The organism is Erwinia rhapontici, assembly GCF_020683125.1.
Lineage (GTDB): Bacteria > Pseudomonadota > Gammaproteobacteria > Enterobacterales > Enterobacteriaceae > Erwinia > Erwinia rhapontici.
Window position 1 is genome coordinate 1,664,542 of record NZ_CP085627.1, and the last position, 113,817, is coordinate 1,778,358.

At 54.3% G+C, this 113,817-nt stretch carries 118 protein-coding genes, 3 tRNA genes and 1 pseudogene (2 of these 122 cut by a window edge); 80 read left to right on the plus strand and 42 right to left on the minus strand.

All coding sequences use genetic code 11. The features are described from left to right. Nucleotides 1-822 carry the 5' portion of a D-serine/D-alanine/glycine transporter gene (cycA, locus tag LJN55_RS07875; protein ID WP_133840967.1) on the minus strand. 573 nt of this gene lie to the left of the window's left edge, so 822 of the gene's 1,395 nt are visible here — the first part of the coding sequence; it begins with the start codon at nt 820-822; its stop codon lies beyond the left edge, outside the window. A gap of 202 nt (nt 823-1,024) precedes the next feature. Here cycA and LJN55_RS07880 point away from each other — a divergent pair, with 202 nt between their 5' ends. From LJN55_RS07880 to LJN55_RS07890, 3 genes are all read left to right on the plus strand, one after another. Continuing rightward, the gene (locus LJN55_RS07880; protein WP_227535979.1) at nt 1,025-1,723 is read left to right on the plus strand and encodes an extensin-like domain-containing protein; all 699 of its coding nucleotides are present in this window, start codon (nt 1,025-1,027) and stop codon (nt 1,721-1,723) included. Between the two features lie 764 nt (nt 1,724-2,487). Further along, nucleotides 2,488-3,210 carry a transcriptional regulator SdiA gene (gene sdiA, locus LJN55_RS07885; protein ID WP_133840965.1) on the plus strand — a complete coding sequence of 241 codons (723 nt, stop codon included), beginning with the start codon at nt 2,488-2,490 and terminating at the stop codon, nt 3,208-3,210. Nucleotides 3,211-3,339: 129 nt separating this feature from the next. After that, nucleotides 3,340-3,966, plus strand: a complete 627-nt coding sequence (locus tag LJN55_RS07890; protein WP_133840964.1) for an autoinducer synthase — start codon at nt 3,340-3,342, stop codon at nt 3,964-3,966. 5 nt (nt 3,967-3,971) lie between these two features. Here LJN55_RS07890 and LJN55_RS07895 read toward each other — a convergent pair whose 3' ends face one another. Next, entirely contained in the window at nt 3,972-4,310 is a 339-nt protein-coding gene (locus LJN55_RS07895; RefSeq protein ID WP_133840963.1) for a GlpM family protein, read from the minus strand. Between the two features lie 87 nt (nt 4,311-4,397). Continuing rightward, a complete protein-coding gene (locus tag LJN55_RS07900) occupies nt 4,398-4,622 on the minus strand; it encodes a DUF2594 family protein (protein WP_133840962.1) in 225 nt (74 codons plus the stop codon). A gap of 479 nt (nt 4,623-5,101) precedes the next feature. Between LJN55_RS07900 and uvrY the strand changes: the two genes are divergently transcribed. From uvrY to LJN55_RS07930, 6 genes are all read left to right on the plus strand, one after another. After that, nucleotides 5,102-5,761: a UvrY/SirA/GacA family response regulator transcription factor gene (gene uvrY, locus LJN55_RS07905; RefSeq protein ID WP_159337109.1), complete on the plus strand. Its 660-nt coding sequence runs from the start codon at nt 5,102-5,104 to the stop codon at nt 5,759-5,761. Next, entirely contained in the window at nt 5,754-7,586 is a 1,833-nt protein-coding gene (gene uvrC / locus LJN55_RS07910; protein WP_227535980.1) for an excinuclease ABC subunit UvrC, read from the plus strand. The genes uvrY and uvrC overlap by 8 nt, the downstream gene beginning before the upstream one ends. Before the next feature lie 71 nt (nt 7,587-7,657). Continuing rightward, complete coding sequence (gene pgsA, locus LJN55_RS07915) at nt 7,658-8,206, plus strand: CDP-diacylglycerol--glycerol-3-phosphate 3-phosphatidyltransferase (RefSeq protein WP_133840959.1); 549 nt, start codon at nt 7,658-7,660, stop codon at nt 8,204-8,206. Between the two features lie 173 nt (nt 8,207-8,379). Then, a tRNA-Gly gene (locus LJN55_RS07920) sits at nt 8,380-8,455 on the plus strand. 44 nt (nt 8,456-8,499) lie between these two features. Further along, nucleotides 8,500-8,573: transfer RNA gene (locus tag LJN55_RS07925), tRNA-Cys, on the plus strand. A 12-nt stretch (nt 8,574-8,585) separates the two neighbouring features. Beyond that, nucleotides 8,586-8,671, plus strand: a tRNA-Leu gene (locus tag LJN55_RS07930). 126 nt (nt 8,672-8,797) lie between these two features. On the opposite strand, the gene LJN55_RS07935 is transcribed toward LJN55_RS07930, so the two are convergent. The 8 genes from LJN55_RS07935 to LJN55_RS07970 all read right to left on the minus strand — a co-directional run bounded on the left by LJN55_RS07935 (nt 8,798) and on the right by LJN55_RS07970 (nt 14,485). Continuing rightward, complete coding sequence (locus LJN55_RS07935) at nt 8,798-9,760, minus strand: KpsF/GutQ family sugar-phosphate isomerase (protein WP_227535981.1); 963 nt, start codon at nt 9,758-9,760, stop codon at nt 8,798-8,800. A 4-nt stretch (nt 9,761-9,764) separates the two neighbouring features. Then, nucleotides 9,765-10,532 (minus strand): glucitol operon DNA-binding transcriptional repressor SrlR, encoded by a 768-nt coding sequence (gene srlR, locus LJN55_RS07940; RefSeq protein ID WP_167864354.1) that lies wholly within the window; start codon nt 10,530-10,532, stop codon nt 9,765-9,767. 90 nt (nt 10,533-10,622) lie between these two features. Then, nucleotides 10,623-10,985 (minus strand): transcriptional regulator GutM, encoded by a 363-nt coding sequence (locus LJN55_RS07945; RefSeq protein WP_227535982.1) that lies wholly within the window; start codon nt 10,983-10,985, stop codon nt 10,623-10,625. A 48-nt stretch (nt 10,986-11,033) separates the two neighbouring features. Then, a complete protein-coding gene (gene srlD / locus LJN55_RS07950; RefSeq protein ID WP_062743790.1) occupies nt 11,034-11,813 on the minus strand; it encodes a sorbitol-6-phosphate dehydrogenase in 780 nt (259 codons plus the stop codon). Nucleotides 11,814-11,825: 12 nt separating this feature from the next. After that, nucleotides 11,826-12,194, minus strand: coding sequence for a PTS glucitol/sorbitol transporter subunit IIA (locus LJN55_RS07955; RefSeq protein WP_167864356.1), 369 nt, complete (start codon nt 12,192-12,194; stop codon nt 11,826-11,828). A gap of 14 nt (nt 12,195-12,208) precedes the next feature. Continuing rightward, the gene (gene srlE, locus LJN55_RS07960) at nt 12,209-13,201 is read right to left on the minus strand and encodes a PTS glucitol/sorbitol transporter subunit IIB (protein WP_227535983.1); all 993 of its coding nucleotides are present in this window, start codon (nt 13,199-13,201) and stop codon (nt 12,209-12,211) included. Between the two features lie 14 nt (nt 13,202-13,215). Continuing rightward, the gene (srlA, locus tag LJN55_RS07965) at nt 13,216-13,764 is read right to left on the minus strand and encodes a PTS glucitol/sorbitol transporter subunit IIC (RefSeq protein ID WP_062743787.1); all 549 of its coding nucleotides are present in this window, start codon (nt 13,762-13,764) and stop codon (nt 13,216-13,218) included. A gap of 244 nt (nt 13,765-14,008) precedes the next feature. Continuing rightward, the gene (locus tag LJN55_RS07970) at nt 14,009-14,485 is read right to left on the minus strand and encodes a GNAT family N-acetyltransferase (RefSeq protein WP_320443520.1); all 477 of its coding nucleotides are present in this window, start codon (nt 14,483-14,485) and stop codon (nt 14,009-14,011) included. A 143-nt stretch (nt 14,486-14,628) separates the two neighbouring features. Between LJN55_RS07970 and LJN55_RS07975 the strand changes: the two genes are divergently transcribed. The 4 genes from LJN55_RS07975 (at nt 14,629) to LJN55_RS07990 (ending at nt 19,261) form a co-directional block, all read left to right on the plus strand. Next, nucleotides 14,629-15,060, plus strand: a complete 432-nt coding sequence (locus tag LJN55_RS07975; RefSeq protein ID WP_133840957.1) for a MarR family winged helix-turn-helix transcriptional regulator — start codon at nt 14,629-14,631, stop codon at nt 15,058-15,060. A 61-nt stretch (nt 15,061-15,121) separates the two neighbouring features. Then, nucleotides 15,122-16,753, plus strand: a complete 1,632-nt coding sequence (locus LJN55_RS07980; RefSeq protein WP_205945556.1) for an MFS transporter — start codon at nt 15,122-15,124, stop codon at nt 16,751-16,753. Nucleotides 16,754-16,790: 37 nt separating this feature from the next. After that, a complete protein-coding gene (locus tag LJN55_RS07985) occupies nt 16,791-17,882 on the plus strand; it encodes an HlyD family secretion protein (RefSeq protein WP_133840955.1) in 1,092 nt (363 codons plus the stop codon). Further along, entirely contained in the window at nt 17,879-19,261 is a 1,383-nt protein-coding gene (locus LJN55_RS07990; RefSeq protein WP_159337107.1) for an efflux transporter outer membrane subunit, read from the plus strand. Before LJN55_RS07985 ends, LJN55_RS07990 begins: the two co-directional genes overlap by 4 nt. 33 nt (nt 19,262-19,294) lie before the next feature. On the opposite strand, the gene LJN55_RS07995 is transcribed toward LJN55_RS07990, so the two are convergent. After that, complete coding sequence (locus tag LJN55_RS07995; RefSeq protein WP_133842085.1) at nt 19,295-19,702, minus strand: DUF2000 domain-containing protein; 408 nt, start codon at nt 19,700-19,702, stop codon at nt 19,295-19,297. A 51-nt stretch (nt 19,703-19,753) separates the two neighbouring features. After that, nucleotides 19,754-20,590 (minus strand): AraC family transcriptional regulator, encoded by an 837-nt coding sequence (locus tag LJN55_RS08000; protein WP_159337106.1) that lies wholly within the window; start codon nt 20,588-20,590, stop codon nt 19,754-19,756. A 244-nt stretch (nt 20,591-20,834) separates the two neighbouring features. Here LJN55_RS08000 and LJN55_RS08005 point away from each other — a divergent pair, with 244 nt between their 5' ends. From LJN55_RS08005 to LJN55_RS08090, 18 genes are all read left to right on the plus strand, one after another. Continuing rightward, the gene (locus LJN55_RS08005) at nt 20,835-21,221 is read left to right on the plus strand and encodes a hypothetical protein (RefSeq protein ID WP_133840952.1); all 387 of its coding nucleotides are present in this window, start codon (nt 20,835-20,837) and stop codon (nt 21,219-21,221) included. Between the two features lie 272 nt (nt 21,222-21,493). Then, complete coding sequence (locus LJN55_RS08010; RefSeq protein ID WP_133840951.1) at nt 21,494-22,222, plus strand: beta-ketoacyl synthase chain length factor; 729 nt, start codon at nt 21,494-21,496, stop codon at nt 22,220-22,222. Further along, nucleotides 22,215-23,009: a lysophospholipid acyltransferase family protein gene (locus LJN55_RS08015; protein ID WP_133840950.1), complete on the plus strand. Its 795-nt coding sequence runs from the start codon at nt 22,215-22,217 to the stop codon at nt 23,007-23,009. The genes LJN55_RS08010 and LJN55_RS08015 overlap by 8 nt, the downstream gene beginning before the upstream one ends. Nucleotides 23,010-23,024: 15 nt before the next feature. Further along, the gene (locus LJN55_RS08020; protein ID WP_133840949.1) at nt 23,025-23,294 is read left to right on the plus strand and encodes a phosphopantetheine-binding protein; all 270 of its coding nucleotides are present in this window, start codon (nt 23,025-23,027) and stop codon (nt 23,292-23,294) included. A 22-nt stretch (nt 23,295-23,316) separates the two neighbouring features. Further along, entirely contained in the window at nt 23,317-23,565 is a 249-nt protein-coding gene (locus LJN55_RS08025) for an acyl carrier protein (protein WP_133840948.1), read from the plus strand. A 29-nt stretch (nt 23,566-23,594) separates the two neighbouring features. Continuing rightward, entirely contained in the window at nt 23,595-24,146 is a 552-nt protein-coding gene (locus LJN55_RS08030; protein ID WP_133840947.1) for a COG4648 family protein, read from the plus strand. Between the two features lie 17 nt (nt 24,147-24,163). Further along, on the plus strand, nt 24,164-25,474 hold the full coding sequence (locus LJN55_RS08035; RefSeq protein WP_212816134.1) for an AMP-binding protein: 1,311 nt from the start codon (nt 24,164-24,166) through the stop codon (nt 25,472-25,474). After that, nucleotides 25,461-25,805: a 3-hydroxyacyl-ACP dehydratase FabZ family protein gene (locus LJN55_RS08040; protein ID WP_133840946.1), complete on the plus strand. Its 345-nt coding sequence runs from the start codon at nt 25,461-25,463 to the stop codon at nt 25,803-25,805. Before LJN55_RS08035 ends, LJN55_RS08040 begins: the two co-directional genes overlap by 14 nt. A gap of 53 nt (nt 25,806-25,858) precedes the next feature. Next, nucleotides 25,859-27,514, plus strand: coding sequence for a glycosyltransferase family 2 protein (locus LJN55_RS08045; RefSeq protein WP_407647800.1), 1,656 nt, complete (start codon nt 25,859-25,861; stop codon nt 27,512-27,514). Then, on the plus strand, nt 27,508-27,930 hold the full coding sequence (locus LJN55_RS08050; protein WP_133840944.1) for an acyl-CoA thioesterase: 423 nt from the start codon (nt 27,508-27,510) through the stop codon (nt 27,928-27,930). The genes LJN55_RS08045 and LJN55_RS08050 overlap by 7 nt, the downstream gene beginning before the upstream one ends. Further along, entirely contained in the window at nt 27,927-28,532 is a 606-nt protein-coding gene (locus LJN55_RS08055) for an outer membrane lipoprotein carrier protein LolA (protein ID WP_133840943.1), read from the plus strand. The genes LJN55_RS08050 and LJN55_RS08055 overlap by 4 nt, the downstream gene beginning before the upstream one ends. Then, complete coding sequence (locus LJN55_RS08060) at nt 28,504-30,822, plus strand: MMPL family transporter (protein ID WP_227535986.1); 2,319 nt, start codon at nt 28,504-28,506, stop codon at nt 30,820-30,822. Before LJN55_RS08055 ends, LJN55_RS08060 begins: the two co-directional genes overlap by 29 nt. Beyond that, nucleotides 30,819-31,385 carry a DUF3261 domain-containing protein gene (locus tag LJN55_RS08065; RefSeq protein ID WP_227535987.1) on the plus strand — a complete coding sequence of 189 codons (567 nt, stop codon included), beginning with the start codon at nt 30,819-30,821 and terminating at the stop codon, nt 31,383-31,385. The genes LJN55_RS08060 and LJN55_RS08065 overlap by 4 nt, the downstream gene beginning before the upstream one ends. Continuing rightward, nucleotides 31,385-32,536: a beta-ketoacyl-[acyl-carrier-protein] synthase family protein gene (locus LJN55_RS08070; protein WP_227536361.1), complete on the plus strand. Its 1,152-nt coding sequence runs from the start codon at nt 31,385-31,387 to the stop codon at nt 32,534-32,536. The genes LJN55_RS08065 and LJN55_RS08070 overlap by 1 nt, the downstream gene beginning before the upstream one ends. Beyond that, nucleotides 32,536-33,012, plus strand: coding sequence for an ApeP family dehydratase (locus LJN55_RS08075; protein WP_159337099.1), 477 nt, complete (start codon nt 32,536-32,538; stop codon nt 33,010-33,012). The genes LJN55_RS08070 and LJN55_RS08075 overlap by 1 nt, the downstream gene beginning before the upstream one ends. Then, the gene (locus tag LJN55_RS08080; RefSeq protein ID WP_227535988.1) at nt 33,009-33,740 is read left to right on the plus strand and encodes a 3-ketoacyl-ACP reductase FabG2; all 732 of its coding nucleotides are present in this window, start codon (nt 33,009-33,011) and stop codon (nt 33,738-33,740) included. Before LJN55_RS08075 ends, LJN55_RS08080 begins: the two co-directional genes overlap by 4 nt. Beyond that, nucleotides 33,740-34,966 carry a beta-ketoacyl-ACP synthase gene (locus LJN55_RS08085; protein WP_133840938.1) on the plus strand — a complete coding sequence of 409 codons (1,227 nt, stop codon included), beginning with the start codon at nt 33,740-33,742 and terminating at the stop codon, nt 34,964-34,966. The genes LJN55_RS08080 and LJN55_RS08085 overlap by 1 nt, the downstream gene beginning before the upstream one ends. A 367-nt stretch (nt 34,967-35,333) precedes the next feature. Then, nucleotides 35,334-35,474, plus strand: coding sequence for a hypothetical protein (locus LJN55_RS08090; protein WP_162900974.1), 141 nt, complete (start codon nt 35,334-35,336; stop codon nt 35,472-35,474). Here the strand turns inward: LJN55_RS08090 and LJN55_RS08095 are convergent. Further along, complete coding sequence (locus LJN55_RS08095) at nt 35,455-36,606, minus strand: beta-glucosidase (protein ID WP_159337097.1); 1,152 nt, start codon at nt 36,604-36,606, stop codon at nt 35,455-35,457. The genes LJN55_RS08090 and LJN55_RS08095 overlap by 20 nt on opposite strands. Nucleotides 36,607-36,737: 131 nt before the next feature. Between LJN55_RS08095 and LJN55_RS08100 the strand changes: the two genes are divergently transcribed. Beyond that, nucleotides 36,738-38,207, plus strand: a complete 1,470-nt coding sequence (locus LJN55_RS08100; protein WP_133842082.1) for a phospholipase D family protein — start codon at nt 36,738-36,740, stop codon at nt 38,205-38,207. Nucleotides 38,208-38,239: 32 nt separating this feature from the next. On the opposite strand, the gene mdoC is transcribed toward LJN55_RS08100, so the two are convergent. Next, complete coding sequence (gene mdoC / locus LJN55_RS08105; protein ID WP_133840936.1) at nt 38,240-39,367, minus strand: glucans biosynthesis protein MdoC; 1,128 nt, start codon at nt 39,365-39,367, stop codon at nt 38,240-38,242. 269 nt (nt 39,368-39,636) lie between these two features. On the opposite strand from mdoC, the gene LJN55_RS08110 reads away from it, so the two are divergent. Beyond that, on the plus strand, nt 39,637-41,172 hold the full coding sequence (locus LJN55_RS08110) for a glucan biosynthesis protein G (RefSeq protein ID WP_171149442.1): 1,536 nt from the start codon (nt 39,637-39,639) through the stop codon (nt 41,170-41,172). After that, nucleotides 41,165-43,723 (plus strand): glucans biosynthesis glucosyltransferase MdoH, encoded by a 2,559-nt coding sequence (gene mdoH / locus LJN55_RS08115; RefSeq protein ID WP_133840934.1) that lies wholly within the window; start codon nt 41,165-41,167, stop codon nt 43,721-43,723. The genes LJN55_RS08110 and mdoH overlap by 8 nt, the downstream gene beginning before the upstream one ends. 134 nt (nt 43,724-43,857) lie before the next feature. On the opposite strand, the gene LJN55_RS08120 is transcribed toward mdoH, so the two are convergent. Genes LJN55_RS08120 through LJN55_RS08130 form a run of 3 tightly spaced genes read right to left on the minus strand, consistent with a single transcriptional unit; the run spans nt 43,858 to nt 44,905 of the window. Continuing rightward, nucleotides 43,858-44,289, minus strand: a complete 432-nt coding sequence (locus LJN55_RS08120; protein ID WP_227535989.1) for a hypothetical protein — start codon at nt 44,287-44,289, stop codon at nt 43,858-43,860. Next, on the minus strand, nt 44,283-44,723 hold the full coding sequence (locus tag LJN55_RS08125; protein ID WP_227536362.1) for an N-acetylmuramoyl-L-alanine amidase: 441 nt from the start codon (nt 44,721-44,723) through the stop codon (nt 44,283-44,285). The genes LJN55_RS08120 and LJN55_RS08125 overlap by 7 nt, the downstream gene beginning before the upstream one ends. Next, nucleotides 44,720-44,905, minus strand: a complete 186-nt coding sequence (locus tag LJN55_RS08130; protein WP_227535990.1) for a hypothetical protein — start codon at nt 44,903-44,905, stop codon at nt 44,720-44,722. Before LJN55_RS08130 ends, LJN55_RS08125 begins: the two co-directional genes overlap by 4 nt. Nucleotides 44,906-45,195: 290 nt before the next feature. On the opposite strand from LJN55_RS08130, the gene LJN55_RS08135 reads away from it, so the two are divergent. Then, nucleotides 45,196-45,429, plus strand: coding sequence for a YceK/YidQ family lipoprotein (locus LJN55_RS08135; protein ID WP_374760123.1), 234 nt, complete (start codon nt 45,196-45,198; stop codon nt 45,427-45,429). Between the two features lie 16 nt (nt 45,430-45,445). Here LJN55_RS08135 and LJN55_RS08140 read toward each other — a convergent pair whose 3' ends face one another. Next, the gene (locus tag LJN55_RS08140) at nt 45,446-45,844 is read right to left on the minus strand and encodes a MysB family protein (RefSeq protein ID WP_167864368.1); all 399 of its coding nucleotides are present in this window, start codon (nt 45,842-45,844) and stop codon (nt 45,446-45,448) included. 282 nt (nt 45,845-46,126) lie between these two features. Here LJN55_RS08140 and LJN55_RS08145 point away from each other — a divergent pair, with 282 nt between their 5' ends. Further along, entirely contained in the window at nt 46,127-47,476 is a 1,350-nt protein-coding gene (locus LJN55_RS08145) for a carbohydrate porin (protein WP_227535991.1), read from the plus strand. A gap of 42 nt (nt 47,477-47,518) precedes the next feature. On the opposite strand, the gene LJN55_RS08150 is transcribed toward LJN55_RS08145, so the two are convergent. Together LJN55_RS08150 and LJN55_RS08155 are read right to left on the minus strand one after the other, a co-directional pair. Beyond that, entirely contained in the window at nt 47,519-47,881 is a 363-nt protein-coding gene (locus tag LJN55_RS08150; RefSeq protein WP_133840928.1) for an NUDIX hydrolase, read from the minus strand. 9 nt (nt 47,882-47,890) lie between these two features. Continuing rightward, nucleotides 47,891-48,475, minus strand: a complete 585-nt coding sequence (locus LJN55_RS08155) for an NUDIX hydrolase (RefSeq protein WP_227535992.1) — start codon at nt 48,473-48,475, stop codon at nt 47,891-47,893. 82 nt (nt 48,476-48,557) lie between these two features. On the opposite strand from LJN55_RS08155, the gene LJN55_RS08160 reads away from it, so the two are divergent. Further along, entirely contained in the window at nt 48,558-49,307 is a 750-nt protein-coding gene (locus LJN55_RS08160) for a DeoR/GlpR family DNA-binding transcription regulator (RefSeq protein WP_159337089.1), read from the plus strand. Nucleotides 49,308-49,315: 8 nt separating this feature from the next. Here the strand turns inward: LJN55_RS08160 and mdtG are convergent, their stop codons facing one another. Both mdtG and LJN55_RS08170 read right to left on the minus strand, forming a co-directional pair. Next, entirely contained in the window at nt 49,316-50,551 is a 1,236-nt protein-coding gene (gene mdtG, locus LJN55_RS08165) for a multidrug efflux MFS transporter MdtG (protein WP_167864378.1), read from the minus strand. A gap of 129 nt (nt 50,552-50,680) precedes the next feature. Then, the gene (locus LJN55_RS08170) at nt 50,681-51,610 is read right to left on the minus strand and encodes a Kdo(2)-lipid IV(A) acyltransferase (RefSeq protein WP_227535993.1); all 930 of its coding nucleotides are present in this window, start codon (nt 51,608-51,610) and stop codon (nt 50,681-50,683) included. Between the two features lie 206 nt (nt 51,611-51,816). Here LJN55_RS08170 and trhO point away from each other — a divergent pair, with 206 nt between their 5' ends. Further along, nucleotides 51,817-52,869, plus strand: a complete 1,053-nt coding sequence (gene trhO, locus LJN55_RS08175) for an oxygen-dependent tRNA uridine(34) hydroxylase TrhO (protein WP_133840923.1) — start codon at nt 51,817-51,819, stop codon at nt 52,867-52,869. Between the two features lie 54 nt (nt 52,870-52,923). On the opposite strand, the gene LJN55_RS08180 is transcribed toward trhO, so the two are convergent. Both LJN55_RS08180 and LJN55_RS08185 read right to left on the minus strand, forming a co-directional pair. Continuing rightward, on the minus strand, nt 52,924-53,499 hold the full coding sequence (locus LJN55_RS08180) for a YceI family protein (RefSeq protein ID WP_133840922.1): 576 nt from the start codon (nt 53,497-53,499) through the stop codon (nt 52,924-52,926). A 21-nt stretch (nt 53,500-53,520) separates the two neighbouring features. Then, nucleotides 53,521-54,075, minus strand: coding sequence for a cytochrome b (locus LJN55_RS08185; protein ID WP_159337087.1), 555 nt, complete (start codon nt 54,073-54,075; stop codon nt 53,521-53,523). A 599-nt stretch (nt 54,076-54,674) separates the two neighbouring features. On the opposite strand from LJN55_RS08185, the gene proP reads away from it, so the two are divergent. The 3 genes and pseudogenes from proP to LJN55_RS08200 all read left to right on the plus strand — a co-directional run bounded on the left by proP (nt 54,675) and on the right by LJN55_RS08200 (nt 58,822). Next, entirely contained in the window at nt 54,675-56,153 is a 1,479-nt protein-coding gene (gene proP / locus LJN55_RS08190; protein ID WP_171149401.1) for a glycine betaine/L-proline transporter ProP, read from the plus strand. A gap of 150 nt (nt 56,154-56,303) precedes the next feature. Next, nucleotides 56,304-58,172, plus strand: a pseudogene (locus LJN55_RS08195) (phospholipase effector Tle1 domain-containing protein). Beyond that, entirely contained in the window at nt 58,163-58,822 is a 660-nt protein-coding gene (locus LJN55_RS08200; protein ID WP_159337084.1) for a DUF2931 family protein, read from the plus strand. The pseudogene LJN55_RS08195 and the gene LJN55_RS08200 overlap by 10 nt, the downstream one beginning before the upstream one ends. Before the next feature lie 115 nt (nt 58,823-58,937). On the opposite strand, the gene solA is transcribed toward LJN55_RS08200, so the two are convergent. The 7 genes from solA to grxB form a co-directional block, all read right to left on the minus strand. Beyond that, on the minus strand, nt 58,938-60,053 hold the full coding sequence (solA, locus tag LJN55_RS08205) for an N-methyl-L-tryptophan oxidase (protein WP_227535994.1): 1,116 nt from the start codon (nt 60,051-60,053) through the stop codon (nt 58,938-58,940). 106 nt (nt 60,054-60,159) lie between these two features. Then, nucleotides 60,160-60,414, minus strand: a complete 255-nt coding sequence (gene bssS, locus LJN55_RS08210; protein WP_133842771.1) for a biofilm formation regulator BssS — start codon at nt 60,412-60,414, stop codon at nt 60,160-60,162. A gap of 236 nt (nt 60,415-60,650) precedes the next feature. Continuing rightward, on the minus strand, nt 60,651-60,923 hold the full coding sequence (locus LJN55_RS08215; RefSeq protein ID WP_227535995.1) for a hypothetical protein: 273 nt from the start codon (nt 60,921-60,923) through the stop codon (nt 60,651-60,653). 182 nt (nt 60,924-61,105) lie between these two features. Continuing rightward, nucleotides 61,106-61,348 carry a DNA damage-inducible protein I gene (gene dinI / locus LJN55_RS08220; protein ID WP_133842775.1) on the minus strand — a complete coding sequence of 81 codons (243 nt, stop codon included), beginning with the start codon at nt 61,346-61,348 and terminating at the stop codon, nt 61,106-61,108. Nucleotides 61,349-61,437: 89 nt separating this feature from the next. Continuing rightward, on the minus strand, nt 61,438-62,490 hold the full coding sequence (pyrC, locus tag LJN55_RS08225; RefSeq protein ID WP_227535996.1) for a dihydroorotase: 1,053 nt from the start codon (nt 62,488-62,490) through the stop codon (nt 61,438-61,440). Between the two features lie 137 nt (nt 62,491-62,627). Next, the gene (locus LJN55_RS08230) at nt 62,628-63,191 is read right to left on the minus strand and encodes a lipoprotein (protein WP_227535997.1); all 564 of its coding nucleotides are present in this window, start codon (nt 63,189-63,191) and stop codon (nt 62,628-62,630) included. 153 nt (nt 63,192-63,344) lie between these two features. Continuing rightward, nucleotides 63,345-63,992, minus strand: coding sequence for a glutaredoxin 2 (gene grxB, locus LJN55_RS08235; RefSeq protein ID WP_133842781.1), 648 nt, complete (start codon nt 63,990-63,992; stop codon nt 63,345-63,347). Nucleotides 63,993-64,253: 261 nt separating this feature from the next. Between grxB and rimJ the strand changes: the two genes are divergently transcribed. The 4 genes from rimJ (at nt 64,254) to murJ (ending at nt 68,109) form a co-directional block, all read left to right on the plus strand. After that, nucleotides 64,254-64,847, plus strand: a complete 594-nt coding sequence (gene rimJ / locus LJN55_RS08240; protein WP_159337080.1) for a ribosomal protein S5-alanine N-acetyltransferase — start codon at nt 64,254-64,256, stop codon at nt 64,845-64,847. 10 nt (nt 64,848-64,857) lie between these two features. Beyond that, nucleotides 64,858-65,508, plus strand: a complete 651-nt coding sequence (locus LJN55_RS08245) for a DUF480 domain-containing protein (protein ID WP_407647801.1) — start codon at nt 64,858-64,860, stop codon at nt 65,506-65,508. Further along, a complete protein-coding gene (locus LJN55_RS08250; protein ID WP_133842787.1) occupies nt 65,505-66,428 on the plus strand; it encodes a Gfo/Idh/MocA family protein in 924 nt (307 codons plus the stop codon). The genes LJN55_RS08245 and LJN55_RS08250 overlap by 4 nt, the downstream gene beginning before the upstream one ends. A gap of 142 nt (nt 66,429-66,570) precedes the next feature. Beyond that, nucleotides 66,571-68,109: a murein biosynthesis integral membrane protein MurJ gene (murJ, locus tag LJN55_RS08255; RefSeq protein WP_167864383.1), complete on the plus strand. Its 1,539-nt coding sequence runs from the start codon at nt 66,571-66,573 to the stop codon at nt 68,107-68,109. A gap of 72 nt (nt 68,110-68,181) precedes the next feature. On the opposite strand, the gene flgN is transcribed toward murJ, so the two are convergent. The 3 genes from flgN to flgA all read right to left on the minus strand — a co-directional run bounded on the left by flgN (nt 68,182) and on the right by flgA (nt 69,693). Then, nucleotides 68,182-68,613: a flagellar export chaperone FlgN gene (flgN, locus tag LJN55_RS08260; RefSeq protein WP_133842791.1), complete on the minus strand. Its 432-nt coding sequence runs from the start codon at nt 68,611-68,613 to the stop codon at nt 68,182-68,184. Between the two features lie 3 nt (nt 68,614-68,616). Further along, nucleotides 68,617-68,919 carry a flagellar biosynthesis anti-sigma factor FlgM gene (gene flgM / locus LJN55_RS08265; protein WP_133842792.1) on the minus strand — a complete coding sequence of 101 codons (303 nt, stop codon included), beginning with the start codon at nt 68,917-68,919 and terminating at the stop codon, nt 68,617-68,619. Nucleotides 68,920-69,024: 105 nt separating this feature from the next. Beyond that, nucleotides 69,025-69,693: a flagellar basal body P-ring formation chaperone FlgA gene (gene flgA / locus LJN55_RS08270; protein WP_227535999.1), complete on the minus strand. Its 669-nt coding sequence runs from the start codon at nt 69,691-69,693 to the stop codon at nt 69,025-69,027. A 156-nt stretch (nt 69,694-69,849) separates the two neighbouring features. Between flgA and flgB the strand changes: the two genes are divergently transcribed. From flgB to flgL, 11 genes are all read left to right on the plus strand, one after another. After that, nucleotides 69,850-70,263: a flagellar basal body rod protein FlgB gene (gene flgB / locus LJN55_RS08275; RefSeq protein ID WP_062743748.1), complete on the plus strand. Its 414-nt coding sequence runs from the start codon at nt 69,850-69,852 to the stop codon at nt 70,261-70,263. A 2-nt stretch (nt 70,264-70,265) separates the two neighbouring features. Continuing rightward, a complete protein-coding gene (flgC, locus tag LJN55_RS08280; RefSeq protein WP_062743747.1) occupies nt 70,266-70,670 on the plus strand; it encodes a flagellar basal body rod protein FlgC in 405 nt (134 codons plus the stop codon). An 11-nt stretch (nt 70,671-70,681) separates the two neighbouring features. Next, nucleotides 70,682-71,353: a flagellar hook assembly protein FlgD gene (gene flgD / locus LJN55_RS08285; RefSeq protein ID WP_167864386.1), complete on the plus strand. Its 672-nt coding sequence runs from the start codon at nt 70,682-70,684 to the stop codon at nt 71,351-71,353. Between the two features lie 30 nt (nt 71,354-71,383). Continuing rightward, nucleotides 71,384-72,619, plus strand: a complete 1,236-nt coding sequence (flgE, locus tag LJN55_RS08290) for a flagellar hook protein FlgE (protein WP_227536000.1) — start codon at nt 71,384-71,386, stop codon at nt 72,617-72,619. 21 nt (nt 72,620-72,640) lie between these two features. Further along, nucleotides 72,641-73,396 carry a flagellar basal body rod protein FlgF gene (locus LJN55_RS08295; protein WP_167864388.1) on the plus strand — a complete coding sequence of 252 codons (756 nt, stop codon included), beginning with the start codon at nt 72,641-72,643 and terminating at the stop codon, nt 73,394-73,396. Nucleotides 73,397-73,411: 15 nt separating this feature from the next. Continuing rightward, complete coding sequence (gene flgG, locus LJN55_RS08300; RefSeq protein ID WP_133842802.1) at nt 73,412-74,194, plus strand: flagellar basal-body rod protein FlgG; 783 nt, start codon at nt 73,412-73,414, stop codon at nt 74,192-74,194. Between the two features lie 86 nt (nt 74,195-74,280). Next, complete coding sequence (locus LJN55_RS08305) at nt 74,281-74,982, plus strand: flagellar basal body L-ring protein FlgH (protein WP_133842804.1); 702 nt, start codon at nt 74,281-74,283, stop codon at nt 74,980-74,982. A gap of 9 nt (nt 74,983-74,991) precedes the next feature. After that, on the plus strand, nt 74,992-76,098 hold the full coding sequence (locus tag LJN55_RS08310; RefSeq protein ID WP_133842806.1) for a flagellar basal body P-ring protein FlgI: 1,107 nt from the start codon (nt 74,992-74,994) through the stop codon (nt 76,096-76,098). Further along, entirely contained in the window at nt 76,098-77,039 is a 942-nt protein-coding gene (gene flgJ / locus LJN55_RS08315; protein WP_133842808.1) for a flagellar assembly peptidoglycan hydrolase FlgJ, read from the plus strand. Before LJN55_RS08310 ends, flgJ begins: the two co-directional genes overlap by 1 nt. Before the next feature lie 132 nt (nt 77,040-77,171). Then, nucleotides 77,172-78,815 (plus strand): flagellar hook-associated protein FlgK, encoded by a 1,644-nt coding sequence (gene flgK, locus LJN55_RS08320; protein ID WP_227536001.1) that lies wholly within the window; start codon nt 77,172-77,174, stop codon nt 78,813-78,815. A gap of 21 nt (nt 78,816-78,836) precedes the next feature. Further along, nucleotides 78,837-79,802, plus strand: a complete 966-nt coding sequence (gene flgL / locus LJN55_RS08325) for a flagellar hook-associated protein FlgL (protein WP_167864390.1) — start codon at nt 78,837-78,839, stop codon at nt 79,800-79,802. Between the two features lie 327 nt (nt 79,803-80,129). Here flgL and rne read toward each other — a convergent pair whose 3' ends face one another. Then, entirely contained in the window at nt 80,130-83,726 is a 3,597-nt protein-coding gene (gene rne, locus LJN55_RS08330) for a ribonuclease E (protein ID WP_227536002.1), read from the minus strand. Nucleotides 83,727-84,413: 687 nt separating this feature from the next. On the opposite strand from rne, the gene rluC reads away from it, so the two are divergent. Continuing rightward, entirely contained in the window at nt 84,414-85,376 is a 963-nt protein-coding gene (rluC, locus tag LJN55_RS08335; RefSeq protein ID WP_227536003.1) for a 23S rRNA pseudouridine(955/2504/2580) synthase RluC, read from the plus strand. A 296-nt stretch (nt 85,377-85,672) separates the two neighbouring features. On the opposite strand, the gene LJN55_RS08340 is transcribed toward rluC, so the two are convergent. Then, nucleotides 85,673-86,254, minus strand: a complete 582-nt coding sequence (locus LJN55_RS08340) for a Maf family protein (RefSeq protein ID WP_227536004.1) — start codon at nt 86,252-86,254, stop codon at nt 85,673-85,675. A gap of 142 nt (nt 86,255-86,396) precedes the next feature. Between LJN55_RS08340 and yceD the strand changes: the two genes are divergently transcribed. From yceD to ptsG, 14 genes are all read left to right on the plus strand, one after another. Next, nucleotides 86,397-86,918 (plus strand): 23S rRNA accumulation protein YceD, encoded by a 522-nt coding sequence (gene yceD / locus LJN55_RS08345; RefSeq protein WP_200640439.1) that lies wholly within the window; start codon nt 86,397-86,399, stop codon nt 86,916-86,918. 14 nt (nt 86,919-86,932) lie between these two features. Next, on the plus strand, nt 86,933-87,103 hold the full coding sequence (rpmF, locus tag LJN55_RS08350) for a 50S ribosomal protein L32 (protein WP_003849870.1): 171 nt from the start codon (nt 86,933-86,935) through the stop codon (nt 87,101-87,103). A gap of 22 nt (nt 87,104-87,125) precedes the next feature. Then, complete coding sequence (gene plsX, locus LJN55_RS08355) at nt 87,126-88,160, plus strand: phosphate acyltransferase PlsX (RefSeq protein WP_159337076.1); 1,035 nt, start codon at nt 87,126-87,128, stop codon at nt 88,158-88,160. 6 nt (nt 88,161-88,166) lie between these two features. Further along, nucleotides 88,167-89,120, plus strand: coding sequence for a beta-ketoacyl-ACP synthase III (locus tag LJN55_RS08360; protein WP_200640438.1), 954 nt, complete (start codon nt 88,167-88,169; stop codon nt 89,118-89,120). 33 nt (nt 89,121-89,153) lie between these two features. After that, nucleotides 89,154-90,083: an ACP S-malonyltransferase gene (fabD, locus tag LJN55_RS08365; RefSeq protein ID WP_200640437.1), complete on the plus strand. Its 930-nt coding sequence runs from the start codon at nt 89,154-89,156 to the stop codon at nt 90,081-90,083. Nucleotides 90,084-90,096: 13 nt separating this feature from the next. Next, nucleotides 90,097-90,831, plus strand: coding sequence for a 3-oxoacyl-ACP reductase FabG (fabG, locus tag LJN55_RS08370; protein ID WP_062743729.1), 735 nt, complete (start codon nt 90,097-90,099; stop codon nt 90,829-90,831). 153 nt (nt 90,832-90,984) lie between these two features. Continuing rightward, the gene (gene acpP / locus LJN55_RS08375) at nt 90,985-91,221 is read left to right on the plus strand and encodes an acyl carrier protein (RefSeq protein WP_004157115.1); all 237 of its coding nucleotides are present in this window, start codon (nt 90,985-90,987) and stop codon (nt 91,219-91,221) included. 88 nt (nt 91,222-91,309) lie between these two features. Next, the gene (fabF, locus tag LJN55_RS08380; protein WP_133842830.1) at nt 91,310-92,551 is read left to right on the plus strand and encodes a beta-ketoacyl-ACP synthase II; all 1,242 of its coding nucleotides are present in this window, start codon (nt 91,310-91,312) and stop codon (nt 92,549-92,551) included. 131 nt (nt 92,552-92,682) lie between these two features. Then, nucleotides 92,683-93,483: an aminodeoxychorismate lyase gene (gene pabC, locus LJN55_RS08385; protein ID WP_227536005.1), complete on the plus strand. Its 801-nt coding sequence runs from the start codon at nt 92,683-92,685 to the stop codon at nt 93,481-93,483. Nucleotides 93,484-93,495: 12 nt separating this feature from the next. After that, nucleotides 93,496-94,521 carry a cell division protein YceG gene (gene yceG, locus LJN55_RS08390; RefSeq protein ID WP_227536006.1) on the plus strand — a complete coding sequence of 342 codons (1,026 nt, stop codon included), beginning with the start codon at nt 93,496-93,498 and terminating at the stop codon, nt 94,519-94,521. Next, the gene (gene tmk, locus LJN55_RS08395; RefSeq protein ID WP_133842836.1) at nt 94,511-95,143 is read left to right on the plus strand and encodes a dTMP kinase; all 633 of its coding nucleotides are present in this window, start codon (nt 94,511-94,513) and stop codon (nt 95,141-95,143) included. Before yceG ends, tmk begins: the two co-directional genes overlap by 11 nt. Continuing rightward, nucleotides 95,140-96,138 (plus strand): DNA polymerase III subunit delta', encoded by a 999-nt coding sequence (gene holB, locus LJN55_RS08400; protein WP_227536007.1) that lies wholly within the window; start codon nt 95,140-95,142, stop codon nt 96,136-96,138. The genes tmk and holB overlap by 4 nt, the downstream gene beginning before the upstream one ends. A gap of 10 nt (nt 96,139-96,148) precedes the next feature. Continuing rightward, nucleotides 96,149-96,940: a metal-dependent hydrolase gene (locus LJN55_RS08405; RefSeq protein ID WP_227536008.1), complete on the plus strand. Its 792-nt coding sequence runs from the start codon at nt 96,149-96,151 to the stop codon at nt 96,938-96,940. Nucleotides 96,941-97,254: 314 nt separating this feature from the next. After that, nucleotides 97,255-98,691 carry a PTS glucose transporter subunit IIBC gene (ptsG, locus tag LJN55_RS08410; RefSeq protein WP_133842842.1) on the plus strand — a complete coding sequence of 479 codons (1,437 nt, stop codon included), beginning with the start codon at nt 97,255-97,257 and terminating at the stop codon, nt 98,689-98,691. 50 nt (nt 98,692-98,741) lie between these two features. Here ptsG and bglB read toward each other — a convergent pair whose 3' ends face one another. Beyond that, the gene (gene bglB / locus LJN55_RS08415) at nt 98,742-99,881 is read right to left on the minus strand and encodes a beta-galactosidase BglB (protein ID WP_227536009.1); all 1,140 of its coding nucleotides are present in this window, start codon (nt 99,879-99,881) and stop codon (nt 98,742-98,744) included. Next, a complete protein-coding gene (locus LJN55_RS08420; RefSeq protein WP_133842845.1) occupies nt 99,862-101,472 on the minus strand; it encodes an MFS transporter in 1,611 nt (536 codons plus the stop codon). Before LJN55_RS08420 ends, bglB begins: the two co-directional genes overlap by 20 nt. Nucleotides 101,473-101,845: 373 nt before the next feature. On the opposite strand from LJN55_RS08420, the gene hinT reads away from it, so the two are divergent. The 8 genes from hinT to LJN55_RS08460 all read left to right on the plus strand — a co-directional run bounded on the left by hinT (nt 101,846) and on the right by LJN55_RS08460 (nt 108,027). After that, nucleotides 101,846-102,196 carry a purine nucleoside phosphoramidase gene (gene hinT, locus LJN55_RS08425; RefSeq protein WP_133842848.1) on the plus strand — a complete coding sequence of 117 codons (351 nt, stop codon included), beginning with the start codon at nt 101,846-101,848 and terminating at the stop codon, nt 102,194-102,196. Between the two features lie 26 nt (nt 102,197-102,222). Then, the gene (locus LJN55_RS08430) at nt 102,223-102,591 is read left to right on the plus strand and encodes a YcfL family protein (protein WP_133842850.1); all 369 of its coding nucleotides are present in this window, start codon (nt 102,223-102,225) and stop codon (nt 102,589-102,591) included. A 47-nt stretch (nt 102,592-102,638) separates the two neighbouring features. Then, nucleotides 102,639-103,205, plus strand: a complete 567-nt coding sequence (gene lpoB, locus LJN55_RS08435) for a penicillin-binding protein activator LpoB (protein ID WP_167864744.1) — start codon at nt 102,639-102,641, stop codon at nt 103,203-103,205. A gap of 22 nt (nt 103,206-103,227) precedes the next feature. Continuing rightward, on the plus strand, nt 103,228-104,034 hold the full coding sequence (thiK, locus tag LJN55_RS08440) for a thiamine kinase (RefSeq protein WP_205945541.1): 807 nt from the start codon (nt 103,228-103,230) through the stop codon (nt 104,032-104,034). 22 nt (nt 104,035-104,056) lie between these two features. After that, nucleotides 104,057-105,076, plus strand: coding sequence for a beta-N-acetylhexosaminidase (gene nagZ, locus LJN55_RS08445; RefSeq protein ID WP_192933181.1), 1,020 nt, complete (start codon nt 104,057-104,059; stop codon nt 105,074-105,076). 39 nt (nt 105,077-105,115) lie between these two features. After that, a complete protein-coding gene (gene ycfP, locus LJN55_RS08450) occupies nt 105,116-105,658 on the plus strand; it encodes an alpha/beta hydrolase YcfP (protein ID WP_133842856.1) in 543 nt (180 codons plus the stop codon). A 246-nt stretch (nt 105,659-105,904) separates the two neighbouring features. Further along, on the plus strand, nt 105,905-107,209 hold the full coding sequence (locus LJN55_RS08455) for an NAD(P)/FAD-dependent oxidoreductase (RefSeq protein ID WP_133842858.1): 1,305 nt from the start codon (nt 105,905-105,907) through the stop codon (nt 107,207-107,209). Between the two features lie 278 nt (nt 107,210-107,487). Then, nucleotides 107,488-108,027 (plus strand): glycine zipper 2TM domain-containing protein, encoded by a 540-nt coding sequence (locus LJN55_RS08460; protein WP_133842860.1) that lies wholly within the window; start codon nt 107,488-107,490, stop codon nt 108,025-108,027. A 55-nt stretch (nt 108,028-108,082) separates the two neighbouring features. Here the strand turns inward: LJN55_RS08460 and mfd are convergent, their stop codons facing one another. Both mfd and LJN55_RS08470 read right to left on the minus strand, forming a co-directional pair. Next, a complete protein-coding gene (mfd, locus tag LJN55_RS08465) occupies nt 108,083-111,529 on the minus strand; it encodes a transcription-repair coupling factor (protein ID WP_227536011.1) in 3,447 nt (1,148 codons plus the stop codon). A gap of 114 nt (nt 111,530-111,643) precedes the next feature. Beyond that, entirely contained in the window at nt 111,644-111,853 is a 210-nt protein-coding gene (locus LJN55_RS08470; protein ID WP_133842864.1) for a hypothetical protein, read from the minus strand. Nucleotides 111,854-112,060: 207 nt separating this feature from the next. Between LJN55_RS08470 and dgcQ the strand changes: the two genes are divergently transcribed. Beyond that, the gene (gene dgcQ / locus LJN55_RS08475) at nt 112,061-113,713 is read left to right on the plus strand and encodes a cellulose biosynthesis regulator diguanylate cyclase DgcQ (RefSeq protein WP_227536012.1); all 1,653 of its coding nucleotides are present in this window, start codon (nt 112,061-112,063) and stop codon (nt 113,711-113,713) included. On the opposite strand, the gene LJN55_RS08480 is transcribed toward dgcQ, so the two are convergent. Further along, nucleotides 113,710-113,817, minus strand: partial view of a glycosyltransferase family protein gene (locus LJN55_RS08480; protein WP_227536013.1) — the 3' portion only. The gene runs 1,113 nt beyond the window's last position; the window shows 108 of its 1,221 coding nt (coding positions 1,114-1,221); the start codon falls outside the window, past its right edge; its stop codon occupies nt 113,710-113,712. The two genes, dgcQ and LJN55_RS08480, sit on opposite strands and share 4 nt — an antisense overlap.

Genomic DNA, 113,817 nt, shown 5'->3' on the forward strand with positions numbered 1-113,817 from the left:
CTGATCCCACGGCGTCACCGCCATAATCACCATCAGCGACAAAACGTAGAACATAATGATGCGTAAAGGGATGGCGTTAATGGCGCGTGGCAGGACGGTCTTAGGGTCATGCGTTTCTGCCGCCGCAGTACCGACCAGTTCGATACCCACAAAAGCAAACACCGCAATCTGGAAGCCGGCGAAGAAACCACTCAATCCTTTCGGGAACATCCCGCCGTGATCCCAGATGTTGCTCAGGGAAGCGGTACCGCCACCCGGTGACGGATAATGCATCGCGACCAGCACAATGCCGGTGGCAATCAGCGCAACAATGGCGACGATTTTAATAATCGCAAACCAGAACTCCATCTCGCCGAACAGTTTCACCGTCGCAATATTGAGCGACAGGAAAACGACGATGCACAGCAGGGCGCTCATCCAGATAGAGAAGTCCGGGAACCAGAGCTGGAAATAGGAACTGATGGCCACGACATCGGCAATCCCGGTGACCACCCAACAGAACCAGTAGGTCCAGCCGGTGAAATAGCCTGCCCACGGACCCAGCAGGTCGGCGGCGAAGTCGCTGAAGGATTTGTACTCAAGATTAGAGAGCAGCAGCTCGCCCATCGCGCGCATGACAAAGAACAGCATAAAACCGATGATCATATAAACGAAAATGATCGACGGCCCGGCAAGGCTGATCGTTTTTCCAGATCCCATAAACAGACCGGTGCCGATAGCACCGCCGATGGCGATCAGCTGAATATGGCGATTGTGCAGATTGCGCTGGAGCTGGTCCGCTCCTTTTTCAGAGGCAGCAGCCTCTTTTGATTGATCAACCATTAATGGGTTTCCTGTCCTGTGGTAATGATATGAAAGCTCTGATGGCTTTTCGTATGTCTGATGTTGTTGAGGTTAGTGCGATCAAGAGCTTAACGTAAAATCCCGGTCGATAAAGCAAAATTGCAGCTAAACTACGATAACGAAGCGTCATATGCTTAAAAACCCGGCATCACTTCTTTGTGCCAGGGTAAAAGGAGGGGAGTTGAAGCGATTCATCACGTTGGTTGCTGTTCTCCTCGCCGGAGGATGGCTGTGTTCGCTGCTGTTACGTGTTTTACCCCCCGCCTGGGATCCCTTTGCGCCATTTTCGGTCACCGATGCACCGACGCTGGTTACACGTTATAAACTGAAGAGACTGGCTGCCAACCCGGAGGCCTGTTTCGCGGTGCTGCAACAGGCTCGAACACAGGGATATCTGAGCTACACCCGACCAGGCACACAGCAGGGACGTTGTCCGTTGGTTGACCCGGTCAGAATAACGGGCTTTGGCGATGTGACCCTCAGCAGCACCTTCCTCAGCAGCTGCACGCTGGCGGTCAGCAGCACGATGCTGGTCACTCAAACGCTCAAACCCATGGCTACTCGTGAGCTGGGGTCGCCACTAACGCGCATTGATCACCTCGGTAGCTACGCCTGTCGTAATATTTATCACCGTGCAGAAGGTCGCTTAAGTGAGCACGCCACGGCTGACGCCTGGGACCTCAGCGGTTTTCGTTTACAAAACGGCCAACGCATCAGTGTACTGAGTCACTGGAGAGGCGGAGATGATCGCAGCCGATGGTTGCACCTCGTCTTTGCCCGTAGCTGTCATCTGTTTGGTAATGCCTTAGGACCGGAATATAACGCGGCACATGCCAATCATTTTCATCTCGGTATGCGCGGTTTTGGTTTGTGCCGCTGAAAGCGCGTGGAGATGGCTGATACCTGCGGACAATAAATGAGACAACGAGTGATGAGCAATATTGATATAGCGCGATGCAATTAATGATGCATAAAGTCGATGCATTTGTAGAGCATGCACTCATGCTGCTTGTTTCAGGAGGCCGGTATTCGCAGAGACGTATTTTCGCATAACAATACGCAGCAGAACTTAAAACGAAAAGATGATGATGCAAATTGTACATATTGCCGTTAACCCCATGTGATAACTGTGGGATTGTCTGCTGTTGCTACATAGTCATTAACCTATTGCGTGAAAGCCAAATGGTAACAGGAGGGAGGTAATTGATAGTTATATCAATAAGTTTTGACTTTTTGTCGGACGAGTCACATTTTTTTTACTGAAAAAAAGCCCTGAAACACTGTAAAACTATTGTGCGTAAACGCCATGACAAAAGGGGCAAAATTATTGAATCTTTATAGGAAAAATCCTATTCTAACCCCTGTGGTGAGTGGTGCGATAAATCGATGTATCTCGTTGGCGACACTGAGAACAAAATGTTACATAGGTTATTATCGGTCTGGTGTCCATTTTTTGGGCTTATTTTCCTGGTGATTTTTATGCCCAAACAGATCAATACCTGAACGTTGTAAACTGTTTTTTGTTCAGAAATATCACTCTGGACAATTAAAATTTTTACTCGATTTCATTCATTTTTTTACTGCCATATTCACAATGACAATTATAATCAGGGCGGGGATTTTCCCTGTCGGACTGAGGCATTAATGACATCTGAGAACTATTTCAGTTGGCGAAACAGGATGCAATTGGCTTTTGGTACGGGAAGCAACACCGCTCATATTACCAGGATAATTGAGCAACAGGCGGGGGAGCTGGAATTCGATTTTTATGCTCTTTTTATTCGTCATCCCGTTCCTTTTACCCGGCCAAAAACTTTTTTTTACAGTAATTATCCGCAGAAGTGGATTGAGTATTATTTGCATGAAGACTTAGTGCAGCGCGATCCTGTGATGAAGAAGTGCCGTTCACCGGGAGCGATGTGGTTGTGGGGAGGCGATCTGCTCCCCGAGGAGCAGTGCGTTCTGCAAGCTGCCAGAGAACATGGTATTTATCACGGTATTTCTTGTTCCGTGATGGCGAAAAACAGATCCGTAGGTATATTATCGCTGTCGTCTGCCAATCCTTCTAAAATGATAGCGTTAACGACAGAACTTGAACTTAAACTTCAGTATATTTCGGAGCTGTCAATGGCTGCATTGATCGAAATGGATGATATTTCGATGCTGGCAACGAAACTGGAATTAAGTGAAAGAGAACTCGAAATTCTCAAATGGACCGCAGAGGGAAAAACATCGGCAGAAATATCACTGATCCTCTCTATCTCAGAGAATACCGTTAATTTTCACCAAAAAAACATGCAAAAACGATTTAATGCACCAAACAAAACGCAAATTGCCTCTTATGCCGCAGCAATCGGTTTAATCTGAAAGAGGATGCAACTACCAAATTTGGTAGTTTCGAATTGCCACCCGGTTGTCTACCCTGCGCCCAGGGTAACAACCCTGCCCGAACCGTCAGGAGCGGCGCTCACGAGGGAATGCGACAGGGGATCATGAATGAAGATTATCCAGACCAAGCTGAAGGACATGCCGTCATCTTTACTGGCAGAATTAGGAAGTTATCGTTACAGCGTCTTTGCCAGAGGTGAAGGTTGGTCGATTCCGTCTCGTCTCAGTACCCCGGGCCAGGAGTACGATCGCTTCGATCGTTCCGATGTGATCTGGTTGATTGCCTGGACTGCGCAGTTTGGTATCTGTGGTTGTGCGCGTTTAATGGCATGGCAGGATCCGGACAGCAACCGTTCAGCCGCAGGTGCTGAAAATAGTAACAATGAGAGTGATATCGTCTGGGAAATGTCACGTTTCTCTGCCCGGCTTGAAATTGATGCGGAGTTGCCGCTGAACATTTTATGGCATGCGGTGCAGTTGGCGGGACAATCGGGCATTCAGTATCTCTACAGTGCGGCAACGCCGATGCTGGAGCAGATGTTTGAACAGCATCAGGTGAACTATGATCCGCTCACACCAGGGATCATTCAGTCAGAAGACAACCTGTTTGCGGTCAAAATCCCGATTGCTCAGCCGAATCTGGCTGAAAAGTTCCATGGCGCACGTCGCTTCCGGCCTGAAGAAGTGCTGCCTACACTTGGGGTATCTGTTAGCTGGGGGCCACGCGGGCGCTAAGTTTATTATCCATGCCATTTCGACCACAGCGTGATCAGCACCCACGCTGCTACGCCCCAGCATAATACGGCTGCCAGCAGTGCCAGTGGCAGCCGCATCATCGTAATAAAATACCAAAGTGCCAGCAGATAGATAAAGTAGGGCAGAATCGCCCACATGCCAAAGACGATGGTGGTTCGCAGCGCCTCGATGCCCCGCTCACTGGCCACAATATAGTGGGCTATCAGTGCGAAGGTGGGAAACAGCGGAATGAGACCGGCAAGATAGTAATGACGGGTTCTCGATAACAGGCCGATTAACACCACGACCGCAGCACCCAGTATTGCTTTGAAAAGTAAGCCCATTGCTTTGTTCTGTCAGTTAAAACACTACGGTGTGACAAAACCAATAAAAAAGCAACGGGCGTTTAACGCGGCGGGAAGGCGGGTGTATTACTGACGATAAGCGTGTTTGATCTGCTTGACCGTATTGCTGAACACTTCTGCCTGCTGCTGATCTTCCAGCGCGGCGATGTAGCGTTCCATATTGATGATGACTTTCCCGGCATCTGCCTGACCCATACCTTTCAGCATCAGTGTGACAAGTGCTTTCATGCACGTCACTTCGTTAGCTAATGCCTGCACTTCTTCGCTGGTTGAAAAGTCAGTCTCGCTCATGATTTCTCCCGATAGTCTTTGAAAAAACAGTGCTTCCGGTTAGTTTACCAGGCACGTAAAGTGTTCGAAAGTATATCATATAATGGCATGAAGAAAGCAGTGAGTCGGTTAAGATTAATGATAAAACAATCGGTTGTGCGTTAGTGTTATGTCACGTTGTAGAAAGTGCTAAAATTTAGGAAAATATTGACTTTATTTTTAAATGAAAAATAGCATTTTTTATACAACTTATTGTAAATTATAATTTATTTTATTATGGTGCTGGCGGATGAGATTTTTTTCGTCCTAAAAGATTAACGTTTACAAGTTACACCTTTGCATTATTGAAGAATTTACGTGCTATTTAGCCTCTACAGATAAATTAGATTTGGTATAAAGTTCGACATTATTTCTGTTCTAACAGCCGTGAAAAAGTAGTAACATCATCGGCCTGCAAATGTTTTTTTCGCCACCTGCCTTAGCCGCTTAAGGAGCATCGTTTGATAAGCGTTTTTCTTGTTGATGACCACGAGCTGGTTCGCGCAGGTATTCGTCGCATCCTGGAGGATATCAAAGGTATCCAGGTTGTTGGAGAAGCGAACTGCGGTGAAGATGCGGTAAAATGGTGTCGTGCTAACAGTGCTGATGTGGTGCTGATGGACATGAATATGCCAGGTATTGGCGGACTTGAAGCGACGCGCAAGATTATCCGTTACACACCAGACTGCAAAATTATCATGTTAACGATTCATACCGAAAACCCGTTGCCAGCAAAAGTGATGCAGGCGGGGGCTTCTGGTTATCTCAGCAAAGGGGCAGCGCCGCAGGAAGTGATCAGCGCGATTCGCTCTGTCAACTCGGGGCAGCGCTATATTGCCTCCGATATTGCGCAACAGATGGCACTGAGCCAAATCGAACCGCAAAAAGCGGAATCGCCGTTCAACAGTTTGTCGGAACGCGAGTTGCAGATTATGCTGATGATTACTAAGGGCCAGAAAGTGACGGAAATCTCCGAACAACTCAATCTGAGTCCTAAAACTGTTAACAGCTATCGTTACCGCATGTTCAGCAAACTGAATATCAGTGGGGACGTGGAGTTAACGCATCTGGCCATCCGTCATGGCCTGTACAGCGCGGAGCCGTTAATCAGTAGTGAATGATCAGTTTGATGCAAAGTATTTCCTGAAAACCGTCACCAGCCAGCCCGGCGTTTACCGGATGTATGATGCTGCGAGTACGGTTATCTACGTTGGCAAAGCGAAAGATCTCAAAAAACGGCTCTCCAGCTATTTTCGCGGAAACCTCGCCAGTCGTAAGACGGAAGCGCTGGTGGCGCTGATTTGCCAGATAGACGTGACGGTGACCCATACGGAAACCGAAGCGCTGCTGCTGGAACATAACTACATCAAACTTTACCAGCCGCGCTACAACGTGCTGCTGCGTGACGATAAATCCTATCCCTACATCTTTCTGAGCGCGGATGCCCATCCGCGCCTGGCAAGCCATCGCGGTGCCAAGCATGCGAAAGGGGAATACTTCGGTCCTTTCCCTAACGGCTATGCGGTGCGAGAGACGTTATCGCTGTTGCAAAAAATTTTCCCGGTACGCCAGTGTGAAAATAGCGTGTATCGCAACCGTTCACGTCCGTGTCTGCAATACCAGATTGGTCGTTGCCTTGGGCCTTGCGTGAAGGGGCTGGTGACGGAAGAGGAGTATGCGCGCCAGATCGACTATGTGCGCTTGTTCCTTTCGGGTAAAGACGATCAGGTCCTGAATCAGCTAGTTGCACGCATGGAACATGCCAGCCAGGAAATGCGCTTTGAAGAGGCTGCCCGTCTGCGCGATCAGATACAGGCGGTGCGCCGCGTCACGGAAAAACAGTTTGTCTCCAATCAGGGGGACGATCTGGATGTCATCGGTGTTGCGTTCGACTCTGGAATGGCCTGCCTGCACGTATTGTTTATCCGTCAGGGTAAGGTGCTGGGCAGCCGCAGTTATTTCCCGAAAGTGCCCAGTGGCACAGAACTGGCTGAAGTTGTGCAGACATTTGTGGGTCAATTCTATTTGCAGGGTAGCCAGGCACGCACGTTACCCGCTGATATTCTGCTGGATTTCCAGTTACCGGAAAAAGAGCTGCTGGCGGACTCGCTGACAGAGCTTGCAGGAAGACGTATTGCCATCCAGAGCAAACCCCGGGGCGACCGCGCCCGTTACCTGAAGCTTGCCCGCACCAATGCGGCTACCGCGCTGGTGACGCGTCTGGCACAGCATTCCACCGTACACCAACGGCTGGCGGCTCTTGCCGACACCCTTAAGTTACCGGCTATTCGTCGTATGGAATGTTTTGATATCAGCCACACAATGGGTGAGCAGACGGTTGCCTCCTGTGTGGTGTTTGACGCCAACGGGCCACTGCGCAGTGAATATCGTCGCTATAACATCACTGGCATTACTCCCGGTGATGACTATGCGGCCATGAACCAGGTGCTGCGTCGCCGTTATGGCAAGGCCATTGAAGAGAGCAAAATCCCTGACGTGATCCTGATCGATGGCGGTAAAGGCCAGCTTTCACAGGCGAAAGAGGTTTTCGCAGAACTGGATGTGACCTGGGATAAACATCACCCCCTGTTACTGGGAGTGGCAAAAGGTACCGATCGTAAAGCTGGATTGGAAACGCTGTTCCTTGAACCGGAAGGGGAGGGGTTCGCTTTACCGCCAGACTCTCCGGCGTTACATGTTATCCAGCATATTCGTGATGACTCTCACAATCATGCAATAACAGGGCATCGCAATAAACGGGCTAAAGTGAAGAACACCAGTGCGCTGGAAACCATCGAAGGGATCGGTCCAAAACGGCGCCAGATGCTGCTGAAGTACATGGGAGGCCTGCAACCGTTGATCAATGCCTCGATGGAAGAAATCGCCAGTATCCCTGGAATTTCACATGCGCTGGCTGAAAAAATCTTCTATGCGCTGAAACACTAAGCATTGCAACACCCGTAGCAATGTAGGAACATAGGGACAAATTCTACTCTGTCCAAACAGTTAGCGTAATTATGCCATTTAATATTCCGACCTTACTTACCCTGTTTCGCGTTGTATTAATCCCCTTCTTTGTACTGGCATTTTACCTGCCATTTCAATGGGCTCCACTGGCATGCGCGCTGATTTTCATCTTCGCTGCGGTGACGGACTGGTTCGATGGTTATCTGGCACGCCGCTGGAAACAAACGACTCAGTTCGGGGCGTTCCTTGACCCGGTGGCCGATAAAGTGATGGTGGCGATCGCGTTGGTGCTGGTGGCCGAGTATTTCCACTCATGGTGGATCACCTTACCGGCTGCCACCATGATTGCCCGTGAAATCATCATTTCAGCTCTGCGTGAGTGGATGGCGGAAATCGGTAAACGCAGCAGTGTGGCCGTTTCGTGGATTGGTAAAGTCAAAACCACGGCCCAGATGTTGTCACTGTTTGCGCTGTTATGGCGCCCGAACAGTATTGTTGAGGGCGTTGGCGTTGCCGCGTTGTACATTGCCGCTGTGCTAACCTTCTGGTCAATGTTCCAGTATTTGAGCGCTGCACGTGGCGATTTGCTCGAACGGTGATCGAAGCGACTTAAAAAGCAGCAAACGGATGCATTGTGAGGATAATTTGGTTGACTCATTGCGTCAGAACAGTAGAATGCAACGCATCGAAAGGCAGCTCAGGCAGCCAGAAGATAAAGCAAATCAGCAAGTTCTGAAGATTTCATTTAAAACAGAATAAAGCTGATGGCAATGCGGGAATAGCTCAGTTGGTAGAGCACGACCTTGCCAAGGTCGGGGTCGCGAGTTCGAGTCTCGTTTCCCGCTCCAAATTAGTCGCCAGAGATGACTCTCTGATGACAAAAAGATTTAAAGGCGCGTTGGCAGAGTGGCCATGCTACGGATTGCAAATCCGTCTACCTCGGTTCGACTCCGGGACGCGCCTCCAATTAACACCCATGCCCGGGTGGTGAAATCGGTAGACACAAGGGATTTAAAATCCCTCGGCTTATGGCTGTGTGGGTTCAAGTCCCACCCCGGGCACCATATTATCAGTACCGATTAAAACGAATAAAAACAAGCAGTAAGCAATGTCGTAACCGCCTCGAAAGGCGGTTTTTTTACGTCTAAATCTTTTTCATGAAACATCATTTACAGATGCCCTTGTTGGGCTTAGAGCCCCGCATCATGGATATCATGCATCGCCAGGGCACCGACCACACGGTTATCCTCCGACAGCACCGGTGCGGCAGAAATTTTCCGTTCATGGAACGCCGCCAGCGCTTCAGAGGCCAGCTGCGAAGGGGACAGGCTGAAGCCCATGGGGGTCATAGCATCGACTACAGCCGCGGAAATCTGGCCGCCTTTCAGCAGCCAGCGACGTAAATCACCATCGCTGAATACACCGCGCAGCTTATGATCCCGGTCCGTTACCGTCACCAGACCCAGCCCTGTGCGCGTCAGTTCAAACAGAGCATCACTTATCGATGCATCTTCCTGTACCTGGGCGATTTTCCCGCCATTCCGCATAATATCGCCGACCCGACAGAGCAGACGCGCACCGAGACTGCCGGCTGGATGGGTGCGCGCATAGTCATTCTCATCAAAATTACGTGCTCTCATCAGGGCGATGGCCATCGAATCCCCCATCATCAGGGTACAGACAGCAGAAGAGGTAGGGGCCAGGCCAAGCGGGCAGGCTTCACGCGTCACCTGTACGTTAATCACGTGGTCAGCCTCCTGCGCCAGCGGTGAATCGGCATTGCCAGTAAAGGCAATGATCCCCACCGGCAGGGCACGTAACAGTGGCATCATGCGGCGAAACTCGGCAGCGTGACCTGAGTAAGAGATCAGCACTACCACATCGCCTGCGGCAATCATGCCAAGATCACCATGCAGGGCTTCGGCGGGATGCACATAAAATGCCGGGGTCCCGGTGCTGGCCAGCGTAGCCGCGATTTTTTTTCCAATATGGCCTGATTTACCCATGCCACTGACGATCACTTTTCCCCGACAGGCCAGCATCATTGTGCAGGCATCCGCGAAAGCATTATCCAGTCTGTCAGGCAGACTAACGATCTGATCGATCTCCGTTTGCAGCGTCTCTCGGGCTGCTTCGATTAATATTTCACGCATCAGGTTATTTGTCTCCCGCGATAATCACATCAATGCCGCGATCACGCAGTTGTGCCGCCACATTATCAGCAATCCCACTGTCTGTGATCAGCACATCCACCGAGTCGAGACTGCATACCACATTTGGACTTTTGCGGCCAAATTTGGACGAGTCGACCAGCAGGATAATTTTTTGTGCGGCACGGCACATGGCCTGGCTGACGCCGAACACTTCATTAAAAGTTGTGACTCCGGCATTAAGGTCAACGCCGTCCGCTCCAATAAACAACTTGTCGAAGCTGAAATGGCTGAATGCGGCTTCCGCCAGACTACCGTGGAATGAAGCGGACGTGCCGCGATAGGTACCGCCTGGCATCAGTATCACCTGATCGTTATTGAGCTCGACCAGCTCGTTAACGATGGTCAGGCTGTTCGTCATCACAGTGATATTATTAAATTTAGCAAGGTGGGGGACCATCTGCTGCACGGTGCTGCCGGCGTCAAAAATAAGCGAATCACCTTCAGAAACCCACTGGGCTGCACGTGAGGCAATCTGTTTTTTCTTATCCGAGTTAATAAAGGTTTTCCTGTCGATAGGCTGGTCGCCATCGTCCCGGTTCAGCATAACGCCGCCGTAAGTGCGGATCACTGCACCCTGCTGCTGGAGCAGAGAAAGGTCTTTGCGGATGGTGGTACCTGTGGTGTCAAAATAGGCACTCAGTTCTTCAACCGTAGTACGACCTTTGCCCTGGAGGTATTCAAGTATCAGTGCTTGCCGCTGTATTGGTTTCATCCTGGTTTCCCTGTCGTAGGCCAATAGATTCCTTTCGTATTCGCACAAACAAAGCAAACAAGGAAGGGAAATCTTTCAAAATGAAAGATATCACCGTTTGTTTGTTATGGCCAATTCCAACGCCGTGCGCATGGCCTTATTGTGGGGATAAATGTGAGCTGGCACCAGGTTCTGAATATTCAGTCCGTTCAGGGCATCATCTGGGATGGGCTGCGAGTAGACGGTCAGCCCGCGCATGACAAAGTTTCCCGTAATCATGTGGCGGCTGTCAACGCTGATAACCAGTACCGCCCGCGGTTTAAAGCGACCTGAAGAACGGCCAATCCCGATGCGGCCCTCTGATGGGAGCTGCGTCAGGGCATGATTAAAACGTGACATCTGTAACCAGCCCAGGGCAATTTGTCCCAGCCAGGCGAAGCCTGCTACGCAGATAAACATATTCACTGAACTCATCGTGTTCTCCATTAAAAAAAGCGGCAGCGTTGTGCTGCCGGGAGGGTCTTAAAACATCACCTGGCCGCCGGTGATATTGATGGATTGCCCGGTACAATAGGCGGCTTTATCACTGGTATAAAACAGCAGAACGTTGAGCACGTCCTGATAGTCACAGCCCCGCTTTAGCGGGACTTTATCGATGTAATATTGCTCCACGTCGTCCGGTTCAATCCCCAGTTTCTCGGCGTATTGTGGCAGCAGCGACTGGAACATCGGTGACTTAAGCAGATTGCCTAGCATCAGCGAATGAACGGTAATGCCGTACTCCGCCAGATCAAGGGCCAGCGATTGTGTCAGGCCCACGCCGCCGAATTTAGCGGCGCTGTAGCCTGCATTATGTTTACTGCCCACTTTCCCCGATTTAGAGTTTATCTGGATAATCCTGCCGCCTGCACCGTCGCGGATCATCAGTCTGGCGAACTCCCTGGCACACAAGAAATAGCCCACAAGGTTGACCTGTAAAGACAAATCGAAATCGTTGAGCATAAACTGGGTGATAGGGGCCGCCCGCGCCACCCCGGCGCTGTAAACCAGCACATCGGCACGACCAAATGCCTCATCCACGGCGCGAGCAAGCTCTGCCACACTTTCTTCTCCGGTGGCATCGACCTGAAAACCTGTCGCCACATTTTTTCCCTGTGCGCGATTAATTTCAGCCGCGATGGCTTGTGCATTACTGATATTGAGGTCCGCAACGGCAACTTTATAACCGTTTTCAGCAAGACCCTTACACAGGTAAGCACCCAGTGTCTGACCACCACCGATAACTACAGCAACCTGATCCATTGATTTCTCCTGTTAATGACTTAAAACACGAAACTTCTGACCCGGTTTAATGCCGGCTGGCACCTGGCCTGCAACATGCACTGTGCCAGGGAATTCGGCTGTGGTGGCACCATCAAACTTCACCGTGATATGGCCCAGTTCACGCAGATTGATATCGGCGACATCACCGACCGCTGTCACCGACCAGCTCTGTTCGCCGATGCTGAGCACACCACCTGCGACAATCGGAGTGTCGCCACGCTGTTCAGCTCGGTGGATAAAACAGTACTCCGCAACATCACTGGGGGCGCCTTCACCGAAGGTGATCAGGAAGTGGTCTTCAAGCGCTTCCATGGCACAGTCGCCAACGGCAATAAAGGTGGATTCATAGACAGTTTTCATCATCACTCCGTCAGTTACTGATAGATCAAGCCGGACACGGCCCACGCGAGCAGAACAGCCGGTGCACCGGTCAGGAAACGCCCTACCAGCACGGAAGGAACGCCAACACGCACGGTTTCCTGGCGCGCTTCCGCCAGTGAAAGTCCTACCGGGATAAAGTCACAGGCGGCCTGCGAATTGATGGCAAATAACGCGGGCAGAGCCAGATGTGGTGGGATAGTGCCCTGGCCAATCTGTACGCCCACCAGCACGCCGATCACTTGTGCGATCACCGCACCAGGGCCGAGAAATGGTGACAGAAGAGGAAAGGAGCAGATCAGCGCCAGCGTGACGAGTCCAACCGGGCTGTTCGCCAGTGGCGTCAGGCCATGAGCGATAAAATCGCCGAGGCCGGACGCTATAATGATGCCGATCAGCGCTGATACGAACGCCATAAAGGGCAGGATGGTTTTGAGAACCGTATCAATGGTTTCGCGCCCCGCCTGGAAAAAGACGGCGACGACAGACCCCATCCCCATGCCGACTTTCGCCAGCAGGCCATCACTTTGCTCAGTAATTTTCTTGCTGGTGTCATAGTCGGTGTGTTGAGTTCGCATCGGTTTTTCCTGTGGAAGGGAAACCTGTGGCGCGTCGCTGTTTTCCCCGGATGTGCGGATGTCACCAGAGCGTACACCGGACACATAGATATCTTCGGTAATAAACTGCGCCAGAGGACCCGATTTACCGGTGGCATGAATATTGACGGTGGGGATACGTCGCTTTGGATACAGACCACAGCGCAGGGTGCCACCACAGTCAATGACTGCCACGCCGATCTCTTCAGCCGGTGGTTCGCCCTCTTTAAAGGCATCCACCGTTTCCCAGCCAGTCAGTTCGTGCAGGCGGTCAACGATGGCCGGACGAGTGCCAGCGGTGACATAAACGATTTTTTTGCCCGGTGCTGGCACTAAAAATAAGGGACCACCCCAGCCGCTTTCGCCTTTATGAATTTCAATAATCTTAGCCATGATTCTCTCCGCTCTTATAAACGAACGTGACGGTCAAGTTGGATGTGCATTTTTCTTTCGAAAATGGAGGTGGTGAGATCGGTCACCCAGCCGCGGAAGAAGTTCATTACCATCCCGACCAGCAGATAGCTCACCGCCAGCGGGCCAAGTGGTAAGTTCAGGGTGGTCAGGCCGTTAGCAATACCGAGATAAACGAAGAGCTCGCCTGGGTTGATATGAGGAAAAAGGCCGTTCATTGAGTGGCAGCTGTACGATGCAGAGGCGTAATAGCTCGGCTTGTACTTCTCAGGCATGAACCTGCCGAGGCTCAGTGTCATCGGGTTGCAGAAAACAAAGGTGCCAATCACTGGCAGTAGCAGATAGCGTGAAACCGGGTTACCTGCGCAGCGCTGAGCCAGTTTCTCGATCCTTTTCTGACCCACAAAGACAATTAACGCATTCATTATCACCAGCAGGCTGATCAGCAGGGGGAGGATCCCTGTCACCATGCCGACAAAAACGTCCCCTCCTTTCTGGAAGAGCCCGATAAACCATTCGGCTCCGTGCGTAATGCTTTCAATCATGATGAAACCTCTTTACGTGGATAACAGTGGATATTGTTATTTTCTGTGGAAGCTAATCTAGCCCCTAAGGGATTTATAAAAAACCACATTGATCACAAAACGAATGAATTATCTTTCAAATAAAAAGTAAAAATGAAAGATTTTACCTCTCATTTGGTCTTTTTTCCCGGCGGAACTGGCCGCCAGGCGGAAGGAGAAAGCAGGAGGGGGGAGGTTTCGATAGGCTAAAACGGGAGCGGGGGAGTTACGGGTGCTGTGTCAGGCATAGCACCATCACCGTCACCCACTCTTCTGAAATCCAACGCTGTTCCACATCCTGCCAACCGAGTCGGCGATAAAGAGCCTGTTGGTCCGGCGTATACAGCCATAACGCGTCTATCTGTTGTGCGCGGGCGCGGTCAATACAGGCGTTTACCAGGCTGGAACCTATTCCTTTACCGCGCCACTCTGTGGGTGTGAACACTTCGCCCAGCCAGTAACGACGTTCTGGCCTGTCATCCAGTTCATATTCGATCACGCTGGCCGTGCCGGTCAGTGTGCCGTCAGTGTCACAGGCGATCAGGGTAAAACTGCCGCTGTCGTGCTGGTTACGCTCATCAAGACGTTGGCTGATGGTGGCTAACGAGGACCAGTTCGCGAGTTCAGACCATTCGCTATGCAACAGACGAGCAATCTCATGGCGGCGTTCAGGCTGCTGGCGCAGGGTAAAAATGGGCATCATGCTGTTCCTTAAGCGGTAGCCGCCTGGCGAGGCGGAAAAGAATTATCTACACTCTTCTGAGGTTGTCTTCCTTTCTTTATCTCATCGTGGCTATAATTGCTATATCGTTTAGTTAGAGCTCTAATTATCAGGCATCTTACCTATTGAATACCCAGGAACTGAATTTCTCCCGTTTGCTGCATCTTACTGCCCACGCCTGGCGTCAGGCGATAGATCGGCGGATGAAAGATAATGGTCTCAGCATGAGCAGCTGGATGGCCGTGGCGACGATCGCCCTTCAGGATGAGCCGATGAGTCAGAAAGAACTGGCGCAGTCGTTGGGTCTGGAAGATGCCAGCGTCGTGCCGCTGATTGACCGTCTGGTAAAGCAGCAACTGGTCGAGCGGGTACAGCCTCCTGAAGATCGGCGTAAACGACTGCTGCATGTCACGCCGAAAGGCGAGGTGTTGTATCAGCGTTTGAAAACGGAGGCTGATGCACTGCGCAATGAGCTGCTGTCTGGCGTGAATGCGGGTGATCTGGCGGTCACCCAGCGTGTACTGCAGCAACTGCTGGCGGCGACAGAGGTGAAGTAAGGTGTCCCGCATTAAATCCAATCCCTATGCTCCGCGTGAGTGGGCGCCTGGCGAAAAGCCCATGCTGCCTGGATCGCCCTCTACGCCGCTGCACCCCACCCATAAACGCATTGCCTTTGGTATCGTTGGCCTGTTGATTTGCATCACCGGGGCGCTCAGTAACGCGCTGGTGACTGCCAACCTGACCAATTTGCAGGGCGTGTTTGGTGCCTACAATAACGAGATTGCCTGGCTGCCCGCCGTTTACGTGATGGGAAATATCTCGATTAACCTGCTGCTGGTGAAGTTTCGCCAGCAGTTCGGGCTGCGGGTATTCACCGAAGCGTTTTTGGTGCTGTATGTGCTGGTGGCGTTCTTCCATCTGCTGGTCAACGACCTCAGTTCCGCGATTATCGTCCGTGCGGCGCACGGCATGGTCGGTGCCGCACTCAGTTCACTGGGTATCTATTATCAGGTTCAGGCCTGGCCCGCGAAACATCGCCTGAAAGCGCTGGCGATTGGTCTGGGGGCTTCACAGCTCGCCATTCCTCTTGCGCGTCTGTTCTCGACGGAACTGCTGCAACTGGATGAGTGGCGCGGGTTGTACCTGTTTGAGCTGGGGCTGGCGTTAATGGCGCTCGGTGCGGTGCTGATCCTTAAACTGCCTCCGGGAGAGCGCACCAAAGTTTTCGAGAAAAAAGACTTTCTGACCTTCTTCCTGTTGGCACCCGGTATGGCGCTGTTCTGCGGCGTACTGTCGCTCGGGCGCATTGAATGGTGGACCAGCACGCCGTGGCTGGGCGTTTGCCTCGCCCTCGGGCTGGTGCTGGTCACGGCAGCCGTGCTGGTGGAACACAATCGCAGTAATCCACTGATTAACACCCGCTGGCTGGGGAGCGGGGCGATATTCCGTCTCGGTATTGTGATGATCCTGCTGCGTATCATGCTGGCCGAACAGAACACCGGTGCGATTGGTTATCTGCAACAGATTGGCATGTTGAACGATCAGATGCAGGGGCTGGCGCTGGCGATCCTTGCCGGGGTGGCGGCGGGGATTATCTGTAGCGCGCTGACCATTAATCCCAAACATCTGAGCTGGCCGATTGTACTGTCGCTGATTATCGTGATGGTGGCCTCGCTGATGGATGCCCAGTCCAGCCCGCTGACCCGCGCCAGTAATATGTATTTCAGTCAGTTCCTGCTGGGCTTCAGTACCTCCTTCTTTATCGCACCAGCGATGCTGCTGGGCGTGGGCAGCGTGGTGACTCAGCCGAAGAACCTGGTCAGCTTTGTAGTGCTGTTTGGTATGAGTCAAAACCTCGGCGGCCTGATGGGTTCGGCGCTGCTCGGGACCTTCCAGACCTGGCGCGAAAAATATCACTCCAGCCTGCTCGGTGACCAGCTGTCGCTGCTGGATCCGAACGTGACCGATCGTTTAGCCCAGTACAATAATCTGTTTGCCAGCCTTGTGGGTGACAGCACCCTGCAAAGTGCTCAGGGCACGGCACAGCTGCAAACCGTTGCCACATTACAGGCGAATGTACTGGCCTATAACGATGTGTATATGCTGACTGCCATCATGGCAGGGATCACTTTACTCTGGGTGCTGTGGCGTCTTTCGCGTCTGCGTTATCTCAACTGGCAGCAGGCCAAACGCGAAGCCGAAGCGGAACAGCGCGCGATGCAAAATCTTAACAAGACTATTGCCCGGTAAGCGTTCTGTGGAACGAAGAAGGGAACACGGGGAAAACATGAGTCAACAGGAACAGCAGCAACTCACCGAGCGTCTGAGAAATAATAAGCTGCGTATTTTATCGATTGCCCTTGGATCGGGGATTGCCCTGGTCGGCGTACTGGTGATCCTTTACGCCTGGCAGCTACCGCCCTTTACCAGCCAGACACAGTCAACGGAAAACGCCTATGTGCGCGGCCAGGTGACTTTTATCAGCCCGCAGGTCAGTGGTTATATCACTGAGGTTAAGGTGTTGGACTTCCAGCCGGTCCACCAGGGCGACCTGATGATGACCATTGACGACCGCATCTATCGCCAGCGCGTGCACCAGGCGATGGCGCAGCTGGATATGAAAAAAGCGACGCTGGCCAACAATATTCAGCAGCGCCGCAGCGCGGAAGCGGTGATCAAACGCAATGACGCCGCACTGCAAAACGCCAAAGCCCAGGCGGTAAAAGGTGGGCTGGATCTGAAGCGTGTGGAAAATCTGGTCTCAGATGGTTCACTTTCTCTGCGTGAACGCGATGCATCGCGTGCCAGCAATAGCCAGACACTGGCGGATGTGCAGCAGGCGCAGGCCACACTGGAAGTCTCTCGCCAGGATCTGCAAACCGTGATTGTTAATCGTGCCTCGCTGGAGGCGGATGTCGCCAGCGCGCAGGCCGCGCTGGAACTGGCGCAGATCGACCTCGACAACACCAAAATTATCGCCCCGCGTGATGGGCAGTTAGGGCAAATCTCTGTGCGGCAGGGCGCTTACGTCACGGCGGGAACCCGGCTGACCTCGCTGGTGCCGCAGCAGATGTGGGTGGTGGCTAATATGAAGGAGACCCAGATGGCGCGCATCCGTCCGGGGCTGCCTGTGACGTTCCACGTTGATGCACTGGACGGTGAACAGTTTAACGGTGAGGTTGAGTATATCTCCCCGGCAGCGGGATCGGAGTTCAGTGCCATCTCACCGGATAACGCCACCGGCAACTTTGTGAAAATTGCCCAGCGCATTCCGGTGCGAATTAAGATCACCAGCGATAACACGGCCCATCTGCGTCCGGGTATGTCGGTCGAGGTCAATATCGATACTGCGGCCGTGCAGGATGGAGATAAAAAATGATGCCTGCGCCGAAAACTCTGGTGATGATGATGCTGACGGCCACGCTGGCAGGCTGTGCTACGGAAGTGGAGCAGGCACCGTCGGCGTTGCCAATACCGATGCAGTGGCGAAACCAGGTTGGACCGGGTGCGGCGGTGGAAGCGAGCTGGTGGCGGGCGTTTAACGATGCATCACTGAACCAGCTGGTGGAGCAGGCGCTGCGCAACAACCCGGATATATTAACCGCCCGTTCACGCGTCGATCAGTATCGTGCTCAGCTACGTGGAGCGCAGGGGGATAACTACCCGACGCTGGATGCCGGCGTGGCGGCAAGCCGTGCGCGGGCTATCTCCGCGGCAACGGGCCAGCCTGCGCAATCCACCGTCTTCCAGGGCCTGTTACAGGCCAACTACAACGTCGATTTATGGGGTGAACGCAGCAGCAGCATTGATGCAGCCAAAGCCTCGCTGGCAGCCCAGCAGGCGGCGGCGAGCGCGGCCGAACTGACCATCGCCAGTTCGGTGGCGTCAGGGTATATGACCCTGGTGTCGCTCGACGAACAGCTGCGGGTTACGGAAGCCACGCTGGCCAGCCGTGCCAACTCGTTAAAGCTGGCACAGCGCCAGTTTGAAACGGGTTACACCTCGCGCCTGGAGTGGGTGCAGTCGCAGTCGGAATATCAGACGGCAAAAGCGCAAATCCCGCTGTTACAACATCAGATTGCTGAGCAGGAAAATGCCCTGAGTATTCTGGTCGGAATGAACCCGCGTCAGATTGCCCGCCAGAACCACTTTGACCACGTGGCACCGCAGACGCTGCCTGCCGTGATGCCGTCTCAGCTGTTGCAGCGCAGGCCGGATATCGTGCAGGCCGAACGCCAGCTCCTGGCGGCGGATGCATCACTTCAGTCTTCACGCGCCAGTCTGCTGCCTTCACTGAATCTCACCGCCACCGGAACAATGCAAAGCTCGGTGCTCCATGAACTGGTGGAGAATCCGTTCCGCCTGTGGAGTATTGGCGGCAGCGTGCTGGCACCATTGCTGAACCGTGAAGCGCTGACCGCGCAGGTTGATGTCTCCATGGCCACGCGCAACCAGGCACTGTACAACTACGAAAAAGTCGTGCGCAGTGCGTTTGGTGAAGTGAATAACGATCTGGATGCCATTACCCGCTATCAGGAGCAACTCTCCGAGTTACAGGCACAGGAGAAAGTGGTGCAGGAGGCGCTGCGTATCGCGCGCAACCGCTATCAGAATGGCTACGCTTCCTATCTGGATGAGCTGGATGCTCAGCGTACGCTGTTCAGCATCCAGCTCAGTGTGGTGCAGGCCAAAAATAATCTGTTGCTGGCGCAGATCGATCTCTACCGCGCACTGGGCGGCGGCTGGCAGGCGTCATAACAGATAGGCAGGCTTGCTGCTGTCGGCCTGCGATCAGCCAAAGAGTTTCAGTTTCGCCGTCAGTTTCCGCAGTGCCTTCTTCTCCCCGGCGATAGCCAGCCCGAGGTGTTGTAGATCGGCGGTGGCAATCTGACTGACGGCAGCTGAAAATTCGGCGTAATCCACCGTCATCTGGCCCTCCTGCGGAAAGATAATCGCATCAAACTGCTGCTCTTCGCAGCACTCAAGCAGCACACTCAACTGGGTATTATCGGCTGACAGCACCGGGATGCCCACCGGGATCAGGCCCGGATAGCACTGGCCACTGGCATCCGCTAACGCATCACCGACCAGATGCGGATGGCGCTGCCCCAGCGTCAGGCTCAGTACCGCGGCGGCGTTGGCCGCCTTGCCCACGGTTAACGCACTATTCAGTACCACCACACAACGAACATCATTCATCATTTTTGCCTTCTGACGGAGAAAAAACGCAGCGTAAATCAGTGCGGCGGCTCAGTCTGGAAGATTTGTGCAGTGCTGTTGATAAAAAGCGGGAGTCAGCTGATAGGCGCGTTTAAACCAGCGCCCGAGATGGCTTTGATCGGCAAATCCCAGCTGTGCCGCAACCAGGGCTGGGGGCTGACCGGCCGACAGCAGGCGGCGCGCTTCGCTCAGGCGCAACTGAATCAGCCAGGCATGAGGAGGCAGGCCAAAGTGAGCGTGAAACTCGCGTGACAGACGAAAACGATCAACCTCCAGCGCCGCTGCCATATCGCTCAGGCCGATATTGTCATAACGGTGGTCCAGCATAAAATCGCGCGCCCGCAGCGCCAGGGTGTTCTCATGCGCAGCCAGTTGAAGGGGGCGCCGCCAGTGAAGGTGGCGTGTCAGGGCAGAAAACAGGCGCTGTAACGCGCTCTCTTTGATGATTTTCAACTCATTGTCATGCAGAGCCTGAAAGGCATGAAGCGTTGCCCACGCCAGTTGACGATCGCTGCTCAGGGTACGGGCAAAGTTCAGTTCAAAACGGTCGGGAATCTCACTAAACAGGCTGCTTAATTGCTGGCGCAGCGTGAGCGGGTCGATATACAGCATACGATAGGTAAAACCCCTTTCGTCGATCGCATCGCCATCATGCAGTTCACCCGGTTCCAGTAAAAATACCGTACCGGGACGGCTCTGATGCTGCTGGCGACGCGAATGAAACTGTTGCACACCCTGTTCGGTCACACCGACCAGGTAGCTGTCATGCCAGTGTGGATCGTAAGCGTGGCCGGTAAAATGAGCGCGCAGGGTTTCAATCGACGTCGCGTCATCGCGCGCCATTTCTATCCAGCCTGATGGCTTCATAACCTTGCCCCCTTCAGAGAATCCCCACGACAGCGTAGCGTCAGTGGCACCCTTGATGCCAATCAATAACGAGAAAAAATTGGGAATCAATCGGATTCTTTAGTACTTCTCATTGCTTAGCAACGAATGCTATTATGCGAATCTTTACAATTAATAGTCTGAGTCATGCGGAAAAAAATCTCCGTAATGGGTGCTATTTGTGCAAATAACTAGCTGGAAATTATAGATTATTTTTAGGGATGCTATGAAAAAGTCACGTCTTTTCGCCACACTGTTATGCGCCTTTGCGCTGGCAGGGTGCGCGCGCACTGAACCGGTAAAAAATATCAATCAAACGCTGAATGCTGATTACAGCGACAATCAGTTGCAAACGGCCATTCTGGACGCCGGGCGCGCACGTCAATGGGTGATGCAGCCACAGCAGCCGGGCGTGATTACCGGGCGGATCATTCAGCGTAACCATAGCGCCGATATTCGCATTACCTACGGCGCGAACCATTATTCTATCAATTATGTCGGTAGCAATAACTTGATGGCCGCACCGGGTGAAATTCACCGTAATTACAATCGTTGGGTCAATAACCTCGATAAGGACATCCAGTTACGTCTGGCATCCTCAAAAACACCCTAATCGTCAGGCGTCGGTTCGCTCAGGCATTAAAGATCCTGCCAGCCTGGCCGACAACCCATTAAATGGGGTGAGTCGTTAACAGCGTTTTATATCGCAAATGCGGTTAATTCCGAATGCCAGCACCCGTTGCTAAACGCTATGCTGTGGTTTAGCCATGCGGCACGGGTGCCGCTGAATGGACCGATGAACCGCAGTGACGATCCCTCTGTGGGCATGATCAAATTACTCGAATACAGGGCGGAGAACGTTCCCGCGCTGCAAGAAGAATCAGCATGAATTTAGCCTTTACACTCCTCGACTGGCAGGCTAGCGCGCCCGGGTTGAATGAGCCTGAGCACTGGCAAAACTGGGCAATGCAGCCGCCCGTCATCGACAGCACGCAGCAACTGGCCAAATGCAGCCAGCTGCCGATGATGACTGCGCGGCGTCTGAACAGCGGCAGCCGTTCGGCGGTGGACTGTGGGCTGTCTGTCATGCGTCGTCAGCCCGTGGATGCGCTGGTATTTACCAGCCGTCACGGTGAGCTGGAGCGTAATCTACGTATTCTCACTGCCCTGGCAAAACAGCAGAATCTGTCGCCGACAGACTTTGCGATGTCGGTGCACAATGCGGCGGTAGGCAGCCTGACCATTGCCGCCGAAGCCCCGTTGGTCTCAACGTCATTGTCAGCCGGAGTGGACTCTTTTCAGCAGGGTATGCTGGAAGTGGCCGCGTTACATGCCGCGGGCTATCACCATGTGCTGCTGGTTGATTTTGACGGCACCATTCCTGATATCTATCACCCGCATATTCCTGACCTGACGCTGTTTTCTGCGTATGCGGTGGCATTGCTGCTGGCACCGGGTGATGCCTGTCAGTGTGTGAGCCAGCCGCAGGCTACGCCGCGTGCGCCTGCGCTGCCGCAAAGCCTGCTGTTCCTGCACGGTTGGCTGGCACGTCAGGCGCAGTTCAGCGTGCCGGGCGATCGTTTCCACTGGCAGTGGGCGTGTCGCTATGACTGATCTCACCCTGCGAGCCCGACCTTATCGTTACCTCAGTCGCTACTGGCGCATTCTGATGACCGGCCTGTGCTTTACGCTATTTGGTCTGGGAGGGCTGATGCTGTCGCTGGTGTGGTTTAACCTGCTGCTGCTGTTGCGCAATCCTCAGCAGCGCCGCCGCCTGGCGCGGCGCAGTATCTCGCGCTGTTTTCGTCTTTTCCTGCGCTGTTGCCGTACCCTTGGGGTGTTTGACTACCGCATTGAAGGGGCCGAACTGTTGCAACAGGATCGACGTTGTCTGATCGTGGCGAATCATCCTTCGCTGGTGGATTACGTGTTTCTGGCGTCAGTGATGCCGGAAGCAGATTGCCTGGTGAAAGCCGGGTTACAGAAAAACTTTTTCCTTTCCGGCGTGGTGCGCGCTGCGGATTATCTGGTGAACAGCCAGGGGGAAACGCTGCTGCCGGACAGCCAGCGCCGTCTGGATCAGGGCGATGCGATTATCCTGTTCCCGGAAGGGACACGTACCCGTTACGGTGAACCACTGAAACTCCAGCGCGGCGCTGCCAATATTGCAGTGCGCTGCCGTTGCGATCTGCGTCTGGTTCATATTGTCTGTACCCAGCGTATGCTCGACAAGCAGAGCCGCTGGTATCAGGTACCAGAAGAAAAACCGCTGTTCACCGTGCGCGTGCAGCAGCGCATTGACGGCAGCACATTTTGGGCCGAAGAGGGGGAGCTGGAGTCACGTGCCGCGCGTCACCTCACTCACTATTTGCAAGATGCATTAACACCAGAACATCAATAATTATTCGGAAACAGTATGGAAGAGTTATCGCTCGAAATTAAACAGATGATCATCGACACGCTTAATCTGGAAGAAGTGAGCGTGATGGATATTGAAACCGACGCGGCGCTGTTTGGCGACGGCCTGGGTCTTGATTCTATCGACGCACTGGAACTGGGCCTGGCGGTGAAAAGCCGTTACGGCGTGGTGCTCTCTGCCGAAAGTGACGAAATGCGTCAGCATTTTTACTCCGTTGCCACCCTGGCGGCGTTTATCCATGCCCAGCGTTCTGCGCTGACGGCCTGATTGTATCCAGGAGAAGACCGTAATGGATAAGAACGAAATTTATCAGGAAATCACTGGCCTGCTGGTCAAATTGTTTGAGCTGGATGCGGACGATATCAAACCGGAATCGCGTCTGTATGAAGACCTTGAACTGGACAGCATTGATGCCGTCGATATGGTCGTGCATTTGCAAAAGCGCATTGGCCGAAAAATCAAACCTGAGATCTTCAAATCAGTCCGCACCGTGCAGGATGTGGTGGATGCAGTAGAACAATTGCTGCGTGAAGGCTGATCGTTAACGGCGGCAGGGAAAGCGAACCGATGCTACGTATGCTCACCGGGCTGTTGCTGGTGCTGTGGCCATTTCTGGTCGGGTTCAGCCTCACTCACCCTCAATATCACTGGCTGCTGCCATTGATGGCACTGCTGTTTGTGCTGCGCTGGCTGGGGTTGCGTCGGCAGCAGGGGGCATTTGCGATGACAGGCAAATGGCTGGCAGTGGCCGGGGCAGCGCTGTGTGCGGCCAGCATGCTGCTGCGCGACCATCATTTGTTGCTGTGGTACCCGGTGGCGGTAAACGCCATTCTGTTGTTGCTGTTCGCCAGCTCCTTATTCAGCGCCATGCCGCTGGTTGAACGCCTGGCCCGTCTGCGTGAAACCGATTTACCGCCGCGCGCGGTGGCATACACCCGTCGCGTCACGCAGGTCTGGTGCCTGTTCTTTCTGATGAATGGCGGGGTGGCGCTGGTCACCTGCCTGCAAACTTCTCTTTTCTGGTGGACGTGGTGGAACGGACTAATCAGCTATCTGTTAATCGGGCTGTTGATGGCGGGCGAATGGTGTGTACGCCAGCGCATAAAGGCCTCGCGGTGAGTCACAACGTTTTGCCAATGGGCGACTGGCTGACCACCGTTACGCCGGGCATCGTGGCACGCAGCGGCACGCATCAATGGACCCGACAGCAGTGGCAGCAGCAGGTCACCGCGCTGGGTACGCGTCTGCTGGCGCACCCGGGGCAACGCTGGGCGCTGTGCTTTGAAGACTGCTATCTGTTTAGCGTGGCGTTACTGGCGGCGCTGCATGCGGGAAAAACGCCGCTGATCCCCGGCCACTGTCGGCCCTCACTGCTGGCGGAGCAAATCGCGGAATTCGACGGCGTGCTCAGCGATCAGGCATTTCCCCTCGACTGCCCGGTCTGGCAGGTCGACGAGGCGGGCAGGGCGTCAGACAATGTGTTGCCGCCGATGGCCCCTGATGCCGCCATTATCCTGTTTACCTCCGGTTCTACGGGCGCGCCACGGCAGGTCAGTAAACCCGTTGCCAGCCTGGATGAAGAGGCGCGCTGGTTGCATACGCTGTGGGGCGAACGTCTGCAAGGCTGCACCCTGATTGCGTCGGTCACTCATCAGCATCTCTACGGGCTGAGTTTCCGCCTTGTTATGCCGATGGCGCTGGGGCTGCCGTTTGACAGCCGCCAGGTCTGCTACAGTGAACAGCTGGTGGCGCAACCCCCAGGGCGCTATGCGTTTATCAGCAGTCCGGCCTTTCTGCGCCGTATTGATTTCTCCCTGGCGGCCCCTGACTGCTGCCTGACGGTGTCAGCCGGAGGGGCATTGCCCTGGCGGGATGCGCAGTCGGTCATGGAGTGGACCGGGTGTCCGGTCGAAGAGATCTACGGCAGTACCGAAACCAGCGCCATCGCCAGCCGCACCCGCGCGCGTGATGACGCCGCGTGGCAGCCGTTCAGCGGGGTGGCATTCCGCCAGGATGAGCAGAAAAACTGGTGGGTGCGTTCGGCGCTGATCCCACTGCCGCAGGGTGCGATGCTGGACGATAAGCTGGTGTTCAGTGAGCAGGGCTTTCAGCTCTGTGGCCGCCATGATCGTATTGTGAAAATCGAAGATAAACGTGTGTCGCTCAGTGAGATTGAGCGGCGGCTGCTGGCGCTACCGGAGGTGGCCGATGCGGTAGCACTCCAGGTGGTGCGCGGCGATCGCAGCGGCATTGGCGTGGTACTGGTGCTTTATCAGCCGCAGAGCGATCTCAACGGACTCAAACGCCAGTGGCGTCATGAACTGCAGCGCTGGCTTGAGCCGGTGGCGATGCCGCGGTTCTGGCGGGTGGTTGAGATCATCCCGCATAACAGTCAGAGCAAACGTGCCTGGCCGCAGATACAGGAGTTATTTCATGTTGCCCGTTGAGCTTGCGGTACAACAGCAGGGCAGCGAAGCGGAACTGCTGTTGCGCGTCGATGCGGATCTGTTCTGGTTCCAGGGCCATTTCCCTGAGCAGCCCCTGTTGCCCGGCGTGGCGCAGCTGGACTGGGTGATCCACTATGGCACCTCGTTGCTGGCCCCAGGGCTGCAGTTTGCCTCCGTGGATAACATTAAGTTTCAGCAGCCGATCCTGCCGGGCGCTACGCTCAAACTGACGCTGAGCTGGCAGCCTGAAAAAGGGCTGAGTTTTCAGTATCAGCGGGTGACCGATGCGGGGCTGCACCCGGCCAGTAGCGGGAAGATCCGCCTGTGTTAAACGAGACGTTCCGCCCCTGTGTGGTGATCCCCTGCTATAACCACGGCATGATGATGGCCTCGGTATTGGCCCGTCTGGCTCCGTTTACGTTACCAGTGCTGATTGTCGATGATGGCAGTGATGCCGCCACCGCCGTTCAGCTCGATGCGCTGGTGGGGCCGGACGTGCAGCTCCACCGCCTGACGACCAATCAGGGCAAAGGCGTGGCGGTACTGGCCGGACTCACGGAGATGGCCCGTCAGGGCTTTACGCATGCGGTGCAGGTGGACGCTGACGGGCAACATCAGATCGAAGACTGCCCGCGCCTGCTGGATGCAGCGCGTGCTGCGCCGGAAGCGCTGATCTCAGGCCAGCCGCAGTATGACGACTCGGTGCCTCGGGCGCGCCTCTATGGCCGCTATATCACCCATTTCTGGGTCTGGGTGGAAACCCTGTCCTTTTCCCTGAAAGACAGCATGTGCGGATTCCGTGTGTATCCGCTGGCCCCGACGCTGGCGCTGGCACAGCGCCGTGCTATCGGTCAGCGTATGGATTTTGATACGGAAATTATGGTGCGCCTCTACTGGGCGGGCACGCCTTCGTACTTCGTTGCCACCCGCGTAACCTACCCGCAGGACGGGCTGTCACACTTTGATGCGCTGCGCGATAACCTGCGTATCTCCTGGATGCACACCCAGCTGTTCTTCGGCATGCTGCCGCGTATACCTTCATTACTCTGGCGCAGAAAAACCGCACGACACTGGTCTGCTACCCCGGAACGCAGCGGGCTGTGGGGCATACGCTTTATGCTCACCGTGTATCGGTGCTTTGGCCGCCGCGCGTTTACGTTGTTGCTCTGGCCAGTGACCGCCGTGTACTGGCTCACCGGCGGCGAACAACGGCGCGCCTCCGTGCAGTGGCTGAATGCCGTCCGTGATTACGCACAGTCGCAGCAGCTGACATTGCCCAAACCGCTGAGCAGCTTCCGCCACTTCCTGCGTTTTGGCGATGCCATGATGGACAAAATTGCCAGCTGGCGCGGCGATCTGCGCTGGGGTAAAGACATTGATTTCGCCCCCGGTGCCGGGGTGATTATCAACCACGGCCCGCCGGGCGGGCGACTGATCCTGGCCTCGCATCTGGGCGATATTGAGGCCTGCCGTGCACTGGCACAGCAGGTGAGTGGGCTGGTGATCAACGCGCTTGTGTTTACCGACCACGCGCAGCGCTTCAAACAGGTCCTGGACGAGATTGCCCCACAAGCCAGTGTTAATGTGATCCCGGTGAGTCATATCGGCCCGGAAACCGCCATCATGCTGCGGCAGAAGCTCGATGCCGGAGAATGGGTGGCGATTGTCGGTGACCGTACGGCGGTCAACCGCCAGCGCGGCGGCAGTCGTCGTGTGATATGGAGCGAGTTTCTTGGCAAACCGGCCCCCTTCCCGCAGGGGCCTTTTGTGCTGGCGGCGGCGCTACGTTGCCCGGTGATGCTGATGTTTGCCCTGCGTCAGGGCAGCACGCTGCGTCTGCACTGCGAGCCGTTCGCCGATCCGCTGGAACTGCCGCGTGCGACACGGCAGCAGGCCTTACAGCAGGCCGTCGATCGTTATGCACAGCGGCTTGAATATCATGCGCTGCTGTCGCCACTCGACTGGTTTAACTTTTTCGACTTCTGGCAACTGCCGGAAGCTCCCCCGACCGAACATGAAGAGAAGGATTACCGGTGTTAAACGATGCGCGTTTCTCTGTTGAGGTTGAGCTGACCGTTCCGTTCCACGATGTGGATGCGATGGGCGTGGTCTGGCACGGCAACTATTTCCGTTATTTCGAAATTGCCCGCGAAGCGCTGCTGGGCAAGTTTAATTATGGCTACCGCGAGATGAAGGCCTCGGGGTACGTCTGGCCCGTGGTGGATACCCGGGTAAAATATCGCGGCACCCTGACGTTTGAGCAGCGTATCCGCGTGCGTGCCACCATTGAAGAAGTGGAGAATCGCCTGCGTATCGCTTATCAGATTTTTGATGCAGAGAGCGGCCAGCGTACGACCACCGGTTACACCATTCAGGTTGCGGTGGCCGAAGGGGATACGGGCATCAGCTTTGTCTCGCCGCAGATCCTGTTTGATCGTCTGGGAGTCACGCTATGATCAAAATGCTTTTCACCTTGCTGATGCTCACCAGCCTTAGCGTGCAGGCCGTCACGCTGGACGCATTGCAACAGCGCTTTGCCAGCCAGCCGGTGGTGCGGGCTGACTTCAGCCAGCTGCGTACCATCAAAGGCATGGCGCAACCCCTGAAATCCAGTGGCCAACTGCTGATAGCCCAAGATAAAGGGCTGTGGTGGCAGCAGTCGAAGCCTTTCCCGCTGACGCTGGTGCTGGATGAAAAACGCATGGTCCAGGTGATGAATGGCCAGCCGCCTGAAATTGTCACTGCCGACAGCAATCCGCAGATGTTCCAGTTCAACCATCTGCTGCGCGCCCTGTTTCAGGCAGACCGTCAAGTCCTGGAGCAGAACTTTGCGCTGGATTTTCACGATCTCGGGCAGGACCGCTGGCGCCTGGTGCTGACGCCAACCACCTCGCCGCTGGATAAACTGTTTAACAACATCACCTTACAGGGTGCTGCGTATCTCGACAGCATTCAGTTGAATGACCGACAGGGCGATCGTACGGATATAACCCTGAGCAATCAGCGCCTGACGCCGACTCACCTGACTGATGAAGAGCAGCAGCATTTTGTTTTCTAACCGACCGCGTCAGATTGCCGTTGCCTGGCTGATCGTCTGCCTGCTGCTGTTGGCCGGGCTGGCGGCATTGCTGCCGCAGGCGCGTATTAACAGTAGCGTGCTGGCGCTGCTGCCTGCTCAGTCGATGGGGGCGATGCCAGCCGACCTGGAACAGGGCTTTATGCAGCGTCTTGACCGCCAGATGGTGTGGCTGGTCAGCGCCGGGAAGCAGGATAACCCGGCCGTGGCACAGACGTTGCTGACGAAGCTGCAACAGCTTGAAGGACTGAAGCAGGTGAAAGGGCCGCTGGACGCACAGCAACAGCAGGCCTGGGGACAATTTGCTTTTCAGCACCGAAACAGCATGATTGATGCCGCCACGCGCGCACGGCTGGAAAACGGCGGAGCCGCCCAGGCCGACTGGGTGCTGGCACAGCTCTATTCCGCGTTTGCCGGGGTGAGCGGGCAGGAACTGAATCACGATCCGTTGATGCTGGTGCGTGGCGCACAGCTAATGATGCAACAAAATGCCAGCCAGCTCGGGCTGAGCAACGGCTGGCTGACCACCCGCGATAAGCAGGGGCAGCGCTGGTACTTTATTCATGGCGAACTGGCCAGCAGCTCGTTCGATATGCAGCAAAGCCACGCCATTGTTGGCCAGCTTCAGGATATCGAGCAGCAACTGCGACAGCAGTACCCGAATGCACAACTGCTGTCACGCGGTACCGTCTGGTTCAGTGATTATGCCAGCCAGCAGGCGCGGCATGATGTCTCCACCCTTGGGGTGGCCACCATTGTTGGTGTGCTGCTGCTGGTTTTCTCGGTGTTTCGTTCACCGCGACCGCTGCTGCTTTGCGCGCTCTCCGTAGGGATTGGTGCACTGGCAGGGACGGTGATCACGCTCCTCTGCTTCGGTGAGCTGCACCTGATGACGCTGGTGATGAGCCTGAGCATTGTCGGGATTTCGGCCGATTACACCCTCTATTACCTCACGGAGCGCATGGTTCACGGGGCAGATATGACCCCGCAGGAGAGCCTGCATAAGGTGATGCGTGCGTTGCTGCTGGCGCTGGGCACCACCGCCATTGCCTGGCTGATTATGGTGGTGGCACCCTTCCCGGGGATTCGCCAGTTGGCGGTGTTCGCTGCCGTTGGCCTGACGGCATCCTGCCTGACGGTGATCTGCTGGTATCCGCTGCTGGTGAAAGGGTTGCCTGTGCGCCCGGTGCCGCTGATGGCGCTGATGGGGCGCTGGCTGGCGGCGTGGCGGCGCAACAACCGCCTGCGTATCGGTCTGCCGCTGCTGGTGGCACTACTTTCGCTGGGCGGGATCAGCCAGCTGCGCGTTGATGATGATATTTCCCAGCTCCAGGCGCTGCCCGCGCATTTGCTGGCCGTGGAGCGGCAGGTCACTGCGCTCACCGGTCAGAGTGCCGATCAGACCTGGATGGCGGTTTCCGGCGATAACCCGCAGCAGACCTTGCAACGTCTGGAGGCGCTGTCCCCGAAACTGGGCGATGCGCGCCGTCAGCAATGGCTCAACAGTTACCGTCTGTTGCCGCTCTCCTCCCTGGCGCAGCAGCAGCAGGATTTACAGAGGCTGCAGCAGGCGGCTCCGACGGTGATCGCCCGTTTGCACGAGGCCGGGGTGACGGTGAATGCCCCCGATCTCAGCGCGCAGCCGCTGACGCCGGAAGCCTGGCTTAACAGTCAGAACAGCGAAGGCTGGCGCCTGCTGTGGCTGACGCTGCCTGACGGGCGCAGTGGTGTACTGGTGCCGTTGAGCGGCGTGAGCAATCGTGCCGCACTGGCGCAACTGGCTGACAGCCTGCCGGGCGTCAGCTGGATTGACCGTAAACAGACCTTCGATACGCTGTTTGCCTTTTACCGCACCCTGCTGGGCTGGCTGCTGGCAGCCGCGCTGGTGGCGATTGCGCTGAGCAATGTGCTGCGCCTTGGCTGGCGTCAGGGGCTGCTGACGGTGATCCCTTCCGTACTGTCACTGGGCGGTGGACTGGCGGCGCTGGCGTTGTCCGGCCATTCGCTTAACCTGTTTTCGCTGCTTGCGCTGGTACTGGTGCTGGGCATTGGGATTAATTACACCCTGTTCTTCAGCAATCCGCGTGGGACGCCGATAACCTCTCTGCTGGCGGTGTTGCTGGCGATGGCGACCACGTTGCTGACGCTGGGGATGCTGGTGTTCAGCAGTACCCAGGCGATCAGCAGTTTCGGCATTGTGCTGTGCAGCGGCATCTTTACCGCGTTCTTACTGTCCCCGCTGGCACTGCCGGCGAAACGGAGAAAAAAATGAAAAGCCTTCTGGCGCTGTTCTGCGCCGCGTTGCTGCTCACGGGCTGTGCCGGAAAACCGGATGACACCCGGCCGCAGGCCTGGCTTAAACCGGGCGTACGCGTGACGTTACCGCCGCCGGCCATTGATCCGGCATTCAGTCAGCAACAGCTGCTGACCGGGAGTTTCAAGGGCAAACAGCAGTCGCTGCTGGTGTTGCTGAGTGCCGATGGTCAGCAGCTGACGCTGGCCGGGTTGTCATCACTCGGCATCCGCCTGTTTCGGGTAACGTATGATGCCAGCGGCATTCACGCCGAACAGGCGCTGGTTCTGCCGGAGATGCCGCCAGCCAGCCAGGTGCTGGCTGATATTATGCTCAGTCACTGGCCTGTTTCCGTGTGGCTTCCGCGCCTGCCGGCGGGCTGGACGCTGGCAGACCAGGGCGACCGCCGGCAGTTGCGTGATGACGGGGGCAAACTGATCACGGAGATCCGCTACCTGCAACGCGGGACACAGCGGATGCCGATCAGTGTTCAGCAGTTTGCTTTTGGCTACCATATCTTGATTCAGAATCTGGACGGATGATGATGTTTATTTCTGCGGTGGGTATGCTCAATGCGCTGGGTGCAACGTCCGATGACATCGCCGATAACCTTGTGCGCGGCGTGGCACCGGGGATGCGTGCCGACAGCGGATGGTTGATCGGCGATAAACCCTGCTGGACCGGGCGGGTGGATGCGGAATTACCCGCGGTTCCGGCCCGGCTGGCGGCGCATAACAGCCGGAATAACCAGCTGCTACTGGCGGCGCTGGCACAAATTGAAACGGAAGTGCAGTCGGCGATCGCGCATTTTGGTGCAGACCGCGTGGCGGTGGTGCTCGGCACCAGCACGTCTGGCCTGGATGAGGGCGATCGTTTTATCAGCGGTGACAGCGAGAATTATCACTATTTTCAGCAGGAGCTTGGCGATCCCTCGCGTTTTCTGGCGGACTATCTGCAACTGAGCGGCCCGGCCTACACGCTGTCGACGGCCTGTTCTTCCAGCGCGCGGGCGCTGATCAGCGGGCAGCGATTGATTGACGCCGGACTGGCGGATGTGGCGATTGTCGGCGGGGCCGATACGCTCAGTCGTATGCCACTCAACGGTTTTGACAGCCTTGAGTCGTTATCAGCGCAACGCTGCGTGCCGTTCAGCCAGCAGCGTGATGGCATCACGATTGGCGAAGGGGCGGCGCTGATGCTGCTGACCCGCGAACCGCAGCCCGTAGCGATTCTGGGTTATGGTGAGTCCTCGGACGCCTGGCATATGTCGGCACCCCATCCTGAAGGGGAAGGGGCCAAACGCGCGATTACTATGGCGCTGCAACAGGCGGGTCTGGCCCCGGAGCAGGTGGGGTATATCAACCTGCACGGTACGGCAACGCGGTTAAATGATCAGATTGAAGCGGGCGTGGTCAGTGCGCTGTTTGGCGACCAGGTACCCTGTAGCTCCACCAAGCACTTAACCGGACATACGCTCGGTGCCGCAGGCATTGTTGAGGCGGCGCTGTGCTGGCTTATCCTCACACGCCACCTGTCACTGCCGCCGCAAGATTTCAGCGCCAGCACCCCGGACAGCGGCCTGCCAGATTGCGGTCTGCTGACGGCGCCCGAGCCGCTGGAACGCCCGGTGATCATGAGTAACTCTTTTGCTTTTGGCGGCAATAATGCCTGCCTGATTTTAGGAACGCTGTGATGTCAGAGTATCAACCCGCCGCGTATTACCTGCCGCATGCCTCACCGATGGTGCTGGTAGAGCAGGTGCTGAATGTCAGTGACGAAGAGGCCCATTGCCGTGTACGGGTCAGTGCTGACAGTGTGCTGGCACCCTTTCTCAACCCGCAGGGGGCATTGCCTGCCTGGTTCGGCATTGAAATTATTGCCCAGACGATAGGTGTCTGGTCAGGCTGGCATGGCCGCCAGCAGCATCAATGCCCCCCGCGTCCCGGGATGCTACTGGGCGGGCGCGGCTACCGCTGCCAGCAGGCGATTTTCCCCGCCGACAGCGTGCTGGATATTCGCGTCAGCCTGCTGATGTGCGATGAAAAAATAGGCAGTTTCGACGGCGTTATCACCATTGATGGCGACACCTGGGCTCATGGCCGACTGAATACCTATCAGCCAGATGACCTGGAACTTCAACAACTTATGCAACAGGATATTCAGGAATGACGCGTTCTGTTTTAGTCACCGGAGCTAGCAAAGGTATCGGTCGTGCGATTGCGCTGCGCCTGGCCGCCGATGGATTTACCGTGATAGTTCATTTTCACAGCGATGAGCAGGGCGCACGGGATACGCTGCACCAGATAGAAACGGCCGGAGGCATGGGCCGCGTGCTGGGCTTTGATATTGCCGACCGCGAGATGTGCCGCACCCGTCTTGAAGCGGATATCGAGCAACATGGCGCTTATTATGGCGTGGTCAGCAATGCCGGTATTACTCGCGACGGTGCATTTCCTGCGCTGAGCGATGACGACTGGGACAAGGTGATCCACACTAACCTCGACAGTTTTTATAACGTGATCCAGCCTTGTGTGATGCCGATGATCGGACTGCGCAAAGGCGGGCGCATTATTACCCTCTCGTCGGTTTCCGGCATGATGGGTAATCGCGGACAGGTGAATTACAGTGCGGCCAAAGCGGGTATTATCGGTGCGACCAAGGCGCTGGCGATTGAGCTGGCGAAACGCAAAATCACCGTTAATTGCATTGCTCCGGGTCTGATTGATACGGGAATGATCCAGATGGAACCGGTGGCGGTGGATGAGGCGCTGAAGATGATCCCGATGAAACGCATGGGTGCCGCAGAGGAAGTGGCCGGGCTGGCCAGCTATCTGATGTCTGATATCGCGGGATATGTCACCCGTCAGGTCATTTCGATTAACGGGGGGATGCTCTGATGCGCCGTGTTGTGGTAACAGGAATGGGGGGCGTGACCGCCTTTGGTGAAAACTGGCAGGCGGTGTCTGAGCGTTTGCGCGCGGGCACCAATGCGGTCCGTAAGATGCCGGAATGGCAGATTTATGACGGCCTGAATACCCTGTTAGCGGCACCCGTAGATGATTTTACGCTACCGGAGCATTACACCCGTAAACGTATCCGTTCCATGGGGCGCGTCTCACTGATGGCGACCCGTGCTACCGAACTGGCGCTGGAGCAGGCCGGGCTGCTGGGGCACCCGGTGCTGACCAATGGCGATACCGGTATTGCTTACGGTTCCTCAACCGGCAGCACCGGCCCGGTCAGTGAATTTGCTACCATGCTGACGGAAAAGCACACCAACAACATTACCGGCACCACCTATGTGCAGATGATGCCGCACACCACAGCGGTGAATGCCGGACTGTTCTTTGGCCTGCGAGGCCGGGTGATCCCGACCTCCAGCGCCTGCACCTCCGGCAGCCAGGCCATCGGTTATGCATGGGAAGCGATCCGCCACGGCTATCAGACGGTGATGGTCGCAGGTGGGGCAGAGGAGTTATGCCCTTCAGAGGCGGCGGTGTTTGACACGCTGTTTGCCACCAGTCAGCGCAACGACCGCCCACAAAGCACGCCTTCACCGTTTGATACCCAACGTGATGGTCTGGTGATTGGCGAAGGGGCCGGGACGCTGGTGCTGGAAGATCTGGAACACGCTGAAGCACGCGGTGCGAAGATTTATGCGGAGATCGTCGGTTTCTATACCAACTGCGATGCTGCGCATATTACCCAGCCACAGCGTGAAACCATGCAAATCTGCATTGAGCGGGCATTGCGCTCGGCAGGGCTGACAGCCGACGATATTGGTTATATCAGCGCTCACGGCACCGCGACCGACCGTGGCGATGTGGCGGAAAGTCATGCCACGGCGGCGGTCTTTGGCGACCGTACGCCGGTTTCATCGCTGAAAAGTTATTTTGGCCATACGCTGGGTGCCTGTGGCGCGCTGGAAGCCTGGATGAGCATTGAGATGATGCGTGAAGGCTGGTTCGCCCCTACATTAAACCTCACTCAACCCGCTGAGGATTGTGCCGCGCTGGACTACATCATGCAGCAACCCCGTGCGATACAGACGGACTACATTCAGTCCAACAACTTTGCCTTTGGTGGCATCAACACCTCTCTGATCTTCCGTCGCTGGTCCTGACCCTGCTAAGGCGTTGCAACTGCAACGCCCTTCTTGTTATTTTTGTCTGGAAATATTAGTTAAGGTTGATAATCATTTTGTCTGACTGTTCAGTCGAGGAATCACTGCACCTGCCTGATTTCAGAAGAAAAGAGTCTATCTTATTCCTTTTTTAGCAGTGATGAATCAATTTATTACGTTAATCAGACTGGGAGTTGTGCTATTATCCTGCGCGATTATTTGAGAATGATTGACACTTTTTGGTGCTATAAACCCTCGTGGAATACTGTACTTTCGTTAGTGTTGCTTATTTTTTAGGTGAAAGGGACGTCTTTCATTTTTTACCGGCACCCCAACAGGATTGTTTGCCGGTACGCTGTGGCTGAACATGAAAAACAGTTCCAAACCTGAATCTGAAAAAGAACCTCGTGTACCGTTAGATGATGCGCAGTTTGCCATTGTGGTCCTCGCTGTCACCTCTTTTACGCTGATTATCTTTGTCCTCGGCATTACGTTGTGGATGTCCTGATCGGCTCCTGCTGATGTTTTATCTGCTGACTGCGTAGCATCAGCGCCATGGATTCATTGATGGTGCGATTGCCATTCGCATCGGGTAGACCAAATAATCCGGCAGGTAAGCGACGGTCATCATCCCATGCCGGGTAGTCGACAACGGGATAGAGTGAAATGCCCTCCAGCTGTACGCCCGCTTTCAGTGCCAAATCGCATTCCTGACTGACGAGGTTAAGCCACGTCTGAGACTGGCCTGCTTCTGCACCGGTTTCGGCGATCAGCAGGGGGCGTTGATAGCGTTGCCACACTTCCTGTAACAACACATTTAACGGCCGGTAGTCCGGGTGGTGCGGTTCCAGCGGGTCGCCGTTATGGAACCACTGATTGTCCGGGTACCAGGTCAGGCCCATAATATCCAGCAGATCTTCCGATCCCCCCAGTTCCGGTTCGCTTCGCCCTGCCAGCCAGTCCCAGACTTCATATTGCGCCTGATGCTGTTGCTGCGCCTGTAAGCGGGCGGCGGTGGAATATCCGGATGCCGCAACGTTGACCAGTGGATCGGTGAGCACAAAGCGCACCCCAGGTAGTTCTTCACGCATGGCATGCATTGCCGCTATGCTGGCGCGAGCGAGTTGTCGTTTCAGTTCGCGACCACGCCCGGTAACAAAAGGGTTAAACCAGGCGATTTCCGCACCGGCCCATGACCAGAATGAAATCTGATTCATGGGGGTAATAAACGGGCGGGTATGACCTTCTTCACGCATCAGGCGGGCGAGGGCGCGGGCAAAGGCGCTGAAACGATCAACGAATTCAGGCTGCCAGATATCCAGCCCGTCCGGCCAGCCAAAGTGGGCCAGCTCCCAGATCATTTCAATACCGTACTTTTCCGCCGCTTTTAGCTGCGGCAAAAAACTGTCCCAGTGATATTCTCCGGGTTGCGATTCAATTAAATACCAACGGGCGCCATCGCGTGCCGTCAGGATCTGATGGCTGGCTAACAGCGCATAATCTTTCTCCAGCAGCGTGTCATGTCCGCTGCTGATCATCAGGTCGGCGCGCTTGCCCGGTGTCCGGCAGGCAGTGGAGCAGGCGAAGCTCCCCTGGTAGAAGCTGGAAAACAGACCGGGCGGGTAATGTCCATCATGCATAATGTTCTCCTGAGGGAATAAAACGCAGGCGATGGGCTAAGTCTAGACTATATGTTTGCAGGCCTGAACAGACTGTGGGCCAGGCCGGAGTTAACCGGATGAATAACCGTATTACCGCACAAGGATTGCTGATGACCGACACGCTTCACCCATTGCAGGCAGTCAGCCCGGCTGACGCGACACGCCTGGCGCAGGCGATTACGCCACTGGTCGCACAGCATCCCCTGTACAGCGGGGTCTATCCACTGGCCGAAGGGCTGGATGCCTTTGCCGCGCGCTATCAGTTGATCACCCTGGCGGAAAATACGCTGGATATTCAGTATTACATCTGGCAGAACGACCTGTCGGGCAGGCTGTTGTTCAGCGCACTGCTGGCGGCAGCCCAGCGCGGCGTGAAAGTGCGTCTGCTGCTGGACGACAATAACACTCAGGGACTGGACCGGACCCTGAGCGAACTGAACCGTCACCCGCTGATCGAAGTGCGCCTGTTTAACCCGTTTACCTTCCGCACGCTGAGGGCGCTGGGTTACCTGACGGACTTTGCCCGCCTGAACCGACGGATGCACAACAAAAGTTTCACCGTTGATAATCAAGCCACCATCGTGGGGGGGCGTAACATCGGTGATGAATATTTTGGCGTGGGTGATGAACCGCTGTTTTCCGATCTGGATGTGCTGGCCGTGGGCCCGGTGGTGGATGAAGTGGCGCAGGACTTTGACCGCTACTGGCAGAGCCGGCCCGTGGCACCGCTGCACCGCGTGGTTGAAGAGGAAGAGGGCGAGACGTCGGCGGTATCATTGCCGGAGGCCTGGCGCGACAGCCCACAGGTGGCGCGCTATCTACGTCAGGTGGATGAGTCAACGTTCGTGACCCAGTTAGACAATCGCAAGCTGCCTTTTACCTGGGCGAAAACGCGTCTGTTAAGCGACGACCCGCGTAAAGGGCTGGGACGGGCCAGAACCAGCACGCTGCTGCCACAACGTCTGCTGGAGGTGATTGGTAAACCGCAGCAGCAGCTCGACATCATTTCTGCCTATTTTGTGCCAACACGTACTGGCGTGGCGCAACTGCTGGCCCTGGTGCGCAAAGGGGTAAAAATCTCTATCCTCACGAATTCGCTGGCGGCCAACGACGTGTCGATTGTGCACGCGGGCTATGCAAAATGGCGTAAAAAGCTGCTGCGTCACGGTATTCGTCTGTACGAGCTTAAGCCGAACAGCGGAACACGCGAGCCCAGCCACGATCGTGGTCTGACGGGGAACTCGGGGTCCAGCTTGCATGCAAAAACCTTCAGCGTGGATAACCAGACGGTATTTATCGGTTCGTTTAACTTTGACCCGCGCTCTGCCGTGCTGAATACCGAAATGGGGCTGGTGATTGAAAATGATGCGCTGGCAACGCGCATTCACGAGCGATTTATCAGCAGTATGCGCGACCGCGCCTGGACGCTACGTCTGGATAAATGGGGGCGGGTTAACTGGGTGGAGTATCCGGGAGAAGGGGCCAATGAAGTGGTGCATAAGCATGAACCGCGCACCCGGCTGATGCAGCGTCTGCTGGTGCGCCTGGTATGGCGTCTGCCAATCGAATGGTTACTGTAAGGGGCGACCCTATTTCCGGTCGCCCCCTGCCATTACTGGCGCTGTGGCTTCCCGGAGAACAAGAAGCGCAGCAGTGGAATGCGCAGATGAATCTCATACAGCAGGAAGGCGATGCCAAACACAAACACCAGACCGGCGAAGAATCCGAGGGTGTTGCTGTCGATCTGCTTCACAAACAGAATGCCATAGAGAATGGTTAATGGATGGTGGACCAGGTAGATAAACAGCGAGGCGTTCACCAGATACGTTACGCGTGGAGAGTGGGAGTTCAGCAGGCGATGACCGAAGGTAAACACCACGTTGACCATCCACAGGCCCATGAGCATCGAGACCACCGCATCAATCTCATACAGCCAGCCTTCCCCTTTACTCCAGGTCTGATTGGCCACATAGGCGGCAAAAGCCAGCGCCGATCCCACAAAGGTCCAGGGAACCGGACGAACAAACAGGGCCTTAATCGCCGGATATTTCCATGCCATGGCACCCAGTATAAAGAAAGGCAGGAACATCAGTGTTTGCATCACCGCCATATTAAACAGCGCATCGCTCAGGATCTGTGGTGCAAAAATAAACATCAGACGACGAAATGCACCCCAGGCCAGGCTGCAAAGCAGAATAAAACAGGTTAAACGGGTCCAGGTGAGTTCGGAATAGTCTGTTTTCTCACGTGCGCCATCGCGCAGAAAACGGAACAGCCAGAAGCCTGCCACGGTCAGAACGATCAGGACCAGCAGGAACCACAGATGGGAAATCAGATCCCAAACCAACGTATTATATTTCTCATACAGGGTCTTACTGCTCCAGTCACCGATCTTACTGGTCCACTCTTTCAGCATAAAAAACTGCGGCAGCGTAATCAGGGGGATGGCGGTCAGCATCGGGATACCAACCCGCTCCACACGCACCTTCAGCCAGTCTGATGGGGTGTAGCGCAGGAACAGCATATAGGAAAAATAGCCTGAAATAACAAAGAACACCTGCATGCGAAACGCATGGATGAAGTCATTCAACAGCGTCAGCCATTCGGAGGGCGCGACACTGTTGACCGACCAGTTTTGTGTGGAATAAATCAATGAGACATGAAAAGGCACCCCTAATAACATCAGCCAGGCGCGAATCGAATCCAAAAAGTATTCTCGTTGTGGTGTTTTTTTAGTCATATATGTCCAGTATTCAACAAGTTAATCACCCGGTTCACCCTGAACCAGTCTAAAGCTTACCGCTTACTTTAATAGAGCAAACCCGCGTATACTATCAGCCGAATCTGTTTCCGCTAAACGCTTGAGAATCGGGCTATTAGCCACTCGGAATAGTGGAACAAAAACGGGCTCAGGCTGTCGGAATGCTGAATTATCCTTTAAGATGGATCCATTGATTTAAGCACCCGAAAGGGGGGGATGTGCGGACTAAAATGAACAATAAACCAAAACTGATGAAATTGCGCTGGGTTGGCGCGGCAGTTTTGCTTTCAATGTATGCCAACACCAGTTGGGCTTTCAACATTGACGATGTGGCAAAACAGGCGAAAGAGTTAGCCGGTAAAGGCTTTGAAGCGCCGAAAAGTAATCTACCGTCACAGCTGCGTGATATGAAGTATGCCGACTATCAGCAGATCCAGTTCAATCATGAAAAAGCCTATTGGAACAAGTTGAAGACCCCTTTCAAACTTGAGTTTTACCATCAGGGTATGTACTTCGATACGCCGGTACGCCTCAATGAAGTGACGGCTAACAGCGTTCGCGAGATCAAATACTCTCCGGAATATTTCAATTTCGGCAATGTGAAGCACGATCCGGATACCGTGAAAAACCTCGGTTTTGCCGGTTTTAAAGTGCTGTACCCGCTGAACAGTAAAGATAAGAAAGACGAGATTTCCAGCTTCCTGGGGGCCAGCTACTTCCGCGTGATTGGTCAGGGCCAGGTATATGGTCTGTCTGCCCGTGGTCTGGCCATCGATACGGCATTGCCGTCCGGTGAAGAGTTCCCGCGCTTCAAACAGTTCTGGATTGAGCGTCCGAAGCCGCAGGATAAACATCTGGTGATCTATGCGCTGCTGGATTCGCCGCGTGCGACCGGCGCCTATCGTTTCCTGATCACCCCGGGTAAAGACAGCACCGTTGATGTGCAGTCAAAAGTCTACCTGCGTGACAAAGTGGGCAAACTGGGCGTGGCTCCGTTAACCAGCATGTATCTGTTCGGTGCGAACCAGCCGTCTCCTGTGGCTAACTACCGTCCGGCGCTGCATGATTCCAACGGCCTGTCGATCCATGCCGGCAACGGTGAATGGATCTGGCGTCCGCTGAATAATCCGAAACACCTGGCCGTCAGCACCTTCACCGTGGAAAACCCACGTGGTTTCGGTCTGCTGCAACGTGGCCGTGATTTCGATAAGTATCAGGATCTGGATGACCGCTACGATCTGCGCCCAAGCGGCTGGATCGAGCCTAAGGGTGACTGGGGTAAAGGCCGCGTTGAGCTGGTCGAAATCCCAACCAGCGATGAAACTAATGACAACATCGTGGCATTCTGGACCCCGGAAAGTCTGCCAGAGCCAGGCAAAGAGATGAAGTTTGCCTATCGCCTGCACTTTACACGTGACGAAAGCCAGCTGCATACGCCGGATACCGCCTATGTGAAAAGCACGCTGCGTTCTCTGGGTGATGTGAAACAGTCTAATCTGGTGCGTCAGCCAGACGGCACAGTGGCGTTTATCGTCGACTTTGTTGGCCCGGACATGAGCAAGCTGCCGGAAAACACCCCGGTCACGCCGCAGGTGAGCATCGGTAATAATGGTGAGCTGGTAGAAAACAGCGTGCGCTATAACCCGGTCACCAAAGGCTGGCGTCTGGTGCTGCGTGTTCGTGTTAAAGACAATAAACAGCCGACCGAGATGCGTGCTGCACTGGTTAACGGTGACAAAACGCTGACGGAAACCTGGAGCAATCAGTTGCCTGCCAATGAATAAGTCTACCGTAATACCCAACGAATATATCGATGCGCTGCCCCTTTCCCCGGAGCGGAAAGGGGCGCTGCGTGATGCGTTGCCAGAACAACCGTCCGATACCTTCAGCCAGTTGCACTATCAGCTGGCCGAAGACGGCCCGGTCGAAACGCGCCCCGATGATGCTCCGCAGGAATCGGTAAAAGCGCGTGTCGAGATGAGCTGGCCTGACTCTGTTGATGGCGGTCGTCAGTTTGACAAAGACGCGCTGGATCGCACCACGCTGAAAGCGATGCCGAAACACACCCGTTCTTCTATGTATCCGGAAGAGTGGCGGACCAACCCGGTGGCGCGTGCATGGGATTCCCTGCGTGGGCGTAAAAGCACACCGCGTTACGACAGCCGCGAAGAGCAGAAAAATGAAGACAAATGGCGCCATGTTGGCTCTATTCGTCGTTATATCCTGCTGTTTCTCTCCGTCTTCCAGACGGTGGTGGCCACCTGGTATATGAAAACCATTCTGCCTTACCAGGGCTGGGCGCTGATCGATCCTATGGAGATGATCAACCAGAACTGGCAGCAGTCGGTGTTGCAGATCCTGCCTTATGTGTTGCAGACCGGGATCCTGTTCCTGTTTGCCATCCTGTTCCTCTGGGTATCTGCGGGGTTCTGGACGGCACTGATGGGGTTCCTGCAACTGATGATCGGCAAGGACAAATACAGTATTTCGTATCTGACCAACGGCGACGAACCGATTAACCCGGAACACCGCACCGCGCTGATCATGCCCATCTGTAATGAAGATGTCGGGCGCGTGTTTGCTGGTCTGCGTGCTACCTGGGAATCCGTGGTGCGTACCGGTGAGCAGGCGAACTACGATGTGTATATCCTCAGCGACAGTTACAACCCGGATATCGCCATGGCTGAACAGAAGGCCTGGATGGAGCTGGTACGTGATGTCGGTGGGGAAGGGCGTATTTTCTATCGCCGCCGTCGCCGTCGCGTGAAACGCAAATCCGGTAATATCGATGACTTCTGCCGCCGTTGGGGCAGCCAGTACAGCTACATGGTCGTACTGGATGCCGACAGCGTGATGAGCGGTGACTGTCTGAACGGTCTGGTGCGCATGATGGAAGCGAACCCGAAAGCGGGCATCATCCAGTCATCACCAAAAGCATCGGGTATGGATACACTGTATGCGCGTTGTCAGCAGTTTGCGACCCGCGTTTACGGTCCGCTGTTTACCGCCGGTCTGCACTTCTGGCAGTTGGGTGAGTCGCACTACTGGGGCCATAACGCGATTATCCGCGTGAAGCCGTTTATCGAACACTGTGCGCTGGCGCCATTGCCGGGCGAGGGCTCGTTTGCCGGTTCCATCCTGTCCCATGACTTCGTGGAAGCGGCCCTGATGCGCCGTGCAGGCTGGGGGGTGTGGATCGCTTACGATCTGCCGGGTTCTTATGAAGAACTGCCGCCAAACCTGCTGGATGAACTGAAGCGTGACCGTCGCTGGTGCCACGGTAACCTGATGAACTTCCGTCTGTTCCTGGTGAAAGGGATGCACCCGGTTCACCGTGCTGTGTTCCTGACGGGCGTGATGTCTTATCTGTCAGCACCGCTGTGGTTTATGTTCCTGGCGCTCTCCACCGCTCTTCAGGTGGTGCATACGCTGATGGAGCCGCAGTACTTCCTGCAACCGCGCCAGCTGTTCCCGGTGTGGCCGCAGTGGCGTCCGGAACTGGCGATAGCGCTGTTCTCCACCACGCTGGTGCTGCTGTTCCTGCCGAAGTTGCTGAGTATTGTGCTGGTGTGGTTCAAGGGCGCGAAACCTTATGGCGGTGCGCTGCGCGTACTGGCTTCCCTGTTCCTGGAAATGCTGTTCTCCGTGCTGCTGGCACCGGTGCGCATGCTGTTCCATACGGTGTTTGTGGTCAGTGCCTTCCTCGGTTGGGAAGTGGTGTGGAACTCACCGCAGCGTGACGATGATGCTACGCCATGGAGTGAAGCCTTTAAGCGCCACGGTTCGCAGATGCTGCTTGGCCTGGTCTGGGCGGGCGGTATGGGCTGGCTGGATCTTAACTTCCTCTGGTGGCTGTCGCCGATTGTCTTCTCGCTGATCCTGTCTCCGTTTGTTTCGGTATGGTCCAGCCGTCGTACGCTCGGTCAGGCATCGAAGCGCGGTAAACTGTTCCTGATACCGGAAGAGTTCAGCCCGCCGCAGGAGCTGGTGGATACAGATCGTTACGTCGAGCTGAACCGCGAACGTGAGCTGGATAATGGCTTTATGCACGCCATGTTCCATCCCTCGTTTAACGCGCTGGCCAGCGCCATGGCGACCTCGCGTCACCTGAAGAGCGATATCCTCGACTTCGCCCGTGACCGTCGTATTGAGCAGGCGCTCAGTGAATCGCCAGCGAAGCTGGACCGCGATCAGCGCCTGGCGTTGTTAAGCGACCCGGTCACGCTGTCACGCATGCATTACCGCCTGTGGCAGCACGCCGATAAGTATCACGACTGGTTAGATCATTACCATACGTTGAAACTGAATCCACTGGCGCTGAATAACGCGAAGTAACATTAACGTTTATCGGGTGAGCTGATTTCGGTGAATCCTTAACCCTTAACGAACAATAAAAAAAGGCCACAACGCGTAACGTTGTGGCCTTTTTTATCGTTCATAATTGATATTTCTATCTGCCTATATCGAGGTTAACATTCAATTTCATCGCTCATGCCATAGGTACAGGCATAGGGATCGGTCCATTTGTTATCTTTCAGGAAAAACGTAGTCACGTCTTTATTGTCAAAAATAACCGTTCCCAGCCCACTGGACTGTATAGTCCAGCTCCCGGAGGCACCATCTTTGAATTTCACCGTGCCAAATGATACACAGGGTGAGTAGTATTCATGAAGGAGTGTGCCACGTTCTTTTGACTCCTCTGCCAGCTTAAAAAAACGGGTTAACTGTTTTTTTGTGGGTTTATAGACTTTACAGGCTACTGCTTCGGTTTCATCTGTTCGCCCTTCGGCCCGCACCCTCAGGCTTTTAATCGTGATATCGCTGACGACTCTCGCTTTTGCTTGATATGAAAAAAAACCAAAGAAAAAAATGATAAAAAACAAACTCTTAAAGTTTACCATTTTGCAGTGCTTGCCTCTGTTACGTTTTTTCTGCCGATTTCCGGGTGGCGATATATTTCATTCATCGACACATTTAACGTGCTGGTTAATTCTTTTATTAACCATTTAAGCGCGTCATTTTGTTGTTCGCTAACCTGCTCGTAAATATCTTTTGTTTCACCCGTTTTAGGGTTTTTAACCTCTATTGCTTTACCCACAATCTCTATGCCAATACTGTCAGTATTATTAGGGAATCGATCCGGGTAACTCTTTTTTTTCTCTAAATTTGATATTTTAGTATTGTTTTTCCAATTTCTTTCCAATTCAGTGACTTTTTTCAAATCCACCGGTTCACATTTTTTTGTGATAAAACATCGGGACTGAATTTTTCCCACATGCCAGGTAACTTGATAAAGCGAAGCTGTCTGATAAATGGTGCCATCTCGGTCAATCAGAAAATGAGCGCCGTTGGCCCCTTTAGTCTGATAGTGTTAAAGGTACTATTGGCCGTCGTACTGTCCGTCTGGTGCACCACAATGCCATTGATGGCATCCATCTGTCCGCGTTCAATATTCTTGATGATTTTAAGGATGATGCGCTCCGCATCCGTATAACCGCCATTATCTATATAGAGCATAACTTCCCCCTTCCTTAGGTTGATAAAATTCATGCAGTTTCATCACTAAGCCAACAATTTCCTATTTAAAGCTGAATCCGTTAGTGGGTTGATTAAGTATTTTAATACTTATACCCAGAGGAAGGTACGGCCAAAAGAGTGAGGCGAATATAGTAAAAGAATGATTTTCAATCAGGACAGCAACCTGTTGCGATGGCATTTTTTACGTTTTTTTTGCATTGAGTGCTATGGTGCTGTGATGTACAGACGGTAAGATAGTGCGTTTTTTATTCGGGAATAATGTGGTGAGCATGTTTTTACGCGGTGTGATGTTGGTAGTCAGTGTGCTGGTACTGAGCGGGTGTGGCAGTATTATCAGCAGAACCGTGCCCGGACAGGGGCACGGCAATCAGTATTATCCCGGCGTACAGTGGGATGTGCGTGATACGGCGTGGCGCGTGATCACCATTATCGACCTGCCGCTGTCGCTGGTGGTGGATACCTTGTTGTTACCGGTGGATGCGCACCACGGCCCCTACGAGTAATCCCTTTTACCGTACCTCAGGCACGGTTATCGGCATCCGTATTATTGTCTTCCCACTCTTCTGCTGCCGCTTCGGCCTCTTCGCTGTCGGCAGGCGGTTCAAGCTGGAATTCCCCTTCATCCCATTCATGCAGGGTATTTTCAGGCAACCATTCGCTTCGCAATTCGACCTCGTCGAAATCACCGTCAAAAATGGCCTGCGCGGCTTCACCGCTGTACAGCGACACAAGCTCGCCTTCATCTCCATCCTCGGTGAGAAACTCCGCCTGCCACATAATGTCCCCATCCTGCATCACAAACTTTTGCAGATTGAACTGATTCACCGCGGCGTCATCTTCGTCGACCTCCGGATTGGCAGCAAGGTACTCTTCACGAGCCGTATCAATGGCTTCTTCCAGCGTGGCATAAAGTGTCATGGTCATCTCCCTGGTTTTATTGGTAAAGAGTAATTGTTGTCGCTGTGCGTCAGGATGCAAGGCGGTAAAGAAGAAATTTTGTGTACCGTGCGTGAGGCCGATTGACAAGAATTTCTGTCGCCAGGAATTCTCTGACTCGCCAGCATCGCGTGCTGTCGCGGTTTTTCGCACGTTTTTAATGGGGTTCTGTTTCTGAAATATGATGTATTAGCGCCGGGCAAATGATCTGCCCCGACTCTGGCGGTGTGCCAGGTTGTTCACCCCCTTTTCAGGATCAGTGATATGGATAAATCAGCCTTAACGTGCAGAGCGTGGCGCAAAACCGTTCTCACCCGTTTCTCCTGCAGTCTTCTCTTTCTTGCCGCGCCTGTGTTCGCGAATGATGCCCCTTTTGACCCGGATTCCCCGTGGCTGCTCGGTGACTGGGCGGGCTACCGCAAACATCTGGCGGATGAAGGCGTGGATTTCCAGGTGGACTATACCACGCAGTCGGCAGCCAACCTGGCCGGCGGCTACCGTACCAGCACCACGATGCGCTATGCCGATCAGTGGACGTTCGGCAGTAAGCTCGATCTGGATAAACTGATGAACTGGCAGGGCGGTCAGTTTCAGGTGACGCTGACCAACCGCAACGGGCAAAATCTTACGCCCTATATTAACGATCCGCGAACCGGTGGCCTGTCTAACGTACAGGGCATTTCGGCACGCGGGGACTATCTGCGCCTGACGCAGTTCTGGCTCAATCAGTCACTGTTTGATCACTGGCTGGAAGTGAAGCTGGGCCGCGTCACCACCAACGAAGATTTCGATACGGCCAGCGTCGGAATGTTCCAGAACTGGGCGATGGGCGGCGGCCAGCCGGGTCACTGGCGTAACGACCGCTGGTTTAACGCCCCGGTATCGCAGTGGGGAGGGCGGTTCAAACTCAATCTGCCCGAAGACGTTTATTTCCAGGTCGGGGTCTATAACCAGAACCGTGCCAACGACACGAAAGCGAACGGATTTCGTTTTGATATGGGCCACGGCGAAGGAAACCTGATCCCGGTTGAACTGGGCTGGAAGCCGCAGCTGGGGCAGGACAAACTTCAGGGTAATTATCGGCTGGGGATGTTCTACAGTTCCACCGAGGGCGGGGATTTTCACTCGTTCAAGAATGGAGAGTATCAACATAACCGACGTGCTTACGGCGGCTATCTGCTGGCCGAGCAGCAGTTGTTCGCGATGGACGGTGATAACAAGCGTGGTCTGAGCGTGAGTTTCCAGTATGTGATGAACGACCATCGTACAGCGAAGATGGACAATTATCAGTCGCTGGCACTGGCGTGGAAAGGGCCCTTTGATGCCCGTCCCGCCGATGAGATCGGCATCGGTATGGCGCGTATCCATGTTAACAGCGACTACGCTAAGATGCGTGAGGGGCAGAATGCCGCAAATGGCCTGAGCGATTATCACAATCCTGCTTATCTGCCGCTGCAACAGGGCGCGGAATGGAACTATGAACTGTATTACAACGCGAAGGCTACCCGCTGGCTGAATATACGTCCCAACCTGCAAGTTGTGACTAAACCGGGCGGGGTGCGTCAGGTTCAGGATGCGTTAATTGGTGGCCTGGCCGCCGATATCAGTTTCTGATTAGCCGGGGGTGGCGTTTGTTTCAATGCCACCCCGGCACGATTAAACCTGTGCAATCTCATCCAGATGCTGATAAATCGTCAGCCCCAGCTCATGGCCAATGCGTACGTCGTTATCGGCTCCGCGTGACTCCCCCGGTAAACGCAGAATGGCATCACAGTGGCCAATAAGTCGGTGTGCGACCGGATATAAATACGCTTCACTGATCGCATCGCCAATCTTCTGCGACCCGGCAATCCGCGCCAGCGGAAATGCCAGCCACTCGCCAATCAGCGGAATATGCCCTTTCTGGTAAATGGCTAAGGCTGCCTGTTCCATACGTTCAAGGTTGGCATGGATTAAGTCTTCACGGTCGCCTGTGCCGCTGCGTACCGGGCCTGCCACTAAAATTTGCAGTGATTTCATAATGATTTCCTAAAAAATGGGGTTAAGGGCCAGGTGCTGGATCAGCATGATGGTTTTGGCATCCATAATTTCGCCGCTGCGCACGGCGTCCAGTGCGCGGGAAAAGGGCCACTCCAGTACTTCGATATCTTCCCCTTCCTCCGCGACGCCACCGCCGCTTCCCTGACGATCGTCATCAGAATATTCGGCGATAAAGAAGAACAGTTTTTCTGTCACTGAACCGGGGCTCATATAGGATTCGAACACCTTTTCGATGTGCGTGATGCGAAAGCCAGTTTCTTCTTCGGCTTCGGCAATAATACGCGCTTCCGGCGAGGCGTTATCCAGCGGGCCTGCGGTGGCTTCAATCAGAAAACCGTGATGGCCGTTGACGAAAACGGGGAAGCGAAACTGCCGCGTCAGTACCACGGTTTTTCGGGCTTTGTGGTACAACAGCACCACGGCGCCGTTACCGCGATCGTAGGATTCCCGGCTTTGCTCCTGCCAGCTGCCGTCGCGGCGCAGCAGTTCAAAGGTGTATTTTTTCAGGGTGTACCAGTTATCCGACAGCAGCTGCTCGCGGATGTTGCGTACGCGTTCCTGCATGTTTTGCATGTTTATGCCCTTATTGTGGTGACAGAAAACACGCTAACATGCATAATCGTGCAATATCAAGATCAATCGTGAAGGGGGAACCGTGCTTTCCAGTCAGCGTAAACAGCAGATCCTGGCCATGCTCGATCGCGAAAAGCAGGTGCTTTCGCGTGAACTGAGCCAGTATTTTTCCGTATCAGAAGACTCTATTCGTAGGGATTTGAGAGAGTTAGCGGCAGAAGGGTTGCTGCAACGCGTTCACGGCGGTGCGCTGCCGGTGTCTGCCGCGATTGCCCCCTTCGAAACGAGAAAAAGCGTGCAGATGGCGTCCAAACGTCGGGTGGCGGAGAAAGCGGCCGCATTGATCCAGCCCGGTCAGGTGGTGATGATCGACGGTGGCACGACTACGGCTGAGATGATCACGTTGCTGCCGAGGGATCGGGCTTTTACCGTGGTCACGCACAGTCCGGGCGTTGCGGTCGGGCTGGTGGATTATCCGTTGATTGAGGTGATTATCATTGGCGGGCAACTCTACAAGCATTCGGTGGTGACGGTCGGTGCGGCGATGATGGAAGGGATACGCCGCATCAATGCCGATCTGTTTTTTATGGGGGTGACCGGGGTACATAAAAGCGCCGGGCTGACCACGGGAAACTATGAAGAGGCCTGCGTAAAACGGGCGCTGGCAGAGCGGGCCGCGGAAACCGTGGTGCTGGTATCGCAGGAAAAACTGAACTCTGCCTCGGCCTTTGCCATCGGCGATCTCTCGCTGGCCAGCACGCTGGTGGTGGATGCGTGGCCCGACGAAGAGATGTGCCAGCTGCTGGAAAAATTGCACATCGCCCTGGTTTGAGGATGACGTTACTCTTCCCGTACCACCATCATTTCGGTACGGCCGCGCAGGGTGATCCAGGTATACAGCACGTTAAACAGCACAATGCAGGCGGTGACGATAAACACCGCCCGAAAACCAAAGTGGGCTGAGACGGTCGCACCCATCAGCGGCCCGGTGACGTTGCCAATATCGCGGAATGACTGGTTGTAGCTGAACACGCGCCCGGCCACCTGGTTGCTGGCGTTATAAATCAGCAGAGACTGTACGGCGGGAAGCAGTGCGCCATCGGCGGCGCCGAGCAGGAAACGCAGAATCCCCAGCTGCCACGCATTCTGCACAAACGCCATCGGGATCAGCAACAGTACGGACAGCATCAGCATGGTGATCAAAATGCGCTCAGGGCCGATGCGGTCGCCCAGTTTGCCGAGCCGGGGCGCGCTCATTAGCGCCGCGACGCCCGGCACCGAGGCGATCATCCCGCTGATAAAGGCCAGGTTAGAGACATGTCCCGCCAGCTCACGCACATACAGCGTGAGGATCGGCGCAATGGAACCGGTGGCGACCTGAATAATCAGCGTGGTGACAAATAACGCCAGCACCAGGCGCGGGTTTTTCAGCGAGCTCAGCACCTGGCGGGCGTGCAGCATGTCTTTTTTCTGCACCGGAATAAAACTTTCGCGTACGCAGAACAGCGTCATCATAAAGCAGGTAAACAGCACGCCTGCCGTGATAAAGAACACCGGGCGCAGACCAAAGCTGTCGGCCAGCAGGCCGCCAATCAGCGGGCCAATCAGTGCGCCACTGACCGCACCGGTGGAGAGCCAGCCCAGCGCCCAGCCGGTTTTACCGCGCGGGACCTGGGTAGCGATCAGCGCATTGGCATTAGGAACAAATCCCCCCAGCAAACCGAGCAGGGCACGCAGCGCCAGAAATTGCCAGATAGAGGTTGCCATCCCCATCAACATCATCACGATGGCCATCCCGAGTGCCGAACGCAGCAGCATGATTTTTCGTCCTTTGCGGTCGGCCAGTCCGCCCCAGAAGGGGGAGGCAATCGCGGAAAAAAGGAACGTAATGCTGAAGACCAGTCCTGACCAGAGATTCAGTGCCTGTGGATCTGTGATGCCCAGTTGCTCCACGTAGAGCGGCAGAAAGGGCATCACCAGGCTGAATCCTGCTCCCGTCAGAAAACAGCCTATCCAGGTCACGAACAGATTTCTTTGCCAGTTGATGGCGGCAGCGGGGGTAGCGGGCGTGGACATAAAATAAAGGGTCACCTTTTGAACTATTAGCTCACCAAGTATACGCGCTTATCCTGCTGCTAACCGACGTGCGATCAAAAAAAATGAAAAACTGTTTCAAATACTGGAACAGGCCGGATCGGCGACCCGTTAGTTGTCGTAAAAAGAGGGTTGCCCTTCAGGACGGGTCTTAAAGCGGCGATGCAGCCACATATACTGTTCGGGGGCCATTAAGACGGCGTGCTCAATAATCTGGTTCATATGTATGGCAGTGGTGCGTTCATCGTCCAGCGGAATGGCGGAGGTCTGCTCTGGCAGGATCACCATTTCATAGCCTTTTCCAGAAGGCAGACGTCGTGGAACAAAAGGGATCACCGCCGGGTTGCCGCTGCGGATCAGCAGGTAACTTCCCTTGGTGGTGGCGGCCTCGTCTACGGCGAACAGCGGCACGAACACACTGCTTTTGGGACCGTAGTCATGGTCGGGAGCATACCAGATGATATCGCCGTTCTTCAGGGCGCGGATCATCCCTTTCAGGTCTTTACGGTCAAGCATGCTTTTATTGGAACGCATCCGTCCCCAGGTCTGTAACCAGTCGAGCAGGGGATTATCATTGGGCCGATAAACGCCAATACCCGGATTATAAATGCCAAAAATGCGCGCACCCAGCTCCAGCGTCAGAAAGTGCAGGCCAATCAGCAGCACGCCTTTTCCATCCGTTTTCGCCTTCTGGATGTGCTCCAGCCCGCTAACGCTGAACCATTTTTTGATGCGCCAGTCGGGCCAGAACCAGGCCATGCCAGTTTCGATCAGGCCCATGCCCAGTGACTCAAAGTTACAGATGACCAGCGCTTCGCGTTCGGCATTCGGCATCTGCGGGAAGCACAGTTCAAGGTTACGTCTGGCAATGGTCACCCGGGATTTCAGGAAGCGCATTGAGACTCTTCCCAGGCCACAACCAATGAAGTACAGCACCGGGTAGGGCAACAAAACCAGCAAATACAGCAGGATAATCCCTGACCAGGTAAACCAATAACGGGGATGCAGCAATGTGCGATTGAAGTGGGGAAGCTGTGTCATGAGTGTCCGGATCGCAAGTAAATTAGAGTAATTATGTATAGATATAAAAGTTTAATTATGGCTAATTGTGCGATTTACAACGAGATATTTTACATTATTTGTAGATTGCTGTGATGAAAAAGGGCTGTGACTAAGGACAATCCACCATGCCTCAGGTATGATAGCGCCGCAAATTTTTCCTCTCTTTGAATGCAGGAACGTACACCATGCCAGTGTTACATAACCTTGTTTCCAATGAAGAGCTGAAGGCGCGCATGTTGGCCGAAACCGAACCGCGTACCACAGTCTCTTTTTATAAGTACTTCACTATTGACGATCCGCGCGCGTTCCGCGACGCCCTGTATGTCACCCTGACAAAGCTGAAAGTGTTTGGCCGGGTTTATGTGGCGGCAGAAGGCATTAACGCGCAGGTCAGCGTCCCGGCCAGCCAGTATGAGCAGATGAAAGCCGCGCTGTACGGCTTCCACCCGGCGCTGAACGACCTGCGAATGAACATTGCGCTGGACGACGACGGTAAATCTTTCTGGGTGCTGCGCCTGAAAGTGCGCGAGCGCATTGTCGCTGATGGCATCACGGATGACAGTTTTGATGCCAGCGATGTCGGTGCTTATCTGAAAGCCGCCGAAGTGAATGCGATGCTGGACGATCCACAGGCAGTATTTGTCGATATGCGTAACCACTATGAGTACGAAGTGGGGCATTTTGACAACGCGCTGGAAATTCCGGCGGACACCTTCCGTGATCAGCTGCCGATGGCGGTGGACATGTTGCAGCAGGACAAAGACAAAAAAATTGTCATGTACTGCACCGGCGGCATCCGCTGTGAGAAAGCCAGTGCCTGGATGCGTCACAACGGCTATGAAAATGTGTACCACATTGAAGGCGGGATTATCGAATATGCCCGTCGTGCCCGTGAACAGGGGTTACCGGTGCGTTTTAAAGGCAAAAATTTTGTCTTTGATGAACGTATGGGGGAGCGAATTTCCGAGGATGTTATTGCGAACTGCCACCAGTGCGGTGAGCCTTGTGATACCCACGTCAACTGCCTGAACGATGGCTGCCATCTGCTGTTTATTCAGTGTCCGAGCTGCGCTGAGAAGTTTAATCACTGCTGTAGCCCAATCTGTATGGAAGAGCTGGCGTTACCGCCGGAAGAGCAGCGTGCCCGCCGTGCGGGTCGTGAGAACGGTAATAAGATTTTCAACAAGTCCCGTGGCCTGTTGAGTACCACGATGCACATCCCTTCGCCTGAAGAGTAACCGGGTGTATCGACCTCTCACCGGGCGATGTTCCGGTGAGAGGCCAGTCTGGCGTTACTGACGCACGCCTTCGACAGAAATAATCAGCTCAACGTCCTGCGATGCCGGGCCTAAATCGGATTTAACATTGAAATCTTTCAGGGCAATGGTCCCGGTGGCTTCAAAGCCTGCACGGTAGCCGCCCCATGGATCTTTCCCTTCGCCGGTCAGCTTCGCAGCCAGTTTCACCGGTTTGGTCACGCCGTTCAGTGTCAGATTACCGTTCACGGCCAGGCCTTCACCCTGTTTCTCTACGCCCGTTGAGACGAAAGTCGCCTGCGGGAATTTGCTGGCGTTCAGGAAGTCAGCGCTGCGCAGGTGTTTATCGCGTTCGGCGTGGTTGGTGTCCACGCTGCCGGTATTAATAGTGACATTGACTTTGTCTTTCGCCGGGTCGGCCTCGTCAAAAGTAAAGCTGCCATCGAAATCTTTAAACGTACCGTACAGCCAGCTGTAGCCCAGATGCTTGATGCGGAACTGGACAAAGGCATGCTGTCCTTCTTTATCAATTTTATAATCTGCGGCGCTGGCGGTGCCTGCGGTCATCAGCAGTGCGGCAGTCGTTAAACCCAGAATACTTTTCTTCAGCATGGTGTTCTCCATTCCTGTTAGTTAGTCGATGCGGTGACCCAGCATCCTTTTCAACGTAATATCGCGATCGATAAAGTGGTGTTTCAGTGCGGCCAGCGCGTGCAGCCCGGAGAGGATCACCACGCTCCATGCCAGCCAGAGATGGATATCACCGGCCAGGTCGGCCTGTTCACCCAGCCCGGAGAAGAGCGCGGGCACCGGCAGCACGCCAAAGACATCAATAGGTTTACCTTCGGCAGTCGAGATCAGATAGCCACTGACTAAAATAGCAAACAGAATGCCGTAAAGCAGAAGATGGGCGGCGACGGCGCTGTAACGTACCAGCGGCGTATAACTGCTGAGAGGTTTAGGGGGCGGCGAAACAAAACGCCACACCACGCGCACCAGCATCACAACAAACAGCACCATACCGATACTTTTGTGCAGCTCCGGCGCTTTGTGATACCAGGTATCATAATAGCCCTGGGTGACCATCCACAGACCAAGTGCAAACATACCGTAAACGGTACCCGCCACCAGCCAGTGCATAGCAATACTCAGTGAGCCATAACGCAACACGCTATTTTTCAATTGCATTGAGAGACCCGTTTATCAGAATTTTCAATAAGACTGACCAGATGTAAGGGCAAAATCAACAAATAATTTTACTGGTTTTAAAATTCACTCATAGTGTGAAATATTTTGAACAAAATATTGAATCATGCGCAGTAATTCAGAAGGCATAGAGGGGGGGCGGCTCTGTCTGGCTTATTTTTGGCGCTTTGACGGCAGTTTGATGAAAGTATGATGTTCTGATTTTTTGCTGTTTAATTAAGGTAATGTCAATTTTTTGTCACGTTATGTCAATATCAGGCAGGGTTTAATCGTTATGAAAATTAATGCATTGCCAGAGGTAATTATCCCCTATTTGAAGCGATGATCTCACCCAAAGTCACAGGGGGAGTGCCTGTGATTGAAATTTATCATTAAGCCAGTGAATATCGCTCTTAACTTGAATTTTTGCGAGATATTGTCTACCGTAAAGACGTGTCAGTAACGTTCACTATAAAATTTACCGTTAATTACCATTCTTAATTTGCTGCGTTATAGCTTTCTTCCTCTTCACTATTTTCCATTTTATGTCAGGCGACGAAAGCTATGAGGCTGCTCATTGATAGTCACACCGGGAGCATACAATGGGTCACACATCAGAGGGGCAACAGCCCCGAAAAAAACATTTCTGGAATAAAGATAAGTCCGCTAAACCGGCGTTGAGTGTCGACGATATTACCATCGTCGATAAATCGATGCTGAAGCGGGCAGTCGGGGCTGCGGCTCTTGGCAATGCCATGGAGTGGTTCGACTTTGGGGTATACAGCTTTCTGGCTGTGACCATCGGTAAGGTCTTTTTCCCTGGCGGTAGCCCGGCGGCACAGCTGCTGGCAACGTTTGGTGCCTTTGCCGCCGCGTTTCTGGTGCGTCCGATCGGTGGGCTGGTGTTTGGCCCACTGGGCGACCGTATTGGCCGCCAGAAGGTGCTGGCCCTGACGATGATCATGATGTCGATCGGTACCTTCTGTATTGGCCTGATCCCCGGTTATCACACCATTGGTATTATGGCTCCGGTGCTGCTGCTGCTGGCGCGTCTGTTGCAGGGATTCTCGACGGGCGGTGAATATGGCGGAGCGGCAACGTTTATTGCCGAGTATTCTACCGATAAGCAGCGTGGGTTTATGGGGAGCTGGCTGGAGTTTGGTACGCTCGGCGGCTACCTGTTGGGCGCAGGTCTGGTGACCGGACTGACCGCGGCAATGCCGGAACAGGCGCTCCTGGACTGGGGATGGCGTATTCCCTTCTTTATTGCTGCGCCCCTGGGGCTGTTTGGCCTGTATATCCGCCTTAAGCTGGAAGAGACGCCGGCTTTCCAGAAGCATATGGAGAAACAGGAGCAGCTGGAACATAGCAAACCCCGCCTTAACCTGTGGCAGATGTTGAAAAAGTATCGCGCGGCGATGCTGAAGTGTATTGGGCTGGTGCTGCTGTTTAACGTCTCGAACTATATGATGACGTCTTATATGCCGAGTTACCTGACAGGGATCCTCGGCCTGAGTGAGCTGAGTTCGTTGCTGCTGATTATGGTGGTGATGTTCGTCATGATGCCGCTGACGCTGTTCTGGGGGCACTGGAACGATCGTCTGGGCCGCCGTCCGGTGATCTGGGGCGGGGCTGTCGCGCTGATCCTGCTGGCGGTGCCGTGCATGATGCTGATCGGCACCGGAAACCTGTGGCTGGTGTTCCTCGGCCTGATGATCCTGGGGGTGATTCACACCTGCTTCAGCGGTTCGATGCCTGCCACCTTACCGGCGCTGTTTTCCACCGATATTCGTTACAGTGCGCTGGCGATAGGTTTCAACCTGTCGGTGTCCCTGTTTGGCGGCACCACACCGCTGATCACCACCTGGCTGGTGGAGAAGACGGGTAACTTATTGATGCCTGCTTACTATCTGATGGGCGCGGGGGTTATCGGGGTGATCACGGTCTTCACCCTGCGTGAAACGGCACGCAAGCCACTACGAGGATCGGCGCCGTCGGTTGGCAGCCGTGCAGAAGCGCAGCGTCTGGTGGATAAACTGCGTTTGCGCGGGAAGAAAACCTCTGCGGCTACAGAGAAGTAAATCCCTCATCTGAAAATACACAAACTCAGATAATAAATCGTAAAAATACGTGGACCGGGTTATCGGTTCGCGTATTTTTTTTATGAAAATTTCTGGTTAAGTTGTCCTCCGCACATTTTATGTTCAACGTAAACAGGCTAAGGACAGCATATGGCAAAGGGCTATTTTCTTCGCGTGGGCGATAAAACCAGCTGCGGTGGGGAAGTACTGAGCGGTCACTCGACCGTCTTTCTGCGTGGCGCGGAGCTTCCGCGGGAGGGCAGTCTGGTCTCCTGCGGTAAGAACCCGGGTATGACGTACAGCATCATCAGCGGGCCGGGCAAAATCAGGGTGGGCGGGATGCCGCTGGCAGGTACGCTCGACAGCGTCAGTTCCTGCCCCTGCGGGGCGACATTTATTTCCTCCATTCCTGACGGTTACGGCAAAGAACCCGCCAGCGTAACGCAACGAAAACCCGTTGCGCCGATTGATATCCCCCTGTTTGCTCCCTCTCCGGCAGACGTACCGCAACAACACGCCCAGTCCGCGAAGATAAAGCGGCGCGAAATCACGCTGACGATCGGGGTGTTTTTTGATGGGACGGGAAATAATGCACACAATACCGCGGAGAGTCTTGTCGCCTGTTCCGGGGAACATTTTGGCATGAGCAATGGCGATGCTCAGTCAGCTTATTTCCAGTGTATACAGCTTAAAAAGGGCCACAACGGCTTTGCTGCCGGAAGTCATCTCGGCTATTTCACCAATGTGCACTGGCTCAAAACGCTGTATAAGCAGAATATTACGGCTGATACAGGTTATGGACAAAGTGCTATTTATATTTAGGGAATCGGTACCGAAAGCGGACAGGGCGACAGCGCTTACGGAATGGGAACGGGCAGAGGTAATACTGGGGTGGTCAGTAAAACCGACAAGGCTGTCGCAGCGATTGTAGAGGGTATATTGAGCTATTTGCTCAAGAACCCGGAAGCCCGTTCATGCATCATTAAAGAACTGCAGTTTGATATCTTTGGTTTTAGTCGTGGCGCGGCAGCGGCGCGGCATTTTGCCAACCGGGTGTTCGAGCAGGATGATGCCATTGTGGCGGCCATCCACGCTGGTCTCGGTGAGGTTAAATTTACGGGTACCCCCAGTGGGAAAACCCGTTTTCTGGGGATATTTGATACTGTGGCGGGCATCGGTACGCCGCTTAACGGTTTTAACCCGCACAGTGCGGATACCGGAGAGGTGAATATCGCGCTGCGCCCCGGCGTGGCGGAGAAGGTGTTCCATATCACCGCACAGCATGAGTGCCGCTTTAACTTTGCGCTGAACAGCGTAAAACCTGCGTGGCCGGAGCTGGTGTTGCCCGGGGCGCACTCGGATATTGGCGGCGGGTATAATCCTGACGAGCACGAAGCCTGTTTCCTCACCCGCCCACAGTTTGAAACCGTACCGGCTTCGACTTCCGATAAGGAAACCGCAACATATCGTCTTGCCGGGGCACAGTTTGGGATCATGACGCGTTATCCGGCCATAGCGCCGCTGCTTGAGGGTAACGTGATTAAACTCAGAGCCTGGCATGACGACCGAATGCCCGCCGACCGCTATGGTATGCTGCAAAAACGCAGCGGTGCCGCGCTGATCCTCGAGCGCCCGACGCGCAATGACTGGTCAAAGGTGGTGCTGCGGGTAATGATTGATGCGGCGCAGGATGCGGGGGTGGTGTTCGAGCCCATACTGCCTAAAGATGACAACCTTTCATTACCGACCGAACTAAAAGAGTTGTATAAAAAAGCCATTGTGATGGGCCGCGCTGTCCGCAATGGTCAATTGGTCAGCGAGTTTACTATCGCGGAAATTACTGCGCTGGCGGGAAAATACCTTCACTGTTCGGCCAACTGGAACAGCGTGATGCGGGACAGTCAGGGGAGGATCACCGGGGCAGTGAAGCCCGCGAAGCTGGTGACCTTTACCAACCGACCGGATGAACGCTGGCAACGGACGATTTACGATATGGACGGGAACAGAATATGGAAATAAAACGGATCGCTGTGCTGCTTTCACTACTGACGTTGACGGCCTGCCAGGGGGCAGACCAGGCCAACAAGACGGCTCAAAACACGGAACCAACGGAGTGGAAATTTAACTTTTTTACACCCAAAGCCCTGCCCGCACTGGTGACCTTTGCCGCCGTCCTCGATGCTGGCAATATTGATTATCGGTTTAACACCTTAGACTATACGCCTGCTCTGGATAGCGTTGTCGGCGAGTGGAACGAACGCTCGCGGGCTGCCAATGGACACTGGAACCGGACAAAATCTCCCCCCCGTCATATTTTATTCTGCTGGGATTCGGTGATTGATAAAAAGGTCTATGAAACTCACCTGACGTTATCTGATGCCGCTATAGATAAAATGCGCAGGTCCAGCATGTACAAGAACTATCTTGGCAAGACTGCATATTACGACAGTATCCAGATTGGACTGGCCCCTGAAGGAAAAGTCGCCGTCTGGATAGATGGCATAGGATTTGAACCGAACCATCGCGTAATACCTGCAGTGCTGAAAACGGTTTCCGGCGATAAATTAGCGCTGTGCAAAGGGATAACACGTTTTTCAAACGGTTATGAATACGGAGAAAATACAAAAGAATTCATTAAGGACAAAGTCTATCCGTATGGTGTCTGGTAGTTTTTAGAACAGAGATGGGAACAGACGTCGCTATCCTGACGGCCTGCCAGGGGGCAGGCCAGTCCAGTAAGACGACTAAAACACGCAACCCAAAGCATGGGCCTTGAATCCGTGACTACTGAAAGCGCTTCAGCGCGAACGGCGTTAAATCAAAGTCGCTGCTTTTCCCCTGGGCGAACTGGGTGGCAATTTCTCCCAGTACGCTGGCGAATTTAAAACCGTGGCCGCTTAAACCTGTGATCAGCATGCGGTTCGGTTCACCGGGGAAGGTATCAATAATAAAGTCTTCATCCGCGGTGTTGTCATAGGTGCAGGCTTCCCCGCGCAGGCATACGCCAACGCCTGGCAGGAAGGTGCGCATAAAGTTAAACAGCTCACTGCCGTCTTCCGCTACGCTGCCAAAAGGTTTACGTCCATCCGGCGTATCAATGGGCTGCCCGCCTTCATGTTTACCGATTTTGATGGCGTTGTTATCAGCGGGGAAACCGTAGTAGTGGATGCCGTCCGGCATCTCGACGGTAAATGCCGGGAACTTATTGTCCTCGCTGTAGCGACCGTCGGCCTGATGCCACGCAAACACTTTTCGTACCGGGGTGACCGGCAGGGAAGGGTAAAGGGTTTTCACCCAGGTTCCGGCGCTGATCAGCAGTTTACGCGCACGGTAAACGCCGTCCGAGGTGGTGACCGCTTGCAGGCCGTCCTCGGTTGCAATTTGTGTGACGCCGCAGTTGAAAAGTTGGGCGCAGCCGGCATCCTTCGCCATGCGGATCCAGCTCTTAACGGCAACCTCTGATTTCAGGTAGCCCGACTGTGGTTCAAACACGCCGATATAACCGTCCGGTACGCTAATCTGCGGCCAGCGCTGACGCATCTCTGCTTCGTTCAGGATCTGTACGTTTAATGCAAACTGTTCTGCACTCTGGATAACATTCTGAATAAATTCGGAGCGGTGTGGGGCAAGATTCAGTACGCCGCTGCGCTGCATGACGCGCTCGCCGCTCTGTTGTTCCAGTTGATCCCACAGCTGTTGGGCACGCAGAACCATTGGGACATAGCGAGCACCTTCACCGTAGGCGTGGCGGATAAGGCGGCTTTCACCATGATGGCTGCCTTCCCTGTGTGGGGGATGATGACGGTCAATCATCAGTACTTTCAGACCCGCCTGCGTGGCATACCAGCCGGTGGCAGCACCGACGGAGCCACTGCCCACCACAATTAAATCGTAAACCATCAGTATCAGCCTCTGTTAATCAAGCAATTGAAGCAGAATAGCAAATATGGCAGGCATGAAAAAGGCACCCTGTTGGGTGCCCTGGGAAACAAGATTCAGTTGCAGATTAGTGCTTCTTGTAATCACGGTCCTGGTATTCGGTGGCTTCTATTTTGGCAATGCCAGCTTCAAGAATGGAAATAAATTGCCTTGCAACATCAGTTGTCAGCCAGTAGGTCTGACCGACTTCAGCATCTTCTGCCGGTTGATGATCGGAAGAGAGCGAGTGCAGACGGATCATCATGGCATCATAGCTGTCTACGGTACTGATATCCCATCCGATGAGGGGATGTGTCTGGATGACCTCTTTGTTTCTGTCCATTATAACCCCCTATTACTCGTGAAAGATGACAACGAAGTGTTTTATCGAGGTTCAATGCGGCTTTTTTTCTTAGAGCTTTCTAATTATAACAGGAGTTTTTTTGTTCGCAGACTTAAATTTCGTTCTGCGTAAAAATCAGGCGCTATTCGCACGCTAATTAAGCATCGCAGGGTGGAAAATAATCACCCTGCTGATGAATGGCAGCATTATTTCAGGTGTGATAATACAGGTTATATTTAAGACACATCCGGTATTATCGGTAACACACCCAGGCGTTTTTCCAGTTCCCCGGCCAGACGGATGAAATGCTGCTGGAGCTGTTCATCGTAGTTCTGGTTCTGTCCTTCAAGTTTTAAACTGTGTATTAACAGTTGGTTAGCTTTGTCATCAAGACAGAAAGAGAGGGTGGAAAAGGCATTTTCTAATACTGTCAGACGGTGTTGCTGTTCACCAATCATCGCCAGCAGTTCGCCAAACGTCATTGCCTCATCTGGATTATCGGCAGCCATAGGAAAAACCTCAGTAATAAATGTCAGCCTCAGAATAGGATATTCTACCCGAGCCGTCTATCTGCGTTCAGCGGTAAGACGCGCACATAAAAAAGCCGGATGGCGTATCCGGCAAAAACGGCACAATCATTATGGAATCGAGTGGGAATAGCGGTATTGCCTGACATCACAACCGCATTAACTCAGGCGATAAACCAGTCGTCAGCGCTTTCCCAGGTTTCCTGTAAAATATCGGTGATCTGATCTTTAGCTTCTTTTCCGCCGCCCATCACCGTCAGATTATTAGCTCCGGCATAGCGTACCGATATGGTATTGGTACCATCTGGAAACTGTTTGTCGATTCGCTTGCTGAGTTCCTGCGTCAGCGCATCAATAGCGCCTGCAGGCAGGGACGTGGTTTTTGCTACAGTGACTTCAATACGCATGATAGCCTCCGGTTGAATTACTGTGAATATATACAGTAATTCAACCGTGCGCAATCATTATCGCGCATTGCCCAAGGGAGGGCGCGCGATTAAATGTCGACCTTCCAGTTGAGGGTTTCACCCGCCAGGAACGGGACCAGAGTGTGGCCGTCGCGGCCAACGGAGACGGATTCCGCCACGGTCCAGGGCTCACGAACCAGTGTCACGGTGCCTTGATTCAGCGGCAGGCCGTAGAAACGTGGGCCATTTTCGGAGCAGAAGGCTTCAAAGTGGGCCAGGGCGCCAATCTCTTCGAATACCGTGGCATAGGCGGAGAGCATTGAGGGGGCGTTAAATACCCCGGCACAGCCGCAGCTGGTTTCTTTACGATCGCGGGTATGCGGCGCCGTATCGGTGCCCAGGAAGAATCGGTCGTGACCGCTTGCCACCGCGTCACGCAGTGCCTGCTGGTGAATGTTGCGCTTCAGGATGGGCAGGCAGTAGAGATGCGGGCGAATACCGCCCACCAGCATATGGTTGCGGTTAAACATCAGATGCTGAGGGGTGATGGTGGCACCAAGGAAACGATTGCCTTCCAGCACATACGCGGCCGCTTCTTTGGTGGTGATGTGTTCACACACCACTTTCAGCTCCGGAAATTGCTGGCGCAGCGGGTGCAGCACAGTCTCAATAAAACGCGCTTCACGGTCAAAAATATCGATATGCGCATCGGTGACTTCACCGTGGATCAGCAGCGGCATGCCAATTTTCTGCATACGCTCCAGCACCGGGGCAATGGACGCAATGCTGGTCACGCCGTGCGCAGAGTTGGTGGTGGCGTGCGCTGGATAGAGTTTTGCGGCGGTAAACACGCCTTCAGTGAAGCCGGTTTCGATCTCATCCGGGTCCAGACCGTCGGTCAGATAGCAGGTCATCAGCGGGGTAAAATGATGCCCGGCAGGAACGGCAGCAAGAATGCGGTCACGGTAGGCACGGGCGGCAGCAACGCTGCTGACGGGTGTCACCAGGTTTGGCATAACAATGGCGCGTCCACACACCTCACTGGTAAACGGCACGACCGCCTCCAGCATATCACCATCACGCAGGTGGATGTGCCAGTCGTCAGGGCGGCGAATAATCAATTGCTGAGGTTGTGTGGTCATGCGATGTGCTCCGGCAGAGTGGGAAAAGGGCAGGTTTTGGCCGGGTACAAAGGATAGGGATAAAACGGGGGGAATGCACCAGGTTTATGCGCGCCGGGATAAAAAACGGTACGGGCAGACCGTACCGCCTTGTTCTGTCAGTCAGTAAATGGGATCACCAGTTCACCGGGTTTTACTTCCAGCCCTTTGGCAAAGCGTTTCGCCAGCGATTCCGCTTTGCTGCGGTCTGTGCTTAATACATAAGCCGGTTTCTGATTAAAGTAATTCTTCAACGACTCGTTAAGATACGGTGTCAGGGTTTTCAATACGCCTGCCATTTTCTCCGGCTGCACTGTCACATCAACCAGTTCCATATCTTTCAGATAGATCGCGCCTTCCTGCTGATTAAACACGGGCTGTGCTTTCATCTTTAACATCATTTCTGCCTGCTGCGGGCCAAACAGGGAACTGATGTTGACGTTAGCTTTGCCGGTCAGGGTGATTTTGTTTGGTTCTTCACGGCCAATCTGACTGCTAAGATCGCTCAGCGTAATATGCGCATCGGCCAGCCCGGAGACACCAATATTCTTCTCGTAGTTGTTATGTTTCACCAGCGCCTGGTTAACTTCCAGCTCGCTGATGCTGTACTGGGCAATATCATTACAGCCGCTGACCAAACCCGCTAACAGTAAAGCGCTAAGGCCAAAAAGTATTTTTTTCATGATGTTCCTCTGTTTCAAATCACCGGTCGATCCTACCGGAGCAGGGGGATAGCATGCACCACTCGCGCCTGCCCGTCACCAGGACAACGCTGAGAGAAAGCGGGAAAAATGACAACGGGATGTGTCGGGCCGCCGTTTGGCGGCCCGGACAGGTCAGGAAGCGGAAGAGGAGAGCAGGGTGATCTGGGTCTGTTTTGCCATATTGTCGCGGTAATCCGCCACGCGGGTTGGGTATTCCACCCCGGCCACCAGCGTCAGAGAACGCAGCAGCGGGAACAGGTGGATATCGTCCAGCGACAATTCACCGCTCACGGCATTCGGTTTAACAATCAACTTGTCGAGTTTACGCAGGTCATCATTGATGTTTTTAATCCAGCCTGCTGAATGTTCTCTCAGCTCAGCGAAATCACCGGCAACGGCCTGTTTTTTGTTTTTAAAATAGCTGCGTGCTTCCGGGGTCGCGAACTCGGCAAACGGGGCTTCTGCTACGCGCGGATACAGCAGTTTATTCACATAAGTGTGGACATGTCGCAGCCAGTCGCTGATCGCCGGATTGGTTTTACCGGTCAGCAGGGGGTCATGATCTACCCGATCAATGTACTGCACAATATCCAGACTTTCCGGCATGCAGCTACCGTCTTCTTTCATCAGAATCGGTGCCATTTTCTGACCGATCAGACGGTTTGGCGTGGCTTCGTCATCGTTCATCATCACCACCAGTTCAACCGGAATATTTTTCAGGCCGAAGATCATGCGGGCTTTCACGCAGAACGGGCAGTGGTCATAAATATAGAGTTTCAAGCGGTTCCCCTTAAATTGGGATAAATGATGAGCACTCATCAACTATCTGAATGTACAAAGGAAGTATGGAAGAGAACCCGCCATAGGGCAAACCTGTCCCTGACATTCGTTGTTTTCTCCACAATTTTACGAATTTTTAATCGGCAGTGTTTTACCGGGGATTCGGATGGCGGTTATAGTAAAGCGATGGGGATAACGTGCTTTTTCGCCGATAAATCCCCCCCGCAAACTTACACCCGGCCAGGGATTTCAGGAGAGAAGATGTTTGGCTACCGTACTGCTGCGCCGAAAGTGCGCCTGACGACCGATCGACTGGTGGTTCGTCTTGTCAATGAGCGTGATGCCTGGCGACTGGCTGACTACTATGCGGAAAATCGCGCGTTCTTGAAACCCTGGGAACCCGTGCGTGATGAAAGTCACTGTTATCCCTCCGGCTGGCAGGCGCGGCTCGGGCTGATTGCAGAAATGCAGAAGCAGGGCAGCGCATTCTATTTCGCAGTGATGGACCCGGAGGAAAATGAAGTGCGCGGTGTGGCCAACTTCAGCAACATTTTGCACGGGTCATTTCATGCCTGCTACCTCGGTTATTCGCTGGGGGAAAAATGGCAGGGGCAGGGGATGATGTTTGAGGCGTTGCAAAGCGTAATTCGTTATATGCAGCGGCAGCAGCGCATTCACCGTATTATGGCCAACTACATGCCACATAATCACCGTAGCGGCGGTTTACTGGCGCGCCTCGGCTTTGAAAAAGAGGGCTACGCCAAAGATTACCTTCTGATTGACGGGCGCTGGCAGGACCATGTTCTGACGGCGCTGACCTCCCACGAATGGACGCCGGACCGGCGCGGAGTGTAACCCCCAGATGATCAAAACCCCTTTTACCGCCGTTGAAGCGCGCGTTATCGGCAGCCTGTTGGAAAAACAGGTCACTACTCCGGATCAGTATCCGATGTCGCTTAACGGCGTCGTGACCGCCTGTAACCAGAAGTCCAACCGTGAGCCGGTGATGTCGCTGACCGATAGCGATGTACAGAACACCCTCGATTTGCTGGTGAAAAAACACCAACTGACGGCGTTGAACGGTTTTGGCAGCCGGGTAGTGAAGTATGAACAGCGTTTTTGTAACTCTGAGTTTGGTCAGTTGAAGTTTACTGCTGCCGAAGTGGCGGTGATCACAACACTGCTGCTGCGTGGCGCACAGACGCCGGGTGAGTTGCGCACCCGCACTACGCGTATGCATGATTTTGCCGATATATCCGAAGTGGAACAGACGCTGGAGCGGCTGGCACAGCGCGAATCCGGCGCACTGGTGGTGCGTCTGGCACGTGAACCGGGTAAACGCGAAAGCCGCTTTATGCATCTGTTTAGCGGTGATGTGGATGAAGGTTCACTGGCTGCCAGCCCTGTTAATGACCATGAGAGCGGGCTGGAAGCGCGGGTGGCCTCCCTTGAACAACAGGTTGTGGCACTGCAACAGCAGCTTGCCCGGCTACTGGCCGTACAGGAGGCAGAATGAGTGCATTAAAAGTGGGGATCGTCGGTTTGGGCGGCATTGCGCAAAAAGCCTGGTTGCCGGTGCTGACGAAGACAGATGGCTGGCAGATTGCTGGCGCGTTCTCACCGAATCAGGAAAAGGCGCGCCCGGTCTGCGATAGCTATCGCATTCCCTTACTCAGCTCCCTTGACGATCTGGCGGCGGCCAGCGATGCCGTGTTTGTCCACAGCACCACTGCCAGCCACTATGCGATAGTCGATCGGCTGTTACGCGCCGGGGTGGATGTCTGCGTTGATAAACCTCTGGCGGCTACGCTGAGTGAGGCGGAGCGGCTGGTGGACCTGGCCGATAAGCGCGGACGCAAACTGATGGTGGCCTTTAACCGCCGTTTTGCACCACGCTACCTTCAGTTGAAGTCAGCGCTGTTGCAACCGGCGACGATACGTATGGATAAACACCGCAGTGATAGCGTGGGGCCACAGGATCTGTTTTTCACCTTGCTGGATGACTATTTGCATGTGGTCGACAGCGTGCTGTGGCTGGGTGGCGGGGAAGGAAAGTTGTTGAGTGGCACGTTGCAGACCAACGACAGTGGGCAGATGCTGTATGCCGAACACCACTTTAACGTGGCGGGTGTTCAGGTCACGACCAGTATGCATCGTCGTGCTGGCAGCCAGATGGAACGCGTGATGGCGGTGGACGAGGGGGCGGTCTATCAGGTCAGCGATATGCGTGACTGGCAGCAGGAGAAAGCAGGGCAGATCAGTATTGACCCCATCCCCGGCTGGCAGAGCACGCTGGAGCAGCGTGGTTTTGTCGGCGCAGCGCATCATTTTATCCGCTGCGTGGAAAATCAGACAATGCCGCAAATCAGCGGCGAGCAGGCGCTGCTGGCCCAGCGTATGGTCGAAAAATTATGGCGTGATGCCGAGCGGGAATAGGTTTACAACACAAACCCCGTAACAATCCACTGTGGTTATTTCCTTTCACTTCAGTAGACTATCCGCACCTTAAATGGCCCGAAGATCATCGGGCTGTGATTGTCGCAAGCCGGTCTTCCCGGATATCAGAATCAGGAATTACATGAACCTGTTGAAATCACTGGCAGCGGTCAGCTCCATGACCCTGTTTTCACGTGTGCTGGGCTTTGTGCGTGATGCCATTGTGGCACGCGTGTTTGGCGCGGGGATGGCGACCGATGCCTTCTTTATTGCTTTCAAATTGCCAAACCTGCTGCGCCGTATTTTTGCCGAAGGCGCATTTTCTCAGGCCTTTGTGCCGATTCTTGCGGAGTACAAAAGCAAGCAGGGTGAAGAAGCGACCAAAGTCTTTATTGCCTATGTGTCAGGGCTGCTTACCCTGGCTCTGGCGATTATCACGGTGCTGGGGATGTTCGCGGCTCCCTGGGTGATCCTGATTACCGCCCCGGGTTTTGCCGACACACCGGACAAGTTTGCGCTGACGTCTTCGCTCTTGCGGGTCACCTTTCCTTATATTCTGCTGATTTCGCTGGCGTCGCTGGCGGGGGCAATCCTCAACACCTGGAACCGTTTTTCTGTTCCCGCCTTTGCGCCCACGTTACTGAACGTCAGTATGATCGGCTTTGCGCTGTTTGCGGCACCGCACTTTCATCCGCCCGTCATGGCACTGGCATGGGCGGTGGTCGCGGGGGGCGTGCTGCAACTGGGTTATCAGCTGCCGCATCTGAAGAAAATCGGCATGCTGGTGTTGCCGCGCCTTAACCTGAAGGATGCGGGCGTGTGGCGTGTGATGCGTCAGATGGGGCCAGCGATCCTCGGTGTGTCAGTCAGCCAGATTTCGTTGATCATCAATACCATCTTTGCCTCCTTCCTCGTGTCCGGTTCGGTATCGTGGATGTACTACGCTGACCGTCTGATGGAATTTCCTTCCGGGGTGCTGGGCGTGGCATTGGGCACCATTCTGCTGCCTTCGCTGGCCAAGAGTTTTGCCAGCGGTAACCAGGACGAGTATTCCAAACTGATGGACTGGGGGCTGCGCCTCTGCTTCCTGCTGGCACTGCCCAGCGCGGTAGCGCTGGGGATTCTGGCGAAACCGCTCACCGTGTCGCTCTTCCAGTACGGCAAGTTCAGCGCATTTGACGCCGCCATGACGCAGCGGGCGCTGGTGGCTTATTCGGTCGGACTGATGGGGCTGATTGTGGTTAAGGTGCTGGCGCCGGGTTTTTACTCGCGACAGAACATCAAAACCCCGGTGAAGATTGCGCTGTTTACGCTGCTGGCCACGCAGGTGATGAACCTGGCGTTTATCGGCCCGCTGAAACACGCCGGGCTGTCGCTGTCTATCGGTCTGGCTGCCTGTCTTAACGCCGCGCTGCTCTACTGGCAACTGCGTAAGCAGGATATTTTCCAGCCGCAGCCGGGCTGGTTCAGTTTCCTGATGCGTCTGGGGATTGCTGTTGTTGTGATGGCAGCGGCGCTGCTGGGCATGATGTACGTGATGCCTGACTGGGCCAGCGGCAATATGTTGTCGCGTTTGCTGCGTCTGGCCGCGGTCTGCGCGGTGGGAGGGGGTGTCTATTTTGTTGTGTTGGGTGCTCTTGGTTTCCGCCCGCGTCACTTCTCTCGCCGAACGGCGCAGTAAGAGAATAACAAACAGAAAAACCCCGCAGCGCAAGGGCGCAGCGGGGTAAAGTCGAACACGGGTTGACGGATATTATGCTTTGCGACTTACCGGAGCGCTGGTAATCGCATGTCCGTCAGGGCCATAAAATTTTTGTGACTGATAAGGCTTCAAGACTTGCAGCGCATGCTCGTTATGACTGATCTGATGGTTGAGCAACATACCGTTATGTAAATTGGTATCACGCAGTTTTACCGTCTGTTCCTGAATAGCCGCCCAGCGCCGTGCAAGTGCCGGGTGCTGGCTGTAAGGCACATGCATACCAGTGACTTTTTCGGCGTCACGACGCATATCTTCCAGGAAATTGAGGGTAGCCAGTAAAGAGCTTTTATCCTCGGTAATCCGTTGCAATAAGCTGCTGTTGACCTGACCTGCCGAGAGCTGTTCTTGCTCCGCATTCATGACATCGGCCAGCGACGAAAGAACTTCAAGCATTTTATCAAGTGCGTTTTGCAGCTTATCCATGGGTTAATTACCTTGCAGTGAGTCTTTAGCTTCCTGAATCAGTGCGTCGGCAATTTTGCCGGTGTCCATCTTCAGTTCGCCGTTGCGAATTGCGTTCTTCAGCTCTTCAACGCGAGCCGTATTAATGTCCTGTGAGCTGGCTTTGCTCAACTGTGACTGCGCGCCGCTGAGAATAACCTGAGTACCGGTTGTGGTTTCAGTGGTTTTGCTTTCTGCTGCACGTGCTTTAGGCTGGGCAACATCATTGGTGTCACGTGACTGTACAGTGCTTGCCGGTTTCAATGCCTGGGTTCTGTCGATGCTCATATGCGCTCCTGTTAACTCAGGTTCTCACAACCTGATGTTCAATATTCTAATAGTACAATGACCGTTATTAACACTATCGGCAGAACTGTAGCCTTCTTTAGTGGTTTATAGCGATATCAGAATATTCCCATTAGCGTCGACCTTACCCATCACGATTTGCCCTGAACTCATCCGAACTCTGACCGGTTGCGTGGACGTGGCATTGTTCATTGCCTTGCCTTCGCTGCTGATATTAAACCCTTCGCCGCTGGCGGTAACGGTAACCATCTGACCTGCTTTCACTCGCCACGGTTGGCGCATCATCATCAGGGTGACGGGCTGACCGGGATTGATATCGCGCAGGGCAATAGCACCGACCGCGTCCGCGGGGCTCGTCAGGGTGCGGGCGGGCAGGGTATCCAGTCGGCCCTGCTCCATTCGCATATCGCTGGCGGAGATCGTCGAGCCGCGCAGCACCTGGCGAGTAGCAACCAGATACTGACCGCTGACCTGAACCTGTACCTGAATATAACGTCGATTCTGATCGCAATTGGCGGCAACGCTGATGTTTCCCCACATGCGGCTGTTACCCGGCAGTGAGAACTGCGGTTGCTCACAGGCAGGCCACATCGTCTGCGGAGTTTTCACCACCACGGTAAGGTTATCGGCAGACTGTCCGCTTTGCCCATAGCGATTTTTAAAAAATTCATTGAGCTGTGCGTTAAGGTCGACAGCACTGGCAGAGACGCTTATCAGAGCGACTAAAACGGCCAGTAGTCGTGTGAATCCTCGCATCAGAGACCCCCTTAATTTCAACATGGCACCGATTCTACCCTCAGATGCATATTGTCAAGGCGCAAATTAGCGACGGTTTTTAGCGCTATTCAAACGATAGCCCTTTCCCCCACGAGATTATGCTGTCAGCTCTAAATTCTCACTTGCGGAGGACGCATGCTCGACAAACTGGACGCAGCACTACGGTTTAACACCGAAGCCCTGAACCTGCGTGCACAGCGACAGGAAATCCTGGCATCCAATATCGCCAATGCTGACACTCCGGGCTATCAGGCACGCGATATCGATTTCGCCAGCCAGATGAATAAGGTGCTGGAACAAGGGCGGGCGCAGGGTTCCGGGCTGTCGCTGGCGGTGACGTCGGCACGCCATATTCCTGCGGAAAATCTTCAACCGCCTTCGATGGACCTGATGTACCGCATTCCTGACCAGCCTGCGCTGGACGGTAACACGGTAGATATGGACCGCGAACGCACAGAGTTTGCCGATAACAGTCTGAAATATCAGACGGATTTGATGGCTATCAGCAGTCAGATTAAAGGCATGATGTCTGTGCTACAGGGGCAATAACGATGGCACTTTTAAATATTTTTAATATTGCCGGTTCGGCAATGGCTGCACAGTCACAGCGTCTTAACGTCAGTGCCAGTAACCTGGCCAACGCCGACAGCGTTACCGGGCCGGATGGTCAGCCCTATGTAGCGAAACAGGTGGTGTTTCAAACCGACGCGGCACCGGGGTCCCCGACGGGTGGCGTGAAAGTGGCGCAGGTGATCGATGATCCTGCCCCGGCGCGTCTGGTGTATGAGCCCGGTAACCCGATGGCCGATGCCAAAGGTTACGTGAAAATGCCCAATGTGGATGTAGTAGGAGAAACGGTGAACACCATGTCGGCCTCGCGCAGTTACCAGGCCAATGTTGAGGTTTTAAACACCGTTAAACAGATGATGTTGAAAACCTTAACCATGGGTCAATAAGGAGCTTCCCGATGAGTATTGCTGTTGGTGTAAATGAAAAGCAGGCCACCACAACGCTGCAATCTTCCTCGTCTTCTTCTGATACGTCAGCGGCGGACTTGCAGAGTAACTTCCTGACGCTGCTGGTCACCCAGTTGCAGAATCAGGACCCGACCAATCCGATGGATAACAGTCAGCTGACCTCGCAGCTGGCACAGATCAATACCCTCAGTGGTATTGAGAAACTGAACACCACGCTGGGATCAATTTCCGGTCAGATTACCTCCGGCCAGTCCTTGCAGGCCTCGACCCTGATTGGTCACGGCGTAATGGTCAATGGTTCACAGGTATTGGTCGGCAACAGCACCACTACGCCGTTTGGCGTTGAGCTGGGGCAGGCTTCCACCGCGACCACCGCCACCATTAAAGATGGCAGTGGTGCCGTGATCCAGACTATTGAGCTGGGTGCACAGACCGCTGGTGTACACACCTTCCAGTGGGACGGTAAAGCGGCTGATGGTAGCGTCGCGGCCGATGGTAAATACACCGTTTCAATCAGCGCCAGCAATGCCACTGGTCAGCTGGTTGCACAGCCGTTGAACTATGCCTTAGTGAACGGCGTGAGCAGCACGGCCAAAGGGGCTGTACTTGACCTGGGCACCATGGGGACGACCACCCTGGAAAACGTACGTCAGATTATTTAATCCACTAATTTATGCTTCAGGAGTGACAACATGGGCTTTTCACAGGCAGTCAGCGGCTTAAACGCAGCATCCAGCAACCTCGACGTTATTGGTAACAACATTTCCAACTCCGCTACAGCGGGCTTTAAATCCAGCACCGTCGCGTTTGCTGATATGTTTGCCGGTTCTAAAGTGGGTCTGGGTACTAAGGTTGCGGCCGTGGTACAGGACTTTAACGACGGTACCACCACCACCACCAGCCGTGGTCTTGATGTGGCGATCAGCCAGCAGGGCTTCTTCCGTATGGCGGACACCAGCGGTGCGGTGTATTACAGCCGTAACGGCCAGTTCACGCTGGATGCTAACCGTAATATCGTTAACATGCAGGGCCTGCAGCTGACCGGTTATCCGGCCACCGGTACCCCGCCAACCATCCAGACCGGTGCTAACCCGGTGGCACTGAGCGTGCCTGCCACTGCGATGTCAGCGAAGGCGACCACCACTGGCGCAATGACGGCTAACCTGAACTCAACGGATCCTGTTAAAGACAACAACCTATTTGATCCCGATGACGCATCAACCTATAACGCCAAGTCGTCAATGACCACCTATGACTCACTGGGCAATGCGCATATCGTCAATGTCTATTTCGTGAAGACGGCGGATAACACCTGGCGCGCGCATCCGATTGACTCTTCAACCAGTCTTGAAACTCCGGATGATCAGACTCCTCCAGGCACCAGCGGTTTACCAGTAACCTTTACTAACACCGGCACCATGACCACGCCAGCAAATGGCATTCTCACCGTGAGCATGGGAGCCCTGAACGGTTCTGCGCCAGGCCAGACGTTTGCCCTTAATCTGAACGGAAGCCTGCAGCAAAACAATGGCAAAAGTGCTTTCGGTAACCCGACTCAGGATGGCTACAAGCCAGGCGAACTGACCAGCTATCAGATTAACGATGACGGCACCCTGGTGGGGACCTACTCGAACGAGCAGACCCAGACTTTGGGCCAGATCGTGCTGGCTAACTTCGCTAACCCGGAAGGTCTGAAATCTGAAGGTGACAACGTCTGGTCTGCTTCCGCCTCTTCGGGTCAGGCGCTGACCGGTGTTGCCGGGTCAGGTAACCTCGGAACCCTGACCGCGGGTGCACTGGAGTCTTCCAACGTGGATCTGAGTAAAGAACTGGTGAACATGATCGTTGCGCAGCGTAACTACCAGTCGAATGCGCAGACCATCAAAACTCAGGACCAGATTCTTAACACGCTGGTCAACCTGCGTTAATTCGGTTAACAGGATCGTTCTATGGATCACGCAATATATACCGCAATGGGGGCTGCCAGTCAGACCCTCGATCAGCAGGCAGTGACGGCGGCCAACCTGGCCAACGCCGCAACACCGGGATTCCGTGCGCAGCTTAGTGCTGCGCGTGCGGTGCCGGTGGAAGGTTTGTCATTGCCTACCCGTACGCTGGTCACGGCTTCGACGCCGGGAGCAGATATGACCCAGGGGGCGCTGGACTACACCGAGCGTGCGCTGGACGTGGCGATGCAGGGTGATGGCTGGCTGGCAGTGCAGACTGCCGACGGCACCGAAGCCTATACCCGCAACGGGAATATGGAAGTCAGCCCTGCCGGGCAACTTACCGTACAGGGCAACGTGGTGATGGGTGACGGCGGACCGATTGCGGTGCCGCAGGGCGCTGAACTCACCATCGCGGCTGACGGTTCTATTACTGCGCTGAATCCGGGCGATGCGCCGAATGCGACGGTGCAGTTGGGCAGGCTGAAGCTGGTACAAGCCACTGGCAGTGAGCTGACGCGCGGTGATGACGGTATGTTTCGCGTCTCAGCCAGTGCGGTGGCCCAACGCGGTGCCACGTTACCTATCGATGCCACCATGAAAGTGATGCCGGGCGTGCTGGAAGGCAGCAACGTCAGCAGCACGCAGACCATGGTCGATATGATTGCCAACGCCCGTCGTTTCGAGATGCAGATGAAAGTGATTTCCAGCGTCGATGAAAACGAACAACGAGCCAACCAGCTGCTGTCAATGAGCTGATCAGAGGAATAATAGATGATTCGTTCTTTATGGATTGCCAAAACCGGTCTTGACGCTCAGCAGACCAATATGGACGTGATTGCCAACAACCTGGCAAACGTTAGCACCAACGGTTTTAAACGTCAGCGTGCGGTATTTGAAGATCTGATGTACCAGACGATGCGTCAGCCAGGCGCGCAGTCATCTGAGCAGACCACGCTGCCTTCCGGTTTGCAGATTGGTACGGGTGTGCGTCCGGTGGCCACAGAGCGCCTGCATAATCAGGGCAACCTGTCGCAGACCAGCTCATCGAAGGATGTGGCGATCAGTGGTCAGGGCTTCTTCTCGATTCAGATGCCTGATGGTACCACCGCGTATACCCGCGATGGTTCTTTCCAGACGGACCAGAATGGTCAGTTGGTTACCAACGGTGGTTTCCCGGTGCAGCCCGCTATCACGATCCCGCCAAACGCCCTGAGCATGACCGTCAGTCGTGATGGTGTGGTGAGCGTGACCCAGCAGGGCCAGACTAACCCGGTTCAGGTCGGACAGTTGACGTTGAGCACGTTTGTCAACGATGCCGGTCTGGAAAGTATGGGTGAAAACCTTTATCAGGAAACACAGGCATCCGGTGCGCCAACGGAAAGTAACCCGGGCAACAACGGTGCGGGTACGCTGTACCAGGGCTATGTGGAAACGTCAAACGTTAACGTAGCGGAAGAGTTGGTCAGCATGATCCAGACTCAGCGCGCTTATGAGATTAACAGTAAGGCCGTGAGTACTTCTGACCAGATGCTGGCGAAACTGACTCAGCTGTAAAAGTAAGACGGACTGATTGACCGTTACAGGTGCCGGGTTTGCCCGGCCCGTTAATACAATATTCTCGTAATGAAAGGTTTATATCCATGGCGCAGCAGATCTCATTGCCTGGACGTTTGTTGGTAGCCACGTTGCTGCTAACGCTTAACGGTTGTGCGTTAGTTCCCCGTAAGCCACTGGTTGAAGGCTCGACGACGGCCCAGCCGATGCCTGCTTCACCTGCATTGGTCAACGGTTCTATTTTTCAGGGCGTGATGCCGATGAACTACGGCTATCAGCCGCTGTTCGAGGATCGCCGCCCACGTAATATTGGCGACACATTAACCATCACGCTGCAGGAAAATGTCAGCGCGAGTAAGAGTTCTTCTGCCAATGCCGGACGTGATGGATCTTCCAGCTTCGGCTTAAGCGCGACACCGCGCGCCCTCGTCGGACTGCTGGGTGGCGACAAAGCCACCTTCGCCGGGGAAGGGAAAAATGATTTTGCAGGAAAAGGGGGCGCTTCAGCGAATAACACCTTTACCGGCACCATCACCGTTACCGTTAACCAGGTATTGCCTAATGGCAACCTGAATGTGGTCGGTGAGAAACAGATTGAAATTAATCAGGGAACAGAGTTTATCCGCTTCTCCGGTGTGGTTAACCCACGCACGATTAGCGCCAGCAACAGTGTTGTTTCCACCCAGGTGGCTGATGCCCGCATTGAGTACGTCGGTAACGGCTACATCAATGAGGCGCAGAATATGGGCTGGCTGCAACGGTTCTTCCTGAACATATCACCGATGTAAGAGGTTTTAATGCGTAATGTACTGATTCGATGTGTCCTGCTGCTGACGGTAGGGTTTAGCGCCCTGGCGCAGGCCGATCGTATTCGCGATCTCACGACCGTGGGCGGCGTGCGTGATAACTCCCTGATCGGCTACGGTCTGGTGGTGGGACTCGATGGCACCGGTGACCAGACAACCCAGACGCCATTTACCACACAGAGCCTGAGCAACATGCTGTCGCAGTTAGGGATCACCGTTCCTACCGGCACAAATATGCAGTTGAAAAACGTGGCGGCGGTGATGGTGACTGCAAAGCTGCCAGCATTTGGCCGTCAGGGGCAGGTGGTTGATGTGGTGGTTTCCTCCATGGGTAACGCCAAAAGCCTGCGCGGCGGTACGCTGCTGATGACCCCGCTGAAAGGGGTGGATAACCAGGTTTACGCGCTGGCGCAGGGTAACATTTTGATCGGCGGTGCCAGTGCTGCGGCCGGTGGCAGTAGCGTGCAGGTCAACCAGGTGAACGGCGGTCGTATTACCGGCGGTGCCACGATTGAGCGTGAATTGCCGAATAACTTCGCCACCAGCAATATCGTTAGCCTGTATCTGAACCAGGAAGATTTCAGCATGGCGCAGCGCATCAGCGACGCCATTAACAGCCGCGGTGGCTACGGGATGGCGCAGGCCGTCGATGGCCGCACTGTGCAGATCCGCTCAACAGCAAATAACACCTCTCAGGTACGTCTGCTGGCGGATATCCAGAATATTGATGTCTCGGTTCCGATTCAGGACGCCAAAGTGATCATCAACTCACGTACTGGCTCGGTGGTCATGAACCGTGAAGTGATGTTGACGCAATGTGCGATCGCCCAGGGCAGCCTGTCGGTCACGGTCAATCAGACGCAGAACGTCAGTCAGCCTGATACGCCATTTGGCGGTGGTCAGACTGTGGTGACACCGCAAACGCAGATTGATATGCGTCAGAGCGGGGGCGCACTGCAAACGGTTAACGCCAGCGCGAATTTGAACAGCGTGGTTCGTGCACTGAACTCGCTGGGTGCGACGCCTATCGATCTGATGTCTATTTTGCAGTCGATGGAAAGCGCAGGTTGCCTGCACGCCAAACTGGAAATTATCTGATGAGCGACAACAGCCAGTCTCTGAGCAGCGCGGCGTATGACAGCCGCTCGCTGAACACCCTGAAACGGTTAGCCGGTGATGACCCGAAAGCGCATGCGCGCGAAGTGGCAAAACAGGTCGAAGGGATGTTTGTCCAGATGATGTTGAAAAGCATGCGCCAGGCGCTACCGCAGGATGGCCTGATGAGTAGCGAGCAGACGCGGCTTTATACCTCAATGTACGATCAGCAGATTGGCCAGGAGATCGGGGCGAAAGGCCTCGGTCTGGCTGACCTTATCGTGAAACAGATGGAAGGGCAGAAGCCGCTGGATGAGAAAGCCGGTACGGTGCCCATGCCGCTGGATAAGAGCTTTATCAACACCTTACCTCCGCTGGCGATGGAACAAATGGTCCGTAAAGCGGTACCGCGTTTCTCCAGCGCAGAGATGCCGTTATCCGGTGACAATGGTGACTTTATCGCGATGCTGTCAAAACCGGCACAGGCGGCGAGTGAGCAAAGTGGTATTCCTCATCACCTGATTCTGGCCCAGGCCGCACTCGAATCAGGTTGGGGCCAGCGCCAGATCCTCACGCGTGACGGTAAGCCAAGCTATAACGTCTTTGGTATTAAAGCGACGGGCAGCTGGCAGGGTAAAACCACTGATGTGATGACCACCGAATTTGAGAATGGTGAAGCGAAAAAGGTGAAGCAAAAATTCCGTGTTTACGACTCCTATTTCGATGCCCTCAACGACTATGTCAAACTGCTGAGTAACAATCCACGCTATGCGGCCGTGACGACCGCTTCCTCGCCGGAACAGGGTGCGCAGGCGTTGCAGGCTGCGGGTTATGCCACCGATCCTAAATATGCACAAAAGCTGGTGGGTATGATCCAGCAGTTCAAAAATATGGGTGAAAAAGTGGTCAAAGCCTACAGTCAGGATATCGGCGATTTGTTTTAAATTTTTCGGGGAAATGCTCAAGTTTGCCCCGGTTTAACCGATAACCTTTTCAGGCCGGATTTGCGTTAACCCCCTTCCGGCAAACGATTCGTCAATGCTGGCTCTGCAGTTGCCGGTTAACAAGGACCCGAAATGGCAAACTTAATCAATACCGCGATGAGCGGGTTAAGCGCTGCATCTGCCGCGCTGAGCACCACCAGTAACAACATTACTAACTATGCCGTTGGCGGTTATTCACGCCAGACAACGGTGCTTGCTCAGGCCAACAGTACCCTGAGTGGCGGCAGTTACTATGGTAACGGTGCTAATGTCTCCACGGTATACCGTGAATATGACCAGTTCATCACTAACCAGCTGCGTGCGGCCAGCGCCCAGTCCAGTGGTATTGCCAGCCAGTATAGTCAGATTTCCAATGTTAACAATATGTTATCAAGTACCACGAATACGCTCTCAAGCAATATTCAGGACTTCTTCAGCTCGTTGCAGACATTGTCGAGTAATGCCAGTGACCCCTCTTCTCGTCAGGCTGTTCTGGGTAAAGCTGAGGGATTGGTTAATCAGTTCAAAGTGACTGATACCTATCTGTCCAACCTCGACGGCAGCCTGAATACGGCGGTTACCGCTTCAGTTGAACAAATTAATAACTACGCAAAACAGATTGCTAACGTTAACCAGCAGATTATCAAGCTAAAAGGCGCAGGTGCGGGTAGTGAGCCCAATGATCTTTTAGATCAACGCGATAAACTGGTCAGCGAACTGAATGCCATAGCTGGTGTTAACGTTACCCAGCAGGATGGTGGTAGTTATAATATCTCTATCGGTAATGGGATTTCCCTGGTCCAGGGCGACACCTACAGTCAACTGGCGGCAGTGCCATCGAGCGCTGATCCTGGACGCACGACTATCGCGACTGTTGATCCTGTAACGGGTGCAAAAACTCAGATTCCTGAGTCAGAAATTACCAATGGTTCGCTGGGAGGCCTGCTGGCGTTCCGCGGCGATCTGGATAACGTACGTAATCAAGTCGGCCAATTGGCGATGGCGTTGGGAACAAGCTTCAACACCCAGCACAAACTCGGCAAAGATATTGATGGCGCGGATGGTGAAGATTTCTTCGGTTTGGGCGGCCCTTCAGTCCTGCAGAATGCCAAAAATAAAGGCACCGGCGAACTGACAGCGGAGTGGGATGACACCACCAAAGTTCAGGCCACGGACTACAAGCTAACGTTTAATAATGGTACCTGGACTGCAACCCGTCTGTCTGATAATACGACGGCGACCATTGATAGCACCACCACGCCTGGCGTGTTGGCATTCGATGGCCTAAAAGTGACGCCGACGGGTACGCCTCTCTCCGGCGATAGTTTCACCGTTCAACCCGTTAAAAACGTTATTGCCAATATGGCGGTTGAGATTACCTCTGAAGGAAAATTGGCTGCTGCCAGTGCGGCCGGGGGGGAAAGTAACAATGAGAACGTACAAAAACTGCTGGATTTACAAACCAAAAATTTAGTCAATGGCAAAAGTACTCTGACGGAGTCGTATGCCAGCCTGGTTGCGAACGTGGGCAACAAAGCCAGCACCCTTGCTAAAACCAATACCACACAGGCAGCCGTGGTGACACAGCTTACCAATCAGCAGCAGTCTGTTTCCGGGGTTAACCTGGATGAAGAGTATGCAAACCTGACGCGCTATCAGCAGTATTACATGGCCAATGCCCAGGTATTACAGACGGCTTCCACTATTTTCCAGTCACTGATAAGTGCTGTCAGCTAAATTTTGCAGAGGAATTAAACCATGCGACTCAGTACCAGCATGATCTACGATCAGCAGATGCGCGGGATCTCTACTTCACAGTCTGCATGGCTGAAAGGGGGAGAGCAGCTCGCTACCGGTAACCGTGTTAATAGTCCGGAAGATGATCCTGTCGCTGCCGCTCAGGCCGTTGTCATCTCACAGGCGCAGACTGAAACTTCACAGTATAAAACGGCGCGTGTTTTTGCCACGCAAAATCAGTCTACCGAAGTGACGACGCTTAAACAGGTAACTGATGTGATCATCAATGCTCAGACAACACTGGTTGCCGCTTCAAATGGAACCTTGTCTGACGACGATCGCCAGTCTTACGCGACTCAGCTTACCGGGCTTCGTGCTCAGTTACTGAATCTTGCCAACAGCACTGATGGTAGTGGCCGCTATGTTTTTGCGGGATATCAGAGTGACAAACCTCCTTTTGTTACTGATGCGACTACAGGCGCAACAACTTATGAGGGGGGGCTGACGCCTATTTCTCAGAAAGTGGATGCCAGCCGGACGTTAACCACCAATCATACGGGCGAACAGATTTTCAATTCTCTGACCAGTACTGCGGTGAAAGAAGCTGATGGCACGGCAGAAACGAATATATTTAACATGCTAGACACGGCGATCGCATCGTTGAATAAGCCGTTGGCCGATGCGTCCCAGGCAGATATTGATGATGGGTTAGCGGCACTGGAGAAATCGGGCCGAGGCTTGCGTAATGCGTTAAATAACGTATCAAGTGTTAGTGCAGAAGTCGGTACAAACCTGCAGGAGTTATCCAGTCTTGATTCCAAAGGGGATGACACTATCCTTAACCAAAAAAATCAGCTGTCAGCATTGATTGGCGCTGATACCGTGGAGTCAATTTCTAACTACACCATGCAGCAGGCGGCGTTAAAAGCCTCTTATACGGTGTTCCAGCAGATGTCCAAACTGTCTCTGTTTAACCTGAATTCGTAGACTGACTTCTAATATTTGAACGTGCTTTAACCGTGTACGTTCAGTTTCTCCCGCTGTCAGTAGCCAAAGCTGACAGCGGGTTTTTTTTGCCTGCTATCCCCTCTCACGTAACGGTGTGCCCCGTATCCTTTTAACGACTTGTCGATAACGCAATGGTGTCTATGAACCGCGATGCTGATGACGGCGGGTATATGTATACTCACAGATATGAATACGTTGCGACAACGATCGGTGAATACAGAGATACTGGCGTAAACGGGGAGGGAAGAGCAGATAAAAAAAAGCCCCGGCCAGGTGGCCAGGGCTTGATTGACGCGTTATCAGGTATTAAGGACGGGTTGCCGGAGCAGTCGCCTGATGAGTTGCAGCGTGACCGCCTGCTGACCCCTTACCTTCAAAGTTAAAGTCCGGACGCACCCAGTCGCTCTGACTTGGTGCTTCTGGCTGGTAAGCCGGAGCCGGGGCTTTCGTCATTGGCGCGGTAGCATGATGCGGAGCGCTGCTCTGCACGGGGGCAGCGGCCACGGGTTCTGCAACAGCAGGTGCGCTGGCAACGATCGGTGCAGCATCAACCACAGGCTCAGCAGCAACCGGTGCATCCGCGACAGGCTCGTCACGGGCAGGAACCGGAGCGTGCGGCTCGCTGGTCGCCACAGTGTGTTGTGCTGCAGTCACTTCCGGTGCATGGAGCACTTCGGCAACCTGCTGCTCAACTTCAGGGCTGACTTCAACCGGAGCAACGCTGGCAATGTCAGTCGCCTGTTGGGCTTCTTCCACAATATCCGCAACAGCATCAACTGCGGCAAAAGTTGGCTCAGGCTGAACATCTTCCACAGGCGTCGCTTCTGCTGCAGTCTCTTCCGCGACAACTTCGTCAGCGGCAGAAATTACGGCGGGTTCTTCGTTTACCGGTGCGTCAATGGCAGCCGTCTCTTCAGCAATCACAGGGGTGATTTCTGGCAGATTTTCTGGCTGTGGCTCAGCCTGCTGCACAGGTTCTGCCTGCTCTTCGACCGGGGCTTCAATCGCAGGAGTGTTAACCTCAGGGGTTTCAACCACAGGTGCGGTGGCAGCGACAGCCTCTACCGCATTAGCGGCTTCGACAGCGGCAGTGGCTTCTGCAACAGGCGTTTCAACCTCTGTATGACCGTAAGGAGGGACCACTGAATGGCCATGCTCTTCATGCGTTTCGTGATCGCTTGTCTGAGCAACCGGATAAGAAATCCACACTTTACCTGATGCCATTTCTGGCGATGCAGCAGCGTTAGACAGCGGCATTGGTGACTGTGTCGGATAACGCTCATCACGGTAACGGCGACGACGCTGACCGCTCACACGCAGGTGGCGTGGAGAGCGACGTGAACGGCGTGGCATATTGTTGCCATCACGATCGTCGTTGTCATCAGACTCAGCCACAGGTTCGTTAACCACTGGCGTGGCTGCCGGGGTCACTTCTTCACCTTGCGGTTCAAACGAACGCGCAGCGGTCTGTTCAGCCGTTTCGATACGCACTTTCTGGTTCAACTGGCGCGGTTTACGGCGCGGCATCACCTGTACGTTCTCTTCCTGCACTTCCTGATTGTCTACAGCTTCGATGATCGGCTCAACGATGCTCTCTTCCTGCACGACCGGCCGTTTTTCTTCCTGGTTCTGACCAGGACGACGACGCTGGCGATCCTGACGAGGTTGACGTGGCTGCGAGGTTTCGCTGCGTTCAAATTCGTCTGGAACCATACGTTCGCTGCGGGCATCCGCCTGTGGTGCATTGCGTTTATTGGCGTTGTTACGACGATTGTCGTCACGACCATTTTCACGCGCTTCGTTGTTGCGTTCACGTGGTGCACGTTCAGTACGTTCAGTACGTTCACCGTTGCGGTCGTTACGCTCGCTGTTGCGCTCGTTACGTTCACCATTACGGTCGTTACGTTCACTGTTACGGTCGTTACGTTCACTGTTACGGTCGTTACGTTCGCCGTTGCGGTCGTTACGTTCGCCATTGCGATCGCTACGGTCTGCATTACGATCGCCATAACGCTCACCACGTTCACCGTTACGGTCGCGGCGGTTATTGTTCTGGCGGCGGTTATTGCGACGTTCACCACGTGGTGCAGCAGGTTCGGCTGGTTTTTCTTCAACGACAGGTGGCTGTGGCTCAACTGCTGGCTTCTCTTCCGCAGCGAACAGTTTTTTCAGCCCGCTGAAGAAACGGCTAACCAGGCCCGGCTGAGCGTCAGCGGCAGGTGTTTTCGCGACAGGCGGTGCAACCGGTGCTGTTGCGGCAACTTCTGCAATTTCTTCCTGTGGTGCTGGCGGCGCATCTGGCATCACAAAAGCGGCGAGGGCAGGCTGCTCAGGGCGCTTGCGCTCAGCGTGCTCTTCTTCAGAAGGCAACGCCATTTCTGCTTCGTGCAGTTTAGGCAGGTGATAACTGAGAGTTTGCGTCTCTTCACCACTGCGCACGCGCAGAACGGAGTAGTGCGGTGTCTGCATATTATCGTTGGGTACGATAATGGCACGCACGCCGCCCTGGCGTTTTTCAATGGCGCTGACGGCTTCACGTTTCTCGTTCAGCAGGTATGAAGCAACCTGAACCGGTACGATGGCATGAACTTCTTTGGTGTTCTCTTTCAGCGCTTCTTCTTCAATCAGACGCAGAATGGAGAGAGCCAGCGATTCGTTATCACGGATGGTACCGGTGCCGCTACAGCGTGGGCAAACGTGATGGCTGGATTCACCCAGAGAAGGGCTAAGACGCTGACGCGACATTTCCAGCAGGCCGAAACGTGAAATATGGCTGATCTGAATACGAGCACGATCCTGGCGTACGGCTTCACGCAGGCGGTTTTCTACCGCACGCTGATGACGAACCGGGGTCATATCGATAAAGTCGATAACGATCAGGCCACCGAGGTCACGCAAACGCAGCTGGCGGGCAATTTCATCGGCCGCTTCCAGGTTGGTGTTAAACGCCGTTTCTTCGATGTCCCCGCCGCGAGTGGCGCGTGCGGAGTTGATATCGATAGCCGTCAGCGCTTCGGTGGAATCGATAACAATCGATCCGCCAGAAGGCAGACGCACTTCACGCTGGAATGCAGATTCGATCTGCGATTCGATTTGATAGTGGCTGAACAGCGGGATTTCACCGGTGTACAGTTTAATTTTGCTGCTGAAATCTGGACGACCCAGTGCGGCGATATGCTGGCGAGCCAGCTCCAGCACTTTTGGATTGTCGATGAGGATTTCGCCGATGTCCTGACGCAGATAGTCGCGGAAGGCGCGCACGATCACGTTACTTTCCTGATGGATCAGGAAAGGCGCGGGGCGGCTGTCAGCAGCTTTCTTAATGGCTTCCCAATGTTTCAGACGGAAGCTGAGATCCCATTGCAGTGCATCGGCCGATTTGCCCACACCCGCGGTGCGTACAATCAGACCCATACCATCAGGCAATTCCAGTGCTGACAGGGCTTCTTTCAGTTCAGTGCGGTCATCGCCTTCGATACGGCGTGAAATACCGCCTGCTCGTGGGTTGTTTGGCATCAGAACCAGGTAACTTCCCGCCAGGCTGATAAAGGTGGTCAGGGCTGCGCCTTTATTACCACGTTCTTCTTTATCGATCTGAACAATGACTTCCTGGCCTTCACGCAGTACATCCTTGATATTTGGACGACCGTGAGAATTGTAATTAGCAGGGAAGTATTCGCGGGAAATTTCTTTCAGAGGTAGGAAACCGTGCCGTTCAGCGCCGTAATCAACAAATGCGGCTTCGAGGCTGGGTTCAATGCGGGTGATCTTGCCTTTGTAGATGTTGGCTTTTTTCTGTTCGTGTCCAGGGCTTTCAATATCCAGATCGTACAGACGTTGTCCGTCCACGAGGGCAACACGCAACTCTTCCTGCTGAGTTGCGTTTATCAACATTCTTTTCATCGTAACTTACTCATTATTCTTACATTAGTGACAAAGCTGCGGGCAAAGTAACGCTGGACATGAAAACCGATGACCCCGTGTCTCATCGCAAAGCCGTCAACCTCCCGGTTGTCAGCAGCTAAAGGGGTGCAAAAACTCGGTAGCCTGTTTTACATATGGAAAAACAGCGCTTTTAAGGGGGGAACCGCCAGTAGAATACCAGGTGAACCAATCCCGTTTTATCGTCCAGGCTGCAACCCGCAGCCCGCTAAATGCCTGATTGCACAATACGTCTTACGCCATTGCTGCGTGTATGCGCTATCCGGCAAAATTTCTCACCCTTCATCTTTCGAGCCGCAGCCATGTTGGCTGATCTCATTCATCCCCAAATACCGACTTATGTCTGTTTCCGGGGATTCTTTCGCTTGCCTTGCTGCAACACGAAATCTATTGGGTACACGCTAACTATTCCCTTACGTTCGCAAGTCTTAGCGTCAAAAACGGAGATATTATTCCATTGCTAAGGCGGTGATCGCAAGGTGACTTTATCCGCGTTGAGAAGTTTCTCTCAGCTTTTAGAACGTATTGCAGTGCTTTTCAGCAGATTGTCTAAAAACCGGTCACAACTTCCTGCGGTAACCGTCTCTGTCAGTTAAGCACAGAAAAAGAGGTGGCGCTATCACAGCGCACTATTTAGAATCGCCAACCATGAAAACCAATACTCCAGCCGTACATTTTATTGCCATTTCTGCTGATGAAGCAGGACAGCGCATCGATAACTTTTTGCGCACCCAGTTAAAAGGGGTGCCGAAAAGCATGATTTATCGCATTTTGCGTAAAGGCGAAGTGCGGGTGAACAAGAAACGTATCAAACCGGAATACAAACTGGAGGCCGGGGATGAGGTGCGCATTCCCCCCGTGCGGGTGGCAGAGCGTGAAGACGATAATGTGTCACCTAAGCTGGCGAAAGTCGCCGCACTGGAACACGCCATCATTTATGAAGACGACCACATTCTCGTCATGAACAAACCGTCCGGCACTGCCGTACACGGGGGCAGTGGTCTGAGTTTCGGTGTGATTGAAGGGCTGCGTGCGCTGCGTCCAGATGCGCGCTTCCTGGAGTTAGTCCACCGCCTGGATCGCGACACCTCCGGGGTATTGCTGGTGGCAAAAAAACGCTCTGCGCTGCGTTCGCTGCACGAGCAACTGCGTGAGAAGGGCATGCAGAAGGATTACCTCGCGCTGGTACGCGGGCAGTGGCCATCCCATGTGAAAGCGGTCCGGGCACCTTTACTGAAAAATATCCTGCAAAGCGGTGAGCGCATTGTGAAGGTGAACAGTGAAGGCAAACCGTCCGAGACGCTGTTTAAAGTGGAAGAGCGTTATGCCATGGCTACGCTGGTAAAAGCCAGTCCGGTCACCGGGCGTACTCACCAGATTCGCGTACATACATTACATGCCGGGCATCCGATTGCCTTTGATGATCGCTACGGCGAAGCAGATTTTGACCAGCAGCTAAGTGGGACCGGTCTGAAACGCCTGTTCCTGCATGCCGCTGCGCTGCGTTTCACGCACCCGAATACCGGGGAAATCATGCGTGTGGAAGCGCCCCTGGACAACGAACTGAAACGTTGTCTGGAGATTCTGCGTAAACAGCATCCCGCAACCTGATCCAGGGCGAGGCGTGCCTCGCCCCTACATAAGGACACCGACTTTGTTGCGGGCAGGTAGCCCTGGCCCAAGGCGAGGCATACCTCGCCCCTACGTAAGGACACGGACTTTGTAGGGGGCAGGTAGCCCTAACCCAAGGCGAGGCATACCTCGCCCCTACGTAAGGACACGGACTTTGTAGGGGGCAGGTGGCCCTGACCCAGGGCGAGGCATACCTCGCCCCTACGTAAGGACACGGACTTTGTAGGGGTCAGGCATGCCTGACCCAGGCCCCCATGCCGTGCTTCGGTTCTACATCACACCAGTGGATTAACACCGGCGTTTCTCAGCATGTCGCACAGGGCAATCAGCGGTAGCCCTACCAGTGTATTGGGGTCACGCCCTGACAGGCGATCGAACAGTGTGATACCCAGTCCTTCACTTTTAAAGCTCCCTGCACAGTTAAGTGGCTGCTCTTTGCTGATATAGGCCACGATTTCCTCGTCACTCAGTGTGCGAAAATCGACGCTGAAGGGCTCACAAAGCACCTGTAGTGACGCGTTGCGGCTGTCATAGAGCGCCAGACCGGTATAAAACACCACGCTGTGGCCGCTGGCTGCACGCAACTGCTCCTGTGCCCGTGCGGCTGTGAGAGGTTTGCCAAAAATCTTGCCGGCTACCACGCAGACCTGGTCGGAACCAATGATTAAGTGGTCCGGGTAGCGTCCGGCCAGCGCCTGCGCTTTGGCGGTTGCCAGTCTTACCACCAGTTCAGTGGCATCTTCATCGGCCAGCGGGGTTTCATCCACCTCTGGCGCCGCGGTAATAAACGGCAGTTCCAGTTTGGCTAATAAGGCTTTTCGATAGCTCGATGTGGAGGCTAATACCAGGTGGCGCATAATTTTTTCCAGAATATATAGCGAATCAGTGTCAGGCATTTTAAACTATGCGCCGCACTGGATGCGAATCATGGGTGAAAGATGCCGCAAAACGGCCTTTTTCTTTGACTCTATGTCGTTACAAAGTTAATATGCGCGCCCTATGCAAAAGGTAAAATTACCCCTAACTCTCGATGCGACTCGTACCGCTCAAAAACGCCTGGACTACCAGGGTGTTTACACCCCTGAGCAGGTTGAGCGGATTGCCGAGTCGGTAGTGAGTGTGGACAGTGATGTAGAATGTGTCATGTCGTTTGCGATTGACGAGCAGCGTCTGGCAGTACTGAAAGGTACGGCCGAAGTTTCAGTGACGCTGTGCTGCCAACGCTGCAACAAGACTTTTCCGCAGCATGTCCACGTATCGTACTGTTTCAGCCCGGTCGTCACTGACGAACAGGCCGAAGCACTGCCGGAAGCGTACGAGCCGATCAACGTCAACGAGTTTGGCGAAACCGATCTGCTGGCAATGGTTGAGGATGAAGTCATTCTCGCCCTGCCTGTCGTTCCGGTGCATGATTCTGAACACTGTGAAGTGTCCGAGGCGGACATGGTCTTTGGTCAGTTGCCTGAAGAGGCAGAAAAACCAAACCCATTTGCCGTATTAGCCAGTTTAAAGCGTAAGTAATAGGAGTAAGGTCCATGGCCGTACAACAGAATAAACCAACCCGTTCCAAACGTGGCATGCGTCGTTCACACGATGCGCTGACCACAGCAGCTCTTTCCGTAGATAAAGTTTCTGGTGAAACTCATCTGCGTCACCACATCACTGCGGATGGTTACTACCGCGGTCGCAAGGTCATCGTTAAGTAATTCCGCGGTCCGCGGCGCTACTTTGACACGTTTGACCCTGGCGATAGATGCCATGGGCGGGGATTTCGGTCCCTGCGTGACAGTGCCTGCATCACTGCAGGCACTGGCCTTAAATCCGCATCTGCATCTCCTTCTGGTCGGCGATCCCGACACCATCACGTCATTACTTGCCAAAGCTGATTCTGCCCTTAAGGCACGTCTGCAGATCATTGCTGCCGAATCGGTTATTGCCAGTGATGCCAGACCTTCACAGGCGATCCGCGCCAGTCGTGGAAGCTCTATGCGTGTCGCGCTGGAGCAGGTGAAAGCAGGGCAGGCGCAGGCCTGTATCAGTGCAGGCAATACCGGTGCGCTGATGGGGTTAGCTAAATTATTATTAAAACCGCTGGACGGCATTGATCGCCCGGCGTTGATGACCGTGTTACCGCATCAGCAATACGGGAAAACCGTGGTGCTGGATTTAGGCGCTAATGTCGATTCGGACAGTGCTATGCTGGTACAGTTTGCCGTTATGGGCGCGGTGGTGGCAGAGGAAATCTTAGCCATCGACCGACCGAGAGTGGCACTGCTTAATATTGGTCAGGAAGAGACTAAAGGGTTAAGTTCGATACGTGAAGCCGCGGCAATACTGCGTGCATCGCCAGAACTTAACTATATTGGATACCTCGAGGGTAACGATCTTCTCACCGGTAAGACAGACGTGCTTGTTTGCGATGGTTTCGTGGGCAATGTTACGCTGAAAACGATGGAAGGTGTCGTAAGAATGTTCCTTTCGCTGTTGAATTCACAGGGCGAAGGTAAAAAGAAGGCCTGGTGGCTGGGATTGCTGGGGCGCTGGCTCAAGAAACGTCTGGCAAAGAAGTTCGGCCATCTCAATCCCGACCAGTACAATGGCGCTTGCCTGTTAGGATTACGTGGCACCGTGATTAAAAGTCATGGCGCGGCCAATCAACGCGCATTTACTGTGGCGATCCAACAGGCAGAGCAGGCGGTGCGGCGGCAAGTTCCTGAGCGAATTGCTGCGCGCCTTCAAGCGGTATTACCTAAGAGTGACTGAGCGTACATGTATACGAAGATTATCGGTACGGGCAGCTATTTGCCCGAGCAGGTGCGGACTAACGCCGATCTGGAAAAAATGGTAGAAACGTCGGATGAGTGGATTGTGACTCGTACCGGCATTCGTGAACGTCGTATTGCCGGCCCGGACGAAACCGTGGCAACCATGGGCTTCCATGCGGCCGAGCGCGCGCTGGAGATGGCCGGTATCGATAAAAATGATATCGGTCTGATCGTGGTAGCGACCACGTCGTCCAGCCACGCATTCCCAAGCTCAGCATGCATGATTCAGCAGATGCTGGAAATTGATGATGCCGCTTCCTTTGACCTCGCCGCCGCCTGCGCAGGCTTCACCTATGCGCTGAGTGTGGCCGATCAGTACATTAAAAATGGTGCAGTGAAACACGCACTGGTGATCGGCGCAGATGTTCTCGCTCGTATGCTCGATCCTGAGGATCGTGGCACCATTATCCTGTTTGGTGATGGCGCAGGCGCCGTGGTGTTGGGTGCCAGTGAAGAGCCGGGGATCATCTCTACTCATCTGCATGCAGATGGCCGTTATGGTCAGTTGCTGACGCTGCCTAACCAGGATCGTGCGAATCAGGACACGCCAGCGTATGTCACCATGGCGGGCAACGAAGTGTTCAAGGTTGCAGTGACTGAACTGGCTCACATTGTTGATGAAACGCTGGAAGCCAATAAGCTTGATCGTTCTTCTATCGACTGGCTGGTGCCGCATCAGGCAAACCTGCGTATTATCAGTGCCACTGCCCGCAAACTGGGTATGGACATGGATAAAGTCGTTGTGACGCTCGATCGTCATGGCAACACGTCGGCGGCATCTGTGCCGACCGCACTCGATGAAGCGGTACGTGATGGCCGTATTCAACGTGGTCAGTTGATTCTGCTGGAAGCTTTTGGTGGCGGGTTCACCTGGGGTTCTGCACTGGTTCGCTTTTAATTAAGCAAAAATAGCGATTAACAGGAAATCACAATGACGCAATTTGCAATGGTCTTCCCGGGACAGGGATCGCAAACGGTAGGTATGTTGGCCGATCTGGCTGCAACAAATCCGCTTGTGGAAAAAACCTTCCGCGAAGCTTCTGACGCACTGGGTTACGATCTCTGGCAGTTGGTGCAACAAGGCCCTGCTGAAGAATTGAACAAAACCTGGCAAACTCAGCCTGCTTTATTGGCTGCTTCTGTTGCCATTTTCCGCGTTTGGCAGGAAAAAGGCGGAAAAGCGCCGTCAATGCTTGCAGGGCACAGCCTGGGTGAGTACAGTGCGCTGGTTTGTGCAGGTGTCATGGCGTTTGCAGATGCGATTAAGCTGGTTGAACTGCGCGGCAAACTGATGCAGGAAGCCGTTCCGGAAGGAACTGGCGCGATGCAGGCGATTATTGGTCTGGACGATGCGTCCATCGCTAAAGCTTGTGAAGAGTCTGCTCAGGGGCAAATTGTCTCTCCGGTGAACTTTAACTCTCCGGGTCAGGTTGTGATTGCCGGTAACAAAGAAGCCGTAGAACGTGCGGGTGCTGCCTGTAAGGCCGCCGGCGCGAAACGTGCACTGCCGCTGCCTGTCAGCGTGCCGTCACACTGTGCACTGATGAAGCCTGCGGCAGATAAACTGGCCGCAGCACTCGAACAGCTGACCTTCAACGCGCCTGCCTTCCCGGTAGTGAATAACGTTGATGTGAAGTGCGAGACGTCAGCAGAAGCTATCCGTAGTGCGCTGGTACGCCAGTTGTACAATCCAGTGCGCTGGACCGGATGTGTAGAATTTATGGCCGGCCAGGGCGTAACGTCGCTGCTGGAAGTGGGTCCGGGTAAAGTTCTGACCGGGCTGACTAAACGTATTGTTGACACCCTGACAGCGGCGGCGGTAAACGACCAGGCCAGCCTGACAGCGGCGCTTGAACAATAACACGGAGAGAAACATGAACTTCGAAGGTAAAATTGCGCTGGTAACCGGTGCAAGCCGTGGAATCGGCCGTGCGATTGCAGAAACCCTGGTGGCACGTGGTGCCAAAGTTGTGGGTACTGCGACCAGCCAAAGTGGCGCCGACGCTATCAGTACCTATCTGGGTGATAACGGTAAAGGCCTGCTTCTGAACGTGACCGACAGCGCATCGATTGAAAGCGTGTTGGAAAATATTCGCGCCGAATTTGGCGAAGTGGACATTTTAGTCAATAATGCAGGCATCACGCGTGATAATCTCCTGATGCGCATGAAGGACGATGAGTGGCAGGACATCCTGGACACCAATCTGACTTCAGTATTCCGACTGTCAAAAGCGGTAATGCGTGCCATGATGAAAAAACGTGCGGGTCGAATTATTACCATTGGCTCCGTAGTTGGAACAATGGGTAATGCGGGTCAGGCAAATTACGCGGCAGCAAAAGCGGGTTTGATTGGCTTTAGCAAATCACTGGCGCGTGAAATCGCGTCCCGTGGTATTACTGTTAACGTCGTGGCACCTGGTTTCATTGAAACCGACATGACGCGTGCACTGAGCGAAGATCAGCGTGCGGGCATTCTGGCGGAAGTTCCTGCAGGTCGCCTCGGCGGCGCGCAGGAGATCGCTAATGCCGTTGCATTTTTAGCCTCTGACGAGGCCGCGTACATCACTGGTGAGACGCTGCACGTCAATGGCGGAATGTACATGGTCTGAAAATCACGAAAATATTTGCGTTATTTGGGGTAAAGGCCGCAGAATAGCGTAAAATCGTGGTTGGACCAGCCGGGATTTAGTTGCATCTTTTTCAACATTTTATACACTACGAAAACCATCGCGAAAGCGAGTTTTGATAGGAAATTTAATAGTATGAGCACTATCGAAGAACGCGTTAAGAAAATCATTGGCGAGCAGCTGGGCGTTAAGCAGGAAGAAGTTGTTAATACTGCCTCTTTTGTAGAAGATCTGGGCGCTGATTCTCTTGATACCGTTGAGCTGGTAATGGCTCTGGAAGAAGAGTTTGATACCGAGATTCCGGACGAAGAAGCTGAGAAAATCACTACCGTTCAGGCTGCTATTGATTATATCAATGGTCACCAGGCATAAGTGAGCATCTCCAGGCGGTCACTCGACCGCCTGAGTTTTATCTGAACGTCCCACACAGTGTCAACTTTTCCCTCTCTGGAGGACGAACGTGTCTAAGCGTCGTGTAGTTGTGACTGGTCTTGGCATGTTGTCTCCTGTCGGCAATACCGTAGAGTCCACCTGGAATGCTCTTGTTGCCGGTCAGAGTGGCATCAGCCTCATCGACCATTTTGATACTAGTGCCTACGCAACGCGTTTTGCTGGCTTAGTAAAAGATTTTAATTGTGATGAATTCATCTCGCGCAAAGATCAGCGCAAGATGGACGCCTTCATCCAATATGGAATTGTTGCTGGCATCCAAGCCATGCAGGATTCTGGCCTGGAAATCACCGAAGAGAACGCTGAACGTATTGGCGCTGCCATTGGCTCCGGCATTGGCGGTCTTGGTCTTATTGAAGAAAACCACACCTCTCTGGTGAATGGTGGCCCACGTAAAATCAGCCCGTTCTTTGTTCCTTCGACCATTGTTAACATGATTGCGGGTCACCTGACGATCATGTTTGGCATGAAAGGCCCAAGTATCTCCATCGCAACTGCCTGTACTTCTGGCGTGCACAACATTGGTCACGCTGCACGTATCATCGCTTATAACGATGCTGATGTTATGCTGGCTGGTGGTGCTGAAAAAGCCAGTACACCACTGGGTGTGGGCGGATTTGGTGCTGCACGTGCACTTTCTACCCGCAACGATAACCCGCAGGCGGCAAGCCGTCCGTGGGATAAAGATCGTGATGGCTTTGTACTGGGGGACGGTGCAGGTCTGGTGGTGTTGGAAGAGTATGAGCACGCGAAAAAACGCGGGGCGAAAATCTACGCTGAAATCGTCGGGTTTGGGATGAGCAGCGATGCCTACCACATGACCTCTCCACCGGAAAACGGTGCGGGTGCGGCGCTGGCGATGGTGAATGCACTGAAAGATGCACAACTGTCACCAGAGCAAATCGGCTATATCAACGCGCACGGTACCTCGACGCCGGCCGGAGATAAAGCAGAAACGCAGGCAGTGAAATCCGTCTTTGGTGCCAGTGCGAACAGCGTGATGGTCAGCTCGACAAAATCCATGACCGGTCACCTGTTAGGTGCAGCGGGCGCGGTGGAGTCGATCTTCACTATTCTTGCATTGCGCGACCAGGTCGTTCCGCCAACCATCAATCTGGATAACCCAGATGAAGGTTGTGATCTTGATTTTGTTCCGCACACGGCGCGTCAGACAAAAGGTCTGGAGTACACTTTATGTAACTCCTTCGGATTCGGCGGTACCAACGGTTCGCTTATTTTCCGTAAGATCTGAGTTTGTCCTGTCCGATTGAAAGGCCCGCACTGTGCGGGCCTTTTTTTATTCTGATCGTCAGTGAGCGACAATCAGATGATTCTGGCGGGATTGGCAGGTAATCTGGGCACTGACGATAACGGAGAGTGAGCATGATGTGGGTCAATGGTGACACGCGGGACAATATCGATATCCGCGATCGCGCAGTTCAGTTCGGCGATGGTTGTTTTACCACGGCGCGTGTTCAACAGGGCAGGGTAACGTTTCTTGAGGCCCATCTGACGCGTTTACAGCAAGCCTGCGAACGTCTTATGATCGGTGATGTTGACTGGCATAACCTCGAAAAAGAGATGAGCTTTGCTGCGACAACCCGCAGCGATGCCGTACTGAAGGTTATTTTGACGCGTGGCAGCGGCGGACGCGGTTACAGCGCAACGGGCTGCAGCCAGCCGGTACGCATCCTGTCTCTCTCTGACTATCCTGCTCATTATCATACGCTACGCCAGACTGGCGCACGGCTGGCACTCAGCAGTGTGCGCCTGGGGAAAAATCCCCACCTGGCAGGAATAAAACATCTAAACCGCCTTGAACAGGTGCTGATCCGCACAGAGCTTGAGCAGACTGCCGCCGATGAGGCGCTGGTGCTTGACAGTGACGCTATGCTGGTGGAATGCTGTGCGGCTAATTTATTCTGGCGTACGGGAAATCAGGTGTTTACCCCTGATTTAACGGCATCGGGTGTGAATGGCATTCAACGTCAATGGGTGATGCAGCAGGTGGTTCAACTGGGGTTCACCCTGACAGAAGTCCGTGCTGAGATTGACGCACTGGCGTCGGCAGAAGAAGTGCTGATCACCAACGCACTGATGCCCGTATTGCCGGTTTACCAGGTTGAGAACTGGCATTATTCATCGCGCCAGCTTTTTGGTCTGCTCAACCACCATAATGAATGACGTGGGACCTTCATGACTAAACTCCGAAAAACGATAGTAGTGCTACTCGCATTCGTGCTGATGGTTGCCGCATACGGTTACTGGCAAACACGCCAGCTGGCTGATTCTGCGTTAACGATTAACAAAGAAACGATCTTTACCCTGCCAGCAGGCTCAGGCCGCGTAGTGCTGGAGGCTCAACTGGAGTCGAAGCACATCGTGCCTGATGGCCCGTGGTTTGGCGTTCTGCTGAAGCTGGAACCTGAACTGGCGAAATTTAAAGCCGGAACCTATCGCTTCACGCCGGGAATGACCGTGCGGGAGATGCTGGCGCTGCTGGCCAGTGGTAAAGAGGCACAATTCCCCCTGCGTTTCGTTGAAGGTACGCGTATGCAGGAATGGCTCAGTCAGCTTCGCAATGCCCCTTACATTAAACATACGCTGACGGATGACAAACTCGCGACGGTGGCTGCCGCATTAAAGCTGGAGGGGGAACAGGCCGGCGTGGAAGGCTGGTTTTATCCCGATACTTATCTTTATACGGCGAACACCACCGATGTCGCACTGTTGAAACGTGCGCATGATCGCATGGTGACGCTGGTTGACAGTGAATGGCAGGGTAAAATGGATAACCTGCCGTATAAAAGCAAAAATGATATGCTGACCATGGCGTCGATCATTGAGAAAGAAACCGCGGTGAGTGACGAGCGTCGCCGCGTCGCCTCGGTATTTATCAACCGTCTGCGTCTGGGCATGCGCCTGCAAACCGACCCGACGGTGATTTATGGTATGGGTGATGCCTATAAAGGCACGCTAACACGCAAGAATCTGGAAACGCCCACGGCATATAACACTTATACGATTAACGGACTGCCGCCAGGCCCGATTGCCATGCCAGGAAAAGCCTCGCTAGCTGCGGCAGCGCACCCGGATAAAACTAACTTCCTCTATTTTGTGGCCGATGGAAAAGGAGGGCATACCTTTACCACCAATCTGGCCAGCCATAATAAAGCCGTACAGGTGTATCGCCTGGCGATGAAGGAAAAAAATGAACAGTAAATTTATCGTTATTGAAGGCCTGGAAGGCGCAGGGAAAACCACCGCACGTGATGCCGTGGTCAGCGAACTTCAGCGCCACGGCATTAACGACATTGTCTTTACCCGCGAGCCCGGCGGTACGCCGCTGGCAGAGAAACTGCGCGAGTTGATCAAGCAGGGAATAAATGATGAACCCATCACCGATCAGGCGGAACTGCTGATGCTGTACGCAGCCCGCGTACAGCTGGTTGAAAATGTCATTAAACCTGCGCTGGCACGCGGTGCCTGGGTGGTAGGGGATCGTCATGATCTCTCATCGCAGGCTTATCAGGGCGGAGGACGCGGCATGGACAGCGAGTTAATGCGCAGCCTGAAGCAGGCAGTACTGGGCGATTTTTCCCCGGACCTGACGTTGTACCTCGATGTCACGCCTGAAATTGGCCTGCAACGTGCCCGTGCCCGTGGCGCGCTGGACCGCATCGAACAGGAATCCCTCAACTTCTTTATCCGCACGCGTGACCGTTATCTGGCGCTGGCAGCCGCTGACACCCGTATTAAAACCGTGGATGCCACCCAGTCACTGGAACAGGTTACCGTCTCGCTGCGCCAGACGCTTGACCAGTGGTTACAGGAACAGCAATGAACTGGTATCCGTGGCTCAATCACAGCTACCGTCAGATCCTCAGCCAGCATCAGGCACAGCGCGGCCATCATGCTTTGCTGATTCAGGCGCTGCCGGGGATGGGCGATGATGCCCTTATCTGGGGGATCAGCCGCTGGCTGATGTGCAAGCGGCCTGATGGCCTGAAAAGCTGTGGTGAATGCCACGCCTGCCAGCTGATGCTGGCCGGAACGCATCCGGACTGGTATCGGCTGGAAGCGGAAAAAGGCAAAAGTTCGCTCGGGATTGACGCAGTCCGCAGTGTCACTGAGAAGCTGTACCATCATGCGCAGCAGGGCGGGGCAAAAGTTGTCTGGTTGCCGGATGCCGGACAGTTGACTGAGGCCGCCGCGAATGCGCTGCTGAAAACGCTGGAAGAGCCGCCGAAAAATACCTGGTTTTTACTCAGTAGCCGCGAACCCTCGCGCCTGCTGCCGACGCTGCGCAGCCGCTGTCTACTGTGGCACCTCGCTCCCCCCGCAGAAGCACAAAGTCTGCAATGGTTACAGAAACAGTCTGCGGCCGGTCTGAACGAACGTACTGCCGCCTTGCGCCTGTCAGCGGGGGCACCTGCTGCCGCTCTGGCGTTACTGGACGATAAAATCTGGCAGCAACGTCAACGGGTCTGCGAGGCGCTACCTGATGCGTTGCAGGGCGATATGCTGAGCCTGCTTCCCGCGTTACATCATGATGATGCCGCTCAGCGTATTGGCTGGCTCTGTTCACTGCTGATCGATGCCGTGAAATGGCAGCAAGGAGGCGGGCAGTTTATCAGTAACGTCGACCGCCAGGCGGATGTGATGCGTATCGCCACCCTGTTACCGACCAGCGCTATTGATGCCAGTCTGCGCCAGTGGATTATCTGTCGTGACCGCCTGCTGAATGTGGTCGCCGTCAACCGCGAATTGCTACTGACCAATCAGCTGCTGGGCTGGGAAGCCATGCTTAACCCGGCATCGGCCGGTTCACCGCTTTAGAGAGTACATTATGTTTTTAGTTGATTCCCACTGCCACCTCGATGGCCTGAATTATGAAACCCTGCACCAGGATGTGTCGGATGTGCTGGCAAAGGCTGCTGCCCGCGATGTGAAATTTATGCTGGCAGTAGCGACCACGCTGCCGGGCTACAAAGCGATGGTTGACCTGATTGGTGAACGTCCAAACGTGGCTTATTCCTGCGGTGTGCATCCGCTGAATCAGGAAGAGGCGTATGACTTCGCTGAATTGCGCGAGCTGGCCGCCCACCCGCGCGTTATCGCGATGGGTGAAACCGGGCTGGACTATTTTTACCAAAAAGAGACGATGGTGCGTCAGCAGGCTTCTTTCCGCGAACATATTCGCGTCGGGCGCGATCTGAATAAACCCGTGATCGTCCATACTCGTGATGCCCGCGAAGATACGCTGGCGATCCTGCAGGAAGAGAAAGCAGAAGAGTGTGGCGGTGTGTTGCACTGTTTTACGGAAGATCGTGAAACCGCCACCCGACTGCTGGATATGGGGTTCTATATTTCTTTCTCAGGCATTGCCACATTCAAGAACGCTGAACAGATCCGCGAAGCCGCCCGTCATGTGCCACTGGACCGTATGCTGGTGGAAACCGACTCGCCGTATCTTGCCCCGGTGCCGTACCGTGGCAAAGAAAACCAGCCTGCTTATACCCGCGATGTAGCGGAATACATGGCGGTGGTCAAAGGGGTCAGTATTGAGCAGATGGCGCAGGCGACCACAGAAAACTTCTCGCGCTTATTTCATGTGCCAATGTCGCGTCTGACAGACTGACATTGAGGCGGGGATTTCTTTTATAGCTCGTAATTAATAAGCAAAAGTCGTAAAGTGCAGCGCCCTTAAATCGGGTGCTGCATTTTTTTTGCGCAAAAAACTGGCGTTTCCCGTCAACTTTTACTAAAGAAGTGGCACGCGTTCAACGAAACGTGATAGCCATCAAACAAATTTGAGCGGATTTATTTTACCCTTCGTAATAAATACCGAGAGCGCTTAAGACGCTCCTTATTTTGCACTACCCGCAAAGGATCCTCCCCCTTTGCAACGCGCACAGCGCGAAGAAAAGCACTCATACTCAGGAGCTTTACACTATGTTCAAAAATGCATTTGCGAACCTGCAAAAGGTCGGTAAATCGCTGATGTTGCCCGTATCGGTGCTGCCGATTGCGGGGATCCTGCTGGGCGTTGGTTCTGCCAACTTCGACTGGCTGCCAGCGGTAGTTTCTCATGTGATGGCCGAAGCCGGTGGTTCGGTGTTTGCCAATATGCCGCTGATCTTCGCGATTGGTGTGGCACTGGGCTTCACCAATAACGATGGCGTTTCAGCGCTGGCCGCCGTTGTTGCTTACGGCATCATGGTGAAAACGATGGCCGTCGTGGCACCGCTGGTCCTTCACCTGCCTGCCGAAGAGATTGCGGCTAAGCACCTGGCTGACACGGGTGTACTGGGCGGGATTATTGCCGGTTCCATCGCGGCCTATATGTTTAACCGCTTCTATCGCATCAAGCTGCCTGAGTATCTGGGCTTCTTCGCGGGTAAACGCTTCGTTCCGATCATCTCCGGTTTTACCGCGATTTTCCTCGGTGTGTTGCTGTCCTTTATCTGGCCACCCGTCGGTACTGCGATTCAGGAATTCTCACAGTGGGCGGCGTATCAGAACCCGGTCGTCGCCTTTGGCATTTACGGCGTGGTTGAGCGTTCGCTGGTGCCATTCGGTCTGCACCACATCTGGAACGTTCCCTTCCAGATGCAGATTGGTGAATTCACCAATGCGGCAGGCCAGGTATTCCACGGTGATATTCCACGTTATATGGCGGGTGATCCAACGGCAGGTATGCTGTCAGGTGGTTTCCTGTTCAAAATGTACGGTCTGCCAGCCGCTGCGATTGCTATCTGGCATTCAGCGAAACCTGAGAACCGTGCCAAAGTGGGCGGTATCATGATCTCCGCCGCGCTGACCTCGTTCCTGACCGGTATCACCGAACCGATCGAGTTCTCGTTCATGTTCGTTGCGCCGATTCTGTATGCAATCCACGCAATCCTGGCGGGTCTGGCCTTCCCAATCGCTATCCTGTTGGGTATGCGTGACGGCACCAGCTTCTCGCATGGTCTGATCGACTTCATCGTTCTGAGCGGTAACAGCAGCAAAATCTGGCTGTTCCCGATTGTGGGTATCGTCTACGGCCTGGTCTACTACACCATTTTCCGTGTACTGATCGCCAAGCTGGATTTGAAAACACCTGGCCGTGAAGAAACGACCAGCGAGCAGACTGTCGGCAACGCCAGTGAAATGGCGGGTAACCTGGTGGCTGCCTTCGGCGGTAAAGATAACATCACCAATCTGGATGCCTGCATCACCCGTCTGCGCGTTAGCGTGGCGGATGTGAGCAAAGTCGACCAGGCGGGTCTGAAGAAACTGGGTGCGGCCGGTGTGGTCGTGGCAGGTTCTGGTGTTCAGGCGATTTTCGGTACTAAATCCGATAACCTGAAAACCGATATGGATGACTTTATCCGTAATTCGAAATGATCACGGTATAGTGACCAGAAGGGGCGCAAAAGCGCCCCTTTTTTTATGCCTCAGAGATAGACCCGCAGATACTCGGTCAGGCACAGCAGCGCCATCGCCTGTCCATAGGGCATCGAGGTCAGCGGTATCTGGCGGTAATAGTCTAAATCACTGCCCATCGCGGTGCCGAATGACACCTGCGTCAGCTCACCGTCATCATTGATGTGTTCCATCACACCTTTCAGTGCCCGCTCGGCCACAGGATAATAGTCACGGCTGAGATAGCGTTTACGTACAGCTTTCAGGATGCCGTAGGCGAAACCGGCAGTCGCCGAGGCTTCCAGATACGAATCACGATCGTCCAGCAGTGTATGCCATAACCCGCTTTCATGCTGGCACGCCGCCAGCGCCTTCACCTGGCTTTCCAGCACCTGAAGCAAGTAGCGGCGGGTGGCGTGTTGCTCTGGCCAGTTCATCAGTTCTAGAAAATCAGGAATGGCGATGGTCAGCCAGCTGTTACCGCGCGCCCAGCGGGCATTGGCAAAGTTATGCTTGCCATCGAATGTCCAGCCGTGGAACCACAGGCCGGTCTGGCGATCCATCAGATACTGCGCATGCAGCAGAAACTGATAGGTGGCTTCTTCGACAAACTCCGGGCGATCAAGTAACTGGCCGATTTTCGCCAGCGGCATCACGCTCATCATCAGCGTATCGTCCCACATCTGCTGGTGGTTCTCATTGTTGTAGACCAGATGCTGAATGCCGTTATGCTCAGTGCGCGGCATGTCATACATCACCCATTCTGCCCAGCGTTCCAGTACCGGGCGCAGGGACGGATCGCGCGTTTCTTCATAGCGGTACGCGAGGGTCAGGAACGGACAGACAGTATTGACGTTTTTGGTCGGTGTACCCTCCTGGAGCCGTGCGCTAAACCAGTCATCGATACGTTGTAGCGTCAGCTTATCGCCGGTCTGCTGGTAATAGTGATACATGCCGTACAGCCCGATGCCGTGCGTCCACTCCCAGCCAGCCCAGCCCTTGGTATCAATCACCCGGCCATCATCCAGGCGCAGCAAAAATTCGCCGCTTTCATCAGTAATGCCGACCAGATTATCACTGACGCGGGCAATCAGCTGCTGTAGCGCGGTGCGCGGCAGCAGATATTCGGGCTGGCGCAGCAGTGCGCTGAACTTAACCGGGTAAACTGTCATCGTGGTGCTCCTGAGGTCGGATAGAAGGGAAGGCGGCGCGTGTTTCTGACAACGCTGCCGCCTGAGGTTTATGACGATTGAGGTAGCCAACATTATTGTTACCCCAGAGATTCTCATACGGCATACCGGTCAGGGTTTCGACGGTGGCACGCGCTTCCGGTGTCAGCTGCTGCGGAACTACGCCATCGGCCTGGCGCATTTTCAGCGTTTCTTCGCGCAGGGTATGGTGAGTGGCAAGATTGAGTTTAAAGCGCAGGGAGATAATAAAGCCGAATGTCAGCATCACCAGCGTGCCGGCACCGAGAATAACGACGATGGTATGGCCGACCTGGGGAAGCTGCTCCGCTTTGCCTGAGACAAACCCGGAAAGTTGCAGGACGATACCGACCACCATCACTGCACCTGCCTGTGAGGCTTTGCGCGTCAGCGTCATGATTCCGGCAAAAATCCCCTCGCGCCGCTGGCCGGTAATGGCTTCATCCACATCCGCAATGTAGGTGTAAATATTCCACGGGATATAGTTGATGCCACCACGCCCCAGACCCGCTACCGCGGAAATCAACAGCAGCAGTGCCAGGTTATTACTCATACCCGCGTACCACAGCAGGCAGTATGAGAGGGCACTGGCGGCAAACAGTGCCACTACCAGGCGATAGGCCGGGGCAGGTCCAATACGAATACATAACGGGATCATGCCAATCACCGCGATAAATTGCAGGACCGCCATGGTGCCCATCAGGTTGGAGGCCAGCTGCGCACTCTGCATCAGCACAAACACCACGTACCAGGTAAACACCGCGTTAAACACATCCTGAGCGATGTAGCCGCCGAGATACATACCGAGATGTTGGCGGAATATACGGATGCGTAACGTTGATGCCAGCTCGACATACAGGCGTTTCAGGCTCTGACCCAGCGTGAGGTGTTTTTTCTCCTCCTCTGCGCGTTTTGACTCTTCCGACATGGCATCGGCCGGACGCTCCCAGGTGAAGAACCACACCAGCGTCAGTACGATGGCACAGAGTGTGGAAAACACCAGGCTGGAATAGAAGAATGACACTGCGTTGTCCTTACCGAAAACCCCCAGCAGGATGCCCGGTAAAAAGGCGGCAAGAATGGCAGAAAGCTGGGCGAGGGCGATACGGGCACCGGAGAAGCGCGTTTTCTGCTTAAAATCGTCGGTCATTTCCGGTACCAGCGTTTCATAGGGCACCAGCACCATGGTGTAGACGATATCAAACAGCAGGTAAGTGAGCAGGTACCACAGGTAGCTCATATCCCCGACCCACATCAGGCTGTAGCTGAACACACAGGGAATGCCGAGCAAAATAAAGAACTTACGGCGGCCAAAGCGTTTACCCAGCCGGGTGCTGCCGAAGTTATCGGTGAGAAAGCCCATCAGTGGACTGATCACGGCATCCAGCACCCGGGCAAGGGCGAAGATAAAGGTCGCTTCAATGGGCGTCAGGCCACAGAAGGTGGTGTAAAAATAAAGCAGCCAGGCGGCGGTCAGGGCAGTGGTGCCGGCACCGAGAAAATCACCGGAACCGTAGGCGAGATAATTTGCCAGTCCGATCTTACGAGTGTGCATCAGGAAAACTCCTTGCGCGGTGGGGTGGCTTTAGCCACAGGTTCCGGACAACTCATACGGATGCTGGAAAAATAGAGCGTTCGCGATGGCTGAACCTTGCCGTTTTTGCCATCTGAGGCAAGAAGGTGGCAAAATGGCCGTCATCGGTGTGTCGTACATCTAAATTTATAAAACACTGTTTTGTTTTTATCGAAAGTAGCGGTTCATTTTGTTGATGAACAGCACAGAAAGAGGGTGAAGGGCAACGCTGAGAGAGTGAAATGCCGTAAAGCCGAGCGATTAACCAAAGAAAAGTCAGTTGCAGGTTGAAAGAAAACGATTCTCTCGCTCATACTGCGGTAACGTTAACGACATGAACACAAGGACAGATAGCATGGCTGAAGAAACCATTTTCAGTAAAATTATCCGCCGTGAACTCCCGGCCGACATCGTCTATCAGGATGAACTGGTCACGGCATTTCGCGATATCTCCCCGCAGGCGCCGACGCACATTCTTATCATTCCTAACCTGCTGATTGCCACGGCTAACGATGCTGTCGCCGGGCATGAAGCCGCGCTGGGACGTATGATCACCGTAGCGGCGAAAATCGCGAAGGATGAAGGGATTGCTGAAGACGGCTACCGTTTGATCATGAACTGCAATAAACACGGCGGGCAGGAGGTTTATCATATCCACCTGCATCTTGTCGGTGGCCGACCTTTAGGCCCAATGCTGGCGTCCTGAACGCCAACGAATACGGACATAATCCTATGCGGGCAAGCGTAACGGCCATCACGTTACTGATAGCATTAACCGGATGCAGCAGCGATCGTACTGCCATCAATACCTCACAGTCACTGGTGATGGAATCGTCAGTATTGTCAGCGGGGATCACGACCGACGAACCGACGATCCGCGAGACAGAAGGACAACAGCGTGCGTCAACGGTACTATTTAATCAGCAGGAAAAACCGGTCCAGGTGACCTACCGATTCTATTGGTATGATGACAAAGGGCTGGAAATCTTGCCGTTTGAACGACCACATACCCTGACGGTACCCGCTCATGGTAAAGCCGAAATTTCATCTCAAACCGGTAATCTGACGGCGAGCAAAGTTCGTCTCTATCTGTATCTGTAAGGAGTTATCGCGTGAACAGCAACATCGTTAAACGCTCAGGAGTGCTGATGCTGGCGCTTTTTCTGAGCGGCTGTGTATTTTTTCAGAAGCAACAGGAAACGGCACCCCCTGCGCCCGTTGAACCGGTGCAGCCACCGATTACTGTGCCTGAACAGCCAAAAGCAGAGCCGGGGCAGAACGTGCCACCGCCGCCGAAAATGCAAACCCTCAATTGGCCAGCCAGTGTTTCTCCGCTGATTGCCCAGATGCTCAAAGCGGATGGCGTTACGCCTGGCGGCGTGCTGCTGGTGGATAATGTAAAAAACAGCACCAACGGCAGCCTGCAAAGTGCTAAAGCGACGGCCGCGCTGCAAAGTGCGTTGAAGGATAACACCCAGTTTACGCTGGTGACGCCACAACAACTGGCGGTGGCGAAGCAGACGCTCGGTCTGTCAGCGGATGACAGCCTGGTCTCACGCAGTAAAGCGGTGGGTCTGGCGCGTTACGTGGGTGCACAGTATGTGCTGTACAGCAATGCGGAGGGGGATGTGAAAGCACCCACGCTGCAAATGCAGTTAATGCTGGTGCAGACCGGCGAAATCATCTGGTCAGGTAGCGGTGCCGTTGTGCACTGATCCCGCCCTTGAGCGGCTGATCATGCAACAATTTCCGGCGGCGCGAGCCGCCGGTTCTTTTTCCCCCCTTGAGGGATTGAGCGGGTGCAGTGTTCAGGTTTCGCTTGAGGGAGTTTCCCTGCTGGCCAGGCGTGCCGCAGGGCTGCAGACCATGCCTGGGGTGGATCGCCAGCGTGAATACCGCCTGCTGCGCAAACTGGCCGCCAGCGGCCTTACACCGCGCGTTTATGGACGCAATGCGGACTGGCTGCTTCTGGCCTGGCAGCCGGGTAACGTGCTGTCGACAGGGCAGTGGGACAGGTGGGTAGAACCTCTGGTGAATGAAGTCGTCCGCTTGCACCGTCAGCCGCTGTCAGGATACCCCTTACAGCTGCTGCCGCTGCTGATGAGCTACTGGCAGCGCAGTCAGCCTGCGCGGCGCCAGATACACTGGCTGCGGGCGCTAAAGCGCTGTCAGCGGCAGGGCGAACCGAAACCATTACGGATGGCCTTACTGCATATGGATATTCACTGCGGGAACCTGATCCTCAATGACGGGCGCCTGCGGCTGATTGACTGGGAGTACGCCGGCGATGGCGATGTGGCGCTGGAACTGGCCGCGATCATAATGGGTAACGGGCTGGATGCACAGCAACAGCAGCGTTTGATTGTCCATTATTCGGATCGGCAACAATTTGATTATGACCCACTACGACGGCAGGTTGACCGTTGGTTACCGTGGCTCGATCTACTGGCGACCAGCTGGTATGAGTTACGCTGGCAGCAAAGTGGTGAACACCAATTTAAGACGCTGGCAGCCGAGGGCTGGCAGCGCATGTCATCAGGTTAAGAGGTGAAGTGTGGGACCGGTAATGTTAGATGTACAAGGCGGCGAACTGGATGCCGAAGAGCGTGAAATTTTACAACACCCGCTGGTTGGCGGACTGATCCTGTTCAGCCGTAACTATCACGATCCGGCGCAGCTGCGTGAGCTGGTGCGACAGATCCGTGCGGCATCGCGCCATCGTTTGGTGGTGGCCGTCGATCAGGAAGGTGGCCGCGTTCAGCGCTTCCGCGACGGATTTACGCGTCTGCCGGCGATGCAGGCTTTTGCCGCATTACATCGTGGTGAGCAGGCAGAGGCACTGGCCCAGCAGGCAGGCTGGTTGATGGCCTCTGAAATGATTGCAATGGATATTGATATCAGCTTCGCCCCGGTACTGGATATTGGTCACGGCAGCGCGGCCATCGGCGAACGCTCATTCCATGAGAATCCGCAGGTTGCCCTGCAAATGGCGCGTTCATTTATTCGCGGGATGCACGACGCGGGAATGAAAACCACGGGTAAGCATTTCCCAGGACATGGTGCTGTGAGTGCAGATTCCCATAAAGAAACTCCGCGAGATACGCGCAGTGAAGCCGAGATCCGCCAGCATGACATGCCAATCTTCAGGCAGCTGATTGCGGAACAGGCGCTGGACGCAATTATGCCGGCCCACGTTATCTATACTGAAGTTGATCCGCGCCCGGCCAGCGGTTCGTCACACTGGCTAAAAACCGTGCTGCGTGAGGAACTTGGTTTTGACGGCGTCATCTTTTCAGATGATTTGTCGATGGAAGGGGCGGCCATTATGGGCAGCTATGCCGAGCGGGGTCAGGCCGCGTTGGATGCCGGGTGTGACATGATTCTGGTATGCAATAATCGTCAGGGAGCGGTGAGCGTGTTGGATAACCTGTCGCCGATCAATGCTGAAAGGGTGACGCAGCTTTACCATCGAAGCTCATTTACCCATCAGCAACTGCGTGACTCGTCACGCTGGAAAGAGACCAGTGCCAGACTGAGTCAGTTGCAGGAACGCTGGCTGGAACATAAAGCGGCGGCAGGCATCTGATTTCAGGCTGCCTGCGGCGCATCAACGGTGAGGATGACAATGATTATTTATCTGCACGGTTTTGATTCAAACAGCCCGGGCAACCATGAAAAAGTGTTGCAACTTCAGTTTATTGACCCGGATGTCCGGCTGCTCAGCTACAGCACCCGGCATCCGAAGCACGATATGCAGCATCTGCTGAAAGAGACCTACAAGATGTTGCAGCAAAGTGATGACGAACGGCCATTGATTTGTGGTGTTGGTCTGGGCGGCTACTGGGCTGAACGTATCGGCTTCTTGTGTGATGTGCGCCAGGTGATGTTCAATCCTAACCTGTGGCCACAGGAAGTGATGGAAGGCAAAATTGACCGCCCGGAAGAGTATGTTGATATTGCCACCAAATGCGTCGGCAATTTCCGTGAGAAGAACCGTGACCGCTGTATGACCATTCTTTCCCGTCATGACGATGCGCTTGATAACCAGCGCAGTGCCGAGGCGTTACAACATTTTTACGAGCTGATATGGGATGAAGTGGAAGGGCATAAATTCAAGAATATCTCCCATCATCTTCCGCGAATCAAAGCGTTCAAATCATTAGGTTAATCCCCGTTTTTTATCCCTCGAAAACAGACCTCATGCCCGCTAAAAGGCGGGCTGGATGCAGGGTCTTTATTCGTACTATTCTTAGTTTTGCTAATAAAATTGACCAGGATCAATTTTCTTAGAACAGATGAATTCCCTCGTGTTATTCTGGCCCCAGCTCGCGAATTAACATCGCCAACCCTATGTTTACTAAGGTTATTTATTTAACTTTTAGTTAACGATTGGTTTACTTTTAGAGAGGGTCGTTTGACAACACCTATGAAAAAAATTGTAATCATCGGCGGAGGTGCCGGAGGTCTTGAACTGGCGACTCAGCTGGGGCACAAACTGGGCCGCAAGAAGAAAGCACACATTACGCTGGTGGATCGTAACCACAGCCATTTGTGGAAACCCTTGTTACACGAAGTGGCAACCGGGTCGCTGGATGAAGGTATTGACGGCCTGAGCTACCTGGCACATGCGCACAAACATGGTTTCAGCTTCCAGTTGGGAACGCTCACCAACCTCGATCGTGAGAATAACCGTCTGCAACTGGCTGAAATTCGCGATGCGCAGGGTGAACTTCTGGTCCCGGAGCGTGAGCTGGCGTATGACACGCTGGTGATGGCGCTGGGGAGCACCTCAAACGACTTTGGTACGCCGGGCGTAAAAGACAACTGTATCTTCCTCGATAACCCACACCAGGCACGCCGTTTCCATAATGAGATGCTGAACCTGTTCCTGAAGTTTTCCGCCAGTGAAGGTTCGCAGGATAAGGTTAATATCGCTATTGTCGGCGCGGGTGCGACCGGCGTTGAGCTGTCAGCCGAGCTGCATAACGCGGTGAAACAGCTGCACAGCTATGGCTATAAAGGTCTGGACAGCCAGGCGTTGAACGTCACGCTGGTGGAAGCCGGTGAACGTATTCTGCCTGCACTGCCACCGCGTATCTCCAGCGCGGCTCACAGCGAGCTGACCAAGTTGGGGGTACGCGTGCTGACTCAGACGATGGTCACCAGCGCGGATAAAAAAGGTCTGAACACCAAGAGCGGCGAATTTATTGATGCCGATCTGATGGTCTGGGCGGCAGGGATCAAGGCACCGGACTTTATGAAAGAGCTGGGCGGCCTGGAAACCAACCGTATTAACCAGCTCGTGGTTGAGCCAACCTTACAGACGACTCGTGACCCGAACATTTACGCCATTGGTGACTGCGCATCCTGCGCGTTGCCGTCCGGCGGTTTTGTCCCTCCGCGCGCACAGTCTGCGCACCAGATGGCCTCACGTGTTTTGGCCAATATTCTGGCGGATATAAAAGGGCAGCCACAGAAACCGTACGTCTATAAAGATCACGGTTCACTGGTCTCACTGTCCCGCTTCAGTACAGTGGGTAGCCTGATGGGTAACCTGATGCGCGGTTCGATGATGGTCGAAGGGCGCATTGCGCGTTTCGTCTATATCTCGCTGTACCGCATGCACCAGGTTGCGCTGCACGGTTACTTTAAAACCGGGTTGATGGTGCTGGTGGGCAGTATCAACCGCGCGATCCGTCCACGCCTCAAGCTGCACTAAGCCGAAAAAAACGGCTTATACTCCCGGATGACTGTCTGTGGTGGTATAAGCCGTTCTTCTGACTCACCCCCTCATTCCCTCTGATAAGAACTCTCTTAAAAACTTTCTCTTATCATGCCTGATCCGATTTTCGTCCAGTATTCTTATTGTCACAATCCCCGGCTGGTAGCAGAATTCCTATCAATTACCACGGCGCGTCGCGCACGCCGAATATGCCGCACCTGTTCAGGATGCCGCAGTAATCAAGAATGCGCGGTAACAATGTCAGGAGGTTTCCTGTGAATAAATCAATGTTAGCGGGTATTGGTATTGGTGTTGTGGCTGCACTCGGTGTAGCAGCGGTGGCCAGTATGAATGTGTTCGATCGCAGCCCACAGTTCGCGCAGGTACTTTCAGCCACGCCGATTAAAGAGACCCTGAAGAATCCACGTCAGGAGTGCCGTAACGTCACGCTGACTCATCGTCGCGCTGTTCAGGATGAAAATCGCATCGCCGGTTCCGTACTGGGTGCTGTTGCCGGTGGTGTGCTGGGTCACCAGTTTGGTGGCGGTCGTGGTCGTGATGTTGCCACCGTGGCGGGTGCGCTGGCGGGGGGCTATGGCGGTAACCAGGTCCAGGGGGCGTTGCAGGATCGTGATACCTACACCACGACCGAGCAGCGTTGTAAGACGGTCTACGATAAGCAGGAAAAAATGCTGGGTTATGACGTCACTTATAAGATTGGCGACCAGCAGGGTAAAATCCGCATGGAGAATGACCCGGGTACACGTATTCCGTTAGACGATAATGGTCAGCTGGTGCTGAGTAATAAAGCGTAAGTCAGCAGATTGACGCTATACGATGAAAAGGGACCTCATGGTCCCTTTTTTGATGTCAGCCCGTTGCATTCTCCAGCATCTGCTGCATAAACGTCTGCACCCACTTCATCCGCACCTTACGTTCGCCCAGCTCACGGATAAATTTCAGACGCGTTGGCCCATCCAGGCGCCAGTGCTGCGGTTCTTTTTGTAACAGACCAATCAGCCATACCGGGTCGACCTTGTTTTTCTCTGCAAACTCAACGAAACCGCCTTTCTCACTGGCTTCGACCTTGCGGATACCCAGCGTTTTCGCCACCAGACGCATAGACGCGATATCCAGCAGATTGCGTGCCGCATCCGGCAGCAGGCCGAAACGGTCAATCAGCTCAACCTTCAGGTCGTCCAGTTCACCCGGCTGCACGGCGCTGGCAATGCGTTTATAGAATGAAAGACGGGTATTCACATCCGGGATAAAGTCATCCGGCAATAGTGCCGGCATACGCAGCTCGATCTCGGTCTGATTGTTGGTCAGATCCTCGAGCGAAGGTTCACGCCCCTCTTTTAATGCATCGACGGCGTTTTCAAGCAGTTCCATATACAGTGAGAAACCAATGGTTTCCATCTGGCCGCTCTGACCTTCGCCCAGCAACTCCCCGGCACCACGAATTTCCAGATCGTGTGTTGCGAGCGCAAATCCGGCGCCCAGATCCTCTAACGAAGCAATGGCTTCCAGACGCTTATGCGCATCGGTGGTCATCGATTTTGGATGTGGCGTCAGCAGCCAGGCATAGGCCTGATGGTGCGAACGCCCGACGCGACCACGCAGCTGATGCAGCTGTGCCAGGCCAAAGTGATCGGCGCGTTCAATGATGATGGTGTTCGCGGTCGGGATATCAATACCGGTTTCAATAATGGTGGTACAGACCAGCACGTTAAAACGCTGGTGATGGAAGTCATTCATCACCCGTTCCAGCTCGCGCTCACGCATCTGACCGTGACCGACGGCCACACGGGCTTCCGGCACCAGTTCCGACAGGCGTTTTGCCGCCTTTTCAATATTCTCAACGTCGTTGTACAGGTAATACACCTGACCGCCGCGCAGTACCTCACGCAGGATGGCCTCGCGCACCACCATATCGTCATATTCACGCACGAAGGTTTTCACCGCCAGACGGCGCGCGGGCGGCGTGGCAATAATCGACAGATCGCGCATTCCGCTCATCGCCATATTCAGCGTACGCGGGATCGGCGTGGCGGTGAGCGTCAGGATATCCACGTCAGCGCGCATCGCTTTGATACGCTCTTTATGGCGCACGCCAAAGCGATGTTCTTCATCGACAATCAGTAACCCCAGATCGCGCCATTTGATGTCGTTCTGCAGCAGCTTATGGGTGCCGATAAGAATATCAACCTTACCCTCCTGCGCTTCTGCCAGCACCTGTGTTTGTTCTTTGGCGGTACGAAAACGCGACAGCATCTCAATACGCACTGGCCAGTTGGCAAAACGGTCGCGGAAGTTGTCGTAATGCTGCTGGGCCAGCAGGGTGGTCGGCACCAGTACGGCAACCTGTTTATGATTTTCCACGGCCAGGAAGGCGGCACGCATGGCCACTTCGGTTTTACCGAAGCCAACATCGCCGCACACCAGGCGATCCATTGCCAGCGGCTGGCACATATCGCTCAGTACCGCGTTGATGGCCTGCGCCTGGTCCGGGGTGGTTTCAAAAGGGAAACTCTCACAGAACAACTGATACTGCTGTTTGTCGTGTTTAAACGCGAACCCGGTTTTCGCCTCGCGTTGTGCGTAGATATCCAGCAGCTCTGCTGCAACGTCACGCACTTTCTCAGCTGCTTTTTGCCGCGCACGTGACCAGGCATCGCTGCCCAGTTTGTGCAGTGGAGCATTCTCTTCTGCGCCACCGGCATAACGGCTGATCAGATGCAGTGACGAGACCGGCACATATAACTTGGCATCCCCGGCATAGGCCAGCATCAGATACTCGGCCTGAATCCCCCCCGTTTCCAGGGTAGTGAGGCCAATGTAGCGGCCAACGCCGTGCTCCAGATGCACCACGGGTTGTCCTGGACGCAGCTCGGCGAGGTTACGGATCAGGACATCCGGGTTAATGGTCCGGCGGCTATCCTGGCGGCGGCGACTGACGCGCTCCCCCAGCAGATCGCTTTCACAGATCAGGGCGCGGTTGCGCAGCCGGTCAATAAAGCCGTGTTCGCTGGCACCAATTAACAGATAGTGACCGGGCTGGTCGGCCTGCGGCAGCGAGTCGATAGCCGTGGGTTTTAACTTGATGCGTGCCAGCAATTCCTGCAACGTTTCACGGCGGCCTTCGCTTTCCACCGAGAACACCACCGGGCCATCGAAAGACTCAAGGAAACGGCGCAACGCGTCCAGCGGGGCTTTGGCCTGTGCCTGTACGGCGAGGTCCGGCAACGTTTCATAACGCAGGTTGGTATTGGCAGCTTTGTCAGCCAGCAGGTCGGTTTTCAACTGTACGCGAGGCCACAGCTTCAGTTCGCTGAACAACTCATCCGTACGCAGCCACAGCGTTGGAGGCGGTAGCAATGGGCGCATCGGGTCGACGCGGCGGTTTTCATAACGCGCATTGACGTCCTGCCAGAAGCGCTCAGCGCTGCTTTCCACATCGCCGGATATCACCAGCAGCGTGGTGGCCGGCATATAGCTGAACAGCGCGGGAAGGGGCTGCTCAAAAAACAGTGGCTGCCAGTACTCAATCCCGGTAGGCAACGTCCCTTTACTCACCTGCTGATAAATATGTTCGGGTTCACGGCGCACATCAAAATGCTCGCGCCACTGGGTGCGAAACAGCTCGATGGCTTTTTTATCAGTCGGGAATTCATGGGCGGGCAGCAGGTCGATCGCTGTCACTTCCTCCTGCGTTCGCTGACTGTCGATATCGAACAGACGCAGGCTGTCAATTTCATCATCAAAGAAGTCGATGCGATAGGGACGTTCACTGCCCATCGGATAGAGGTCGAGCAGGGCGCCACGGGTAGCAAATTCACCGTGTGCCATGACCTGGTCTACGCTGCGATAACCCGCTTGTTCAAGCTGGGCACGCAGCTTATCACGCGAGAGCTTCTGCCCTTTTTTCATCACCAGCGCGTGCCCGTGCAGGAAGTTATGCGGGCAAACGCGCTGCATCAGGGTATTGACTGGCATAATCAGTAACCCGCGCTCCAGCCCGGGAAGTTGATATAAAGTGGAAAGCCGGGAGGAGATGATTTCCTGATGGGGAGAAAAACTGTCGTATGGAAGGGTTTCCCAGTCTGCCAGCGCCATCACGGGATGGGAGGTAAACTGTTTAATTTCATCCTGCAGGCGCAGTGCATTCTGCATATCCTGCGCAATCAAAATCACCAGACCATGATGACGTTCAACCATTTCGGCACATTCAACGGCGCAGGCCGCGCCAGTCAGTTGCCCCAGTTGGCGCTGGTCACCTGCTTTGGTTGGCAGGTCATAACGGTAGAGTTCAGACATATAAGTTAGACGGTCTCTTCACAAAAGGGAGAACGGGAACCCTGGCGTGCCGGGTGGTCCCGATTCAGCTAGATGCAGTATACCTTGATTTTAGCGCTTGTTGGGGGCAGCACGTTATTTTGGTGATTGTTGACCATCATGCATTCTTGGGCGGTCGATATTCGCCCATATCAGTTCGTTTTCAGCGTGATAGCTGTGGTTTCCATCATCCCACTTGATGTAATATCCTGCGGATCGGTCGCCCTGATCAAAGACGTTAAGGACCACACCTTTAATCTGTCCCGTTTTATGGCGCACAATACTGCCTTTAGGAAATCTGGACATTACTACCTCCTGTACCAGCAGGGCCTCAGGCGAATACTCTTTACAGTAATAGCGCTATTTTCCCCCTGTTGAAAGGGGTTTGGCCTGAAGGAGATCAATAAAAATGTCATCACTCTGTCGTACGAACGCCGCGTGCTGGCTGCGCAGTAGGCAGCGGTCTAAACTGTGTAAAAACCAAGAAGAGTAGCGGCGGAGAATGCTTAAGTGATGCCTGACAACAATTCGCGTTTTTTTCGACCTAAGAACATTGTTCATTTGTGTTTTGCGATTGTCTTTGCCTTCTCCAGCATTTTAACCGTGCATGAAGCAATGGTGCTGAAATCTTCACATGAGACCACCCAGCGTGCCTGGCTGACTCAGGCGGGCAGCAACCTTGAGCGACAGTGGCAGCAAAGTATTGATGAGATGTTCTTCTTTCGTAATATGCTGCGCCATGCGCTTGGTGATCCGCTGGAAACCGATAAATCTCGTTATGCGTTAACCGTCTTTGCTGGCGAGCGGCAAAGCCCGCTGTGGAGCATCTCTATTAATACCGAGCGCAGCATCCCGATCGCTGGAATCTCCGATGCTGCCGTACAGCGCCTGCCGTTACTCGACCGCAGCGATCCACAGCGCCTGAACGATGAGCTAACTGCCGCGCTGGAGATGAGCTACATCCTGCAGTTCAACAATCCTCAACAGGATTTTCACTACCGCCTCTGGTATATCTCGCGTGCCGGTTTTTATCTGAGTTCTGTGCCGGACGATCATGCAGAGACGGTGACAAGTTACAGCAGCGTGATCAACCGCCCTTATTTCCTCAGTGCCAGCCCGGAACAAAACCCACAGCGTAAACTTCGCTGGTCTGGAACCTATCGTTCCGTTGATAACGAAGGTGATGTGGTGACGGTGGCTCTGCCCGTCGACCATGACCAATACTGGTATGGCGTTCTGGCGATGGACTTTTCCACCCAGGTCATTCAACGGTACTTACAGCACGCTTTGCCCAGGTGGCAGGACGGCAGCATCATCTTGTTCGATAGCCAACAACACGCGGTGGCGATTTCGGATGGCCAATCGCTGAACGAACACGGACTGGATGCTGCACAGGTGGCCAATATTTTCAGCCAGGTTACCTCGAACCAAAGTGGGCAGATCCGTTCAGGAATGCAGTTAATCACCTGGATGCATTTACAAAACTTCGACGGACTGCTGGTCAATGTGCAAACCCTGCCTGAGGCGCTGCAGGGTGAAGCGGGGCGGGTCATGCTGATACTGCTGCTGATGTGGATGCTGTTCAGCCTGACGCTGCTGGCGTCACATCAGGCGATCATTCGTATGACCGGGCGATTATTGACCCTTCAGGAAACCCTGAGCTGGCGCGCGAACTATGATGGTTTGACCCGCCTGTTAAACCGCAGTGCCTTTTTCGACCATGCTGAACGCCTGTCAGCGTTCTGTGAACGTCATCAGCAGCCTGTTTCTCTGATTCAGCTCGATCTTGACCACTTTAAATCGGTGAACGATACGCTCGGGCATCATGCGGGCGATGTGGTGTTGACCCACGCGGCCGCCATCATCGCCAGCGCCGTGCGAAAAGTGGATGTGCTGGGACGGGTAGGCGGCGAAGAATTTTGCATTGTCTTACCCGATACCGGGCTGGTAGAGGCAGTAGAAATAGCGGAGCGAATTCGCGGCAAGCTGGCCTCAAAAGAGGTGTTGATTGACGCCACTCATACGCTGAAGGTGACCGCCTCCCTGGGCGTGAGCAGCAGCGAAGAGCAGCAGGAGTACCAGATAGATGCCCTGCAATCGGTGGCAGACGGCCGGCTTTATCAGGCAAAAGCCGCCGGCCGTAACTGCGTTAATAGCGGAGCTTAAACGTCGCCGCTGTTATCATCTTCGACCGCCTGATAAATGCGTTGCATGATATCAGGAAAGGCGGACTGTACCCGGCCCCAGCTGGGGATAAACGGCTTCTCATT

Bases quoted from the DNA above. Each gene is read 5' to 3' on its own strand.
- LJN55_RS08080 (WP_227535988.1), top strand. From the start codon at position 33,009: ATGACGCGTTCTGTTTTAGTCACCGGAGCTAGCAAAGGTATCGGTCGT.
- mdoH (WP_133840934.1), top strand. From the start codon at position 41,165: ATGAATAAGTCTACCGTAATACCCAACGAATATATCGATGCGCTGCCC.
- LJN55_RS07935 (WP_227535981.1), bottom strand. From the start codon at position 9,760: ATGCGTGAAATATTAATCGAAGCAGCCCGAGAGACGCTGCAAACGGAG.
- flgN (WP_133842791.1), bottom strand. From the start codon at position 68,613: ATGGATAAGCTGCAAAACGCACTTGATAAAATGCTTGAAGTTCTTTCG.
- mdtG (WP_167864378.1), bottom strand. From the start codon at position 50,551: ATGTCCACGCCCGCTACCCCCGCTGCCGCCATCAACTGGCAAAGAAAT.
- LJN55_RS08000 (WP_159337106.1), bottom strand. From the start codon at position 20,590: ATGAAGCCATCAGGCTGGATAGAAATGGCGCGCGATGACGCGACGTCG.
- LJN55_RS08065 (WP_227535987.1), top strand. From the start codon at position 30,819: ATGAAAAGCCTTCTGGCGCTGTTCTGCGCCGCGTTGCTGCTCACGGGC.
- thiK (WP_205945541.1), top strand. From the start codon at position 103,228: ATGCAACAATTTCCGGCGGCGCGAGCCGCCGGTTCTTTTTCCCCCCTT.
- LJN55_RS08145 (WP_227535991.1), top strand. From the start codon at position 46,127: ATGGATAAATCAGCCTTAACGTGCAGAGCGTGGCGCAAAACCGTTCTC.
- LJN55_RS07995 (WP_133842085.1), bottom strand. From the start codon at position 19,702: ATGAATGATGTTCGTTGTGTGGTGGTACTGAATAGTGCGTTAACCGTG.
- flgE (WP_227536000.1), top strand. From the start codon at position 71,384: ATGGGCTTTTCACAGGCAGTCAGCGGCTTAAACGCAGCATCCAGCAAC.
- flgK (WP_227536001.1), top strand. From the start codon at position 77,172: ATGGCAAACTTAATCAATACCGCGATGAGCGGGTTAAGCGCTGCATCT.
- dinI (WP_133842775.1), bottom strand. From the start codon at position 61,348: ATGCGTATTGAAGTCACTGTAGCAAAAACCACGTCCCTGCCTGCAGGC.
- LJN55_RS08360 (WP_200640438.1), top strand. From the start codon at position 88,167: ATGTATACGAAGATTATCGGTACGGGCAGCTATTTGCCCGAGCAGGTG.
- bglB (WP_227536009.1), bottom strand. From the start codon at position 99,881: ATGACAGTTTACCCGGTTAAGTTCAGCGCACTGCTGCGCCAGCCCGAA.
- flgA (WP_227535999.1), bottom strand. From the start codon at position 69,693: ATGCGAGGATTCACACGACTACTGGCCGTTTTAGTCGCTCTGATAAGC.
- LJN55_RS08010 (WP_133840951.1), top strand. From the start codon at position 21,494: ATGAATTTAGCCTTTACACTCCTCGACTGGCAGGCTAGCGCGCCCGGG.
- LJN55_RS08295 (WP_167864388.1), top strand. From the start codon at position 72,641: ATGGATCACGCAATATATACCGCAATGGGGGCTGCCAGTCAGACCCTC.
- LJN55_RS08170 (WP_227535993.1), bottom strand. From the start codon at position 51,610: ATGACACAGCTTCCCCACTTCAATCGCACATTGCTGCATCCCCGTTAT.
- srlA (WP_062743787.1), bottom strand. From the start codon at position 13,764: ATGATTGAAAGCATTACGCACGGAGCCGAATGGTTTATCGGGCTCTTC.
- mfd (WP_227536011.1), bottom strand. From the start codon at position 111,529: ATGTCTGAACTCTACCGTTATGACCTGCCAACCAAAGCAGGTGACCAG.
- LJN55_RS08470 (WP_133842864.1), bottom strand. From the start codon at position 111,853: ATGTCCAGATTTCCTAAAGGCAGTATTGTGCGCCATAAAACGGGACAG.
- acpP (WP_004157115.1), top strand. From the start codon at position 90,985: ATGAGCACTATCGAAGAACGCGTTAAGAAAATCATTGGCGAGCAGCTG.
- LJN55_RS08100 (WP_133842082.1), top strand. From the start codon at position 36,738: ATGACCGACACGCTTCACCCATTGCAGGCAGTCAGCCCGGCTGACGCG.
- LJN55_RS07900 (WP_133840962.1), bottom strand. From the start codon at position 4,622: ATGAGCGAGACTGACTTTTCAACCAGCGAAGAAGTGCAGGCATTAGCT.
- LJN55_RS08095 (WP_159337097.1), bottom strand. From the start codon at position 36,606: ATGCATGATGGACATTACCCGCCCGGTCTGTTTTCCAGCTTCTACCAG.
- LJN55_RS07970 (WP_320443520.1), bottom strand. From the start codon at position 14,485: ATGATGCCCATTTTTACCCTGCGCCAGCAGCCTGAACGCCGCCATGAG.
- solA (WP_227535994.1), bottom strand. From the start codon at position 60,053: ATGGTTTACGATTTAATTGTGGTGGGCAGTGGCTCCGTCGGTGCTGCC.
- sdiA (WP_133840965.1), top strand. From the start codon at position 2,488: ATGACATCTGAGAACTATTTCAGTTGGCGAAACAGGATGCAATTGGCT.
- LJN55_RS08075 (WP_159337099.1), top strand. From the start codon at position 32,536: ATGTCAGAGTATCAACCCGCCGCGTATTACCTGCCGCATGCCTCACCG.
- yceG (WP_227536006.1), top strand. From the start codon at position 93,496: ATGACTAAACTCCGAAAAACGATAGTAGTGCTACTCGCATTCGTGCTG.
- srlD (WP_062743790.1), bottom strand. From the start codon at position 11,813: ATGGATCAGGTTGCTGTAGTTATCGGTGGTGGTCAGACACTGGGTGCT.
- hinT (WP_133842848.1), top strand. From the start codon at position 101,846: ATGGCTGAAGAAACCATTTTCAGTAAAATTATCCGCCGTGAACTCCCG.
- ycfP (WP_133842856.1), top strand. From the start codon at position 105,116: ATGATTATTTATCTGCACGGTTTTGATTCAAACAGCCCGGGCAACCAT.
- dgcQ (WP_227536012.1), top strand. From the start codon at position 112,061: ATGCCTGACAACAATTCGCGTTTTTTTCGACCTAAGAACATTGTTCAT.
- murJ (WP_167864383.1), top strand. From the start codon at position 66,571: ATGAACCTGTTGAAATCACTGGCAGCGGTCAGCTCCATGACCCTGTTT.
- LJN55_RS07980 (WP_205945556.1), top strand. From the start codon at position 15,122: ATGCTGCCTGGATCGCCCTCTACGCCGCTGCACCCCACCCATAAACGC.
- LJN55_RS07895 (WP_133840963.1), bottom strand. From the start codon at position 4,310: ATGGGCTTACTTTTCAAAGCAATACTGGGTGCTGCGGTCGTGGTGTTA.
- LJN55_RS08405 (WP_227536008.1), top strand. From the start codon at position 96,149: ATGTTTTTAGTTGATTCCCACTGCCACCTCGATGGCCTGAATTATGAA.
- LJN55_RS08055 (WP_133840943.1), top strand. From the start codon at position 27,927: ATGATCAAAATGCTTTTCACCTTGCTGATGCTCACCAGCCTTAGCGTG.
- LJN55_RS08180 (WP_133840922.1), bottom strand. From the start codon at position 53,499: ATGCTGAAGAAAAGTATTCTGGGTTTAACGACTGCCGCACTGCTGATG.
- flgM (WP_133842792.1), bottom strand. From the start codon at position 68,919: ATGAGCATCGACAGAACCCAGGCATTGAAACCGGCAAGCACTGTACAG.
- srlR (WP_167864354.1), bottom strand. From the start codon at position 10,532: ATGAAACCAATACAGCGGCAAGCACTGATACTTGAATACCTCCAGGGC.
- bssS (WP_133842771.1), bottom strand. From the start codon at position 60,414: ATGGACAGAAACAAAGAGGTCATCCAGACACATCCCCTCATCGGATGG.
- ptsG (WP_133842842.1), top strand. From the start codon at position 97,255: ATGTTCAAAAATGCATTTGCGAACCTGCAAAAGGTCGGTAAATCGCTG.
- LJN55_RS08310 (WP_133842806.1), top strand. From the start codon at position 74,992: ATGCGTAATGTACTGATTCGATGTGTCCTGCTGCTGACGGTAGGGTTT.
- proP (WP_171149401.1), top strand. From the start codon at position 54,675: ATGGGTCACACATCAGAGGGGCAACAGCCCCGAAAAAAACATTTCTGG.
- LJN55_RS08305 (WP_133842804.1), top strand. From the start codon at position 74,281: ATGGCGCAGCAGATCTCATTGCCTGGACGTTTGTTGGTAGCCACGTTG.
- LJN55_RS08340 (WP_227536004.1), bottom strand. From the start codon at position 86,254: ATGCGCCACCTGGTATTAGCCTCCACATCGAGCTATCGAAAAGCCTTA.
- LJN55_RS08200 (WP_159337084.1), top strand. From the start codon at position 58,163: ATGGAAATAAAACGGATCGCTGTGCTGCTTTCACTACTGACGTTGACG.
- srlE (WP_227535983.1), bottom strand. From the start codon at position 13,201: ATGGCTAAGATTATTGAAATTCATAAAGGCGAAAGCGGCTGGGGTGGT.
- LJN55_RS08135 (WP_374760123.1), top strand. From the start codon at position 45,196: ATGTTTTTACGCGGTGTGATGTTGGTAGTCAGTGTGCTGGTACTGAGC.
- tmk (WP_133842836.1), top strand. From the start codon at position 94,511: ATGAACAGTAAATTTATCGTTATTGAAGGCCTGGAAGGCGCAGGGAAA.
- flgD (WP_167864386.1), top strand. From the start codon at position 70,682: ATGAGTATTGCTGTTGGTGTAAATGAAAAGCAGGCCACCACAACGCTG.
- LJN55_RS07945 (WP_227535982.1), bottom strand. From the start codon at position 10,985: ATGAGTTCAGTGAATATGTTTATCTGCGTAGCAGGCTTCGCCTGGCTG.
- LJN55_RS08185 (WP_159337087.1), bottom strand. From the start codon at position 54,075: ATGCAATTGAAAAATAGCGTGTTGCGTTATGGCTCACTGAGTATTGCT.
- LJN55_RS08120 (WP_227535989.1), bottom strand. From the start codon at position 44,289: ATGGTAAACTTTAAGAGTTTGTTTTTTATCATTTTTTTCTTTGGTTTT.
- rne (WP_227536002.1), bottom strand. From the start codon at position 83,726: ATGAAAAGAATGTTGATAAACGCAACTCAGCAGGAAGAGTTGCGTGTT.
- LJN55_RS08085 (WP_133840938.1), top strand. From the start codon at position 33,740: ATGCGCCGTGTTGTGGTAACAGGAATGGGGGGCGTGACCGCCTTTGGT.
- LJN55_RS08230 (WP_227535997.1), bottom strand. From the start codon at position 63,191: ATGAAAAAAATACTTTTTGGCCTTAGCGCTTTACTGTTAGCGGGTTTG.
- flgL (WP_167864390.1), top strand. From the start codon at position 78,837: ATGCGACTCAGTACCAGCATGATCTACGATCAGCAGATGCGCGGGATC.
- pyrC (WP_227535996.1), bottom strand. From the start codon at position 62,490: ATGACCACACAACCTCAGCAATTGATTATTCGCCGCCCTGACGACTGG.
- LJN55_RS08060 (WP_227535986.1), top strand. From the start codon at position 28,504: ATGAAGAGCAGCAGCATTTTGTTTTCTAACCGACCGCGTCAGATTGCC.
- LJN55_RS07985 (WP_133840955.1), top strand. From the start codon at position 16,791: ATGAGTCAACAGGAACAGCAGCAACTCACCGAGCGTCTGAGAAATAAT.
- LJN55_RS08045 (WP_407647800.1), top strand. From the start codon at position 25,859: ATGGCCTCGGTATTGGCCCGTCTGGCTCCGTTTACGTTACCAGTGCTG.
- rluC (WP_227536003.1), top strand. From the start codon at position 84,414: ATGAAAACCAATACTCCAGCCGTACATTTTATTGCCATTTCTGCTGAT.
- LJN55_RS08030 (WP_133840947.1), top strand. From the start codon at position 23,595: ATGCTACGTATGCTCACCGGGCTGTTGCTGGTGCTGTGGCCATTTCTG.
- pabC (WP_227536005.1), top strand. From the start codon at position 92,683: ATGATGTGGGTCAATGGTGACACGCGGGACAATATCGATATCCGCGAT.
- LJN55_RS08250 (WP_133842787.1), top strand. From the start codon at position 65,505: ATGAGTGCATTAAAAGTGGGGATCGTCGGTTTGGGCGGCATTGCGCAA.
- LJN55_RS07955 (WP_167864356.1), bottom strand. From the start codon at position 12,194: ATGAAAACTGTCTATGAATCCACCTTTATTGCCGTTGGCGACTGTGCC.
- nagZ (WP_192933181.1), top strand. From the start codon at position 104,057: ATGTTAGATGTACAAGGCGGCGAACTGGATGCCGAAGAGCGTGAAATT.
- pgsA (WP_133840959.1), top strand. From the start codon at position 7,658: ATGCCATTTAATATTCCGACCTTACTTACCCTGTTTCGCGTTGTATTA.
- LJN55_RS08015 (WP_133840950.1), top strand. From the start codon at position 22,215: ATGACTGATCTCACCCTGCGAGCCCGACCTTATCGTTACCTCAGTCGC.
- holB (WP_227536007.1), top strand. From the start codon at position 95,140: ATGAACTGGTATCCGTGGCTCAATCACAGCTACCGTCAGATCCTCAGC.
- mdoC (WP_133840936.1), bottom strand. From the start codon at position 39,367: ATGACTAAAAAAACACCACAACGAGAATACTTTTTGGATTCGATTCGC.
- trhO (WP_133840923.1), top strand. From the start codon at position 51,817: ATGCCAGTGTTACATAACCTTGTTTCCAATGAAGAGCTGAAGGCGCGC.
- LJN55_RS08130 (WP_227535990.1), bottom strand. From the start codon at position 44,905: ATGCTCTATATAGATAATGGCGGTTATACGGATGCGGAGCGCATCATC.
- LJN55_RS08025 (WP_133840948.1), top strand. From the start codon at position 23,317: ATGGATAAGAACGAAATTTATCAGGAAATCACTGGCCTGCTGGTCAAA.
- fabD (WP_200640437.1), top strand. From the start codon at position 89,154: ATGACGCAATTTGCAATGGTCTTCCCGGGACAGGGATCGCAAACGGTA.
- LJN55_RS08020 (WP_133840949.1), top strand. From the start codon at position 23,025: ATGGAAGAGTTATCGCTCGAAATTAAACAGATGATCATCGACACGCTT.
- flgG (WP_133842802.1), top strand. From the start codon at position 73,412: ATGATTCGTTCTTTATGGATTGCCAAAACCGGTCTTGACGCTCAGCAG.
- rimJ (WP_159337080.1), top strand. From the start codon at position 64,254: ATGTTTGGCTACCGTACTGCTGCGCCGAAAGTGCGCCTGACGACCGAT.
- fabG (WP_062743729.1), top strand. From the start codon at position 90,097: ATGAACTTCGAAGGTAAAATTGCGCTGGTAACCGGTGCAAGCCGTGGA.
- flgB (WP_062743748.1), top strand. From the start codon at position 69,850: ATGCTCGACAAACTGGACGCAGCACTACGGTTTAACACCGAAGCCCTG.
- flgJ (WP_133842808.1), top strand. From the start codon at position 76,098: ATGAGCGACAACAGCCAGTCTCTGAGCAGCGCGGCGTATGACAGCCGC.
- lpoB (WP_167864744.1), top strand. From the start codon at position 102,639: ATGCTGGCGCTTTTTCTGAGCGGCTGTGTATTTTTTCAGAAGCAACAG.
- LJN55_RS08005 (WP_133840952.1), top strand. From the start codon at position 20,835: ATGAAAAAGTCACGTCTTTTCGCCACACTGTTATGCGCCTTTGCGCTG.
- LJN55_RS08150 (WP_133840928.1), bottom strand. From the start codon at position 47,881: ATGAAATCACTGCAAATTTTAGTGGCAGGCCCGGTACGCAGCGGCACA.
- LJN55_RS08090 (WP_162900974.1), top strand. From the start codon at position 35,334: ATGAAAAACAGTTCCAAACCTGAATCTGAAAAAGAACCTCGTGTACCG.
- LJN55_RS07990 (WP_159337107.1), top strand. From the start codon at position 17,879: ATGATGCCTGCGCCGAAAACTCTGGTGATGATGATGCTGACGGCCACG.
- flgC (WP_062743747.1), top strand. From the start codon at position 70,266: ATGGCACTTTTAAATATTTTTAATATTGCCGGTTCGGCAATGGCTGCA.
- LJN55_RS08420 (WP_133842845.1), bottom strand. From the start codon at position 101,472: ATGCACACTCGTAAGATCGGACTGGCAAATTATCTCGCCTACGGTTCC.
- LJN55_RS08215 (WP_227535995.1), bottom strand. From the start codon at position 60,923: ATGGCTGCCGATAATCCAGATGAGGCAATGACGTTTGGCGAACTGCTG.
- LJN55_RS08070 (WP_227536361.1), top strand. From the start codon at position 31,385: ATGATGTTTATTTCTGCGGTGGGTATGCTCAATGCGCTGGGTGCAACG.
- rpmF (WP_003849870.1), top strand. From the start codon at position 86,933: ATGGCCGTACAACAGAATAAACCAACCCGTTCCAAACGTGGCATGCGT.
- LJN55_RS08140 (WP_167864368.1), bottom strand. From the start codon at position 45,844: ATGACACTTTATGCCACGCTGGAAGAAGCCATTGATACGGCTCGTGAA.
- LJN55_RS07890 (WP_133840964.1), top strand. From the start codon at position 3,340: ATGAAGATTATCCAGACCAAGCTGAAGGACATGCCGTCATCTTTACTG.
- LJN55_RS08035 (WP_212816134.1), top strand. From the start codon at position 24,164: ATGGGCGACTGGCTGACCACCGTTACGCCGGGCATCGTGGCACGCAGC.
- LJN55_RS08430 (WP_133842850.1), top strand. From the start codon at position 102,223: ATGCGGGCAAGCGTAACGGCCATCACGTTACTGATAGCATTAACCGGA.
- yceD (WP_200640439.1), top strand. From the start codon at position 86,397: ATGCAAAAGGTAAAATTACCCCTAACTCTCGATGCGACTCGTACCGCT.
- LJN55_RS08040 (WP_133840946.1), top strand. From the start codon at position 25,461: ATGTTGCCCGTTGAGCTTGCGGTACAACAGCAGGGCAGCGAAGCGGAA.
- LJN55_RS08155 (WP_227535992.1), bottom strand. From the start codon at position 48,475: ATGCAAAACATGCAGGAACGCGTACGCAACATCCGCGAGCAGCTGCTG.